Source organism: Nocardia violaceofusca NBRC 14427, from assembly GCF_963869435.1.
In the GTDB taxonomy this organism is placed as follows: Bacteria; Actinomycetota; Actinomycetes; order Mycobacteriales; family Mycobacteriaceae; genus Nocardia; species Nocardia aobensis.
The window spans coordinates 1-115,343 of sequence record NZ_CAWMPM010000022.1 but is presented as its reverse complement, the minus strand read 5'-3'; the positions used below and the strand labels follow the sequence as shown (position 1 = coordinate 115,343).

General features: G+C 69.0%; 80 protein-coding genes, 1 tRNA gene and 1 pseudogene (1 of these 82 running past the window's edge). 44 read left to right on the top strand and 38 right to left on the bottom strand.

Going from position 1 to position 115,343, the window contains the following annotated elements:
- Both AC5592_RS17910 and AC5592_RS17905 read left to right on the top strand, forming a co-directional pair.
- On the top strand, positions 1 to 65 hold the final stretch of the coding sequence (locus AC5592_RS17910; protein ID WP_036504493.1) for a biotin/lipoyl-binding carrier protein. It extends 151 nt beyond the left edge of the window; only the last 65 of its 216 coding nucleotides appear in the window; its start codon lies off the left edge, out of view; the stop codon is at positions 63 to 65.
- 54 nt (positions 66 to 119) lie between these two features.
- Positions 120 to 1,634, top strand: coding sequence for a sensor histidine kinase (locus tag AC5592_RS17905; protein WP_036504467.1), 1,515 nt, complete (start codon positions 120 to 122; stop codon positions 1,632 to 1,634).
- A 191-nt stretch (positions 1,635 to 1,825) separates the two neighbouring features.
- Here the strand turns inward: AC5592_RS17905 and AC5592_RS17900 are convergent, their stop codons facing one another.
- Together AC5592_RS17900 and AC5592_RS17895 are read right to left on the bottom strand one after the other, a co-directional pair.
- The gene (locus AC5592_RS17900) at positions 1,826 to 2,080 is read right to left on the bottom strand and encodes a WhiB family transcriptional regulator (protein ID WP_030516005.1); all 255 of its coding nucleotides are present in this window, start codon (positions 2,078 to 2,080) and stop codon (positions 1,826 to 1,828) included.
- Between the two features lie 234 nt (positions 2,081 to 2,314).
- Positions 2,315 to 3,388, bottom strand: a complete 1,074-nt coding sequence (locus AC5592_RS17895; RefSeq protein ID WP_036504465.1) for a diacylglycerol/lipid kinase family protein — start codon at positions 3,386 to 3,388, stop codon at positions 2,315 to 2,317.
- Between the two features lie 92 nt (positions 3,389 to 3,480).
- On the opposite strand from AC5592_RS17895, the gene AC5592_RS17890 reads away from it, so the two are divergent.
- Positions 3,481 to 3,927: a hypothetical protein gene (locus AC5592_RS17890; RefSeq protein WP_232329411.1), complete on the top strand. Its 447-nt coding sequence runs from the start codon at positions 3,481 to 3,483 to the stop codon at positions 3,925 to 3,927.
- On the opposite strand, the gene AC5592_RS17885 is transcribed toward AC5592_RS17890, so the two are convergent.
- The 7 genes from AC5592_RS17885 to AC5592_RS17855 all read right to left on the bottom strand — a co-directional run bounded on the left by AC5592_RS17885 (position 3,909) and on the right by AC5592_RS17855 (position 10,389).
- Positions 3,909 to 4,502: a GNAT family N-acetyltransferase gene (locus AC5592_RS17885; RefSeq protein ID WP_232329410.1), complete on the bottom strand. Its 594-nt coding sequence runs from the start codon at positions 4,500 to 4,502 to the stop codon at positions 3,909 to 3,911. The genes AC5592_RS17890 and AC5592_RS17885 overlap by 19 nt on opposite strands.
- Positions 4,503 to 4,561: 59 nt before the next feature.
- Positions 4,562 to 5,881, bottom strand: a complete 1,320-nt coding sequence (locus AC5592_RS17880) for an RNA polymerase sigma factor (protein WP_063064890.1) — start codon at positions 5,879 to 5,881, stop codon at positions 4,562 to 4,564.
- Positions 5,882 to 5,889: 8 nt separating this feature from the next.
- Positions 5,890 to 6,231, bottom strand: a complete 342-nt coding sequence (locus AC5592_RS17875; protein ID WP_036504463.1) for a YciI family protein — start codon at positions 6,229 to 6,231, stop codon at positions 5,890 to 5,892.
- A gap of 93 nt (positions 6,232 to 6,324) precedes the next feature.
- Complete coding sequence (locus AC5592_RS17870) at positions 6,325 to 6,804, bottom strand: GNAT family N-acetyltransferase (protein ID WP_063064889.1); 480 nt, start codon at positions 6,802 to 6,804, stop codon at positions 6,325 to 6,327.
- Entirely contained in the window at positions 6,801 to 7,481 is a 681-nt protein-coding gene (locus AC5592_RS17865) for an acid phosphatase (protein ID WP_232329409.1), read from the bottom strand. Before AC5592_RS17865 ends, AC5592_RS17870 begins: the two co-directional genes overlap by 4 nt.
- Positions 7,482 to 7,537: 56 nt before the next feature.
- Positions 7,538 to 8,755: an Rv3212 family protein gene (locus AC5592_RS17860; RefSeq protein WP_063064888.1), complete on the bottom strand. Its 1,218-nt coding sequence runs from the start codon at positions 8,753 to 8,755 to the stop codon at positions 7,538 to 7,540.
- Positions 8,756 to 8,781: 26 nt separating this feature from the next.
- The gene (locus AC5592_RS17855; RefSeq protein WP_063064887.1) at positions 8,782 to 10,389 is read right to left on the bottom strand and encodes a DEAD/DEAH box helicase; all 1,608 of its coding nucleotides are present in this window, start codon (positions 10,387 to 10,389) and stop codon (positions 8,782 to 8,784) included.
- 561 nt (positions 10,390 to 10,950) lie between these two features.
- On the opposite strand from AC5592_RS17855, the gene AC5592_RS17850 reads away from it, so the two are divergent.
- From AC5592_RS17850 to AC5592_RS17840, 3 genes are all read left to right on the top strand, one after another.
- A complete protein-coding gene (locus tag AC5592_RS17850; protein ID WP_063064886.1) occupies positions 10,951 to 12,000 on the top strand; it encodes an alpha/beta fold hydrolase in 1,050 nt (349 codons plus the stop codon).
- Positions 12,001 to 12,129: 129 nt separating this feature from the next.
- Positions 12,130 to 12,828 carry a ferritin-like fold-containing protein gene (locus AC5592_RS17845; protein ID WP_036504456.1) on the top strand — a complete coding sequence of 233 codons (699 nt, stop codon included), beginning with the start codon at positions 12,130 to 12,132 and terminating at the stop codon, positions 12,826 to 12,828.
- Positions 12,829 to 12,951: 123 nt separating this feature from the next.
- On the top strand, positions 12,952 to 13,179 hold the full coding sequence (locus AC5592_RS17840; protein ID WP_036504454.1) for a DUF3107 domain-containing protein: 228 nt from the start codon (positions 12,952 to 12,954) through the stop codon (positions 13,177 to 13,179).
- Between the two features lie 218 nt (positions 13,180 to 13,397).
- Here the strand turns inward: AC5592_RS17840 and fasR are convergent, their stop codons facing one another.
- Positions 13,398 to 14,060 (bottom strand): HTH-type transcriptional activator FasR, encoded by a 663-nt coding sequence (gene fasR, locus AC5592_RS17835; RefSeq protein ID WP_030515992.1) that lies wholly within the window; start codon positions 14,058 to 14,060, stop codon positions 13,398 to 13,400.
- Positions 14,061 to 14,462: 402 nt separating this feature from the next.
- Between fasR and AC5592_RS17830 the strand changes: the two genes are divergently transcribed.
- The 3 genes from AC5592_RS17830 to AC5592_RS17820 all read left to right on the top strand — a co-directional run bounded on the left by AC5592_RS17830 (position 14,463) and on the right by AC5592_RS17820 (position 17,873).
- Positions 14,463 to 15,467: a DUF3152 domain-containing protein gene (locus AC5592_RS17830; RefSeq protein ID WP_232329420.1), complete on the top strand. Its 1,005-nt coding sequence runs from the start codon at positions 14,463 to 14,465 to the stop codon at positions 15,465 to 15,467.
- A 132-nt stretch (positions 15,468 to 15,599) separates the two neighbouring features.
- On the top strand, positions 15,600 to 16,799 hold the full coding sequence (gene moeZ / locus AC5592_RS17825) for an adenylyltransferase/sulfurtransferase MoeZ (RefSeq protein ID WP_063064885.1): 1,200 nt from the start codon (positions 15,600 to 15,602) through the stop codon (positions 16,797 to 16,799).
- A 222-nt stretch (positions 16,800 to 17,021) separates the two neighbouring features.
- Entirely contained in the window at positions 17,022 to 17,873 is an 852-nt protein-coding gene (locus AC5592_RS17820; RefSeq protein ID WP_063064884.1) for a TIGR02569 family protein, read from the top strand.
- 54 nt (positions 17,874 to 17,927) lie between these two features.
- Here the strand turns inward: AC5592_RS17820 and AC5592_RS17815 are convergent, their stop codons facing one another.
- Together AC5592_RS17815 and AC5592_RS17810 are read right to left on the bottom strand one after the other, a co-directional pair.
- Positions 17,928 to 19,394: an MFS transporter gene (locus AC5592_RS17815; protein WP_036504445.1), complete on the bottom strand. Its 1,467-nt coding sequence runs from the start codon at positions 19,392 to 19,394 to the stop codon at positions 17,928 to 17,930.
- Positions 19,395 to 19,584: 190 nt separating this feature from the next.
- Positions 19,585 to 20,253 carry a FadR/GntR family transcriptional regulator gene (locus tag AC5592_RS17810; protein WP_036504444.1) on the bottom strand — a complete coding sequence of 223 codons (669 nt, stop codon included), beginning with the start codon at positions 20,251 to 20,253 and terminating at the stop codon, positions 19,585 to 19,587.
- 65 nt (positions 20,254 to 20,318) lie between these two features.
- Between AC5592_RS17810 and AC5592_RS17805 the strand changes: the two genes are divergently transcribed.
- From AC5592_RS17805 to AC5592_RS17780, 6 genes are all read left to right on the top strand, one after another.
- The gene (locus tag AC5592_RS17805) at positions 20,319 to 21,566 is read left to right on the top strand and encodes an MFS transporter (protein WP_232329408.1); all 1,248 of its coding nucleotides are present in this window, start codon (positions 20,319 to 20,321) and stop codon (positions 21,564 to 21,566) included.
- Between the two features lie 315 nt (positions 21,567 to 21,881).
- Positions 21,882 to 23,360 carry a nitrate/nitrite transporter gene (locus tag AC5592_RS17800; protein WP_036504478.1) on the top strand — a complete coding sequence of 493 codons (1,479 nt, stop codon included), beginning with the start codon at positions 21,882 to 21,884 and terminating at the stop codon, positions 23,358 to 23,360.
- Positions 23,361 to 23,386: 26 nt separating this feature from the next.
- The gene (nirB, locus tag AC5592_RS17795) at positions 23,387 to 25,942 is read left to right on the top strand and encodes a nitrite reductase large subunit NirB (RefSeq protein WP_063064883.1); all 2,556 of its coding nucleotides are present in this window, start codon (positions 23,387 to 23,389) and stop codon (positions 25,940 to 25,942) included.
- A gap of 65 nt (positions 25,943 to 26,007) precedes the next feature.
- Positions 26,008 to 26,400, top strand: coding sequence for a nitrite reductase small subunit NirD (gene nirD, locus AC5592_RS17790; RefSeq protein WP_036504441.1), 393 nt, complete (start codon positions 26,008 to 26,010; stop codon positions 26,398 to 26,400).
- Entirely contained in the window at positions 26,397 to 27,623 is a 1,227-nt protein-coding gene (locus AC5592_RS17785; RefSeq protein WP_232329407.1) for a uroporphyrinogen-III synthase, read from the top strand. Before nirD ends, AC5592_RS17785 begins: the two co-directional genes overlap by 4 nt.
- Entirely contained in the window at positions 27,620 to 28,336 is a 717-nt protein-coding gene (locus tag AC5592_RS17780; RefSeq protein ID WP_036504440.1) for a sirohydrochlorin chelatase, read from the top strand. The genes AC5592_RS17785 and AC5592_RS17780 overlap by 4 nt, the downstream gene beginning before the upstream one ends.
- A gap of 74 nt (positions 28,337 to 28,410) precedes the next feature.
- Here the strand turns inward: AC5592_RS17780 and AC5592_RS17775 are convergent, their stop codons facing one another.
- Positions 28,411 to 29,475, bottom strand: a complete 1,065-nt coding sequence (locus AC5592_RS17775) for an aldo/keto reductase (protein WP_063064882.1) — start codon at positions 29,473 to 29,475, stop codon at positions 28,411 to 28,413.
- A 117-nt stretch (positions 29,476 to 29,592) separates the two neighbouring features.
- Between AC5592_RS17775 and AC5592_RS17770 the strand changes: the two genes are divergently transcribed.
- The 3 genes from AC5592_RS17770 (at position 29,593) to AC5592_RS17760 (ending at position 32,128) form a co-directional block, all read left to right on the top strand.
- Positions 29,593 to 30,423, top strand: a complete 831-nt coding sequence (locus AC5592_RS17770) for a helix-turn-helix domain-containing protein (RefSeq protein ID WP_036504437.1) — start codon at positions 29,593 to 29,595, stop codon at positions 30,421 to 30,423.
- A 104-nt stretch (positions 30,424 to 30,527) separates the two neighbouring features.
- Positions 30,528 to 30,974 (top strand): VOC family protein, encoded by a 447-nt coding sequence (locus AC5592_RS17765; RefSeq protein ID WP_063064881.1) that lies wholly within the window; start codon positions 30,528 to 30,530, stop codon positions 30,972 to 30,974.
- Positions 30,975 to 31,144: 170 nt separating this feature from the next.
- The gene (locus AC5592_RS17760) at positions 31,145 to 32,128 is read left to right on the top strand and encodes an alpha/beta hydrolase (protein ID WP_036504434.1); all 984 of its coding nucleotides are present in this window, start codon (positions 31,145 to 31,147) and stop codon (positions 32,126 to 32,128) included.
- Between the two features lie 12 nt (positions 32,129 to 32,140).
- On the opposite strand, the gene AC5592_RS17755 is transcribed toward AC5592_RS17760, so the two are convergent.
- The 3 genes from AC5592_RS17755 to AC5592_RS17745 all read right to left on the bottom strand — a co-directional run bounded on the left by AC5592_RS17755 (position 32,141) and on the right by AC5592_RS17745 (position 35,260).
- Positions 32,141 to 32,557: a nuclear transport factor 2 family protein gene (locus AC5592_RS17755; protein WP_036504432.1), complete on the bottom strand. Its 417-nt coding sequence runs from the start codon at positions 32,555 to 32,557 to the stop codon at positions 32,141 to 32,143.
- 7 nt (positions 32,558 to 32,564) lie between these two features.
- The gene (locus tag AC5592_RS17750; RefSeq protein ID WP_036504473.1) at positions 32,565 to 33,452 is read right to left on the bottom strand and encodes a TIGR03619 family F420-dependent LLM class oxidoreductase; all 888 of its coding nucleotides are present in this window, start codon (positions 33,450 to 33,452) and stop codon (positions 32,565 to 32,567) included.
- A gap of 107 nt (positions 33,453 to 33,559) precedes the next feature.
- Complete coding sequence (locus AC5592_RS17745) at positions 33,560 to 35,260, bottom strand: metallophosphoesterase family protein (protein ID WP_063064880.1); 1,701 nt, start codon at positions 35,258 to 35,260, stop codon at positions 33,560 to 33,562.
- 137 nt (positions 35,261 to 35,397) lie between these two features.
- Here AC5592_RS17745 and AC5592_RS17740 point away from each other — a divergent pair, with 137 nt between their 5' ends.
- Complete coding sequence (locus AC5592_RS17740) at positions 35,398 to 35,733, top strand: TfoX/Sxy family protein (protein WP_036504308.1); 336 nt, start codon at positions 35,398 to 35,400, stop codon at positions 35,731 to 35,733.
- A gap of 23 nt (positions 35,734 to 35,756) precedes the next feature.
- Here AC5592_RS17740 and AC5592_RS17735 read toward each other — a convergent pair whose 3' ends face one another.
- Positions 35,757 to 36,377 (bottom strand): TetR/AcrR family transcriptional regulator, encoded by a 621-nt coding sequence (locus AC5592_RS17735; protein WP_063001431.1) that lies wholly within the window; start codon positions 36,375 to 36,377, stop codon positions 35,757 to 35,759.
- Positions 36,378 to 36,490: 113 nt separating this feature from the next.
- Between AC5592_RS17735 and AC5592_RS17730 the strand changes: the two genes are divergently transcribed.
- The 3 genes from AC5592_RS17730 to AC5592_RS17720 are packed head-to-tail and all read left to right on the top strand — an operon-like array spanning position 36,491 to position 40,979.
- Complete coding sequence (locus AC5592_RS17730; protein ID WP_063064879.1) at positions 36,491 to 37,531, top strand: NAD(P)-dependent alcohol dehydrogenase; 1,041 nt, start codon at positions 36,491 to 36,493, stop codon at positions 37,529 to 37,531.
- 16 nt (positions 37,532 to 37,547) lie between these two features.
- Entirely contained in the window at positions 37,548 to 39,200 is a 1,653-nt protein-coding gene (casG, locus tag AC5592_RS17725) for a steroid-24-oyl-CoA synthetase (RefSeq protein ID WP_063064878.1), read from the top strand.
- Between the two features lie 39 nt (positions 39,201 to 39,239).
- On the top strand, positions 39,240 to 40,979 hold the full coding sequence (locus AC5592_RS17720) for an N-acyl-D-amino-acid deacylase family protein (protein ID WP_063064877.1): 1,740 nt from the start codon (positions 39,240 to 39,242) through the stop codon (positions 40,977 to 40,979).
- Positions 40,980 to 41,105: 126 nt separating this feature from the next.
- On the opposite strand, the gene AC5592_RS17715 is transcribed toward AC5592_RS17720, so the two are convergent.
- The 9 genes from AC5592_RS17715 to AC5592_RS17675 form a co-directional block, all read right to left on the bottom strand.
- On the bottom strand, positions 41,106 to 42,395 hold the full coding sequence (locus AC5592_RS17715; protein ID WP_063064876.1) for an RNA polymerase sigma factor: 1,290 nt from the start codon (positions 42,393 to 42,395) through the stop codon (positions 41,106 to 41,108).
- Positions 42,396 to 42,408: 13 nt separating this feature from the next.
- Entirely contained in the window at positions 42,409 to 42,825 is a 417-nt protein-coding gene (locus tag AC5592_RS17710; protein ID WP_036504404.1) for a YciI family protein, read from the bottom strand.
- Positions 42,826 to 42,965: 140 nt separating this feature from the next.
- Positions 42,966 to 43,481 carry an anthrone oxygenase family protein gene (locus tag AC5592_RS17705; protein WP_051024876.1) on the bottom strand — a complete coding sequence of 172 codons (516 nt, stop codon included), beginning with the start codon at positions 43,479 to 43,481 and terminating at the stop codon, positions 42,966 to 42,968.
- A gap of 147 nt (positions 43,482 to 43,628) precedes the next feature.
- Positions 43,629 to 44,735 (bottom strand): NADH:flavin oxidoreductase, encoded by a 1,107-nt coding sequence (locus AC5592_RS17700; protein WP_083871117.1) that lies wholly within the window; start codon positions 44,733 to 44,735, stop codon positions 43,629 to 43,631.
- Positions 44,736 to 44,821: 86 nt separating this feature from the next.
- On the bottom strand, positions 44,822 to 45,781 hold the full coding sequence (locus tag AC5592_RS17695; RefSeq protein ID WP_063064875.1) for an LLM class flavin-dependent oxidoreductase: 960 nt from the start codon (positions 45,779 to 45,781) through the stop codon (positions 44,822 to 44,824).
- Positions 45,782 to 45,838: 57 nt separating this feature from the next.
- The gene (gene narI / locus AC5592_RS17690) at positions 45,839 to 46,576 is read right to left on the bottom strand and encodes a respiratory nitrate reductase subunit gamma (protein ID WP_036504399.1); all 738 of its coding nucleotides are present in this window, start codon (positions 46,574 to 46,576) and stop codon (positions 45,839 to 45,841) included.
- A complete protein-coding gene (gene narJ, locus AC5592_RS17685; RefSeq protein WP_084506824.1) occupies positions 46,573 to 47,322 on the bottom strand; it encodes a nitrate reductase molybdenum cofactor assembly chaperone in 750 nt (249 codons plus the stop codon). The genes narI and narJ overlap by 4 nt, the downstream gene beginning before the upstream one ends.
- Before the next feature lie 43 nt (positions 47,323 to 47,365).
- Complete coding sequence (narH, locus tag AC5592_RS17680) at positions 47,366 to 49,069, bottom strand: nitrate reductase subunit beta (protein ID WP_063064874.1); 1,704 nt, start codon at positions 49,067 to 49,069, stop codon at positions 47,366 to 47,368.
- 1 nt (position 49,070) lies between these two features.
- A complete protein-coding gene (locus AC5592_RS17675) occupies positions 49,071 to 52,862 on the bottom strand; it encodes a nitrate reductase subunit alpha (protein ID WP_084506822.1) in 3,792 nt (1,263 codons plus the stop codon).
- A gap of 323 nt (positions 52,863 to 53,185) precedes the next feature.
- Between AC5592_RS17675 and AC5592_RS17670 the strand changes: the two genes are divergently transcribed.
- The gene (locus AC5592_RS17670; RefSeq protein WP_063064872.1) at positions 53,186 to 53,632 is read left to right on the top strand and encodes a hypothetical protein; all 447 of its coding nucleotides are present in this window, start codon (positions 53,186 to 53,188) and stop codon (positions 53,630 to 53,632) included.
- A 123-nt stretch (positions 53,633 to 53,755) separates the two neighbouring features.
- Positions 53,756 to 54,913 carry an FG-GAP repeat domain-containing protein gene (locus tag AC5592_RS17665; protein WP_063064871.1) on the top strand — a complete coding sequence of 386 codons (1,158 nt, stop codon included), beginning with the start codon at positions 53,756 to 53,758 and terminating at the stop codon, positions 54,911 to 54,913.
- A 9-nt stretch (positions 54,914 to 54,922) separates the two neighbouring features.
- Here AC5592_RS17665 and AC5592_RS17660 read toward each other — a convergent pair whose 3' ends face one another.
- The 5 genes from AC5592_RS17660 to AC5592_RS17640 all read right to left on the bottom strand — a co-directional run bounded on the left by AC5592_RS17660 (position 54,923) and on the right by AC5592_RS17640 (position 61,015).
- Entirely contained in the window at positions 54,923 to 57,220 is a 2,298-nt protein-coding gene (locus tag AC5592_RS17660; protein WP_063064870.1) for an arylsulfatase, read from the bottom strand.
- Between the two features lie 111 nt (positions 57,221 to 57,331).
- Complete coding sequence (locus AC5592_RS17655; protein ID WP_084506820.1) at positions 57,332 to 59,065, bottom strand: NTP transferase domain-containing protein; 1,734 nt, start codon at positions 59,063 to 59,065, stop codon at positions 57,332 to 57,334.
- A 102-nt stretch (positions 59,066 to 59,167) separates the two neighbouring features.
- The gene (locus AC5592_RS17650; RefSeq protein WP_036504385.1) at positions 59,168 to 59,905 is read right to left on the bottom strand and encodes a VOC family protein; all 738 of its coding nucleotides are present in this window, start codon (positions 59,903 to 59,905) and stop codon (positions 59,168 to 59,170) included.
- A 58-nt stretch (positions 59,906 to 59,963) separates the two neighbouring features.
- On the bottom strand, positions 59,964 to 60,263 hold the full coding sequence (locus AC5592_RS17645; RefSeq protein ID WP_063064869.1) for an MGMT family protein: 300 nt from the start codon (positions 60,261 to 60,263) through the stop codon (positions 59,964 to 59,966).
- A complete protein-coding gene (locus AC5592_RS17640; protein ID WP_063064868.1) occupies positions 60,263 to 61,015 on the bottom strand; it encodes an alpha/beta hydrolase in 753 nt (250 codons plus the stop codon). The genes AC5592_RS17645 and AC5592_RS17640 overlap by 1 nt, the downstream gene beginning before the upstream one ends.
- A gap of 351 nt (positions 61,016 to 61,366) precedes the next feature.
- Here AC5592_RS17640 and AC5592_RS17635 point away from each other — a divergent pair, with 351 nt between their 5' ends.
- Both AC5592_RS17635 and AC5592_RS17630 read left to right on the top strand, forming a co-directional pair.
- Positions 61,367 to 64,816 carry an ATP-dependent helicase gene (locus AC5592_RS17635; protein ID WP_063064867.1) on the top strand — a complete coding sequence of 1,150 codons (3,450 nt, stop codon included), beginning with the start codon at positions 61,367 to 61,369 and terminating at the stop codon, positions 64,814 to 64,816.
- Positions 64,813 to 68,544 (top strand): ATP-dependent helicase, encoded by a 3,732-nt coding sequence (locus tag AC5592_RS17630; protein WP_084506818.1) that lies wholly within the window; start codon positions 64,813 to 64,815, stop codon positions 68,542 to 68,544. Before AC5592_RS17635 ends, AC5592_RS17630 begins: the two co-directional genes overlap by 4 nt.
- A 13-nt stretch (positions 68,545 to 68,557) precedes the next feature.
- On the opposite strand, the gene AC5592_RS17625 is transcribed toward AC5592_RS17630, so the two are convergent.
- Positions 68,558 to 68,950 (bottom strand): DoxX family protein, encoded by a 393-nt coding sequence (locus AC5592_RS17625; RefSeq protein WP_063064866.1) that lies wholly within the window; start codon positions 68,948 to 68,950, stop codon positions 68,558 to 68,560.
- Between the two features lie 239 nt (positions 68,951 to 69,189).
- Between AC5592_RS17625 and AC5592_RS17620 the strand changes: the two genes are divergently transcribed.
- A complete protein-coding gene (locus AC5592_RS17620; protein WP_036504378.1) occupies positions 69,190 to 70,248 on the top strand; it encodes a potassium channel family protein in 1,059 nt (352 codons plus the stop codon).
- A gap of 67 nt (positions 70,249 to 70,315) precedes the next feature.
- Positions 70,316 to 71,242, top strand: coding sequence for an NAD(+) diphosphatase (nudC, locus tag AC5592_RS17615; RefSeq protein ID WP_063064865.1), 927 nt, complete (start codon positions 70,316 to 70,318; stop codon positions 71,240 to 71,242).
- Positions 71,243 to 71,264: 22 nt separating this feature from the next.
- Here the strand turns inward: nudC and AC5592_RS17610 are convergent, their stop codons facing one another.
- On the bottom strand, positions 71,265 to 71,516 hold the full coding sequence (locus AC5592_RS17610; RefSeq protein WP_269750196.1) for a mycoredoxin: 252 nt from the start codon (positions 71,514 to 71,516) through the stop codon (positions 71,265 to 71,267).
- A gap of 102 nt (positions 71,517 to 71,618) precedes the next feature.
- Here AC5592_RS17610 and AC5592_RS17605 point away from each other — a divergent pair, with 102 nt between their 5' ends.
- The 5 genes from AC5592_RS17605 to AC5592_RS17585 all read left to right on the top strand — a co-directional run bounded on the left by AC5592_RS17605 (position 71,619) and on the right by AC5592_RS17585 (position 76,205).
- Positions 71,619 to 72,056 carry an SRPBCC family protein gene (locus AC5592_RS17605; protein ID WP_063064864.1) on the top strand — a complete coding sequence of 146 codons (438 nt, stop codon included), beginning with the start codon at positions 71,619 to 71,621 and terminating at the stop codon, positions 72,054 to 72,056.
- 41 nt (positions 72,057 to 72,097) lie between these two features.
- Positions 72,098 to 72,550 carry an EVE domain-containing protein gene (locus tag AC5592_RS17600; RefSeq protein WP_063064863.1) on the top strand — a complete coding sequence of 151 codons (453 nt, stop codon included), beginning with the start codon at positions 72,098 to 72,100 and terminating at the stop codon, positions 72,548 to 72,550.
- The gene (locus AC5592_RS17595) at positions 72,547 to 73,017 is read left to right on the top strand and encodes a MarR family winged helix-turn-helix transcriptional regulator (RefSeq protein WP_232329405.1); all 471 of its coding nucleotides are present in this window, start codon (positions 72,547 to 72,549) and stop codon (positions 73,015 to 73,017) included. The genes AC5592_RS17600 and AC5592_RS17595 overlap by 4 nt, the downstream gene beginning before the upstream one ends.
- 102 nt (positions 73,018 to 73,119) lie before the next feature.
- Positions 73,120 to 75,273: an ATP-dependent DNA helicase UvrD2 gene (locus AC5592_RS17590; RefSeq protein WP_371507240.1), complete on the top strand. Its 2,154-nt coding sequence runs from the start codon at positions 73,120 to 73,122 to the stop codon at positions 75,271 to 75,273.
- Between the two features lie 620 nt (positions 75,274 to 75,893).
- The gene (locus AC5592_RS17585) at positions 75,894 to 76,205 is read left to right on the top strand and encodes a WhiB family transcriptional regulator (RefSeq protein ID WP_083871097.1); all 312 of its coding nucleotides are present in this window, start codon (positions 75,894 to 75,896) and stop codon (positions 76,203 to 76,205) included.
- 121 nt (positions 76,206 to 76,326) lie between these two features.
- On the opposite strand, the gene AC5592_RS17580 is transcribed toward AC5592_RS17585, so the two are convergent.
- The gene (locus AC5592_RS17580; RefSeq protein WP_063064956.1) at positions 76,327 to 77,670 is read right to left on the bottom strand and encodes an ABC1 kinase family protein; all 1,344 of its coding nucleotides are present in this window, start codon (positions 77,668 to 77,670) and stop codon (positions 76,327 to 76,329) included.
- A 242-nt stretch (positions 77,671 to 77,912) separates the two neighbouring features.
- Between AC5592_RS17580 and AC5592_RS17575 the strand changes: the two genes are divergently transcribed.
- From AC5592_RS17575 to AC5592_RS17560, 4 genes are read left to right on the top strand one after another with little or no spacing between them, the layout of a single operon-like run.
- Positions 77,913 to 78,929: a hypothetical protein gene (locus AC5592_RS17575; RefSeq protein ID WP_063064861.1), complete on the top strand. Its 1,017-nt coding sequence runs from the start codon at positions 77,913 to 77,915 to the stop codon at positions 78,927 to 78,929.
- A gap of 5 nt (positions 78,930 to 78,934) precedes the next feature.
- On the top strand, positions 78,935 to 79,918 hold the full coding sequence (locus AC5592_RS17570) for a hypothetical protein (RefSeq protein ID WP_063064955.1): 984 nt from the start codon (positions 78,935 to 78,937) through the stop codon (positions 79,916 to 79,918).
- A 36-nt stretch (positions 79,919 to 79,954) separates the two neighbouring features.
- Positions 79,955 to 81,217, top strand: coding sequence for an adenylosuccinate synthetase (locus AC5592_RS17565; protein WP_063064860.1), 1,263 nt, complete (start codon positions 79,955 to 79,957; stop codon positions 81,215 to 81,217).
- Between the two features lie 9 nt (positions 81,218 to 81,226).
- Entirely contained in the window at positions 81,227 to 81,889 is a 663-nt protein-coding gene (locus AC5592_RS17560; protein ID WP_063064859.1) for an NUDIX hydrolase, read from the top strand.
- 116 nt (positions 81,890 to 82,005) lie between these two features.
- Here AC5592_RS17560 and AC5592_RS17555 read toward each other — a convergent pair whose 3' ends face one another.
- A complete protein-coding gene (locus tag AC5592_RS17555; protein WP_063064858.1) occupies positions 82,006 to 82,911 on the bottom strand; it encodes a TOMM precursor leader peptide-binding protein in 906 nt (301 codons plus the stop codon).
- 235 nt (positions 82,912 to 83,146) lie between these two features.
- Here AC5592_RS17555 and AC5592_RS17550 point away from each other — a divergent pair, with 235 nt between their 5' ends.
- Complete coding sequence (locus AC5592_RS17550) at positions 83,147 to 84,127, top strand: FAS1-like dehydratase domain-containing protein (RefSeq protein WP_036504340.1); 981 nt, start codon at positions 83,147 to 83,149, stop codon at positions 84,125 to 84,127.
- 30 nt (positions 84,128 to 84,157) lie between these two features.
- Here AC5592_RS17550 and AC5592_RS17545 read toward each other — a convergent pair whose 3' ends face one another.
- Positions 84,158 to 85,669, bottom strand: a complete 1,512-nt coding sequence (locus AC5592_RS17545) for a zinc-dependent metalloprotease (RefSeq protein WP_084506814.1) — start codon at positions 85,667 to 85,669, stop codon at positions 84,158 to 84,160.
- A 50-nt stretch (positions 85,670 to 85,719) separates the two neighbouring features.
- Here AC5592_RS17545 and AC5592_RS17540 point away from each other — a divergent pair, with 50 nt between their 5' ends.
- Positions 85,720 to 86,745: a YlbL family protein gene (locus AC5592_RS17540; protein ID WP_198163872.1), complete on the top strand. Its 1,026-nt coding sequence runs from the start codon at positions 85,720 to 85,722 to the stop codon at positions 86,743 to 86,745.
- Here the strand turns inward: AC5592_RS17540 and AC5592_RS17535 are convergent.
- On the bottom strand, positions 86,742 to 87,389 hold the full coding sequence (locus tag AC5592_RS17535) for a PPA1309 family protein (RefSeq protein ID WP_371507228.1): 648 nt from the start codon (positions 87,387 to 87,389) through the stop codon (positions 86,742 to 86,744). The two genes, AC5592_RS17540 and AC5592_RS17535, sit on opposite strands and share 4 nt — an antisense overlap.
- Positions 87,390 to 87,523: 134 nt before the next feature.
- Here AC5592_RS17535 and AC5592_RS17530 point away from each other — a divergent pair, with 134 nt between their 5' ends.
- The gene (locus tag AC5592_RS17530) at positions 87,524 to 90,535 is read left to right on the top strand and encodes a UPF0182 family protein (protein WP_083871085.1); all 3,012 of its coding nucleotides are present in this window, start codon (positions 87,524 to 87,526) and stop codon (positions 90,533 to 90,535) included.
- Between the two features lie 189 nt (positions 90,536 to 90,724).
- Here AC5592_RS17530 and AC5592_RS17525 read toward each other — a convergent pair whose 3' ends face one another.
- Positions 90,725 to 91,264, bottom strand: a complete 540-nt coding sequence (locus AC5592_RS17525; protein WP_036504333.1) for a transglycosylase family protein — start codon at positions 91,262 to 91,264, stop codon at positions 90,725 to 90,727.
- Positions 91,265 to 91,881: 617 nt separating this feature from the next.
- Here AC5592_RS17525 and AC5592_RS17520 point away from each other — a divergent pair.
- From AC5592_RS17520 to AC5592_RS17505, 4 genes and pseudogenes are all read left to right on the top strand, one after another.
- Positions 91,882 to 91,955: transfer RNA gene (locus tag AC5592_RS17520), tRNA-Met, on the top strand.
- A 552-nt stretch (positions 91,956 to 92,507) separates the two neighbouring features.
- Complete coding sequence (locus AC5592_RS17515; RefSeq protein ID WP_269750195.1) at positions 92,508 to 106,160, top strand: type I polyketide synthase; 13,653 nt, start codon at positions 92,508 to 92,510, stop codon at positions 106,158 to 106,160.
- A 29-nt stretch (positions 106,161 to 106,189) separates the two neighbouring features.
- Positions 106,190 to 111,655 (top strand): annotated as a pseudogene (locus AC5592_RS17510) (type I polyketide synthase); the annotation flags it as partial.
- A gap of 54 nt (positions 111,656 to 111,709) precedes the next feature.
- The coding region (locus tag AC5592_RS17505; RefSeq protein WP_157121981.1) for a type I polyketide synthase at positions 111,710 to 115,343 on the top strand (3,634 nt) is incomplete at its 3' end.

Sequence of the window (115,343 nt, the reverse complement as noted above, 5' to 3'; positions counted from 1 at the left end):
CCTCGATCAATGTGAAACCGGGCGACGTCCTGCAGAAGGGCGATCTGATCGCCGTCATCTCGTAGCTTCCGCCGCGACACGACTTCGGCTCGCGGGCCGGTGCCGTAGCCTTTGTTCCCGTGTCCACTCTTAGTGATCTGCTCGCCGAACACACCGATCTCCCCGGTGCGGCGGTGGATCATCTGCAGCGCGTGGTGGGGGATTGGCAGCTGCTGGCCGACCTGTCGTTCGCCGATCTGCAACTGTGGGTCGGGATCGGTCCGGTGACCGACGGGGCCGACGTGGTCTGCGTCGCCCAATGCCGGCCCACGACCGCCCCGACGGTCCAGCCCGACGATCTGGTCGGATCGCTGGCGTCGCGTCAGGAACATCCGCAGATTTTCCAGGCCCTGAGTTCGGGGGAGATCGTGCGGGTCGAGGGCGACGGCGAATCCACCGGCGTCTACCACCCCACTCCGGGGCGGGTCATCCGCGAGGGTATTCCGGTGCGCTGCGGCACCGACGTCATCGCCGTGCTCGGCCGCGATACCGAAATGGAGCGCTCGAAGGTCCGTGGCAGCCTCGAGCACGCGTATATGAGCTGCGCCGACGATCTGTGTCAGATGATCGCCGACGGGACCTTCCCCACCCTGGAGGACCGCACCGGCTCACATTCCAGCCCGCGCGCCGGGGACGGCTTCATCCGCCTCGACACCGCCGGCCTGGTCGTCTACGCCAGCCCGAACGCGCTGTCGGCGTATCACCGCATGGGCCTGCAGAGCGAGTTGGCCGGACAGGATCTGGCCCAATCGACCCGCTCGCTGATCACCGATCCGTTCGACGCGCAGGAGGTCGTCAGCGACATCCAGGCCGCCCTGGCCGGCAAATCGGGCCGCCGGATGGAGGTCGAGGCCCGCGGCGCGACGGTACTGCTGCGCACGCTGGTGCTGCGCCCGCACGGTGAACTGGCGGGGGCCGCGGTGCTGGTCCGCGACGTCACGGAGGTCAAGCGCCGCGACCGGGCGCTGCTGTCCAAGGACGCCACCATCCGCGAAATCCATCATCGGGTGAAGAACAACCTGCAGACCGTCGCCGCACTGCTGCGCCTGCAGGCCCGCCGCACCGAGAACGAAGAGGCCCGGGTGGCGCTCACCGAGTCGGTGCGCCGCGTCACCTCCATCGCCTCCGTGCACGAAATGCTGTCGATGTCGGTGGACGAGGAGGTCGACCTCGACGAGGTGGTCGATCGCCTGCTGCCGATCATGGCCGATGTGGCGACCGTGCACACCGCGCGCATCAAGGTCCGCCGCGACGGTTCGCTGGGAGTTTTCTCGGCCGAACGCGCGACCCCGTTGGTGATGGTGCTGACCGAATTGGTGCAGAACGCCATCGAGCATGCCTTCGATGCGGGCGAAAACGGCACTGTCACAATACGTTCCGAGCGGTCGGCGCGGTGGCTGGATGTCATCATCAGCGACGACGGACGCGGGTTGCCGGAGGGATTCAGCCTCGAGGGTTCCGATCGGCTGGGATTGCAGATCGTGCGCACTCTGGTGACGGCGGAACTCGGCGGCTCGATCGGTTTGCATCCCGGCGCCGATATCGGCACCGACGCCGTGCTGCGGGTGCCGCTGGGTCGCCGCAACGCGCGCTGAAACAGCGCCTCGCGCACATGCGAGTCGCGGAAATCGGATAAGTCCGAATCGCCGTCGAACGGTTATGTGAAATAGAGCGGGAAAACAATCCGGCAACAAAAACAGTGAAGCCCGGCACCTTTCCGGTGCCGGGCCGAAATGCGTTACCGGTCGGGCTGTGCGGTTACTACGGGCCGGTAACGCCGCGCGTCTCAGACGACGCTGCGAGTGCGGGTGCGGGCGTTGCGCCGCTTCAGCGCCCGGCGTTCGTCTTCGCTCATACCACCCCACACGCCGGCATCCTGTCCGGAGGACAGGGCCCAGGACAGGCAGTCGGCGGTCACGGGGCAGCGGGCGCAGACCAGCTTGGCATCGGCAATCTGCGCGAGCGCCGGACCACTGTTACCCACCGGGAAGAACAGCTCGGGGTCCTCGTCGCGACAGATGGCCTTGTGGCGCCAGTCCATTCCTCTGCTCCTTTGCATGGGCGCCGTAAGGCGCCGCTGGTTTGTGGTCCGTTCACTTGTGCGTCTCGAATGTTTCCGCACGGTTGCTTGTGAATGCTTTCACGAACACCGTAGATGTCAATAGCCTTCGGGTGCACCGTGGGGAAGCTCACGCTCTAAAGCCCTGAAAAGCCGGGCCTGCGGAGTCCTTTGTACTCGCTTGTGCTGGTTTCCGCAGCGCAACTGCGAGGTTTCTCAGTTGTGTCGGGCGGAATCCGGCTCGGGAGCGACCACTTCGAGCACTTCCGGCACCGAGGTGAAATCCACCACGTTGCGGCGGCCGATGAAGTCGCCATCGATTTGCAAGCCGACCTCGTCGTCGGCCTCGATTCGCACCGAAGCTACATCGTCGACGCGAAACAAATTGCGGGCCTTCGGATCTCCATCGGACGCCAGGAGTTGCCTGGCGACCGACAGTGTCGGCAATACCCCCATGGTCCGCATCGCAAACACACCGAGCCCGCGTTCGAACGTCGTCCCCGGATTGGTGCGCACCGGAGTGCTGTCCAGATAAGTCCACGGACTGGTGTTCGTCACGAAGGCGTAATGCACGCCCGGCACCGGATCGTGGCCGGGCACACGCACGGTGATCGCGGGCTCGCGCCGCTTGGCCCGGAAGAATTGCCGGACCGTGGTGCGCAGATACCGGGCCGGTGTCGCGGCATGACCCGCTGCGCGGCTGCGATCGATCGCCTCGCACACGTCGGCGTCCAACCCGACGCCCGCGCTGAACGCGCACCAGCGACCGTCGGCGACCATCAGGCCGATCCGGCGATCGCCGGCATGGGCGTCGCCGCCGTCGAGCGAGAGCAGGTCGATGAGCTGATTGGTCGCGGCCACCGGATCCGCTTCGATACCCAGCGAACGCGCGAACACGTTCGCCGAACCGCCCGGGATCACGCCCAACCGCGGGATCCAGGTGCCCGCTCGTCGCGCGGCGGCCGATTCCACGGCGCCGGCGGGGGCCGATGCGGACGCGCCCGATTGCGGCCGTGCCGATGTGCCCGGTTCCGGCGGGGCCGATGTGCCCGGTTCCGGCAGCGGGAGGAATCCGTTGACGGTCTCGTTGACCGTGCCGTCGCCGCCGTGCACCACGATCAGGTCCATCTCGGCATCGGTGGCCCACTGCGCCAATTCGGCGGCGTGACCACGATGCTGGGTATGCGCCACGATGAGCTGGGTGCGGCTCTCCAGCGCGTGGGCGAGCAGATCCCGCGTGGCCGGAGTGGTCGAGGTGGCATTCGGATTCACGATCAACAGCGTCCGCACCCTGAGCAGCCTACTGAGCGATCGCCGCCGAATCCCGCCGCGGAGGTGACCACGCGTGCGAGGCCCGGTTCGCGCGGTTCTACGCTGGGCGAGTGGCGAAGCAGAACGCGGACAATGAGAGCACCGGCGGCACCACCGGCGGCGCGGCCGACCCGACTCCGGGCACCGTGCGCGGCGCGGGTGCGCTGGCCACGCTCGAGGGCCTGATCGGGGTGATCATCGCGATCGTGCTCCTGGTGCAGGGCATCACCTCGGCCGACACCTCCGCGAAATCGGCCTACGGCACCGCCGCCTGGTTCGTCATCCTGGCCGGCGCGGTGCTGGCCGCCGGTATCGGCCTGCTGCGCGGAAAGCGCTGGGGCCGGGCCATCGTGGTGATCGCGCAGGTCCTGCTGCTGCCCGCCGCGTGGTACATGCTCAGCTCGCATCGGTTCGAACTGGGCATTCCGGTCGGGCTGCTCGCTCTCGTCACCCTCGGCCTGATCTTCTCGCCGCCGTCGGTGCGCTGGATGGCCCAGGCCTACGACGTCGCGGACTGACGCCACATCGGCCACAGCAGCGGTCCGCCGCCGGTGACGTCGAGTTCGCCGCGCAGATCGAAGCCGTAGCGCTCGTAATAGGCGATATTGGCGAATTTGCTGGATTCCAGATACGCGGGCGCGCCGGTTTCGTCACAGTGCGCCAGCCGCGGCGCCAGCAGGGCGTGCCCGTACCCCTTGCCGCGGACCGCCGGATCGGTGCCGACGATGGCGAGATACCAGTGCGGTTCGTGCGGATGCGCCTTGCTCATCCGATCCGACATCCGCCCGGCGGCGAGCAGCCGCAGCCGGAACGCCCGCGCCAGCGCGGGCAGCATCCGCAGCTGATCGGCGTCCGAGGAATTCCACTGCCCGGGCGGCGACCACACCGCGCCCCCGACGATCCGGCCCGACGGATCGAAGGCCGCGTCCACCGCCCCGTGCCGCAGGTACAGATGCCGGATCAGCACGCCGAACATGGTCGCCGCGCGGGCGGGCCGGGAGCGTCCGGCGGGTATGCACCACCGCATGATCGGATCGTCGTCGAACGCCAGACCCAGCACGCGGGCCAGCTCGGGCACTTCCGATTCCGTCACGGGACGAACGGTCACATCCATCGGTCCACCCTATGCCCGCGACCGCGCGAAACGGCGCCTCAGCGGCCGTTGTGGCGGCCGGACGCGCGTCGGTCGAGCTCGGCCAGGCGGCGGTCGAGAAAGTCGCGCTCGGCGGCGTTCTCGGTCAGCAGCAGGGCCTCGGAGTAGGCGAGCCGGGCCTCGTCGAACCGCCCGAGTTCGGTGAGGAAGTGGGCGCGCGCGGCGGGCAGGTAGCTGTACCCGGCCAGCTGCGGTTCGGCGGCCAGGGTGTCGAGTGCGGCGTACCCGGCGGCCGGATCGCCCGCCATCCCGATCGCGACGGCTCGATTGAGCGCCACCACCGGCGACGGCCAGATCCGGATCAGCACGTCGTAGAGTCCGCGGATCTCCTGCCAGTCGGTGGCGGCGTAGCTGGGTGCCTCGGCGTGCACGGCGGCGATCGCGGCCTGCAGCGCGTAGCGGCCCGGCCGCCGTTCCAGCGCGAAGCGCACCAGCGCGATGCCCTGGGTGATCTCCTCCCGATCCCAGCGCGCGCGGTCCTGATCGGCCAGCGCGACCATGGCGCCGCCGGGCGTCACCCGCGCCGCACGGCGGGCGTCGGTGAGCAGCAGCAGCGCGAGCAGGCCCGCGATCTCCGGGTCCCCGGGCAGCAGACCGTGCAGCATCCGCGCCAGATCGAGGGCGCGTTCGGTCAGATCGCGGCGGATGAGGTCGTCGCCCGACGGTGCGGTGTGCCCGGTGGTGAACAGCAGATGCACGACCGCCAACACGGCCTCGATGCGCTCGGGCAGTTCGGCCGGTCCCGGTACTCGGTAGGGAATCCGGGCCGCGGCGATCTTCTTCTTGGCGCGGGTGATCCGCGCGGCCATCGTCGGCTCGGCCACCAGGAAGGCGCGCGCCACCTCGGCGGTGGTGAGCCCGCAGACCAGACGCAGGGTGAGCGCGACCTGGGTCTGCGGTGCCAGCGCCGGATGGCAGCAGGTGCAGATCAGTCGCAGGCGGTCGTCGGGGAACTGCGGATCGTACGGATCGACGGCATCGAAATCGGTTGTCCCGGTGGTTTTTTCGTCCGCGATCAGCAACGGCAACGCACGCCGCGCGGTGGACTGCCGGCGCAGCAGATCCAGTGCGCGATTGCGCGCCACCGTGGTCAGCCAGGCCGCGGGCCGGGACGGAATCCCGTCCGCGGCCCATCGCACCAGCGCCTGCGCGTACGCGTCCTGCACGCATTCCTCGGCGAGCTCGAGGTCGTGGGTCACCCGCACGGTCGCCGCCAGTACGAACGCCCACTCCCGGCGATGCGCGTCGGCCACCGCCGCGGCGACCCGGTCGGTGGAGCGGTCGGTGCGGGCGGGGCCGGGGGAGCGGTCGTCGAGCACGGTGCGGCTCAGCTCAATTCGAGGACCGGGCGCACTTCCACGCCCCCGGAGCTCATCGGCACGCGGCGGGCGATGGCGATCGCGGCGTCGAGGTCCTCGGCCTCGATCAGGTAGTAGCCGCCGAGCTGCTCCTTGGTCTCGGCGAACGGGCCGTCGGTGATCACGAAGTCACCGGCGCCGTCCGGCCGCACACTGGTGGCGGTGTGACTGTGGTGCAAGGCGTTTCCGCCGCGCAGCGCCGCCGCGTGGGCCTCGCCGAACTGCCGGTGACTGTCGAGCATCGCGCTGCCGGACTCCGGTTCGGCCACGGCACGCTCGTCCTGGTAGATGAGGATCAGATATTGCGACATGGTTTCGTCCTCCGAGTGGGTGGCCCGCCTTTCGAGCCATTCAACTCTTCGACGCGCACCCCGCCGCGGAATCGACACCGGCGCGCGGAATTCTCAGAATTCTCCGGAATCGGCGAGCCGCGCCAGCGCGTCACCCGCGAGCCGGAACCCGGTCCACTCGTCCTGGGCCACCGCGCCCAGCCCGCGGTAGAACTCGATCGAGGGCGTATTCCAGTCCAGCACCGACCAATCCACCCGGGTGTACCCGTTGGCCACGGCCGCGCGGGCCAGTTCGGCGAGCAGCGCCGTGCCCAGGCCGCGGCCGCGCGCATCCGGCCGGACGTACAGATCCTCCAGGTAGATGCCGTGCTTACCGGTCCAGGTCGAATAGTTCAGAAACCAGATCGCGCATCCGGCGACCCGCCCATCGACGGTCGCGACATGGGCGAACAGCGCCGGCGCCGGACCGAACAGGGCGGAGTGCAGGTCGGCGGCCGTCAAGGCACACTGTTCGCGCGCCTTCTCGTAGTCGGCGAGGTCGTAGACGAGGTCGACGAGGGCGGGCACATCCTCGGGCGTGGCGCGGCGAATCATCGGCTCGCCTCGGTGTCGGATTCTCGGCTCGCCTCGGTATCGGATTCTCGGCTCGCCTTGGTGTCGGATTCTCGGCTCGCCTCGGGCGGCACGATGTTGTGCGCCAGAATCGTCGCGGCCTGGTGATCGTGGCCCAGCACGCTGATCGCGGCGGTCGACAGGAAGAATCGCCGTCCCTCCCGGGCCGCGAACCCCGCCCAGCGCGCGATCAGCACCCGGGAGAAATGCCCGTGCCCGACCAGCACCACATCGCGCATCCGCAGCGCGGGCGCGACCGATTCCAGCACCCGGTCGGCCCGCGCGCCGACCGCATCGGCGGATTCACCGCCCGGGACGTCGCCGGTGAAGACCGTCCAGCCGGGCGCGGTTTCGCGGATCTGCGGGGTGGTCAGGCCCTCGTAGTCGCCGTAATCCCATTCGACCAGGTCGTCGTCGATTCGCGGATCGGGCAGCCCGGCCAGTTCGGCGCTGCGCACGGCGCGCTGCTTCGGGCTGGTCAGTACCAGCGGATCGCTCAGGCCGAGTCCCGCCACGACCTTCCCGGCGGCCCGGGCCTGTGCTTCGCCGCGTTCGGTGAGCGCGATATCGGTGCGCCCGGTGTGTTTGCGCGCCGCCGACCACGCGGTCTCGCCGTGCCGCAGCAGCACCAGCCGATAGTCCCTGTCCGATGCACTCATGATTTCGATCATGCCGCACCGTGCGAGCGGCCGGGCGGACGGATCGAGGCGTGGGCTCAGCTGGTTCCGTAGAGCCGGCCGCCCCGCAACTCCAGCACCACCGGACCGCTCACGGCCAGCGAAATCGGCTCCCCGTGATAGTCGCTGCGCCGCAACGGGATCCGCTTCTGCTGGGCGCCGCTGCCCGGATCGAGCGCCGCGATACCGTCGGCGATCGGCACCAGGACGTTGCCCGCCATCATCGCCGGTGCGCCCAGGGCGTCCGGTGCGGTCCACAGCGGCTCGAAGGTGCTCGCGCTCAAAGCGATCACGCTGTTGCCGGTGAACACGAAATACGCCGAGCCGAGCCGGGTGACCGTGCTGTTGTCGGCGATCGGCGCGGAAAGACGATGCACCGCAAGCGAATTCGCGTTGGCGTCGTAGATCGCGAATTCCGGTGGGGCAACATCGGTTCCGGGAAGATACAGCGCGATCCGATTGTCCGCGACCGCCACGACGCGGGCGTTGCCGGCCGCTGCTCCGGGTTCGGTCAAGACGTGCGAACCGTACTCCTCCGGGGCGGAGGCGTCCTTGGGTGCCGGATTCAGCACCGTCAGCCGGTCCGCGGCGTCGTCGGGGCAGCGTTCGAGCACGGCCAGGCGGCTGCCGCCCGAGGCCGCCGACAGCAGCGTGCAGTCGCGCCGGGGCTGGGTGTGCGGGTTCACCTGCGCGTCGACGTAGCCGTATTCGAGCGTGCGGACCAGATCCGACCGCCACACCTCCAGCCGGCGCGGTCCCTGGGCCAGCACGTAGGTGCCGTCGGTCGACAGCCGGACCTGCGAGTCCATATAGCTGCTGCGCGCGGTGCGCCGCCGCCCGTCCTCCGCGCCGAGCATCGTGGTCTGGCTGCAACCGCGCGGATCGCGATAGGTGGCGATCACCGTGGCGAATTGGCTCTCCAGCGCGCACAGCGGCAGATCGCGCTGATATTTCCAGAGCTCGCGCCCGGTGGCGGCGTCGAGGCCGCGGACGGTGCCGCCGTCACCGGTGACGGCGACGCCGCTCGAGGTCAGCGCCCGCGCGGCGACGCCGTCCGGGGCGTGCCACCGCTCGGTGAGGGCGTCCGGCAGCCGATCGGCCGTCGGCGCCACCGAAGCCGGATGTGCCGCGGGATCGGATTCGGTGCCGCGGGCGTCGCTCGTCGACCACACGACAACCGCCGCGATCGCCACGACAACGGCGATCGCGACTGCGGCATAGAGGTCGGCGCGCGTCCGCCGCTCGGGTGCGAGCACGTCAGCGAGACTAACCGATCCGGCGACTAGGCCGATGCGGCAGTCTGATCCCCACCCGTTGCCGTACCACCGGACTCGGCTGCCGAGGCATCACCGCCGGTAGTCTCGCCCTCCGCGGCGGGCTTACGACGCCGACGGCGACGACGCCGTGCCGGCTTGTCGCCCTCGGCCGCGTCGCTCGCGGGCTGTTCGGCCGAAACCGATTGCCCCGCAGCACTTTCCGCGGTGTCCGTCGCCGACTCTGCCGACTCGGCCGTGGTGCCCTCGGCCGCGTCGACCGCCTTGCCGCCGCGGGTGCGGCGCCGGTTGCGCTTGCGCGGCTGGCGTGCCTCCCGCTCTTCCACGACCGCATCCGGTTCGCGCGCGGGGGCGCGCCGCACGGTGCCGGTCGCGTTCTCCGGAATGCCGAGATCGCTGCGCAGGTGCTCGGAGCGCGAGTAGGTTTCCACCGGCTCGGGAATGCCCAGGCCCAGCGCGGAATTGATGCTCTCCCAGCGATGCAGCTCGTCCCAGTCGACCAGCGTGACCGCGACACCCGTGCGCCCGGCCCGGCCGGTGCGGCCGATGCGGTGCACGTAGGTCTTCTCGTCCTCCGGGCACTGATAGTTCACGACGTGGGTGACGTCGTCGATATCGATACCGCGGGCGGCGACATCGGTCGCGACCAGCACGTCGATCTTGCCCTTGCGGAATTTGTCCAGCGCCTTCTCGCGCGCGATCTGGCCCAGATCGCCGTGTACCGCGCCGACGGCGAAACCGCGGTCGGCCAGATCGTCGGCCACCTTCTGGGCGGTGCGCTTGGTGCGGGTGAAGATCATGGTCGCGCCGCGCCCCTCGGCCTGCAGGATCCGCGCGACCAATTCGCTCTTGTCCAGCGCGTGCGCGCGGTAGACGAATTGCGCGGTGCGATCGTGCACCGCGGAATCGGAGGGTTCCTCGGCCCGGATATGGGTGGGCTTGTGCAGGAATGTGCGGGCCAGCGTGATGATCGGTCCCGGCATGGTCGCCGAGAACAGCATCGTCTGACGCTGTTCGGGAACCATCGACAGAATGCGCTCGATATCGGGCAGGAAGCCGAGGTCGAGCATTTCGTCGGCCTCGTCGAGCACGAGGACGCCGACCTTGCCGAGAATCAGATGCTGCTGCTCGGCCAGATCCAGCAGGCGGCCGGGGGTGCCGACGACCACGTCGACGCCCTCGCGCAGCGCGGCGATCTGCGCGTCGTAGGGACGGCCGCCGTAGATCGAGGTGACGCGCAGGCGTCCCTGCTGATTGCTCAGATATTTACCGGCATTCTCCAGATCCTGGGTGACCTGGACACACAGTTCCCGCGTCGGCACGATGACCAGTGCGCGGGGGGTGCCGTCCAATGCCGTGGTGCCGGAATTCGCGGTGGAAATTCGGTGCAGCAGCGGTACGCCGAATCCGAAGGTCTTGCCCATACCGGTGCGGGCCTGGCCGATCAGATCGTCGCCGGCCAGCGCGAGAGGGAGAGTCAGCTCCTGGATGGCGAAAGTGTGTTCGATTCCGATCTCGCCGAGAGCGCGCACGATTTCGGGGTGAACGCCCAATTCGGCGAATGTCGGAGTGGTGTGGGTGGAGTCGAGTTCCGCTGTCAGCAGCGTGTCCGCCAACCCGGGTTCTTGTTCGACGGTGATCTTGCTCAGGATTCGTGCCTTCCTCGTGTTTGTCGCATCCAGCGCGCACGAGGGTGGATTGGGACCGGATTTCCGGCCACCACATTTCCGGCGGGTTCCACCTGCACTCTCGCCACCCGGATCGCTGTCCGAGCGCGGCGCAAAGGGGTCGCGGATCTGGTGCGCGCACATTTTCGGCGGGCCCCGGTTACCCCTTGTCGCACTGCCTCGACCACCGGTCCCGATTAGCCGGCCGGGATATGGCGGTGCGAGCGAAAATTTCCGTTGCCCATAGAGATTGTAGCGTGATAGCTTTCTTCGCCTCGCTCCCGCTGTCGCCGTCCGCTGCTCGGTCTCCGGTCCGTATGCGGCACACGGCAATTCATCGTGACCCGCGAAATTGCGCGGTCGGCCGGAACGGTGATTTCGCGCAAGCGTGCGGGCGCGTGGCGCGAGGTCGATATGTCGGCTTTCGCTCGCCGGGTCCGCGAGAGGTCCGGCGCGGCGTGGTCCAGCCCACATATGTGAGACGGTGTGTCACACGATAAATTGGTCGCTGTGAGCTTGGCAGAGACCGTGGGCGTCGCGGCCCGCAACGCATGGGCGCTGACCTTCGGCGACGGCATCGAAGCGCCCGTCCCCACTCCCTCGACAGTGCTCTGGGACGAACCGCACCGGCTGCTGCGCCGCTTCGACGTCGATCCCGCCGGACCGCCGCCCGCCGACGACACGGCAGTGCTGATGGTGCCGCCGCTGGCGGCCCCGGCGGTGTGCTTCGATCTGCGCCCGGACCAGAGTATGGCCCGCTTCCTGCTGGAGATCGGCCGCCGCCCCTACCTCGTCGACTACGGCGAGATCGGCTTCGCCGACCGCCGCATGGGATTCGAGGACTGGGTCGACGACATCCTGCCCGAGGCGGTGCGGCGCGTCTCGGCCGATCGCGACGGAGCTCCGGTCGATCTGGTCGGCTGGTCCCTCGGCGGCGTGCTGTCACTGCTCACCGCCGCGGCCGACGCGACCCTGCCGATTCGCTCCGTCACCGCGGTCGGCGCACCGCTGGACTACAACCGCGTCAACGGTGTTCCGCAGGTCCGCGCGCTGGCCCGGATCGACGGCGGGCGCACCGTCTCGACGCTGATCCGCGCGACCGGTGGCGTCCCGGCGCCGCTGACCCGCATCGCCTACCGGGCCGCGGCCTGGGACCGGGAATTGCGCCGTCCGCTGTTTCTGGCGAGCAATCTGACCGATTCCGCGACGCTGGCCCGGATGGAGACCATCGACCGGTTCCAGTCGCAGCTGCCCGGCTATCCCGGCCGCTTCTACAACCAGCTGTGGAGCCGGTTCATGCTGGCCAACGACATCGGTGCGGGTGTGGTGCACGTCGGCGCCCGGCCGATCGCGCTGGCGGAGATCACCGCGCCGGTCCTGCTCGTGGGCGGGACCGACGACGTCATCACACCCGCTGCGGCGGTGGCGCACGGGCAGCGGACGCTGACCGGCGCCCGCGAGGTGCGGTACGAGACCTCACCCGGCAGTCATCTGGGCATCCTGATCGCTCGCGACACCACCTGGAGCTACCTGGAGAAATTCCTGGGCGACCAGGCATGACCCGGCCGTGGCGGGGAAGCAGTTATTCGTCGGCTCGGACATCCCGGTGTGAAGCGCGGCTCGTGGGGGAACTCCTTTCGGCGTCGCGCCGCCGCCCCCTCCGGGCGTCGACCTATTAGGGTGGTGGCCATGGGTGCAAACACGTCTGGCGCGCTGGGTGTTTCGACCGAATCCGATCATCGAATCCCCGCCGACCATCTCGGTGTCACCGACCTGTTCGCGGTGCTCGCCTACGGTGAGATCTCCGCGTTCTACCGCTTGGCGGAAGAGGCGAAACTATCGCCCACGCTGCGGGGCAAGGTCGCGGTGGCGAAGATGGCGGCCGCCGAGATGGAGCATTTCGCCACGCTCGAGCGCGCGTTGCAGGGCCGCGGCGTCGACGTCTTCGACGCGATGGCGCCGTTCGTTCGGGCCCTGGACGACTACCACGCCTCGACCGATCCCTCGAACTGGCTCGAGTCGATGGTGAAGTTCTACGTCGGCGACGGTATCGCCGCCGACTTCTACGCGGTGCTCGCCGATGCGCTGGCGCCGGAGGTGGCCGCGGTCGTGCGCGACGTGCTGGCCGAAACCCACCATTCGGAATTCGTCATCGAGGAGGTGCGCCGGGCGGTCACCGTCAGCCGCTCCGAGCGCGACCGGCTCACGCTGTGGGGCCGCCGGCTGCTCGGCGAGGCCATCACCCAGGCGCAGTACGTCATGGCGCAGCGCGACGAGCTGACCGAACTGGTCCTCACCGCGACCGGCGACCTCAACGGGGTGGCGGCGCTGTTCGAGCGGATGCAGAACTCGCATGCCGAGCGGATGCGAGTGCTGAGCCTGGGATGAGCCGCCCGCGACGGCCGCCGGACCGGCGGCTGTTCGCTGACAGCACAGGCAGGCGCATCGTCGCCGGCCCCCTCGCTGCACTAGCCTGGGCAGCGACACCATCTGGACTCTAGGAGGTTGGCCGTGGAGGTCAAGATCGGCATTTCGGATAGCCCGCGGGAACTGGTGATCGCCAGCTCGCAGACCCCCGAGGAGGTCGAGGCGCTGGTATCCGGCGCGCTGAGCGGTTCGGGTGGTGTGCTGACCCTCGAGGACGAGAAGGGTCGCAAGTACCTGATCCAGGCCTCGAAGGTGGCCTACGTCGAAATCGGCACCTCCACCAGCGGCCGCGTGGGTTTCGCCGCGGTGTAGAAGGCGCCCGCGGTCGAAGTAGCTGCGGGCATGATGAACGAAAGGCCCCGGCCTGCTGTCGAAGCAAGCCGGGGCCGAAACGTCTGCCTGATCTCCGGAGAACAATGGGTAACTCGCCGGGCACGCCCAGAAGGCGCATGCGCTCTCAACGCAGGACCGGGCAGAAACCTATGCGGCCCTCACTTGTACGCAAGGTACGCGGAGAGGCGGGGGAGCGCTCAGCGCTGGGAGAGCGGCACGCGGGACAGGCCACCCCAGCAGAGCTGGACGGTGGTGTCGACGGCCTCTTCCTTCGGGATCGGCCGGTCCGCCTCGAGCCAGTAGCGCGCGGTGATCTGGCTGGCGCCCACGAGTCCCACGGCCAGGATGCGGGCGCGGTAGGGGTCCAGTCCGGAATCGTGGGCGACGAGGTCGAAGACGGCGTCCACACAGGCTTCGGTGGCCTGTTCGACGCGCCGCTGCACCTGCGGCTCGCTGGTCAGGTCGGATTCGAAAACCAGTCGGAAACCCTGGGTTTCGTGGTCGACGAAGTCGAAGTACGCCGCGACGGCGGCACGGACGCGCTGCCGGTTGTCGGTGGTCGACCGCAGCGCCTGGCGCACGCTCGACACCAGGGCGTCGATATAGTTCTGCAGGACCGCCAGATACAGTTCGAGCTTGCTCGAAAAGTGCTGGTACAGAACGGGTTTGGAGACGCCGGCGCATTGCGAGATCTCGTCCATGCCGGCGGCGTGGTAGCCGCGGAGCACGAAAACCTCGCTGGCCGCGGCGAGCAACTGGGCACGGCGCGCCTCCCGGGGTAGGCGGGTTCCGCGCTTGCTCGGTGCCATGGCCTCGGACGACAGTCGCGAGGACGTCATCCGGTCCACGAGGTCAGTCATTTCGGTTCTCCCAGTCGATTCCCGGCGGGAACGTGGATGTGCACGGTATTCAACGAACGATACTCGTTCGTGATGCAGCCCGCTGCGGGTCGGGTGCACTGGCTGGGAAGCCGATCCCGTTCCTGCCGTTGTGGTATTCGAATAACCTTCCACACCTATTGGCAACCTGTCAGTAACTGGGTGCCGTGAGAAATCTCGCACAGTCGTGAGATTTCTCGCAACCCCGGCCGGTCAACGGCAGGTATGTAGGTGCCACAGAACGGCCTGTGAGAATCTGTTGGGGTGAGCGATCAACGGGGCAGACCGACCGGCGGGCCCGATTCGCCTCGCCCCGCAGGCGTGCTGGCCGCGCGCGCGGAATCGGTCGGCGCCGGCCGGCGTGACCGGCAGCAACCTACGGAAATCCCCGAATTCTATGATCCGCTCGGCCTGTATTCCGGCAACGGCCACGGCGATCGTTCCCATCAGCCGCTGCGCGCGAAATGGGATCCGACCGGTGCCCACGATGCGGCGAATAGACCACGGCCGGAACGGGATACGAAGAAGCAGAGCGCGCTGGGCCGGTTCGTCTCCACCTACGGCTGGCGCGCCTACGCACTGCCGGTGCTGGTGATCATCACCGTGCTGGTCGTCGTGGACGCCGTCAAGGGGGGTACCGACAGCTCCGGCGGTTCCACTCCCGCGCTGGGCCGGCTCAGCCAGCACACCAGCAAGGCCGGCATCATCGGCGCACCGCCCAAGGGCGACGGTAAGTTCGCCGGTGATCCGCCGTCCGGCGCACTCCCCGCGGGCGGGGCGTTCACGGAGACCGCTGCGGGCACCTGGCATATCGTTCCCGGGACGTCGGCGCAGGCCGGGGCCGGTCAGGAGCATCAGTTCACCTACACCGTCGAGGTCGAGAACGGTGTCGACACCACCTCGCTCGGTGGGGACGATTCGGTCGCCAAGATGGTGGAGGCGACCCTGGCCAATCCCAAGAGCTGGACCCACGACCCGCGCTTCGGATTCCGCCGCATCGACACCGGCGAACCGGATTTCCGGGTCTCGCTGACCTCCCGGCAGACCACCAAATCGGCCTGCGGTTTCGAGATTCCGATCGATTCCTCCTGCTACAACTCCGATCTCGGCCGCGTGGTGCTCTCGGAGGTGCGCTGGGTGCGCGGCGCCACCGCCTTCGAGGGCGATATCGGCTCCTATCGCCAGTACCAGATCAATCACGAGGTCGGCCACGCCATCGGCTACCACGAACACCAGCCGTGCGAGATCGACGGCGGTTTGGCGCCGGTGATGATGCAGCAGACCTTCGGCACCCGTAACAACGACATCGCGACCCTGGACCCGCAGGGCGTGGTGCCGATGGACGGGAAGAAATGCCGTTTCAACCCCTGGCCGTATCCGCGGGGCTGATTTCGGCCGGTACCGCTCACCCACCCGCGCCCGACGGTGACGGATGCGGCACGATGGTGGGGAAGAACGGCCTGATTCGCCGCGTTGCACACATCAGCCCTATCGGCGAATTCGATTCGAGGAGTCTGCGACGTGTCATCACCACAGTCCCTGCCGCCACTGGTCGAACCGGCCGCGGAGCTGACCAGGGATGAGGTCGCCCGCTACAGCCGGCATCTGATCATTCCCGACGTCGGGATGGACGGGCAGAAACGTCTGAAGAATGCCAAGGTGCTGGTGATCGGCGCCGGTGGTCTCGGCTCGCCGGCGCTGCTGTATCTGGCCGCCGCCGGTGTCGGCACGCTCGGCATCGTGGAGTTCGACGAGGTGGACGCCTCGAATCTGCAACGGCAGATCATTCACGGCGAGTCCGATATCGGCCGCAGCAAGGCCGACAGTGCGCGCGATTCGATTCTGGAGATCAATTCCGGCGTCGAGGTGGTGCTGCACAAGCTCCGCCTGGAGCCGGAGAACGCGGTCGATCTGTTCGCGCAGTACGACCTGATCGTCGACGGCACCGACAACTTCGCCACCCGCTACCTGGTCAACGACGCCGCCGTGCTGGCCGGCAAGCCCTATGTGTGGGGGTCGATCTACCGGTTCGAGGGCCAGGTCTCGGTGTTCTGGGAGAACGCCCCCGACGGTCCGAACGGTGAGAAGCGCGGCATCAACTACCGCGACCTGTACCCCGAGGCGCCGCCGCCGGGCATGGTCCCGTCCTGCGCCGAGGGTGGTGTGCTGGGTGTGCTGTGCGCGTCGATCGGTTCGATCATGGTCACCGAGGCGATCAAGCTGATCACCGGCATCGGGGAGACCCTGCTCGGCCGGCTGATGGTCTACGACGCACTGGACATGAACTACCGCACCATCAAGCTGCGCCGCGATCCGGAGCGTCAGCCCATCACCGAGCTCATCGACTACGAGGCGTTCTGCGGCGTGGTCTCCGAGGAGGGCCAGGCCGCCGCGGTCGGCTCCACGGTGACCGCCCGCGAACTCAAGGACATGCTCGACGCGGGCAAGGACGTCGCCATCATCGACGTCCGCGAACCGGTGGAATGGGACATCGTCCGCATCGACGGCGCGACCCTGATCCCCAAGGACCGCATCCTGTCCGGCGAGGCTCTCGCCGAACTCCCGCAGAACACCCCGATCGTCCTGCACTGCAAGACCGGCATCCGCTCCGCGGAGGCACTGGCGGCCCTCAAGCGCGCCGGATTCTCCGACGCCACCCACCTCCAGGGCGGAATCGTCGCCTGGGCCAACCAGGTAGACCCGAGCCTGCCTGTCTACTGACACAAAACTCCGTCGATGCTGTCCCGTAGCTCCGCTACGGGACAGAGCCCACCGATTTCGCGAGAACATGGGTAACTCGCCGGGTACGCCCAGCACTGTCCGCGCTCCCAGCGCAGGACCGGGCAGAGACTGACGCGGCACTCACTGGTACGCAGAAGTTTCCGGGGAGGCGGCTCAGCGCGTTGTCTCGAGTGGACAAGTTCCCGGGGTTACGGTACGGCCGTGACATCTGTCGAACCTCCGGAGCATGTGCGGGCCACTTTCGGGCTGCGCGAAGTGTCCCCGGTCGCGTTGGGCGACTGGGACGGTGGGTGGCGGTGCGGAGAGGTGGTGCTCAGCCCGGTGGCCGATCACGCCCGGGCGGCGTGGTCGGCGAAGGTGCGGGAAACGCTGCAGGTGGACGGGGTGCGGCTGGCGCGACCGGTGCGCGCCACCGACGGTCGCTACGTGGTGTCCGGCTGGCGTGCCGATACCTATATGGACGGCACCCCGGAACCGCGCCACGACGAGGTGGTGTCGGTGTCGTTGCGCCTGCACTACGCCACGGCGCGGCTGGAGCGGCCGCGTTTCCTGGCCCAGCAGCCGATCGCGCCGTGGGTCGACGTCGATGTCTTCGTCGCGGCCGACCGGGCCGCCTGGGAGACGGTTCCGCTGCGCAGCCTGAAAGCCGGCGGCATGCTGCCGGTGACCACGCCGGACGGCCGCCACAGCATCGATATGCTGGCGCAACTCGCGACGCTGCGGAAACCGGTGCGGATACCGTCGCAGCTCGTGCACGGTGATCTGTTCGGCACGGTGCTGTTCACCAGCGGTCAGGCTCCGGGACTTACCGACATCACCCCGTACTGGCGGCCCGCGTCCTGGGCGGCCGGGGTGATCGTGGTCGACGCGCTGTCCTGGGGCGGTGCGGATCCGGGTCTGCTCGAGCGGTGGTCGGATCTGCCGGAATGGCCGCAGATGTTGTTGCGCGCGGTCATGTTCCGGCTCGCGGTGCACGCGCTGCATCCGCGTTCGACGGCGGAGGCGTTTCCCGGTCTGGCGCACACCGCCGACATGATCCGCTTGATGCTGTAGCAGGCTCGCCGATCGAATGCGACCGGCGAGCCCGCAGTTCCCGAGTCCGCGGCTCTAGACGCCCGCGTGGGCCAGGGACGGCACCCGCTCGACGGCGAACGACGAGCGCAGATAGAACCACCAGGTGAGTCCGCCCATCACCAGGAAGGCGACGGCGTAGGCCCAGAAGGCCGGTGCCATCCCGCCGAAGTGGATATTGGATTCCCGCAGCGCCTGCTGCAGCACCCACCCGCCGGCCGCGCCGACCGCGCCGACGACGCCGATCGCCGCACCCGCCTGCCGTTTGGCCGCGGCCAGCGCGGTCGCCGGGTCCTGGCCGTATTCGGCGGCGCGGCGCTTGGCCTCGGCCCCGAAGATCGAGGGGATCATCCGGTAGGTGGAACCGTTGCCGATGCCCGACAGCACGAACAGCAGCAGGAACGAGATCAGGTACAGCGGAAAGTTCTTCACCGAGAGCGCGGCCACGATCAACGCGGTGGCGCCGGCCATGCCGGTGAAGACGTAGACCGTGATCCGCGCGCCGGTGAATCGGTCCGCGATCCACCCGCCGAAGGGCCGGCTCAGCGATCCGACGAAGGCGCCGAGGAAGGCGAGGTTGCCGATCGTGGACATCCAGCCGATCTTCGCCAGCTCCGGGAACGTGGATTTGAGCAGGGTGGGGAAGGCGAACGAGAAGCCGATGAACGATCCGAAGGTGCCGATGTAGAGCACCGCCATGATCCAGGTGTGCCGGTTGGTCAGTGCCAGCCGATAGGAACTGCCGTCGGATTTCGCGCCGGTGATCGAATCCATGTACCGCAGCGCGCCGAACATGGCGATCAGGATGAACGGGATCCACACCAGCACCGCGAGGGTGATGCCGAACCGGTAACCGGCCGGATCCTTCGCCATGAGATGGGTGCCCAGGGTGATGATCAGCGGCACCAGCAGCTGAGTCTGCGCGACACCCATATTGCCGCCCGCGGCGTTGATTCCCAGCGCGGCGCCCTTCTTCCCTTCGGGAAAGAAGAAATTGATATTCGCCATCGACGAGGAGAAATTGCCGCCACCCACGCCGGCGAGCGCGGCCAGCAGCATGAACACCCAGAACGGCGTGCCGGGCTGATTGACGAAATAGGCGAGTCCCAGCGTCGGCAGCAGCAACATGCCCGCGCTGAACACGGTGAACGCGCGACCGCCGAATTTCGGAATGGCGAAGGTGTAGGGCACGCGCAGCGCGGCGCCGACGAGGGTGGGTGTGGAGGTGAGCAGCAGCGAATTGGCCACGGCGTCCGGTCCGCTCAGATAATGAAAGCCCGCCGAACCCATGGCGGTGACCACGCTGGCCCACAGCACCCAGATACTGAATCCCAGGTTCTCGGAGAAGACCGAGAAGGCGAGATTCTTACGGGCGGTGCGCTTTCCGCCGTTCTCCCAGAAGGTTTCGTTGTCCGGCTCCCAGTGCTCGAGCCAGCGGCCGCGGGCCTGATGGTGGAAGTCGGGAGCGGCGGTGGCCGATATCGCGGCGTCGGTGGTAGTCATCGGCGCGTTCCTCTCGAAGGGATTGCGACCGCCCTCATCTCGGGGACCCGGAGGTCGGGGTCCGGCGGTCGTATCCACGGTAGGAACGCGAAATTACGTCCGATTCACGCTCCGTGACGTTCGCAGCAACACTCGCTCACCCCGCTTCCGGCACGACGGTGACGAATCGTTTACCTGCCGGCGGAGACGGTCACCGTTCGGGGTATTCGGCGATGAGCGAGCCGAGGAAGCAGTTGGCGGCGCGCGCGGCCCGGTCGGCGTCGCCGTCGATCACGGCATGCACCAGCTCGGCGTGTTCGTCGTGATACTGGTTGCCGTATTTTGTTGTGCGAGAACGAATCACGTCCTCGATCACGGGCAGCAGCGAATCGTAGAACTCGAGGTAGACGGTGTTGTGGCTGGCGGCGACGATGGCGCGGTGCAGCGCCACGTCCGCGTCGATCGCCGCGGTGCTGTCGGTATCCCAGGCCTGGCTGCGCCGGTCGAGCAGGCGCAGCAGGGTCTGCACGTCGTTGTCGTCGCGGCGCAGCGCGGCCAGCCGGGCGGCCTGCACGTCGAGGGCCTGGCGCAGTTCGAGCACATCGCGTTCGACGGCGTCGGCGAAGTATTTGGTGAGGGTGCCGCCGAGATCGGAGGCGGCGATGACGTAGGTGCCCGAACCCTGCCGGCGTTCGAGCATGCCGGCGTGCACGAGCGCCTGCACCGCTTCGCGCACGGTGTTGCGGCCGGTGCCGGTCAATTCGGTGAGTTCCGGTTCGGTCGGTATGCGCGAGCCGATCGGCCAACGCCCCGAACGGATTTCAGCGCGCAGCTGTTCGGTGACCTGAGCGATGAGGCTGGTGCGCCGGACTGGTTGCACGGCCAATAGAGTACCCCTCCTCACATTTGTTGCCCGCTTTCATCCAATCATCCTATGATTTCGCGGTGACGGTTACCAATCTGCAGTCGACCACCGACATCCGGCGCCGCGGTCTGGCCGAGGGCCGGATCCTCGTCCTCGTCGCCATCGTCGTATCGGCGCTCACGCTGCGCGTGGCGGTCACCGCCTTCACCCCGCTCGCCGAGCGGATCGGCGCCGATATCGGCTATTCCACCGCCATCGTCGGTGTCTTCGGCATGATCCCGACCGCCATGTTCGCGCTGGCCGGGTTGATCACCCCGATCTTCGTGCGCCGGCTGGGCCTGGAACGCACCGCACTGGTCGCCATGTGCATGGCCGGGGCCGGGCAGCTCACCCGGGCGCTGGTGCCCGACACCTGGGAGCTGCTGAGCCTGTCCGCGCTGGCGCTGGCCGGTATGGGAATCGGCAATGTCGTGATTCCGCCCCTGGTCAAGCGATATTTCGCCGATCGCCTGGCGGTGCTGAGTTCGGTGTACATCACGATGGTGCAGATCGGCACCGTGGTGCCGGCGCTGATCGCGGTCCCGGTGGCCGATGCGGCCGGCTGGCGGGTCTCGCTCGGGCTGTGGGCGCTGCTCGGGTTCGCTGCGGCGGTGCCGTGGCTGGGTGTGCTGCGGGGGCGGCGTGGTCACGATCGCGCGGACACCACCGCGGTGGCCGAGGTGCCGGGCGAACAGCCCGCGCGCGCGGGCAATATCCGGCGGTCGCCGCTGGCGTGGGGGATGGCCGCGATGTTCGGCATGACCTCGCTGGTCACCTACTCGATGTTCACCTGGCTGCCCAAACTCTTCGCCGACGCGGGCGCCGACGCGAGCTTCGGCGGCACGATGGTCGCCTTCTTCTCCTTCATGGGCTTGGCGGCCGCGTTGACCGCACCGTCGTTCACCGCCCGCATCGGCAATCCGTTCCCCGTCGTGATCGGCTGCGCGATAGCGTTTTTCGCGGCCTTCGCCGGTCTGCTGATCGCCCCGATGAGCGCACCGTGGCTGTGGGTGCTGCTGCTGGGGCTGGGGCCGAGCACCTTCCCGATGGCGCTCACGCTGATCAATCTGCGCACCCGCACCCAAGCCGGTTCAGCGGCGCTGTCGGGCTTCACGCAGGGCGTCGGCTACACCGTCGCCTGCGTCGGTCCGCTGCTGTTCGGTGTGTTGCACAGTGCGGTCGGCGGCTGGGGCGCGCCCTTCGCCCTGCTGGCGGTTGCCGTACTGGTGCTGGTGGCCGGCGCCTGGCAGGCGTGCAAGCCGCGCATGCTCGAGGACACCTGGCACTGATCGCTGTCCGCGGCGCGACCTCTCGGCTATTTCACCGCTCGGGTTGCGCCGCGGTGAGCTTGTGGCCATGATGTGAGCCGACGGGCGCGTAATGTGGCCCGGCCCACTCGCTGCCAGCGATCTCACCGACTCATCGCGTGAGCGTCGGCACTTTGTGACGCACGGAAACCGTTGTGTCATATGGGCGAAACAAAGTCCCGGTTCTCACCGGGAAGTCGCCGAATACGTGAGCAACCGTTGATTTCTGCGTCATGTGGCGCAGCATCGCGGCAATACCCGTTTTCTACCTTGGGGCCAACCGGATTTCAGGAGGCCCTGTTGAGCACGCTGACGCGTAACCACGACATCGAGCAATGGGATGCCGAGGATGTCGCGGCCTGGGAGGCCGGCGGCAAGAAGATCGCCCGTCGCAATCTGATCTGGTCGGTCGTCGCCGAACATGTCGGATTCTCGGTGTGGTCGATCTGGTCGGTGATGGTGCTGTTCATGCCGACGGACAAGTTCGGCATCGACGCCGCCGGAAAGTTCTTCCTGGTCGCCATGCCGACCCTGGTCGGCGGCATCCTGCGCATTCCCTACACCGTCGCCACCGCACGCTTCGGCGGCCGCAACTGGACGATCTTCAGCGCCCTGATGCTGTTGATCCCGACGCTGCTGACGCTGTATTTCATCAACCAGCCGGGCACCTCCTACACCACGTTCATGGTGGTGGCGGCGTTCGCCGGCCTGGGCGGCGGCAACTTCGCCTCCTCGATGACCAATATCAACGCCTTCTACCCGCAGCGGCTCAAGGGCTGGGCGCTGGGTATGAACGCCGGCGGCGGCAATATCGGCGTCCCGGTGATCCAGCTGATCGGCCTGCTGGTGATCGCCACGCTCGGCAACTCCTACGCATCGGTGGTCTGCCTGGTCTACCTGGCGTTCATCGCGGTCGCCGGTCTCGGCGCCGCGCTCTACATGGACAATCTGCGCAACCAGAAGGCCGATCTGTCCTACATGCTGGAGTCGCTGAAGGTCCCGCAGTCCTGGGCGATCGCCTTCCTCTACATCGGCACGTTCGGCTCGTTCATCGGCTTCAGCTTCGCCTTCGGCCAGATTCTGCAGATCGGCTTCAAGGCCGGCGGTGATTCGGCCGCTCAGGCGAGTCTGCACGCCGCGCAGATCGCCTTCATCGGCCCGCTGTTGGGTTCGCTGGCCCGCCCCTACGGCGGCAAGATGGCCGACCGCTTCGGCGGCAGCCGCGTCACGCTGGCCGGGTTCGCCGGAATGATGGTCGCGGCGGTCGTGGTCGCGGTGTCGAGTGTGGCCGCCGACCACAACGGCGGCGTGGCCTCGGGGGCGACCATGGTCGCCCTGGTCTGCGGATTCATCGCCCTGTTCGTGCTCTCGGGAATCGGCAACGGGTCGGTCACCAAGATCATCCCGTCGGTGTTCGACGCGAAGTCCAAGAGCCTGCCGGTGAGCGCCGGGGAGCAGGCCGCCTGGTCGCGCAACACCTCGGGCGCGCTGATCGGTTTCGTCGGCGCGATCGGCGCCCTGGGTGGTGTGGCCATCAACCTGGTGCTGCGCTCCTCCTACGCCTCCACCAACTCCGCGACCACTGCTTTCTGGGTGTTCCTGGGCTTCTACGTCGTCTGCGCGATCGTCGTCTGGTCGATCTTCCTGCGGCGGCCCGGAATGCGTTCGGCGCGTATCGAATCCGGTGTCGTCGCCCAGGCGGAAGCCTTGGTGCTCGAGGCCGAACGGTCGCCCGAATCCGATTCCACCCAGTCCACCACCTCGGCTCGCGCCTGACCATCGGAAAGCATCGGAGGACAGTCATGAACACGACAGTCGAACCCACGCAGCGCAAGACCGTGGTGGTCGTCGGCCACGGCATGGTCGGGCACCGGTTCGTGGAGGCGCTGCGCTCCCGCGACGAGGCCGGGCAATGGCAGGTCGTTGTGCTGAGCGAAGAGGACCAGGCCGCCTACGACCGCGTCGGCCTGTCGTCCTACGTCGGCGCCTGGGACAAGAGCGCGCTCGCCCTGCCCGGTAACGAGTACGCCGGCGACGCGCTGGTGGATCTGCGCCTCGGCGTGCGCGCCGACGAGATCGACCGGGCCGCCCGCAAGGTGACCACCTCCTCCGGCGACGTGATCGGTTACGACGCACTGGTTCTCGCGACCGGGTCGTATGCCTTCGTGCCGCCGGTGCCGGGACACGACCGTCCCGAATGTTTCGTCTACCGCACCCTCGAGGACCTCGACGGCATCCGGGCCGCCGCGCAGAACGCGGGCCCCGGTGCGGTCGGTGTCGTCGTCGGCGGCGGACTCCTCGGCCTGGAGGCGGCGAATGCCCTGCGGCTCATGGGAATGACGCCGCACGTCGTCGAGTTCGCGCCGCGGCTGATGCCGGTGCAGGTCGACGAGGGTGGCGGCGCGATCCTGGAGAAGCTGGTCACCGATCTGGGCCTGCACGTGCACACCGGTGTCGGCACCTCGGCCATCGAACCCGCCGAAGACGGTGCGGGCCTGCGGGTTTCGCTGTCCGACGAGTCGGTGATCGACGCCTCGCTGGTGGTCTTCTCCGCCGGCGTGCGCCCGCGCGATCAGATCGCCCGCGACGCCGGACTGGAGATCGGGCCGCGCGGTGGTGCGCTCACCGACCTCGGCATGGTCACCTCCGATCCGCACATCTACGCCGTCGGCGAGGTGGCGTCCGTGGAGGGCACCTGCTACGGCCTGGTCGCCCCCGGCTACACCACCGCCGAGATCGTCGCGGACCGGCTGGTCGGCGGAGCCGGCGAATTCCCGGGCGCCGACCTGTCGACCAAGCTGAAGCTGCTCGGTGTGGACGTGGCCAGTTTCGGGGACGCACACGCCACCACCGAGGGCGCGCTGTCGGTGGTGCTGCACGACGCCGCCAAGGGCACCTACGCCAAACTGGTGATCTCCGACGACGCGAAGACGCTGCTGGGCGGCATCCTGGTCGGCGACGCCTCGCAGTACGCGGCGCTGCGCCCGCTGGTCGGCAGCGAACTGCCCGCCGAACCGGCCGCGCTGATCTCGCCCGCGGGCGCCGAACTGGGCGCGGACGCCCTGCCCGACGAGGCGCAGATCTGCTCCTGCAACAACGTGTCCAAAGGGGCCATCGTCGGAGCTGTTCACGAAGGCGCCTGCGATATCGCCGGCGTCAAGAGCTGCACCTCCGCCGGAACCTCCTGCGGCGGTTGCGTTCCGATGATCAAGAAGCTGCTCGAGCAGTCCGGCGTGGAGATGTCGAAGGCGCTGTGCGAGCACTTCACCCAGTCGCGGTCCGAACTGTTCGAGATCGTGCGGGTGACCGGCATCCGCACCTTCTCGGAACTGATCGCCAAGCACGGCACCGGAATCGGCTGCGATATCTGCAAGCCGACCGTTGCCTCCATCCTGGCCTCGACCTCGAGCGACCACATCCTCGACGGTGAGCAGTCCGCACTGCAGGACACCAACGACCACTTCCTGGCCAACCTGCAGAAGAACGGCACCTATTCGGTGGTGCCGCGGATGCCCGGCGGTGAGGTGACGCCCGAGCAGCTGATCGAAATCGGCCAGATCGCCAAGGATTTCGGCCTCTACGTCAAGGTCACCGGCGGTCAGCGCATCGACCTCTTCGGTGCGCGGGTCGAGCAGTTGCCGCAGATCTGGCAGCGACTGGTCGACAAGGGGATGGAATCCGGCCACGCCTACGGCAAATCGCTGCGCACCGTGAAGAGCTGCGTGGGCTCGACCTGGTGCCGCTACGGCCAGCAGGATTCGGTCGGCATGGCGGTGCTGCTGGAGAAGCGCTACCGGGGACTTCGCTCGCCGCACAAGCTGAAGCTGGCGGTCTCGGGCTGTGCCCGCGAATGCGCCGAAGCGCGCGGTAAGGACGTCGGCGTCATCGCCACCGAGAACGGCTGGAACCTCTACGTCGGTGGCAACGGCGGCCTGACTCCGAAGCACGCGGTGCTGCTGGCCGGTGACCTCGACGACGAGATGTTGATCCGCTACATCGACCGCTATCTGATGTTCTACATCCGCACCGCGGACCGGCTGCAGCGCACCGCGCCGTGGCAGGAAGCACTCGAGGGTGGTATCGAACACCTGAAGCAGGTCGTCTGCGAGGACTCCCTCGGCATCGCCGCCGATCTGGAGGAGAGCATGGCCCGCCACGTCGCCGGTTACAAGGACGAATGGGCCGCTGTGCTGGAGGATCCCGCGAAGCTCTCGCGCTTCGTCACCTTCGTGAACGCGCCGGAGGAGGCCGATCCCACGATCGCCTTCGACGAGAGCGGGGAACGCAAGACGCCGGTTCTGCTCGGTATGCCCGAACTTCCGGCCATGCCGGCCGCAACTGCCACGCCCGGGAAATAGCCACGTAATCGTGCGGAAACAGGACACCGGTACCTATTAGGTAAGGCGTTCGGAGGAGATTACCGATGACCGTTATCGACACACCCGGCTTCGCACCGGCAACCACCACCGGCTGGACCTCGGCCTGCCGGCTCGATTATCTGATTCCCGGCCGCGGGGTGGCGGTACTGCTGAGGGGCGGACGGCAGGCCGCGCTCTTCCTGCTGCCCGACGGCACGCTCTACGCGGTCGGCAATATCGATCCGTTCGGGCGGGCGGCGGTCATGTCCCGCGGCATCGTCGGTGACCGCGCCGGTGTGCCGGTCGTCGCCTCGCCGCTGCTGAAGCAGTCGTTCTCGCTGCTGGACGGCCGCTGCCTGGATGACGACTCGGTCGCACTGCCCGTCTACGGCGTGCGCGTCGTCGACGGGGTCGTCGCGGTGACCAACGAACCGGTCCAGTACGGCGGTACACCGTGAGCGAAGCGCGACCCACCGAATTGAAACCCCTGGACGGCTTCACCATCGGTGTGACAGCCGCCCGCCGGGCCGACGAACTGGCCACGCTGTTGAGTCGCCGAGGCGCGAATATCGTTTCCGCCCCGGCGATTCGCATCATCCCCCTGTCCGACGACACCGAACTGGAGCGGGTGACCCGGCAGTTGGTCGCCGATCCGCCACAGATCGCCGTCGCCACCACCGGCATCGGCTTCCGCGGCTGGATGGAAGCGGCGGAGGGGTGGGGCCTGGCCGAAAACCTCCGGGACACTTTGGCTTCCACGCGCATGCTGGCCCGTGGCCCCAAGGCCAAGGGCGCCATCCGGGCCGCCGAACTGCGCGAGGAATGGTCGCCGGCCTCCGAATCGTCCGCCGAGGTGCTCGATCACCTGCTGGCGGCAGGGGTCGAGGGTGTGCGCATCGCGGTGCAGTTGCACGGTGCGACCACCGAATGGGAGCCGGTACCCGACTTCTGTGAGGTGTTGCGCTGCGCCGGCGCCGACGTCGTGCCGGTGCCGGTGTACCGCTGGGTGCCGCCGGACGATCGTGTGCCGATGGACCGCCTGATCGAGGGCGTGGTCACCTCCGCGCTGGACTGCGTCACGTTCACCAGCGCACCCGCGGTGGCCTCGATGTTGATGCGGGCGAAGGAAACCGGGCTGCTCGAGGGCGTCCTGCAGGCGATGCGTTCCCGGGTACTGCCGGCGTGCGTCGGCCCGATCACCGCCGCACCCCTGGAGGAACTCGGGGTGCCGACGTCCATGCCGGGCCGCGCGCGACTCGGTGCGCTGGCTCGCCACGTCGCCGAGGAACTTCCTCGCCGCGCCAACCGGATTCACGCCGCCGGGCACGAATTGAGCGTGCGCGGCGGCTGTGTCGTGGTCGACGGTTCGGTGCGTCAGCTCGCTCCCGCGCCGATGGCGTTGATGCGGGCGCTGGCCCGCCAGCCCGGCCGGGTCGTGTCCCGGGAGGATCTGCTCGCGGCGCTGCCCGGCGGCGGGGACGACACCCATGCCGTGGAGACCGGAATCGCCCGGCTGCGTGCGGGTCTCGGCACACCGAAGGCGATTCAGACGGTGGTCAAGCGCGGCTATCGGCTCGCTCTCGACCCCGCCGAATGCGTGGACAACAACGCCCGCCCGCCCGGCGGGTACGCCCCGTCGCTGCGTCCGCAGCGACCCGCGCCCATGGCGGGGGTCTGGTGACCGCCCCCGCGCTGGTGCTGGTGGCGCACGGCACCCGCAGTGCCACCGGGGTGGGGATGATCGCCGCGCTGGCCGATGCGGTGCGTGCGGAAATGGGAGGTACCGGCGCCGACGTGCCGGTACGGACCGCTTTCGTCGACGTGCTCGGCCCGACTCCCGCCGAGGTGCTGCGCGAGCTGAAAGGCATTCCGGCCGTGGTGGTTCCGGCCTTTCTCGCCTCCGGTTACCACGTCTACCAGGATGTCCCGCGCGAAGTCCGGGACAGCGGGCATCCGGATGTGGTGGTGACCCCGGCCATGGGCCCGGACCCGATGCTGGCGCGGGTGATGCGGATGCGTTTGCACGAGGCCGGTATGCGTCCCGGCGATGCGGTGGTCGTCGCCGCGGCCGGATCCTCCGACGCGCGTGCGCGCCACGATGTGCGGCAGGCGACGGCCATGCTGGCGCAGGAGCTGGACGTCGCGGTTCGCACGGCCTATATCGCGACCGGCGAGCCGCGGGTGCCGGATGTCGTTGCCGCCCTGCGGAAGTCCGGTGCCGAGCGGGTGTTCGTCGCCTCGTATCTGCTGGCGCACGGACTGTTCCATCAGCGCCTGCGCGAGGTGGGTGCCGACGGAGTCGCCGAGCCGCTCGGCATGCATCCGGCGGTGGTGCGCCTGCTGGCCGACCGATACCGCACTGCGGCGGCCGAATTCATCACCGCCGCAGCCTGATTCGAACGCTCCCGGCGGGGTCCGTACCGTCACCGTGAAAGATCGGTGCGGTACCCGGCCGGTGCGCGTCTCGCTCAGCTGCGCGGGGTGATCGTCAGATCGCCGTTGATCACCGTGTTGGTCATCTCGCGGGCGAGCATATTGTGCGGGAATCCGGGTTCGACGGCACTGGCCGCGTCCAGCCGTTCCAGTTGCGCCGCATCGAATTCCACATCCAGGGCCCCCAGATTGTCGGCGAGCTGAGCGGGGGTGCGGGCGCCGATGATGGGGGCGGTCACCGCCGGATTCCGCAGCGTCCACGCGAGTGCCGTCTGGGCCGGTGTCCGGTCCAGTTCCGCCGCGACCTGTTTCACCACCTCGGCGATCGCGAGGCCCCGCTCGGTGAGCGAACCGTTGGCCAGCGCCACGTTCTTACGACTGCCCTCCGGCGATCCCGCCGCCGAGGCGTCCAGATCGGCGGTGGTGTATTTGCCGGTCAGCACGCCGCTGCCGAGCGGCGACCACGGAATCACGCCGAGCCCGAGTTCCCGCGCCATCGGGAACAGGTCGTGTTCCACGGTGCGTTCGATCAGGCTGTATTCCACCTGCAGCGCCACCAGCGGAGACCAGCCGCGCAGGTCGGCGATGGTCTGCATGCGGGCGACCTGCCAGGCCGGGGTGTCGGAGATGGCGACGTAGAGCACCTTGCCCTGCCGGACCAGGTCGTCCATCCCGCGCAGCACCTCCTCGACGGGCGTGGTGAAGTCCCAGGCGTGCAGGTACAGCAGGTCGATGTAGTCGGTGTTCAGATTGCGCAGGCTGGCCTCCACGGAGGCGAACATCGACTTGCGGTTGTTGCCACCGGAGTTCGGGTCACCGGGCCGCCGCAGCATGGTGTATTTCGTTGCCAGAACCAGGCTTTCGCGATCGTCGCGCGTGAATTCGCCGAGCAGGCGCTCGGAACTGCCGTTGGTGTAGACGCTGGCGGTATCGATGAAATTGCCGCCGCGCGAGACGTAGTCGTCGAACAGTTTGCGCGCCTCGTCCCGCTCGGCGCCCCAGCCCCAGTCGGCCCCGAAGGTCATGGTGCCCAGCGCCAGCGGGGAGACCCGCAGCCCGGACCGGCCGAGCAGCCGATAGGTGTCGAGAGTGAGCGCCATATCTTCCTCCTGTGTGGATTCGATCTCGACGGCAAGTCTGCGCGGCCGGGACGAACGCGGTAAGGGAAGGTTTTTCCTGGGATCGCCGGTACCAGCCTCGTCGTAGGATCGACAGCGATGACCGGCACGGTGGAAGTGACACAGGAACTGGGGGCCTTTCTGCGCACCCGGCGCGAACGACTGGATCCCGGCGATTTCGGCCTGCCGCTGCGCCGCCGTTCCCGCCGCACCCCGGGACTGCGCCGCGAGGAGGTCGCCGAGCTGGCCGGCGTGAGCACCGACTACATCGTGCGGCTGGAGCAGGGGCGTGGTTTGCGGCCCTCACCGGAAGTTCTCGACGCGCTCGCGCAGGCCCTGCGCCTGGCACCGGACGAACGCATCTACCTGTTCGATCTGGCCCGGCAGCGGCCACCGGACGACGGCAAACCGGCGACCACGGCCTCACCGGAGCTGGTCCGGCTGGTCGCGGATCTGGCGCCGATACCGGCGATGGTGCTCAACCACCGCTACGACATCCTGGCCTGGAACCGCGAGATGTCGCGACTGCTACTGGATTTCGACACGCTGCCGCCCCGGCAGCGCAACTCCATGTGGCTGTGCCTGCTCTATCCGGGGATGGGCAACTTCTACGCCGATCGCGAGCGGACCGTGCGGGAGGGGATCGCCGGCCTGCGCGCCGCCTGGGCCGCCCATCCCGACGACCGCGTCCTGGCCGAGCTGATCGACGAATTCCGCACGTGCAGTGCCGAATTCGCCGAACTGTGGGAGCGCAGAGATGTGCGGGTGCAGGGCCGTGGGCGCAAGACGATGCATCATCCGCGAGTGGGTGCGGTCACCGTCGCCTACGAAGCGCTGATGCCGCTGCAGGACCCGGATCAGCGGCTGATCATCTACCGCGCCGCCGACGAAGCGAGCCGGGCGGCACTGGATCGTCTCGCCGCCGAATAGGCCGGCGAAAAAATCCCGAGAAAATTCGCGAACTGTGTCGAATGTGCGAGATCGGCCTCGACCAAGGGGTGACAGCGAGTCGGAAACACACCCCAGGAGCGATCATGACCGACATCAGCACCTTCCTCTGGTTCGACAGTGCCGCCGAGGAAGCCGCCCGGTTCTACACCGAGCACATCCCCGGCGCCCGCATCACCGGCATCACCCGCAACCCCGACGGCTCGGCCTTCGTCGTACAGGTCGATCTGGACGGACACGCGCTCACGCTGATGAACGGCGGACCCGGCCATCCCTTCACCGATGCCGCCTCCGTTCAGTTGGTGGTCGACGGGCAGGACGAGGTGGATCGGCTGTGGGCGGCGCTGACCGCGGGCGGCAAGCCGGGGCCGTGCGGCTGGCTGACCGATCGCTACGGCCTGTCCTGGCAGGTCGTGCCGGCCGAACTGCCGGCGTTGATGGGCGGCGCGCACGCGGCTGCGGCCGGCGCCGCGCTGCAGACCATGTCGAAGATCGATATCGCCGCGATCCGCGCCGCCGTCGCCGCGCACTGAGCCGCTTCCGCGGACGTCACCACCGGACCTTCCCGGTGGTGACGTCGGAGTGGCCGGGCCGTGGCAGCCACGCGGTTGGATAGCCCGCAGGATGCGGACGGCCCGGTCTCCCGGTGGACACACCCGCCGAGTGTGCTGCGGGGATCGCGACAGGGTGGAATACTCCGCGTATGCACCGGCTCCCGCGCTGTTTTGCTGTCCTGTTCGCCGCCTTCGCCTCGATTGCCGCGATTGTGCCCGCGGTAGCCTCGGCAGATCCCGGCGGGCCCGCCATCGTCGACGTCCATCCGCTGGGCGGTCGCCAATATTCGGTGGTGGTCTATTCCCCGGCGATGAACAAGCAGATCACTGTGTGGATGTCGCATCCGGATTTCGCGGCGCCGGCGCTGTATCTGCTCAACGCCGTCGACGGCGGTGAGGACGGCGGGCCGTGGACCAACCGCACCGACGTCGCGCAATTCTTCGCCGACAAACCGGTGAATGTGATCGTCCCGATGGGCGGACGGGCCAGCTACTACACCGACTGGAAGTCCGACGATCCGGTGCTGGGCCGCAACGAGTGGACCACGTTCCTGACCCAGGAGCTGCCGCCGCTGCTGAACTCGCGGTTCCAGATGACGGGCCGCAATGCCGTCGCGGGCACCTCGATGTCGGCGACCTCCGCACTCGATCTGGCGATCGGCGCGCCGGGCCTGTACCAGGCGGTCGGCGCCTACAGCGGTTGCCCGCTGACCAACGGCCCGATTCCGCAGGCGTACGTGTATTCGCAGCTCGGTGTCTTCGGGGCGAATGCCGGGAATATGTGGGGGGTGCCGGGTGATCCGGCCTGGGCCGCTCACGATCCCGTGGTGAACGCCGATCGGTTGCGCGGAACGGCCCTCTACATCTCCTCGGGCAACGGGGTGCCCGGCGTGCACGACACCCTCGCCGATCCCTCGATCGGCGGCAACGCGGGCGCGCTGGCCAACCGGGTCGCGGTCGGCGGCGTGATGGAGAGCGTCGTCGACTCGTGCACCGGACAGCTCACCGGTCGCCTTGCCGCCCTGGGCATTCCGGCGACCGTCGTACACCGCAACGGCACTCACGCGTGGGTGTACTGGCAGGACGATCTGCACGATTCGTGGTCGGTCTTCGCCCCGGCGCTGGGAGTGTAGGCCGGATTCCGGTCAGCCGGCCGTACCCGGCTCGGACGTGGTGCGGCGCGCCCGGTCGATTTCCCAATACGCGCGCAGGGCGGCGATGCGGCCGTCGGCGTCCACCCGGTAGGTGAACACCCCGTCGACCTCGACGGTGAGCTCCCGGCGGACGCTGGTGATGGTGCCGACGAAGGCGACCTCGGCGCCGCAGGCGTAGGAGTCGCGCATCCGGAACGCGATATCGCTCTCGGCGATGGCGGTGTCCCAGAACGCGGCGATGGCGTCGCGGCCGCGGTGGCCGTTCCCGGCGGGGTCGTACGGCGATCGGCCGATCGGATCCTCCACCACCGCGTCCGGGGCGAACAGATTCAGCCAGGTGGTGCGGTCCTTGGTGCGGACGGCGTGCTGGGATGCCAGTCCCGCCGCGCGAGCCGGATGGTCGGCCATGATTCTCCTATCGGTGCGCGGCGATGACGGTCTCGCCGTAGCGGGTGATCGCATCGACCTTCTCGGCGAGGCCGCGGGTATCCGGCGCGGCGTCGTAGACGCTGCGGAATCCGACGATCACATCGGTGACACCCGAGGCGGCCAACTGTGCGATAGCCTCGGTGTCGAAGGGGTCGCGCGCCACCACGTGGATCTGGAATTCGGAGGTTCGCGTCGACGCGGATGTCTCGTATTCCGAACGCAATTCGGCCAGGCGACCCAGGAGTGCGACCAGCTCACCGTGATCGCCGCCCGCGTGCATCCACCCGTCGCCGCGTCGGACCGCACGCCGCAGCGCGGCCTCGCTGTGCCCGCCGACGAGGATCGGAATCGGCGTGGTGGGGACCGGAGTGATCTCCACGGCGGGCAGGTCGTAGATCCGCCCGCGATAGGCGAATTCACCGCCCCCGCACAGGCCGCGCACGATGTCGATACCCTCGTCCAGGCGTGCGCCGCGCCGCTCGAACGGCACGCCCATCATGGTGAAATCCTGTGGCCACGGGCTGATTCCGACGCCCAGCGACAGCCGGTCGCCGCTGAGCACCGCCAGCGTCGCGGCCTGTTTGGCCACCAGGACGGGCGGGCGCACCGGCAATTTCAGCACGAACGGTGTGACCCGCAGTGTGGTCGTGGCCGTGGTGATCGCGGTGGCGGCGATCATCGGCTCCGCAAAGGGCTTGCCGCGCAGGAACTCTCGCCGCCCGTCGGCGGTGTAGGGGTAGCGCGGGTCACCGTCGCGCGGATAGGCCAGGCTGTCCGCCAGGCAGATGCCGGTGAAACCGGCCCGTTCCGCGGCTCGGGCGAGGTCCACCCAGTGCACGGGGTCCCCGCCCGCCTCGGCGAAATGGAAACGCATGACCGCCATGGTGGCCGCCGGTCGCGGTGTGGTGGGCCGGCGGCCCGGTCAGCGGCCCTGCGGGACGACTCAGTGGGCCGACGGCTTGACCCGGCCCGTGTCGCGGGTCAGCGGCCCACCTGCCGGCGATAGGTCACCTTGTCGAATTCGCGGCCGTACTCGTCGACGGCCACCACATCCATCTCGCTGGCGAAGAATCCGGGTCGCACATCGACCCGGATGAACGAGTAGTTGCGGAAGCGCACCCGCGACCAGGGCGCGGCCTCGTCCTGTTTGGTGCCCGCCGGCGTCCACACGTAGCTGTTGGGCACCGCGGTGTCGGGCACCTCGTGGCCGCGGTAGGTCTCCGGGGAGCCGGGCTGGAAGCCGTAGCGGGGACGGCCGCCGCCGCCCACGGTGTAGTAGACGGTGCCGTCCGCATCCGGGTAGACGATCGAATTGTCGCCCGCCGCCTTGGTCGGGCGGCCGCCGCGGATCGGGTCGGTGCGCTCGAAGATGTGGTTGTGCCCCTGCAGCACCAGATCGACCTGATAGCGGTCGAACAGCGCGCACCAGGCATCACGCAGACCGCCGTCGCTGGCATGGGAATCGGTGGTCGAGTACGCGCAGTGGTGGAAGAAGCAGACGATGAAGTCGATATCCGGATTCGCGCGGTACTCCGCGAGAGTCCGCTCCACCCAACCGGTCTGGGCGCCGCCCGAATAGCCGGTGTTGGCCTTGATCTCGTAGGAGACGTCGTTGGCGTCCAGCGACAGCACCGCCACATTGCCGTAGGTGAACGAGTACGCCGACGGGCAGCCCGCGGGCCCGTTGGCCGGAAGGTCCAGGCGGGCGAGGTGTCCACCGTACCCGTGGGTGTCGTAGGCGGCCTCCATGTCGTGGTTGCCGGTGGCGAACATCCACGGCGTGGTCGAGGCGCTGGCTTCGATGGCGCCGAAATACACGTCCCACACGTACGGATTGAACTTGTCGAATCCGTCGGGCAGTTTGTCGCCGGCGGCGACGTAGCGCGGCTTCTTCCCCGCGCCCGACGGGTCGGCGTAGGCGATATCGCCCGCCAGCACATGGAAATCCGGCTTGCAGGCCACGATCTGGCGCATCACGTTGTCCGCGTGCGGGACCGCCGGGTCGTTGTCGGGTTTGTAGTACTTGTCGTCGTAGTCGCCGGGGGCGACGCCCGCCGGCTGGGTGGGTGTGTCGTCGGTGCCCTGATCGCCCATCATGGTGAACCGGAAGGGCAGCACCGCGTTGCGCACACTCGGCATCGCGGTCGACGCGGCGCGGATGTCGCCGACGAATCCGTCGGAGGTGCGCCAGCGGTAGAAATGCGGCAGCCGTCCGGGCAGGCCGTCGACCGGCGCGTGCACATAGAACTGTTCGGCGGCGAGTACGCCGCTGTCGCTCGTGGGGATCTGGGTCACCAGATCGCGCACCTCCGCCTCGACACTCGCGCCGAGCGCCGGCGTCGGCCCGTGATCGAGAAAGACCTTGGCGCCGCTGGGATTACGCGACAGCTGCGCGGCGAAGCGCAGCTGACTGGCGGCGTCCGGGCCGAAGCCGACGTGGCGGCCGCCCACCGCGAGCTGCGCCTGATCGGCATAGGCCCGCCCCGCGAACGGTGAGGTGCCGACGGCGGCCACCGCGGCGGCCGCGGCCGAACCACGCAGGAAGTTCCGCCGCGACACCGCATGCCGCCGCAGATATCCCCGGTGCCATTCGTGCTGTTCGGCCATCGTCATGGTGGCGGCCAGCTGCTCGGGGATTCCGGTATCGGGGATGTCACCGGCAGGATTCAAGCGATTCCGCATGAGGTTGGATGCTGGTCCAACCACCGCACCGGAGCAACCGCTGCGGGTTCCCAAGGGCGCGAATTCTCGGTGAATTCTTCGAACCGGCCGCCGCGGGATCGGTCCGGATCTGTCGGTGCCCGGTGTGAGAATGCCCTATGGCCTATGACGAAGAGTTGGCGGACCGGATCCGGGACCTGCTCGGGCCGGCGGTGACCGAGACGGTCGAAAAGCGCATGTTCGGCGGGCTGGCCTTCCTGGTCGGCGGCAATATGGCGGTGGCGGCCAGCGGTCAGGGCGGCCTGCTGGTCCGGGTCGATCCGGCGCAGGCCGAGGAGCTCATCGACGGTTCCGCGGTCGCGCCGATGGTGATGGGCGGCCGGGAGATGCGGAACTGGTTGCGGGTGGCGCCGGAATATCTCGACGACGACGAGGTGCTGCACGCCTGGCTGGATCGTGGGCTCGGATATGCCCGCACGCTCCCGCCGAAATAACCGGAAGACATTGTCCCGCTGTGTTATTCGGGCGCCTGCAGGGCCGGAAACCAGATATCGGTGAGGACTTCGGCGGCCGCGGCCGCGGTGACCTCGATGGTGCCCTGCATCGCCCATCGGGTGAAGAAGCGTTCCAGCTGCGCCACGAGTAGTTCGATACGCAGGCGCGCTTCGTCGCGGCGGCCCTCGGGCCAGCGCGCCAGATAGTCCGGCATCCCGTCGGCGAGCTGCATGATGCCCTCCCGCGCGAGGTCGCGGAACTCCGGTTCCAGGGCGGTCGCCTCGTCCCAGGCGGGAAGCAGATCCTTGTTGTCGAAGAACCACTCGATGGCCCGGCGCATCCACGTGGTGAACTCCGCGCGGGAGCCGGTGGCCAGGACCCGGTCCAGATCCCGGTAGAAGAATTGGACGCTGGCGAGTGTGCCCTGTTCCGCGATCGCCCGCAGCACCTCGGTCTTACCGGTGAAGTGCAGGTAGAAGGTGGCCCGGCTGCAGCCGACCGCGGCGGCGATGTCGTCGACGCGCACTCCCAGATAACCCTCACGCGCGAACAACTGCCGCGCCTCCTCGACGATGCGCATCCGCGTCGCCCGCTTCTGCTCATCGCGCAGCGACCCGCGCCGGGCGGTCGATTCCGAAGGCATGACGTCGATGATAGACGCCCGCACACTCACTGGACGCTGTGTCCAGTGAGTGCTACCGTGTGTGCCACGTCACGTCCGGCGCTGCGCCGAACGCCGCGGTGAGGAAACAGAACATGCGCGCATTGCAATTGACCGGGCCCGGCACGCTGGAGCTACGCGAGGTCCCGATCCCCGAGATCGGACCCACCGATCTGCTGCTGAAGGTCGGGGCGGCCGGAATCTGCCATTCGGATTCGTTCGTGCTCGGCTTGCCGTTCCCGCTGCGCGAGGATCCGCTGACGATGGGGCATGAGATCGCCGGCACCATCGAGGCGGTCGGCGCCGAGGTCGACGGTCGTCGCGCGGGGGAGCGGGGCCTGGTCTACCTATGCTGGTCCTGTGGCGTGTGCCGGGAATGTGTGAGCGGTAACGAGAACGTCTGCATCGCGGCGGGGCGCACCGCGATGCCGCCCTGCCCGGGACTCGGGCCGGACGGGGGAATGGCGGAATACGTTCGTATTCCGGCGAATTCGTTCGTGCCCATCGGCGAGCTGGACTTCGCGACGGCGGCGCCGCTGGCCGATGCGGCGCTCACGCCGTATCACGCCATCCGCGGGGCCGCCGACCAATTGCGGCCCGGCGCCACCGCCGTCGCGATCGGCATCGGCGGGCTCGGACATGTCGCGGTGCAGATCCTGAAGGCCATCACGGCCTGCCGCATCATCGCGGTCGACATCTCCGCGGAGAAGCTGGAGCTCGCGACGGCATGTGGCGCCGATCTCACGCTGACGGCCGACGAGAAGACCGCCGCACGCATTCTGGACTGCACCGACGGCCGGGGTGCGGAGGCCGTGTTCGACTTCGTCGGCAACGACGCCACCGCGAAACTGGCCGTCGAATCGGTCGCTCCGAACGGCGCCTATCGCATGGTGGGACTCGACGGCGGTATTCCGGGCATCGACGCCGGACCCGCCGGTGGACCAGGCCTGCCGTGGGGCGCCACCGTCCGAAAGTCCTACGGCGGCACGAGAAGTGACCTGTACGCCTCGGTCGCGCTCGCGCAGCGCGGCGCCATCGGCGTATCGGTCGAACGTTTCGACCTCGCCGAGGGCCCGGCCGCATTCGAACGACTCGACCGGGGCCTGATCCGCGGTCGCGCCGTGCTCATCCCGTAAGCAGAAAGTGAAGGTTATGACGCGAGCTGCCGACCCGCAGGCCATCGCCGCCCGGATCACCGCCGACCTCACCGGTCCCGGTGGCCAGTTCGAGATGGTGGTCGAAGAGGTACTGGGCGCGCCGATTCCGGTGATGCGCAATCGGCGGCGCAGTATGGCCGAACTGTTCCACGCGGGCACGGCCTGGGGTGACCACGACTATCTGGTGACCCCCGACCGCCGGATCACATTCGCCGAACATGGCGCCGCGGCAACGGCTCTCGCGCGCGCACTCGCCGAGCGATACGGTGTCGGCAAGGGCGACCGGGTGGGCATCCTCGCCGCGAACACGCCCGAATGGGTGACGACGTTCTGGGCGGCGCAGGTGCTCGGCGCGATTCCGGTCGGCTACAACGCGTGGTGGGCGCCGCGCGAGATCGCCTACGGTCTCGAGCACACCCGTCCGACGGTGGTCGTCGCCGATACCAAGCGCGCCGCCCTGCTGGCCGAGGTGGGCAGCGACATTCCGGTGCTCACCATGGAATCCGATCTGCCGCGGCTGATCGCCGACCATCCCGGCCCGGCGCCGGAGGTGTCGATCGCGGAGGACGATCCGGCGGTCATCCTGTACACCAGCGGCACCAGCGGGCGGCCCAAGGGTGTGGTGCACACCCAGCGAAACCTGCTGGCGGTCTGCGACTATCACCGATTCACCGATGCCATGGCGGCCGCCTTCCGTGGCCAACAGCTCGGACCGGGGCCCAGCGATCGCCGATTCCTGTTGACCTCACCGCTGTTTCATATCGCGAGCCTGCACAATCTGATCATTCCGCGGCTGGCCACGGGCGCGACCGTGGTGATCAACACCGGCAGCTTCGACCCGCAGCGGGTGTTGTCGCTGATGGAGCGGGAACGGGTGACCAACTGGGGTGCGGTGCCGACGATGGTCAGCCGCATGCTCGAACACGACCTGTCCCGTTTCGACCTGTCGAGTCTGGTGGCGTTCTCGCTCAACGCCGCCCCGTCCTCGCCGGCCTTCCATCAACGGCTGCGCCGGGAACTGCCGATGGCCGAGGTCGCGCTCACCACGAGCTACGGCCTCACCGAAAGCGGCACCGCGGCAACGGTTGCCACGCCGCCGGTGCTGGCCGCCCACCCCGACACCGTCGGGACGCCGATCATCGGAGTGAGCATCGAGATCCGCGATCCGGACAACGCGACGCTGCCCGACGGCGAGGAGGGCGAGATCTGTGTGCGCAGCCCGTACGTGATGCTCGGCTACTGGAACGACCCGGCCGCCACCGCGACCGCCATCGACGCCGAAAGGTGGTTGCACACCGGCGATTTCGGTGTGATCGAAGAGGGCCGGCTGCGCCTGTCGGGACGGCGGTCGGATCTCATCCTGCGCGGCGGGGAGAACGTGTACCCGACCGAGATCGAGAACGTGCTCGACGAGCATCCCGCGGTGCTGGAATCGGCGGTACTCGGTGTGCCGCATGCGGATCTGGGGCAGGAGGTGGCGGCCGTCGTGGTCGTCGCCGATCCCGCCGGCGTGACCGAGGACGAACTGCGGGCCTTCACCGCCGAGCGGCTCGCCTACTTCAAGGTGCCGGCTCGCTGGGTGATCACGGCACAACCGCTGCCGCGCAACGCGACCGGCAAGGTCGTGCGGCGCGAGATAGAGATCTGACGCGCCCCGCCGGGGCGGGTGGGTGAAAGAGGGACTGTCATGTACGACAGCATCATCAAGGGCGGTACCTGGTTCGACGGCACGGGCGCGCCGTCGGCGGTGCGCGACGTCGGCATCCGCGACGGGCGGGTGGCCGCCGTCTCGGCCGAACCCCTGGACGAGTCCGGCTGCGAGACCGTCGTCGACGCCACCGGCAAATGGGTGATCCCCGGGATGCTCGACATCCACACCCATTACGACGTGGAGGTCCTGCTGGATCCTTCGCTGTCGGAATCGGTGCGCCACGGCGTCACGACGGTGCTGCTCGGCTCCTGTTCGCTGTCCACCGTGCACGTCGGCGCCGAAACCGCCGGCGACCTGTTCGGCCGGGTGGAGGCCATCCCGCGCGGACATGTGATCGACGCCGTCGGTGATGTGAAGACCTGGCGCAACGCCCACGAATACGCCGCGGCCCTGGACGCCTCGCCGCTGGGGCCGAATGTGGCGGCGTTCCTGGGACATTCGGATATCCGCGCCGCGGAGATGGGCCTGGACCGCGCCACCCGCGCCGAGGTGAAGCCGACCGCCGGCGAGCTGACCGCCATGCGCCGGCATCTCGACGAGGCCCTCGACGCCGGTTTCGTCGGTATGTCCTCGCAGCAGCTGATGTTCGACAAACTCGACGGCGAGACCTGCCGCTCCCGCACCCTGCCCTCCACCTACGCCACGATGCGCGAACGGCATCAGCTCAACGCGATCCTGCGGGCTCGGCGGCGCGCTCTGCAGGGCGGGCCGGATGTGGCGCGACCGCAGAGCTTGGTGACGATGGCGCTGTCGAGCCTGGGCGTCGGGCAGCCGCCGCTCAAGGTGAGTCTGCTCTCGGCGGCCGATATCAAGGCGATTCCCCTGGTGGCGCATGTGTTTCCGGCCCTGGCGCGGGCGATCAACGCAGTCGGCGGTGATTTCCGTTTCCAGCATCTGCCGGTGCCGTTCGAGGTGTACGCCGACGGCATCGACCTGGTGGTGTTCGAGGAATTCGGTTCCGGCGCAGCGGCATTGCATCTGTCGAATCAGCTTGACGAGCGCCACCGGATGTTGCAGAGCGAAAGCTATCGCCGTCAGTTCCGCAAGGATTACGACCGCAAGTTCGGCCCGCGGGTGTGGCATCGCGACTTCTTCGACGCCGAGATCGTGGAATGTCCGGACAGCTCGGTCGTCGGCAAGACCTTCGGTCAGGTCGGCGTGGAACGTGGGGGAGTGCATCCGGTCGACGCGTTCCTCGATCTGGTGGTGGAGTACGGGCCCAAGGTGCGCTGGCGCACCACGATCTCCAACCACCGGCCGCGCCTGCTGGATCGCTTCGCCGCCGATCCCGGCATGCAGCTGGGTTTCTCCGACGCCGGTGCGCACCTGCGCAATATGGCCTTCTACAACTTCGGGCTGCGGCTGCTGCGCCGGGTGCGCGATGCCGAACTGGCGGGCCGGCCGTTCATGTCGGTGGAACACGCGGTGCACCGGCTCACCGGGGAATTGGCCGACTGGTACGGGCTCGACGCGGGACATCTGCGGGTCGGAGACCGCGCCGACGCGGTGGTGATCGACCCGGCCCGGCTGGACGCGGGACTCGAGCGCTACACCGAACAGACGATGCCGTACTTCGGCAATCTGTCGCGCATGGTGAATCGCAACGACGACACGGTGAACGCCGTATTCGTCGGTGGTCGTTATGTTTTCGGCAACGGTGTGGCCGCGCCGGTGCTGGGGTCGCAGCGCACCGGGCGCTTTCTCGCCGCCGCCTGATCCGGTCGGCCGACGGACCGCCCAGGTTCGCTTCAGCGATACCGGTATCGCCGGTGGGGTTTGCGCCGGTGAGGCCGGCGCCGGACGTGTCGAATCTCCGCCCGGATGCGAGTGGTGGGCCGGTGCTCAGCCGAGCTGGTCGAGCTTGCGGTGCAGGACGGCTCGCTCGCGGTCGTTGCCGCACCAGCGCGCCGCCAGCTCCCACTCCTCGCGGGCCTCGCTCGTGCGGCCGAGGCGGGTGAGCAGTTCGCCCCGGACCGTCGGCAGCAGATGGGAATTCGGCAGTGCGCCCTCGGCGCGCAGACCGTCCACGATCGCGAGTCCGGCGTCCGGACCCTGCGCCATGGCGACCGCGACCGCCCGGTTCAGCTCGACCACCGGTGACGGGGCGAGGCGGCCCAGCGCTTCGTAGAGGCTCACCACGCGCTCCCAGTCGGTGTCGGTGACCGAGCCGGCGACGGCGTGGCATTCGGCGATCGCCGCCTGCACGCCGTAATAGCCCAGCCCGCGGCCGACCTGTCCGGCGCGGGTCAGGGCGGCGCGGCCGCGCCGGATCGCCGCACGGTCCCAGCGCCGCCGGTCCTGATGCTCCAGCAGCACCGGCTCGCCGTCGGGGCCCGTCCGCGCCGGGAAGCGGGCCGCGGTCAGCTCGAGCAGTGCCAGCAGTCCGTACACCTCCGGTTCGTCCGGCACGAGATGGGACAGCACCCGAGCCAGTCGCTGTGCTTCCCCGGCCAGATCGAGGCGGATCAGTTCAGTGCCCGAACTCGCCGACGAACCTTCGGTGAAGATCAGGTAGATCACGCTGAGCACCGAACTCAGCCGGGCAGCACGCTCACCCGGCTCCGGCACCTCGAACGGAATATGTTCCGCGGCAAGGGTTTTCTTCGCCCGAGTGATCCGGGCCTGAACCGTCGCGGCCGGAACGAGAAATGCTCTGGCGATCTCGTCGCTGGTGAGACCGCCGACCACACGCAGTGTCAGTGCCACCCGCGCCTCCCGGGACAGCACCGGATGACATGCCGTGAAGATCAGCGCCAGCACGTCGTCGTCGATGCGATCGGGATCCCACAGCGGTTCCGCTCCCGAACGCATCGGATCCGCACCGGGCCCGCCGGTCAGCGCGCCGCCCTCACCCAGGTCGCGGGCGAGGGCGGCGTAGCGATCGTCGAGGGCGGACCGGCGGCGGAAGGTGTCGATCGCGCGCCGCCGCCCCACCGTGAGCAACCAACCGGCCGGATTGTGCGGTGTCCCCTCCCGCGGCCAGGTGACCAGCGCTTCGGCCAGTGCTTCCTGCGCCAGATCTTCTGCGAGGGCGAAATCGCCGGTGTAGCGGGCGAGCGCGCCGACGATGCGCGCGGATTCGATCCGCCACACCGCGGCGACCGCCTCGCGTCCGGTGGGATCGGCCGTCATCCGGATGTTCCGTTCAGAGTTGCCCGGTGGCCTCGCGCCACGCCCGCTCCTTCTGAATCCAGACGTTGTCCTGCGGAAATTCGTCGATCGTGGGCACCCGCCGGATCTCGGTCTTGCACCCCTTGACGATGACCGGCATCCGCTTCGCCCACTCGACCGCCTCCTCCTTCGAGGCCACGTTGAGCAGGTAGAACCCGCCGAACAGTTCCTTCGTCTCGCCGTACGGACCGTCGGTGACGACCGGGGTTTCCCCGTCGTAATCGACCACCACACTCTCGGCGGGGTCGAGCCCCTCCGCCGCGAGCAGCACGCCCGCCCGGATCAACTCGTCGTTGAACTTGCCCATCGTCTCCAGCATGGTGCCGAAATCGACCTCGCCCATGCTCGCGTAGGCCTCGTCCGTGGCGCGCATGATCAGCATGTACTTCATGGTGTGTCTCCTTCGTCTCGCGGATCCCCTCCGGACCCTCTCACCCCTAGGTCGAACGACAACCACTATGGATCGACACGGCCACCGAAATTTTCCGAAAGTTTTTTTCCCGCCCCGCATTATCGCAGGTCGTTGGCCCCCTACCCCTTGTTCGTGGTGCGCAGGGCCCAGGCGAGGACGCCGAGGGCGCCGGTGTTGGCGAGGGCTCGCAGGATGTTGAGGGTGATCCAGGGGCCTTCGAACTGGTGGCGGAGGGTGGCGAAATCGCCGGAGGAGGTGTCGGCCAGCTGGTTGTTCAGCGGGACGTTGCCGCCCGAGGTGATGAGGAAACTGATCACGTTGAGGGCCAGGGCGAGCAGGACCCACCACAGCACGGCGCGCTGGTCGGTGCGCCAGTACAGCACGGCGGCCAGGCCGGTGAAGGCGACCGAACCGAGGAAACTGAGCATGAAGACCGGGTTGACGATGACGGTGTTGATCCGGTTCATCACGTCCACGAAGGTGCGGTCGTCGAGTTGGCGCAGGGCGAGCATCACCGAGCTGGCGTAGGCGTAGAAGACACCGGCCAGCAGGCCGGTGGTGACGGTCGCGCCGATCAGGGAGCCGGTCGCGAAGCCGGAGGTGGTCGAGGTGGCGGTGGCGGTGGTCGCTGTCATGCACTCAGTACACCGGGAAGCGGTGAGCGTTCCCATGGTCCGGACGCTCGCTCCCATACGCGAGCGTCCACGAGGTCCGGTTTCCGGCGGACCCGAAGTGCGCGAGACGGATGCGCACACCGGACGACTGATCCGGAGCGGCCGAGGTCAGCGGAAAGGAGTGATGTCGGCGAGTCGCCCGGCCCGCATCTTGTTCACCCATTCCGGGTCGGCGAGCAGTGCCCGGCCCAGCGCGACGACATCGAATTCGCCGCGTTCGAACTGCTCGCGCAGCAGGGTGAAGCGCTGCGCCTGCGTTTCGTCGATGGTGTCGCCGCGGAAGACACTGTCCACGCCGACCGAACCGACGGTGATGACCGGCAGCCCCGTGATCTTCTTGGTCCAGCCGGCCAGGCTGAGATCGTCGGCGGCATCGGTGAATTCGGGTAGCCAGTGCCGACGCAGCGACGTGTGGAAGATGTCGACACCCGCTTCCACGAGCGGGGTCAGCAACTCTTCGAGTTCCGCCGGGCTCTCGGCGATGCGGGCGCTGTAGTCGACGCCCTTCCACTGCGAGAAGCGGTAGATGATCGGGAAATCCGGGCCGACGGCCGCGCGCACGGCAGCGACCACCCGAGCCGGGAATGCGGCGCGCCGCCGGAGGGAGCCGCCGTAGTCGTCGTCACGGTGATTGGTTGCGGCCCAGAAGAATTGATCGAGCAGATAACCGTGCGCGCCGTGCAGTTCGATGCCGTCGAATCCCAGCTCCCGGGCCAGGAGCGCGGACTCCACATACGAGTCGACGAGCGTGTCCAGATCGCCGGTCGTCAGCGCACGTCCCACCGGCGCTCCGGTGAAGTCCACTCCGGAGGGGCTCACGGTCGGCGTCTCCGGCTCGAAGCGGGGTTCGTTCCCGCGATCGACGCCGGTATGCCACAGTTGCGGCACGATGGCCGCTCCTTCGGCGTGCACGGCCTCGACCACCGCCCGCCACCCGGCCGCACTCTCGTCGCCGTAGAACCGCGGCACCTTCCGGATCGGCCCGGCCGCCGGTCCCCGGACGTAGGTCCCCTCGGTGATGATGAGACCGACTCCTCCGGCCGCGTGTTCGCGGTAGTAGTCGATATTCTCCGCATTCGGAACACCGTCGGGCGATTTCGCCCGCGTCATCGGAGCCATCGCGAACCGGTTCCGCAACCGCAACGATCCCGCGTGAAATTCGGCGAACAATTCGTCCAGGCGAATCCCCGGCCCATCGACCAAACCCTGTGACATGCGGCACATTCCCTTCCGATTCGACAACTCGACCCTCGGATCCGAGCAACAACGGCGGCGTGACGGGAATTCCGGGGGAGAACCGCTCAGTGCGGGGCGGCGTCCAGGGTCGGGCGGATGATTTCGTCGGCGATCCAGTGGGCGACTCCGTCCGGGTAGGGGGCGGGCGGGTTGAGGACCAGGTGGGTGAAACCGGCGTCGATCAGCTCGAGCAGCGTCTCGCGTATGCGGCCGGGGGCGTCGTAGGAGATGGGCAGTTGCGCCGAACGGGTGATGTGTGCGGGATCGCGGCCGATCGCCGCGCAGTGGTCGTCCAGTGCCCGGCTGTGTTCGCGGAGGGTGTCGACGCCGGTCAGCGGGGGTCCGATCACATTCCAGAGATCGGCGTGGGCGGCCACGATCGGCAGCGTCGACGCGCCCGCACCGGCGAGCAGAATCGGCGGGTGGGGCCGCTGGACGGGTTTCGGATCGCATTGGGTGCCGGTGAGAGGGAAGTGTTCGCCCGGGAAGTCGAACACCTCCTCGGTCCACATCCGCCGGATCAGGACGCAGGCCTCACCCAAACTGCTCACCGCATCGCGCCAGGTGCCGACCGGAATGCCGTACGCCGCGTACTCGGGCGCCACCATCGTCGCGAAGCGGGGATCGTTGCGCGGGAACCCGCCGACGCCGATCCCGAAATCCAGTCGACCACCCGAGATCACGTCGACGGTGGCGGCCATCTTCGCCAGCAGTGCCGGATGCCGAATCCGGTTGTTGGACACCAGCACTCCGAGCCGGAGTCGTCGCGTCCGCGCCGCCAGCGCCGCCAGCAGCGTCCAGCCCTCGAGGACCGGCCCCGCCGACCGGCTCCCCGCCGAATCGACACCGTCGTGCCCGGGCAGTCCGACCGCCGCCCGCGGCAGCAGATGGTCGTACAACCAGGCATGCTCGATCTCGGGTATGTCGTCGGCCTCCAGCCACACCCGCAGGATGTCCGCGTAGCCGACGTGCGCGGGTGTCGTCTTGATGCCGAAACTCGGTGCGGGCCCGAGGGAATCGCTCATACCGGCGAAGCTAGTCCGTGGAGTGCGCTCCAGGTCAAGGGCTGCGGAACGGCCGCTTCAGCGTGACGGTGGCAGTACCGGGCTCTGCCAGGCCCGCGCGTACTTCTTCTTGTTCGCCACATCGACGGGTTTGCTGCGGTACACCACGTACGGGCGCACCAGGTAGCCGACCGGGGCGCTGAACATGTGGACCAGCCGCGTGTAGGGCCAGACGGCGATGAGCGTCAGCACGATGAGCCCGTGCGCCTGAAAGGTCCAGGGCGTGCCGACCATCAGGTCCGGCTGCGGATGGGCCGTGAAAAGGCTTCGGAACCACGGCGATACGGTCTCGCGATAGTTGTACGTACCCCACAGCAGATTGCTGCCGACGGTATTGAGCAGCCCGGTGATCAGCGCGGCGGCGAGCAGCACGTACATGAACGTGTCGTTGGTGGTGGTCGCCTTGCGCACGGCCGGGACACGCACGCGGCGATAGGCGAGGATCGCGATACCGGCGATCACCGCGACGCCCGCCACCGTACCCGCGGAGACGGCGACCAGGTGATAGAGGTGTTCGGAGATGCCGACCGCGTCGGTCCAGGACTCCGGAATCAACACGCCCAGCACATGTCCACCGATCACACCGAGCATGCCGAAGTGGAACAGCGGGCTGCCCAGGCGCAGCAGCCGGGATTCGTAGATCTGCGAAGACCGTGTGGTCCAGCCGAATTGGTCGTTGCGGTAGCGCCAGAGATGGCCCAGCACGAACGAGGTGAAGGCGATGTAGGGCAGGGTGGCCCAGACGGTGGATGTCATCGTCGATCTCCGGATCCGGCGAAAAGCCCTGCGGTGGCGGATGTTCCGGCGGTGGGCGGCGAATACAGGTCGGGGTTCATGGCGGGATGCGTCGACTCGCCGTTCATCGAATACGGTTCCAGCCCGACATCCTCGTCCGGCGGTCCCTGCGCGGCCAGTTCCGCGATCCGGCGGCGATCTGCCGTGGTGGGCGGGGGCAGGGTGGCGAGGACGGCGGCGAGGGCGCCGGCATGCGGCGATTCGCTGTCGGTGAGCGAGAGCCGCAACATCTCCAGCACCGGTACGTGTTCGCCGAGCAGGCGTTCACCGCCGATCGGGTCGACGGTCGCGGCGAACTCCAGCAGCACCGGAAGATGGTCGGGCAGTTCGCGATCCGACAACTCCGCCCCGGCGTGCCGATAGGCGTGCTTGAACCGCAGCAGCGCCATACCGCGCTTGCGGGTGTCGCCGTAGGCGTAATAGGTCAGATGCAGACTGGCGCGCCGGCGCAGGTCGAAGGTGTCGACGTAGTCGCGCGCCAGGGACAGCGGTTCGGTACCGGTCAGGTGGGTGAGCAGCCGATCGAGATCGGCGCGCACCGGCTCCGGGAGCGAGGCCACCGCCTCGGACAAATCGGCGAGCATCGCCAGCGTGTCCGGGCCGGGGTAATCGAGGAGGAGCGCTGAGATCCGCCAGGTCAGCCGGCGATCCCGCTCGGACATCGGGACGAGCGGCGCGGGGCGCCTCCGCAACGTCAGCAGTCCCATGACCGCACCTCTCCTCGTGCGGAACCGGGGCGGTGGCACATCCTCATCGGCTCGCTCCGCTCGGTTCGGGCAGCGTGTCGTCTACTACGTCGTGTGCTGGACCGTTTTCATGCCCGTTCGTCGCCGGATGCCCGTCGGCGGCACCGTTGCCGTTGCGTTCCGGCACCAGGCCCTCGGTCGACCCGCCGTCCCAGTTCAGCAGATTGATCCGCGACGACTTCTGCTCCGGCGCAGCCGAATTGGCGTCGACGAGTGCGAACTTCTCCGACGTCACATCGAAGGCCGTCATCCCCGGCCCGCCGTCGCCGTCCAGACTGCACCCCGTCGCCAGCGAATCCAATTCGTGCGCCCGGGAGGTCGCGCCCGACGGAATCACGTACCGGTGTTCGTATTTGGCGATGGCCAGCAGCCGGTACATCGCCTCGATCTCCTCCGGTTCCAGGCCCACCCCGCCGGGAATCGCCAGATCGGGTTCCTGGCCGAGGTTGATCGAGCGCATGAACGACCGCATGCCGGCCAGCCGTTGCAATGCCGCGCGCACGGGCCCGATATCCCCGGCGGTGAACAACTCGGCCAGATATTCCACCGGAATGCGCAGCGAATCGATGGCGCCGAACAGATTTCCGGCATCCTCACCGTCGTGCCCGGTCTCGGCCAGCACGTCCACCACCGGCGACAGCGGCGGCACGTACCAGACCATCGGCATGGTCCGGTATTCCGGATGCAACGGCAACGCGATCTTGTAGTCGACGATCAGCTTGTAGACCGGCGAATCCTGCGCCGCGGCAATCCATTCCGGCGAGATTCCGGCGCGTTCGGCCTCGGCGATCACCCGCGGATCGTGCGGATTGAGGAATACGCCCAGCTGCGACGGATACAACTGCTCCGGATCGGTCACCGAGGCCGCCTCGAGGACCGCGTCGGCGTCGTAGAGCATGACGCCGATGTAGCGGAGCCGCCCCACACACGTCTCCGAGCAGACGGTCGGGATACCGACCTCCACGCGCGGATAGCAGAACGTGCATTTCTCGGCCTTGCCGGTCTTGTGGTTGAAGTAGATCTTCTTGTACGGGCAGCCGGTGATGCACTGCCGCCAGCCGCGGCATTTGTCCTGGTCGACCAGCACGATGCCGTCCTCGGCACGCTTGTAGATCGCCCCCGAGGGACAGGAGGCGCCGCAGGACGGGTTCAGGCAGTGTTCGCAGATGCGCGGCAGATAGAACATGAAGGTCTGCTCGAACTCGAGTTTGACCTGGTCCGACAGCCGCGCCAGCAATGGATCCCGGCCGACCTGTTCCGGCCCGGAGCCGAGGTCGTCGTCCCAGTTCGCGCCCCAGGTGACCTTCGTATCCTCGCCGGTGATCAGCGATTTGGGCCGTGCCACCGGGGTGGTGTCCATGGCCGGCGCCGACAGGAGCGTGTCGTAGTCGTAGCTCCAGGGGTCGTAGTAGTCCGACACCGTCGGCAGATCCGGATTGGCGAAGATGTTGAGCAGCCGCTTCATGCGCGAGCCGGACTTCAGGGTGAGGCGGCCGCGGCGGTCCAGCGTCCAGCCGCCCTTCCACTTCTCCTGATCCTGGTACTGCCGCGGATATCCCTGTCCCGGCCGGGTTTCCACATTGTTGAACCAGACGTACTCGGTGCCGCCCCGGTTGGTCCAGGCCTGTTTGCAGGTGACGCTGCAGGTGTGACAGCCGATGCACTTGTCCAGGTTCATCACCATGGCCAGCTGTGCCATGACACGCATATCAGTACTCCACTTCCTGTGAGCGTCTCCGGATCGTGGTGACCTCGTCACGCTGATTTCCGGTGGGCCCGTGGTAGTTCAGGGCGAACGACTGCTGGGCGTATCCGCCGATCAGATGCGTGGGCTTGATCATGATCCGGGTGAGCGCGTTGTGGATGCCGCCCCGTTTGCCTCGGCCCGCCCGCATGTCCGGGGTGCCCTCGACGCGCGGTACGTCGACCGCGCGGTCCTGGGCGTGATACATGAAGACGGTGCCCTCGGGCATACGATGGCTGACGATCGCCCGGGCGACGACCACACCGTTGCGGTTGACCGCCTCGATCCAATCATTGTCGGCCACACCGATTTTCGCCGCGTCGCGGTCCGACATCCAGATCGCCTGCCCGCCCCGAGAGAGGGTGAGCATATGCAGATTGTCCTGATATGCGGAGTGGATGGACCACTTCGAATGCGGAGTGAGGTAGCGGACGGTGACGCCTCGCTCGCCGACCGCCCCGACGCCGGGTTCGCGGAACAGCACCGACATGTCGAGCGGTGGCCGGAAGATCGGAAGTTGTTCGCCCAGTTCGATCATCCAGTCGTGATCGAGATAGAAGTGCTGGCGTCCGGTGAGCGTATGCCAGGGCTTGAGCCGTTCGGTGTTGATGGTGAACGGGGAGTACCGCCGCCCGCCGGTTTCGGATCCGGACCATTCCGGTGACGTGATCACCGGCACCGGCCTGGCCTGCGTATCGGCGAAGGTGATCCGCTTGCCTTCGTGCTCGGCCGCCAGATCCGCCAGCCGGGTGCCGGTGCGGCGCTCCAGCGCGTGGAAGCCCTCCACCGCCAACCGGCCGTTGGTGGTGCCGGACAGCGCCAGGACGGCCTCCGCCGCGTGCACGTCCTTGGCCAGTGACGGGCGGCCCTGCGCGACGCCGGAGACCACGGTGCCGTTGACTCCGCGCAGATACTCGACCTCGGCGTCGGGGACGGTCGTGACGCCCTTGGTGGTGACCCCGAGCGTTTCGATCAGCGGGCCCAGCGCCGCCATCTTCTCGGCCAGCTTCGGGTAGTCCCGCTCCACGACAACGAGTTTCGGCATGGTCCGGCCCGGGACGGGTTCGCATTCACCGGCTTTCCAGTCCAGCACCCGCCCACGCGCCTGCGCCAGCGCGTCGGCCGAATCGTGTTGCAGCGGAACGGCGACCAGATCCTTGCGGACGCCGAGATGTTTCTCGGCCAGCCAGGAGAAGCCGCGCGCTATGCGGTGGAAGGCCTCGAAATCGGTTTTCGCCTCCCACGGCGGGGAGATCGCGGGGGAGAAGGCGTGCACGAACGGATGCATATCCGTCGAGGACAGGTCGTGTTTCTCGTACCAGGTGGCGGCGGGCAGGACGATATCGGAGAACAGTGTCGTCGAGGTCATCCGGAAATCCAGCGACACCAGCAGATCCAGTTTTCCGGTCGGCGCCTGTTCCGGCCGGCGCACTTCCTGCGGTGGCACCCCGGCCGAATCGTCTGCCTGCAGATTGGAATCCGCGCCGAGCAGATGCCGGTGGAAATATTCGTTGCCCTTACCCGAGGAGCCGAGCAGATTGGCCCGCCACACGGTGAGCACGCGGGGGAAGTTCCGGGGCGCGTCGGGATCCTCGCAGGCGAACTCGAGATCACCGGATTTCAGGTTGCCGACCACATAGTCCTGCGGCGTCTGGCCCGCGGCCTCGGCGGCTTCGACCAGATCCAGCGGATTGCGGTCGAACGTCGGATACGTCGGCATCCAGCCCAGCCGCGAGGCCAGCGCGATATTGTCGGCGGCCGTGCGCCCCGCGAACGCGCCGGAACCCAATGGGGAGGCGAAGGATTCGGAGGTGAAGGGGTCGTAGCGCCACTGGTCGTTGGTCAGATACCAGAACACCGTGCCCTGCATCTGCCGCGGCGAGCGCTGCCAGTCCAGGCCGAATGCCAGGGTGGACCACCCGGTGACCGGGCGGCACTTCTCCTGGCCCACGTAGTGCGCCCAGCCGCCGCCGTTGACGCCCTGGCATCCGGTGAGCAGCGTCAGGGTGAAGAAGGCGCGATAGATCTGATCGGAGTGGAACCAGTGATTGGTCCCGGCGCCCATGAGGATCATCGACCGGCCGCCGGAGCGATCGGCGTTGTCGGCGAATTCGCGGGCGATCCGAATGGCCTGTGCCGCAGGTACTCCCGTGATCGACTCCTGCCAGGCGGGAGTGTAGGGCGCGCTCGGGTCGTCGTAGCCGGTGGGCCAGTCGCCGGGGAGATCCGGGCGCCCGACGCCGTACTGCGCGAGCAGCAGGTCGAAGACGGTCGTGACGCGGCGTCCGGCGACGACGGTGGTCGGCACCGAACGGGTGACCGTGCCGGTCTCGCCGTCGAAGCGGGGGAACTGTACGGCCGCAGCATCGTCGGTGCGGCCGTACAGAGTCATCAGCGGATCGACGTCGCCGAGGTCCAGATTCCATCGCCCGGCGCCGGATCCGGAGAACCGGTCGCCGAGGGTGCCGTTGGGCACCAGGGGATTTCCGTCGCCGTCCAGGAGAACGGTCTTGTGCTCGGCGTTGTCCACGTCGAAACCGGGGAGGCCCGCGGCGGCGAGGTCGGCGGCGGTGAGGAACTTACCGGGCAGCCAGGTGTGGCCGCGATATTCGCCCTCGCCGTTCCAGCCGCCCTCGCGCTCGTCCAGCGTGATCAGGAACGGCAGATCGGTGTAGCGCTTGATGTAGTCGTCGAATCGCGCGGTGGACCGGTCGACGAAGAATTCGCGCAGCACCACATGGCCCATCGCCATCGCCAGCGCGGCGTCGGTGCCCGGGCGGGCGGGGACCCATTCGTCGGCGAATTTGGTGTTGTCGGCGTAGTCGGGGGAGACCACCACCACCTTCTGGCCGCGATAGCGGGCCTCGGTCATGTAGTGCGCGTCCGGGGTGCGGGTGACCGGGACGTTCGAACCCCACATGATCAGATAGCCGGCGTCGAACCAGTCCGCGGATTCCGGGACGTCGGTCTGGTCGCCGAACACCTGCGGCGAGGCGACCGGCAGGTCGGCGTACCAGTCGTAGAACGACAGCATCGAACCACCGAGCAGGGAGATGAACCGGGCGCCGACCGCATGCGAGACCATCGACATCGCGGGGATCGGTGAGAAACCCGCGATGCGGTCCGGCCCGTACTGCTTGATGGTGTAAACGTGTGCCGCGGCGGCGATTTCGGCGGCCTCCCACCATTCCGCGCGCACGAATCCGCCCTTGCCGCGCGCGGATTTGTAGGTCTTGGCCTGCTCGGGGTCCTCGACGATGGATTCCCAGGCCAGCACCGGATCCTTCAACCGGGCCTTCGCCTCGCGGTACATCTCGAGCAGGACTCCGCGCACATACGGATAACGCACGCGCGCAGGGGAATACGTGTACCAGGAGAACGAGGCCCCGCGCGGGCAGCCGCGCGGCTCGTACTCCGGTTTGTCGGCGCCGACCGAGGGATAGTCGGTCTGCTGGGACTCCCAGGTGATCACGCCGTCGGAGACGTAGATCTTCCAGGAGCAGGAGCCGGTGCAGTTGACGCCGTGCGTGGACCGGACCACCTTGTCGTGGGCCCAGCGGTCGCGGTAGAACTCGTCGGCCTCGCGCCCGCCGACCTTGTGCACGGTGCGAAGATCACCCGACACCTCCCCGCGCTGGAAGTAGCGGCCCACCTTCAGCAAGGCATCGGCCGCCGACTCGGCTACGCCGTTCGACTCTGATGAGGGGGCCGAACCCTTTTTGTGCGATATGACCACAACGCCCCCATCGAGACACATGAACCGGGCTGACCAGTCCGAGAGTAAGGACGCTCGCGGGGGCGGCAAAACGATCCGCGCACACCGCGCGCGAGCCGCCGGTGAGCTGTGAGGTGGGGGAAACGTGCCGGTCACTGGGCAATTGCCGGTCGCGCGGGGTGATTCCGGCCCGACCTGCGGCGATACCGATTCCCGCGGTGCCGGGCGGTCGGCGCAGAGCCGCCGTCCACGCGCTCGGTGATGCTTTGGAAACCGGCGCTTCGCGGGCGTTTTACATTTGTTAACACATCCGCGCGGCGCCGAATATCGCACCGCCCGCCCGGCCACGTGGCTACGGTGTCACGATGGCGATGATTCCGACCGATGACCTGCCCACCCCGACGGCCGACGTCCTACGGCGCCGGGCGCGCGCAGCCGGTCTCGCCATGAACGCCCATATTCGCGGCGAACTGATCGGGCTCGCTGGTCGCCGCGTTCCACTGGACGCTGTCGTGGAATTTCTGGATGCCGAGCGTCCCGGCCGTCACGATTCCGGCATCGACGCCGACGCCATGGCCGTGATCCGTGACTACGACCTTCCGGCGCACACCTGGAGCGTTCTCGCGCGTCGCGCGGGCGCCGCCGGAATGCCGCTGAGCGCCTACATCCGGCAGGAGCTGATCACCTCGGCCCGCCGGACGACGGTGATCGACGTGGCGTTGGAGATGCTCGAAGTCCAGCAGGCGAATCCAGGTGTGGTCATCGATATGGACGCGGTCGCGGCAGCGGCTCGATACGTGCGCGCGGAGTAGCTCTCCGCCGCGACGAGCGATGCCGATCAGGTTCTCGTCGAAGGAGATCGACGGTAGCCACAGCGATGCCGCCAAGGGCGGGAAGACCATAGGCTGCCCCCGAATCCAACAACAGGAGAACCGATGTCGCGCTCTATTTCCGTTGTCAGCGTTCTCGCGCCGCTGGCACTCGCCGCTCACGCGGTGGTCGCAGGCACTGTGGCGCAAGCGGATCCGGTACCGCCCAATCTGATGGGACCGGCGGTACCGGCGATCGCCGACATCAACGCTGACGGTGTGCCGGATGTCGTCTTCAGTGATTACCTTCTCGGCGGGGGTGTGTCGGTCTTCCTGGGCAAGCCGGGAGGTGGCTTGCGGCCCGCCGTGCACTACGCCACCGGCGGCCAAGCCGACTACGTCGCCATCACGGACCTCGACCACGACGGCACAGTGGATCTGGCCGTCACGAACTTCGCCTCGAGCGACGTCTCCATCCTGCTGGGCCGTGGCGACGGCACCTTCGCGCCCGCGGTCAACTACGCCACCGACTTCGCGCCGGGCGCCTTGGTCGCCGCCGATTTCGATCACGACGGAAACCTCGATCTCGCCACCTCGAACCAAGCGCCGTCGTGGTCGCTGCTGCGCGGCCACGGCGACGGCACCTTCTCGCCCGCGGTGACGATGTCCACCGCCGGCGGTGTCGGATCCGGTTCGGCCGATGTCGCCGATTTCGACGGTGACGGCAATCTCGACCTGCTGCGCGGCAACTACGTCAACAGCACGATCCAGATCTACCGAGGCCACGGGGACGGAACCTTCGCCGCGCCGGTCACTTTCGATTCGGGGGCATCGACCGCGTGGTACGGGATGGCGCGCGATGTCACCGGTGACGGCAAACCGGACATCTTGTTCTCCAACCTCGTCGACGCGACCGTCTCGGTCCTCACGAACCGGGGCGACGGCACGTTCTCGCCGGCCGTCGCCTACCCGACCGGTGGACTGCTGCCGCAGTGCTTCGACGTCGCCGACGTAGACGGTGACGGCAAACCCGATCTCGTCGTAGCCAACGGCGGCACCTCGAGCATCGCCGTCCTGCACGGCCACGGCGACGGCACCTTCGACCCGCCGGCAGCCGTCTACCCCTCCGGCGGTCTGGTCCCGCTGTCCACTCCGGCGCTCGCCGACTTCAACGGTGACGGGAAACTCGACGTGGTCATCGGCAACACCCTCACGGGCAACATCACAGTGCGAGACGGCAACGGGGACGGCACTTTCGGGCCGGCCGTGGACTATCCGGCATAACTCGGGCCCCTATTCGGCCACGAGTTCTGCCTCCGACTCCACCGCCCGCACCACCTGCTCCGGTACCTGTAGCGGCCCCGGGGTGTAGGTGACGGCACGCAGTGACCCGGTGTAGCGGAACGCGCCGCGGCGCTGTCGCAGGTCCCAGGCGACAGGGCCGCGGGCGTCCACGCCGACCGAGATACCGGTCCAGGGGGCCATGCCGACGAGCTGGACCTGGTCGGGGAGGGCGGCGACGGAGGTGCCGTCGACGGAGAGGGCGAAGTCCCAGCGCAGGCGCGGCCGTACCGTCGCGGCCAGGGTGACCTCCCGCGCACCGGAGGCGATGAGCGCAGACACCTCGGTATACCGGCCGAACGAGTTGAAACCGAACACGATTCGGCCGTTCTCGATGTAGAGCAGATAACCTCCCTGCGGGTCGCCGTGGGCGACGAGTACCCCTTCGTCACCGGCGTGGTAGCCCGCGAGTTCGGCGGTGACGGCGAAATCGCGGTAGGCGATGAGGCGTTGCGAGCGATACCGCTCGAGCGTCGGCGTCCCGGGCAGGATGCGCAAGGGGTCGGACAGCCGGGCTTCCTCGGGGCGCCGGCGCGCCAGATCCCGGCGGGTCAGCAGCGGGAAGACGGTATTGCGCCAGGCCGCCTCGTCCCACGCCGCGGCCAGTTCACGCACCTTGCCGGGAAATTCGGTGGCGACATCGTGCAATTCGGTGGGATCGGTCCGCACGTCGAACAGCTGCCAGTTCGGCGCGTCCACCTCGCCGCCCGGCTCGTGCAACGCGAGCAGTTTCCAGCCGTCCCGGTAGAAGCCGCGATGACCGGTCATTTCCGAATACTGCTCGACATGCCGGGAGCGGGCATCGAGGTCCCGCAGCACCTCCGCCGCCGAAACACCGTCGAAATCCTTGGCCGGCAGGCCGTTTCGCACCGAGGGGCGCGAGACTCCGGACAGCTCCAGCAGGGTCGGCGCCAGGTCGGTGACGTACACGTATTCGTCACGAATCGTGTTGTCCGGCAGTCCCTTCGGCCAGGAGATGATGAACGGCACCCGCACCCCACCGGCGAAGGTCTGTCCCTTGTAGAACCGGAACGGCGTGTTCGACGCTTGCCCCCAGCCCCGCGGATAGTGCACGCCGAGACGGGCGGTGCCGATCAGATCCTCGTCGTGCGGGACATCGCCCACCCAGTCCGGATCGTCGACGTGCGCGAATTCGGCCAGATAGCTGCGGGTGCCGACCGGCCCGCCCTCGGCGGTGCCGCCGTTGTCGGAGGTGAACACCACGATCGTGTTGTCCAGTTCGCCGAACTGCTCGACGGTGTCGAGGACCCGCCCGAGGCTCTGGTCGATGCTGTCGACCATCGCGGCGTACACCTCCATGTACCGGGCGAAGCGGCGCTGCTGCTCGGCGCTCAGCGAATCCCATTCCTGCGCTTCGTAACCCGGTTCGGTGTTGCGCGGTTGCTGTTCGGTTCCCGGCGCGAAGAGTCCCTGCGCCAGCTGGGAGGCGAATCGGCTCTGTCGCACCACGTCCCAGCCCTGTGCGTATCGCCCGCGATATTTCGCCAGATCGACGTCCTTGGCCTGCAGCGGGCCGTGCATGGCGACGTGGGCGAAATAGAGGAAGAACGGCTTGTCCGCGTCGTGGGCGCGCAGATCCTTCAGGTAGGTGATCGCCTTGTCGGTCAGATCGTCGGTGACGTAGTAGTCCTCCGGGTACTGCTCGATATCCACCACGGAGGAGTCGGAGACGATCTGGTTCGGGTAGAAGAACGAGTTGAAACCCTCCAGCGAACCGTAGTACCGATCGAATCCGCGCTGTGTCGGCCACGAATCACGGTGTGCCGCAGGGTTCATCGTGGCGTCGCGCACGAGGTGCCATTTGCCGACCGCATAGGTGGCGTAGCCGCCGGCGCGCAATATCTCCGGCAGGGTCAGCACATCGTCGGCGAGTTCCAGGCGCAGGCCCGGGTAGCCGGGATCGGCGTTGGCGACGAAGCCGAATCCGGCGCGATGGGAATTGAGGCCGGTCAGCAGGGCCGCGCGCGAGGGCGAACACAGCGGGGTGGTGTGGTAGTTGGTGAGCCGGACGCCGCGCTCGGCCAGCCGGTTCAAGGTCGGCGTCTCGATTTCGGAGCCGAACGGGCCGATATCGCTGTAGCCCATATCGTCTACCAGAACCACGATGATGTTCGGCGCTCCCGCGGGCGCACTCGGCGGATAGTCCCACGCCGGGGAGGAATCGGCGGTGGTACGGCCGATCTCGCCGGTGAAGGCGTCGTATCCGCGGGCATACTCGGGCACTGGCATACGACCAGGGAACCCGCCCCGGCGTGCTGCCACCAGGGTTCGGCGCACTGTGCGCGCAACCGGTGCCGGCCGGGGACAGTTGGTCGGCGGAATTCCCCGGTTCGCGCGGCGTCAGCCCGGCAGGGGCAGATATTCGACCGGCTCGCCGTCGACGGCGCCGGCGGGGACGACGACCAGACCGTCGCGGTCGAGCAGCCCGGCCAGATGTGCGGTACGGATATGGCCGTCGGCGACCCAGCCGCCCGCCTCGGCCGCCCGCGCGGGCAGGATGCGCGGCACCGGACCGGAGACGTCGCCGGCGTTCAGGAGCGGTCCGGTCCGCACCCGTGCCGGTATGCGGCCGGTGAGACCGGAGACGATGGCCGGGGCCAGCGCCCACAGCGTCGCGACCGCCGCGTAGGGATTACCCGGAAGCCCGAGCACCACAGGGCCGCTGGGCAATTCGGCGACCACCGTGGAGCCGCCCGGTCGCATCCGCAAACGGTGCACCAGAATTCGCGCCCCGGCCCGATCCAGTGCACCGCGCAGTTGGTCGGCCGCGCCGCCACCGGTCGCGCCGACCACGACCAGCAGGTGGTCGTCGGTCGTATCGGAGAGCACATCGTCGAAGCCGTTGGGCGTGTCGCGCAGATGCACCCGGTCCGACGATTCGATTCCGTACCAGGACAACAACTCCGGGAAGACGGGGCCGACCGAATCGCGGGTCTGGCCGCCCCGCAGCGGACCTGCACTGCGAATTTCGTCGCCGGTCATCACGATTCGTGCCCGCACGGGTCCGCGGACCTGCGCGGTGACCACCTCGGCGGCGGTCGCGACGGAGATCAGTGCCGCGTTGACGGGGGTGCCCTCGGCGGCGACGATATCGCCGCTGTGCCAATCCTCGCCGCGGTGGCGCACATCGTCGCGGATCGGCGCCTCGGGTAGCCGTCGCAGCAGCCCGTCGTCGAGCCGGACGAATTCGTCGCGCACCACGGTGTCGGTGCCCTCCGGGACGTGAGCGCCGGTGGCGATGCGGACCGCCTCACCGGCGAGCAGGCCCACCGGTCGCTCACCACCCGCGAAGCCCACATCGTGGCGCAGGCGCCACGGTTCCTCGCCGGACACCGCGTAACCGTCCATCGCCGACACGTCGAAGCGGGGCAGCGCCGAGGCGGCGCGCAGCGGGGCCGCCAACGCCGCACCCCGCACCGCTGCCGGCCGGGCCTCGTGCACCGGCAGCCGGGTAATGGCGGTGCGCAGCAGCTCGCGTGCCTGCGCCAAGGGCAACGCCGGGGCGGCGGCCTGGGCCGCGCGCACCTGTTCCGGGGTGTCGCAATCGGTGATACCGGGCAGCGTCACCATCAGGGTGTCGACCGGGACCAGCGCCTTCATCGGCTGATTGGTCACCGAATCCAGCTGCCGCAGGGCCGACAGCAGCGCCGTCCGCCGCCACACCCCGACCAGATATTGCGGACGGCCGGATTCGTCGGTCGCGAATACCGCATCGGCATCGGAAGTCGTTGCGTGCCCGATCAATTCGCCGATCACGGCGGCAGTGAGAAAGGGCAGGTCGGCGGCCAGGACCACGACCAGATCGGCCGGGAAATCACATTCCTCGAGCGCGCGGACCGCGCAGGCGACGGCCGCGACCGGGCCCGCTCCGGCCGGCACCTCCTGCACCTGCCGGATCTCGGGCGCCAGTTCGGGCCGATGCGGGCCGACCACCACCGTGCGCACACAGTCGGCGACCGCGTCCAGCGCCACGGTGAGCATCGCCCGCCCGCCGACCGCGATCGCGGGTTTGTCCACCCCGCCCATCCGGGTCGCCCGCCCACCGGCCAGCACGATCGCGTCGACAGTGGTCACAGCGGCTCACCCGGGAGGTTGATCATGGACCGATGGTAAACCGCCCACATCGGACGGCGAACGGCACGACGGGCGCACGCCCGTCGTCCGCTCGCGACCGCGTCAATCGCAGGGCGCACGCAACAACCGGAAGCGGTTCGTCTCCGGATCGGTCAGCATCGCCTGGGCCGGTGGGTGCACCGCGGCGCCCTGGCAGGGGACGGCACCGGCTGCGGTGAGCCGGGCGACCTCGTCCGCGGGATCGCCGGTGGAATAGGTGACGACATCGAGGTGGACGCGATCGCATTCGCGGGCCGCGACCTGGGTGCGCAGGAATTCCAGCCACGGACCCTGACCGGTGGCCGAGCGGATGCCGGCCATTCGCGATTCGTCGTGGGTCAGCGGCCAGCCCGCGGCGGTCTCCCAGAACCGGGCCAGCCGGGTGGGATGCGGAGTGTCAACGACGATCGCGGCCACCGCGCCGGTATCCACATATTCCTCGCGCGGTTCGAGGACGCAGAATTCGTTGCCCTCGGGGTCGGCGAGCACCGTCCAGGGCACCGCGCCCTGCCCGATATCGATCGGCCGCGCGCCCAGCGCCAGCGCCCGATCCACCTGTACGCGTTGATGATCCAGCGAACGACCCACCACATCGAGATGGATGCGGTTCTTCCCGGACTTGGGTCCGGCCGTCGGCACGAACATCAACGACACATCGGCGGCATCCGGATCGGAAGCAGCCACCTCGACCGCGTGCGGACGGTCCACGGTGATCTGCCAGTCGAGCAACTCCGCCCAGAACCGCGCCACGTTCCGTGGCCGGATCGCATCGAACACCACGCACGCCAGACGGGTGGTCATTCCTCCACGGTAACCGCCGAACCGGAGTAATGGGCGAATTCGGATATCGGCGGTGCCGTCAGTGGTCGAATCTGTGGCGGGCGGCGGCCAGGTCCACGCGGTCGCCGCGGATCGGGCAGCCCTCCTCGGCCAGCCTGCGCAACTGGCGGTGGGCCAGATGGCTCGCCGGGGTGCCGTCGGCGCGTAGCACCCGATGCCAGGGCAGATCGGCGGAGTCGGTGCGCATGATCCAGCCGACGGTTCGCGGCGTCGACAGTCCGGCCGCCGCCGCGATATCGCCGTAGGTGGCGACCCGGCCGGGCGGGATGGCCGCGACCAGTTCCCGCACCCGCTCGATCTCGGCGTCCGTCGTGGGCATCAGAGCACCGACCGGATGACGGCCGCGGTCTCGGCGGGCCGCGCCTGGGCGACCATGTGATCGCAGTCGAATTCGTGCAGCGTGAAATCCGGCAGCGTGGCGAACGCCTCGACGGTCGCGGGGGTGACGAACGGGGATTTACCGGCGCGGACCAGCACGGTCGGAATGTGCGGCGGCGGCAGGATCAGCTCGCGCGCCAGCTGACTCCAGTAGGACGTGACGGCGGGCAGGCTCATCCGCCAGGTGACCCGGCCCTCGGGAGCATCGACCAGATGTTCGGCGAGTTCGGCGTCGAGGAGTTCGGGGTCCACATCGGCCCAGGCCGTCTCGAGTTTGTCGTGACGCGCCTCGGCGACGTCGGCGTAGTCCGGTCGTGCCAGCCCCGCCTCGGCGATGTCGTGAAGCAGAACCGGATCGAGGCCGATCGCGGGATCGAGCAGCACCAGTGCGCGGACCAGATCGGGGCGGTGGCGGGACAGATGGACGGCGACCGCCGCTCCGAACGAATGCGCCACGACGACCGCCGGTTCGGTGAGCAGCGGAACCAGATCGTCGACGATCTGCTCGAAGGTCCACGGTGGTAGCGAGCTCGCCCGCCCGTGGCCGCGCAGGTCGGGAGCGACGACGCGAACCTCGGGCAGCTGCCCGTCGGCCAGCGCGCTCCACCGCCGCCCGTGTCCGGTCAGGCCGTGCAGGGCGAGGACGAGCGGACCGTCGGCGGGGCCGAATCGATGAATATGGGCGTCGGGCACCCGATCATTGTGCCGTCGGCGCGGCGGCGGTGCGACCGGCGCGTTCCGTTCGCAAGAATCGGGCACGGGGATTGCCGGGCGCTGGCCGCGCCGGTGAACCGCCGCGGAACGACTGCGGCGGTGGGATTTTCGGCCCGATATTCGCAGCGGCCCCGACGCGATGCGGTGCGGCACGACGTACAAACTCTCTACCAGGCATTATCGACCGCAGCCAGGGACCGGCGCGAATTCGTGAATATCGCCCGGGCAGGCGTGGCGCCGATCACAACACGGACACATCGGATGCGCGGGGTTCGTTTGCTGTCACGGAATTCGATCCTGTCGGGGGTGTCTGTTGAAATAGCGCGTGTGATGCGATCGGATAGCTCGGTGCGACTGGTGCGCCGCAGTGAGACCGCACCCCGGTTACGCGAATGGGGTGCCGATGTCCGAACGCTGTTCGCGGGTGGGTCGGGCGCGGACCCGGGCTGGCGACCCTGGCAGGTGCTGGGCGGCCCCGGCACCGGGAAAACCGCGCTGCTCACCGATCTCGCCGCCGATCGCATCGTCGCGGGCGCCGATCCGGATTCGGTGCTGGTACTCACCCATTCCAAACAGGCCGCCCTGCGGGTTCGCAACGCCCTCACCCGGCAGTTGACCGCGCTCGCACCCGAACTCGGCGGGGTGCCGGGCGCCGGACGTGAGCCGATGGTGCGCACGGTGCACTCCTACGCCTTCGCGATCCTGCGCACGCACGCGGCCGCCCGCGGCAATCCGCCGCCGCGGCTGCTGACCGGCGCCGAGCAGGACGTGGTGCTGCGCGAGATGTTGCGGGGCGAACTCGCCGACATGTCGTCCGGTGCCGAGGTGCTGTGGCCACCGCGCCTGCACGCCGCGCTCGGCACCAACGGTTTCGCCGAGCAACTGCGCGACCTGATGTTGCGCGCCACCGAGCGCGATCTGGGGCCCGAGGATCTGATCGAACTGGGGCGCCTGCACGAACGCGAGGAATGGGAGGCGGCCGGATCGTTCGCGCAGCGCTACGAACAGTCGATGCTGTTGCGCTGGTCGGTCGGCGTCCAAGCCCCCGAGGCCAGCGCCCCCGCTCTCGACGCAGCCGAATTGGTCGGCGCCGCACTGGACGTGCTGATCGAGGACGAGGAACTGCTCGCCGCCGAGCGTGAACGCATCCGCACCCTCCTGGTCGACGACGCCCAGCATGTGGATCCGCTTGCCGCACAACTGATTCGCGCGATCGGATCCGGCCCGGCGACCACGGTCGTGGCCGGCGACCCGGATCAGGCGGTCTTCAGTTTCCGGGGTGCGGATACCCGTTTCGTCACCGAACCCGATGCCCCACCCGAACGCCGGATCGTCCTGCACGACGATCATCGCTGCGCCCCGGCGGTGCACGCTGCGGTCGCCCGGATCGCCGCCCGCATGCCGGGCCGCATCGAACACCGCTTCGACGTGCGGACCGGCGGACCCCATCTCCTCGGCGATCCCGCCGTCGACGGGCAGGCGCTGGTGCGGGTTCTCACCACCCCGGCCAAGGAGGCGGCGCTGATCGCCGACCACCTGCGGCGGGCGCATCTCACCGCGGAGGTGCCGTGGTCGCGGATGGCGGTCGTCGTGCGCTCGGTGCCGCTGTCGCTGGGCCCGCTGCGCCGCGCGCTCACCGCCGCGGGAGTGCCGGTGCTGCAACCGAAACCGGACACCCCGCTGGCCCGGCGGCGCGGCGCGGCGTGGATGCTGCAGTCGCTGCGCGCCCTGATCGTGGTCGAACGCGGTCGCCCGGAGATGTTCTCCGAGGACGATGCGCTCGATCTGCTACTCGGGCCGCTGGGTGGAGCCGATCAGATCAGTCTGCGACGACTGCGCCGCGGCGTTCGCCGCGCGCTGATCGAGCGCGGGTATCCCCGGACGGAGTCGAGGGTTGGCGGCCCCGACGATGCGGAGCCGGGCGCCGACGACGAGCCGGCGCGCGGTTCATCGACAGTCGAGGAGTCGCCGGAGGCCCTCGCCCCCTATTCCGAGCTCGACCGGTCCTCGGCGGTCGTACTGCGCGACCTCATCACCGGAGTCGGTGATCGCACCCTGCTCGATCGGCTCACCGAGGTCGAGGTGGCGCCGCTGGTGCGGGTACTGCGGGCGGTCGACCGGGCGCGGCGGGCGCTGCGGCGCGGGGCCGGGGTCGAGGACGCGTTGTGGGCGTTGTGGACCGCCTCGCGGCTGGAGAAACGCTGGGTGGCGCAGTCCGAGCGCGGTGGCGCCGGTGCGGTGCAGGCCGACCGCGACCTGGATGCCGCCGTCGGTCTGTTCGATGCCGCCGCCGCCTACGTCGACCGGCTGCCCGGCGCATCCGTCGAGGGATTCGTCGAATATCTGGAACAGCAGGAGATCAACCAGGATTCGGCTCCGCTGACCGAACCCGGTGACGCGGTGGCGATCGTCAGCGCGCACGCCGCGGCCGGCCGGGAATGGGATGTGGTGGCCGTCGCCGGAGTGCAGGAGGGGATCTGGCCCAACCTGCGTCCGCGCGGGACCCTGCTCGGCATCGAGGAACTGGTCGACCTCATCGGGGGCGTGGCCGATCCGGGGGAACAGGTCAGCCGGGCCGCGCCGATCCTCGCCGAGGAGCGCCGGTTGCTGCTGCTGGCGTGCAGCCGGGCCCGGCACAGCCTGCTGGTGACCGCGGTCGAATCCGTCACCGGCGACCGCGATCTGGTGCCGTCCCGATTTCTGGCCGAACTCGATCCGGAGGCGGAACCGGGGGAGCCGGGACGTATTCCGCCGCCGGTCGATCCGGGGCGCGCACTGGTCGCGCAGGCCCTGATCGCCGAATTGCGCGGCGTGGTCTGTGACGACGGCGCCGATCCCGCCCGCCGGGACCGGGCCGCCACCCAATTGGCCCGTCTGGCCGCGGCCGGTGTGCGCGGCGCCCATCCGGACGAGTGGTACGGCATCGCGGACCCCAGTTCGGAACTGGCGCTGTGGGACGACGGTGACGGGCCGGTCGCGTTGTCGCCGTCGACGGTCGAGCTGTTGCAGACCTGTCCGCTGCGCTGGGCGCTGGAACGTCACGGCGGCAGCGACGGGGACAATCCGCATGCCGTCAAGGGCAATCTCGTGCACACGCTGGTCCAGGCGCTGGCCGGGCGAGTGACCGAGGAACAGGTGAAGGCGGCGCTGGTCAAGACATGGAAGGCCGTCGACCCGAGTTCCGGGGAGGACGGCCCGCACAGCTGGCACTCCCGGCTGGAGCTGCGCCGGACCGAATCGATGGTCGACACCTTCCTCGCCTGGTTGCGCAACACCCGGGCCGAGCTGGCCGAGGTCGGTGTCGAGGTGCCGGTGGACTGCGTTCTGCCGGCCCGCGACCCGGACGAGGTGCCGGTGCGGATCCGCGGCCGCGTCGACCGGGTGGAGCGTGACGCGCTGGGCCGTTTCGTCATCGTCGACGTCAAGACCGGCAAGACCCCGATCTCCAAACAGGCCGCGCAGGATCACGCCCAGCTGGCGACCTACCAGGTGGCCGCCGGGGCGGGCGGGTTCTCGGCGGAGGTGGACGGCGACCGGATCGAACCGGGCGGCGCCCGACTCGTCTACGTGGCCAAACCGAGCCGCGACGGCGCCACCGAGCGGTTGCAGACCGCGCTCGATTCCGACGGTATCGCCCAGTGGCGCAAGGCCATTCACGATGCGGCGGCAGCCACCCGCGGGCCCGGCTTCCTGGCCATGCGCAACGACGGCTGCCGGCACTGCCAGGTGGCCGGCAGTTGCCCCGTGCAGGACACGGGCCGCCAGGTGACGGATCGATGACGATCACGCCGGAGCAGTTGGCGCAGGCACTGGGCCTGCCGCCACCCACCGACGAACAGTCCGCCGTCATCGCCGCACCGCTCGGCCCGACCCTCGTGGTGGCCGGTGCGGGCGCGGGCAAGACCGAGACGATGGCCGCGCGGGTGGTCTGGATGGTCGCCAATCGGCTGGTGGCACCGGACGCGGTGCTGGGGCTGACATTCACCCGAAAAGCCGCGCAGCAGTTGACGACTCGCATTCGCACCCGCCTGGCGCGGCTGGCCGGATCGCCGCTGCTGCGCGAGATCGACAGCACCGGGCGGCTGCGCGCGACCCTGGTCGGATCCGAGCCGGAGATCAGCACCTACCACTCCTACGCCGGGCGGCTGCTGTCCGAACACGGTCTGCTGCTGCCCGTGGAGCCCTCGGCCACCCTGCTCACCGAAACCCAGCTGTGGCAGCTCGCGCATCGCGTGGTCACCGGCTGGGACGGCGATCTCGATACCGAGCGCACCCCGGTATCGGTCACCGAGGCGGTGCTCGCGCTGTCCGGTCAGCTCGCCGAACATCTGGTGGAACCGGAGCAGTTGGCGGTGGCGCATCGGGAGCTGGAACGGCTGGTGGAGACGCTGCCTCCCGGTCCGCGCCAGCGCGGCGGCCCGAATCAGGAGCTGCGCGGGATCGTCAAAGCCCAGCAGGACCGGGTGGCGCTGCTGCCGCTGGTCGCGCGGCTCGGCGAGGAGTTACGACGCAGGGGCGCACTGGATTTCGGCTCGCAGATGTCGCTGGCCGCGCGGCTGGCCGCCACGCACGCCGAGGTCGGGGCGGCGGAATGCGAGCGGTTTCGCCTGGTGCTGCTGGACGAATATCAGGACACCGGGCACGCCCAGCGCATTCTGCTCGCGGCACTGTTCGGTGACCGCGGCGCGGTCGGCATCGGCGGCGAGGCGCCGGAGACGGATTTCGCCACCCGCCCGGCGGTGACCGCGGTCGGCGATCCGATGCAGTCCATCTACGGCTGGCGCGGTGCGTCGGCGGCCAACCTGCCCCGCTTCACCACCGATTTCCCGGCCGCCCCGAATGTCGCCGCGCCGGTGTTGCCACTGCTGACGAGCTGGCGCAATCCGCCGGAGGCGCTGGATCTGGCGAATCTGGTCGCCGAACCACTGCGCGGCGCCGAGGGCGGGGTCAGTGTCGACGCGCTGCGCCCCCGGCCCCAGGCCACCGCCGGAACCGTCGCGCTGGCTCTCACCGAAACCGTTGCCGGCGAACGACAATGGGTGGCCGAGCGGATCGCCGCGGAATGGGAGCAGTGTGCCGACGCCGGACGGCCGCCCCCGACCTCCGCGGTCCTGGTGCGCCGCAACGCCGACGCCGCGCCGCTGGCCGAGGCGTTGCGCGCCCGGGGGCTGCCGGTGGAGATCGTCGGCCTGGGCGGTCTGCTCGCCACCCCGGAAGTGGCCGATATCGTCGCCACCCTGCGGTTGATCGCCGATCCGGCGGCAGGCAGTGCCGCGATGCGCATCCTCACCGGCGCGCGCTGGCGGTTGGGCGTGAGCGATCTGAAGGCGTTGTCGGCACGGGCGCGGGAGCTGTCGATCGCCGGGACGCCGGGCCGCGCGGAACCGATCACCGACGCCGCGGGGCTGTCGGATGCGCTGCGGGCCGTGGCACCCGAACCCGCCGAACAAGCCGGCATCGCGGATGCGATCGCCGACCCCGGTCCGGCGCAACGCTATTCGGAGCTCGGCTACGCGCGCATCGTCACACTGGGGCGGGAGCTGGCGGCGCTGCGTGAACGCAGCGGGCAGTCGCTGCCCGAACTGGTCGCCGATGTGGAACGCACGATCGGGGTCGGGGTGGAAACCCAGACCCGCCGCGCGGCCGCGGGCGCCGGTGCGGGGCGCGAACATCTGGACGCCTTCGCCGACGTGGTCGCGGGATATGCCGGTGACCACCGTGCCACCCTGCCCGGCCTGCTGAGCTTCCTCGCCGCCGCCGAAGAGGTCGAGAACGGTTTGGAGCCGGGCGAAGTCGAGGTGGCGCACGACCGCGTGCAGGTGCTCACCGTGCACGCGGCCAAGGGGCTGGAATGGGAGGTCGTGGCCGTACCGCACGTAGCGCGCGGCCTGTTTCCCTCCGGGAACGCCGCCGCGACCTGGCTCGGCGCACTCGCCGAACTCCCCACCTCGCTGCGTGGCGACCGGCAACGCGACAACGACGGCGACACACCGGATTCCGCGCCCGTGCGCGACGGGGTTCCGGTCCTCGACCTCACCGAATTGTACGACCGCACGGATCTGGAACGGGCGATCAAACAGCACAAGGAGGCGCTGGCCCGCCGCCGCCTCGACGAGGAACGCCGCCTGTTCTACGTCGCGCTCACCAGAACCGAACGCGCACTGTTCGTTTCGGCCCACCACTGGGCCGAGACCGGTTCCACGCCGAAGGGGCCCTCGGATTTCCTGCTCGAACTGAAACGGTGGACCGAACATCCGGAGTCCCCCGGACACGGCACCGTGCGCGTCGACCTCTGGGCCGACCCCCCACCTCCCGACGCACCCAATCCCTTCACCGACAATCCCGCCGTGGCCGACTGGCCGCGCGACCCGCTCGGCGTGCGGCGGCAAGCGGTCGAAGCGGGTGCGGCCCTGGTCCGCACCGCGCTCGCACACCTTCCGCCCGAACCTCGCGAGCATCGCACACAGCCGGCGAACGGCCGAACCGCTCCTGCCCGGGCCGAGATCCCCCCGGTTCCCTCGCGCCGAACCCACGACGCCACGAGCGAACTCGAATCCCCGCGCCAGCTGGATTTGTTCGCCGACCTGACGCACGACCCGGCGACCCCCGGCACGGACGGCACGGCATCCGGCAACGGATCGGAGGACGGCGCGGTACCCGAGCACGATTCGGATCCCGAAGGCTGGGCCGACGATGTGGACGCCCTGCTCACCGAGCATTTCGCGACGGTCGAGGGCATCCACGAAGTGGAGTTGCCCGCGCAGCTGCCCGCCACCGCGCTGGTGGATATGCGGGCCGATCCGGCCAAGCTCGCGGCACGGCTGCGGCGGCCGCTGCCGTACCCGCCGAGCCCGCTGGCCCGGCGCGGCACCGCCTTTCACGCCTGGTTGCAGCGCTGGTTCGGCGCGGTCGGGTTGCTCGATTTCGACGAACTGCCCGGCGCGGCCGACAGCGGCGCGGGCGACGCCGACCTCATCCGATTGCAGGAGGCGTTCCTGGCCTCGCCCTGGGCCGACCGCAACCCCATCGACGTCGAAGTGGGATTCGAGACCAGCATCGGCGGCACCCTCATTCGCGGCCGCATGGACGCGGTGTTCAGCGAACCCGGCGGCCGCTGGCTGGTCGTGGACTGGAAGACCGGCGCCGAACCGTCACGCGCGGAAGAACGCTCGGTCGCGATGCAGCTGGCCGTCTACCGGGTCGCCTGGGCCCGCATGATGGCCGCGCAGACCGGGGAAGCCGAAGAGCTCGTACTCGACAAGGTCGGCGCCGCCTTCCATTACGTCCGCAGCGGCCGGACGGTCGCGCCCGCCGAACTGCCGGGGCCGGCCGAGCTGGCCGATCTCATCGCCGAGGTCGCGCCCGCCTGGGCGCCGCCCGCCGACCCGAGGGAACGGTCCGGTCCGGAACTCGCCGAGGACCCTCCGCCCGACGAGGAGTACGGCGACGAGCTGCCGCCCGACCCGGTGTCCGACGCCGATTTCGACCCGGACTACCCGCCCGGGTGAAAGTCGTTGCCGCTCAGGCGGCGTCGCGGCTGATGCGCAGGGCCTGGGTGATCATCGGCACCTGGAACGGCAACCGCAGCACCGATACCCACTTGATCGCCTTGGCCGCCTTCGGATTTCGCACCGAATCGGCGGCGAACTGGATGTTGGCCGGGAAGACCGCCAGGAACAGCAGCGCCGCCAGCCGGCCGCCGAGTCGCCTGGTACGCGGAGCCGCCAGGGCGGCCGCCACACCGATTTCGGCGACACCCGATGCGTAGGTGTAGGTCCGGGCCCGGCCCGGGAGAGCGGGCGGCACGATCGAATCGAAGGGCTTGGGCGCCACGAAATGCAGGGCGCCCATGCCGAACAGCGCGGCACTCATCAGCACCGCTCGCCGCTGCGAGGCCCGACCGGCGTCACTCATGCTGTGTCCTTTCTTGGCCCCGGCCGCCGCGCTCTCTCCGCCGCGAGTGGGGTCGCTCCGTGGTGACGCTACGCTGCCGCACCCGCCCCCGCGCACTCACGCTCTCGCGCTGCCGCCTCCGCTCCTGCCCACCCACGCCGGGCAGTTCCCACTCGCGTGCCCAGTCCGTGGAGTCGGCATCCGGCCGGTACGCTGCCGATCTGTGGCACAGGTGAGCAACGACATGTCCGGGGGATGCCGTGTTCGGTGACAGCTCACGAGGTCTGGGCCGTCTGACGGAACGCCCCGATTACGCGCTGGTCGGCATTCTGCGTATTCCGGAGATCCGGACCAGTCCCTGGGTCTCGCTGACCCGCCGGGTCGCGTTCGCGGTGCTGCTGCTGGTGGCGGCGACATTGGTCGTCTATTTCGGCCGCGCGGGATATCACGACAACCGCGGCGAGGAGCTGACCCTGCTCGACGCCGCCTACTACTCGACGGTCTCGCTGTCGACCACCGGCTACGGCGACATCGCCCCGATCACGGAGCAGGCGCGGCTGGTCAACACGATCGTCATCACCCCGCTGCGCGTGCTGTTCCTGATCGTCTTGGTCGGTACCACCCTGCAGGTGCTCACCGAGCGGTCACGACAGGCGTTCAAAATTCAGCGATGGAGGCAGAAGGTGCGTAATCACACCGTGGTCGTCGGTTACGGCACGAAGGGCCGGACCGCGGTCGACGCCATGCTCGGCGACGGGGTGCAACCGGCCGAGATCGTGGTGGTCGACACCGACGCGACCGTGTTGGAGGCCGCGGCCAACGCCGGGCTGGTGACGGTGCACGGCTCGGCGACGCAATCGGATGTGCTGCGGCTGGCCGGAGCTCAGCACGCGGCCTCTCTGGTCATCGCCGCGAACCGCGACGACACCGCGGTGCTGGTCACGCTCACCGCGCGGGAACTCAACGCCAAGGCCAAGATCGTCGCCTCGATCCGGGAAGCCGAGAACACCCATCTGTTGCGGCAATCCGGTGCCGATTCGGTCGTGGTCTCCTCGGAGACGGCGGGCCGGCTGCTCGGTATCGCGACCACCACCCCCAGCGTCGTCGACATGATCGAGGACCTGCTCACCCCCGAGGCCGGTTTCGCGATCGCCGAGCGGGACGTGGAATCCGACGAGGTCGGCGGCTCGCCGCGGCATCTGCGCGATATCGTGCTCGGCGTGGTCCGGGAGGGCACACTGATCCGGGTCGACGAGCCCGAGGTGGACGCCCTGGAAACCGGCGACAAACTGCTCTACATCCGTCGCGTGCACAAATAGTCCGGACGGCGGCGCCCGGCGGGGTTCCTCCTCCGGTCCCGCGCGACCAGCGCGATACGCTCGAAGCGTGTCGGTATTCGAACTGAATGGTCTTCCCCTGCTGTCGCGTTCCGCCCTCGATCGGGCCGAGACGTTGCGCTCGGACGAGCAGGCGCTGAAACAAGGGTGGGCCGAGGCCAAACTGGTGCGGATGAACCAGCGGGGGCAGGTCCGGATCGACGGCGATCAGCTCGTCCTGGAGGCGGCGCTGAACTACGCGTCCGAGCCGGCGCCGGAGGCGGTTCTGCTGGGTGTGGTCGACGGCGCGCACATCTGGGCGGTTCGCGACAACGAACTCGAGGGTCAGCTGATGGACCTGCGAGTGGTGGGCAGCGCGCTGCACCTCGACGATGTGATCCTCGGCATCCTGTCCACCGCACTGGCGCTGCTGAACTGGCACGACCGCGCCGGCTACAGCGCCGTCGACGGCAGCCCGACCACGGTGTCCAATGCCGGCTGGTCGCGCGTCAACGCTTCCGGGCACGAGGAATTCCCGCGCATCGACCCGGCCATCATCTGCCTGGTGCACGACGGCGGCGACCGGGTCCTGCTGGGCCGTCAGCAGAACTGGCCGGAGAAGATGTTCTCGCTGCTGGCCGGTTTCGTGGAGGCGGGGGAGTCGCTGGAACGCTGCGTCGAGCGCGAGGTCCGCGAGGAGGTCGGTGTCGCGGTGCGCGATATCCGCTACCTCGGCAGTCAGCCGTGGCCGCTGCCGCGTTCGCTCATGCTGGGGTTCGCCGCGGTCGCCGATCCCGACGCGCCGCTGGTCTTCTCCGACGGCGAGATCGCCGAGGCCCACTGGTTCACCCGCGACGAGGTGCGCACGGCGCTGGCCGCGGGTGCGTGGGGTTCGGTCACCGGCGACACCGGAAATGCCGAGCAGCAGCGGCTACTGCTGCCGGGCTCCATCTCCATCGCCCGCACCATCGTCGAATCCTGGGCTGCGGCAGGCTGATTCGCCCGCGACTCGCCGCCGGTCAGCCGATCGCGGCGAGCGCGGTCTTCACCTGGGCGAGGCTCGGGTTGGTGGCAGTGGATCCGTCGGAGTACTTGACGGTCGGCACCACGTGGTTGCCGCCGTTCACGCTGCCGACGAATTCGGCCGCTTCGGGGTCCTGTTCGATGTCGACGACGGTGTAGGTGATCCCCGCCTCGTCGAGTTGCTTCTTGAGGCGGCGGCAGTATCCGCACCAGGTCGTCGAGTACATGGTCAGGTCAGTAGCAGTCACGCCTGATTGAACATCGAATCGGTTTTCCGTGTTCCCACGGCTGGTTGTGACCTCTGCCGGAGGGGGCTTGCCAAACAGATAGTAAGCGCGCATACTAAATACATGACACAGATCGCCGCAGCTCACGCCGTATCCACCGCCGCGCCCGCCGACTTCTTCGTGGTCTGGGCCGATATGGCCGCCTGGCCGGAATGGAACGCCGACACCGAGTGGGTCCGGCTGGACGGCCCCTTCGTCGAGGGCGCCACCGGAACCTTGAAGCCGAAAGGTGGACCGAAGGTCGCGTTCGTGGTCGAGAAGCTGACCGATGAGGAGTTCGTCGACGTCTCGCGTCTGTTCGGCGCTCGGCTGACCTTCGCCCATCGCGTGGTGCGGACGGCCGCGGGCACCGAGGTCACGGTGACCATCTCGATGACCGGCCCGTTGCGTCGGCTGTGGTCGGCACTGATGGGCGGCGGACTGGCCGACTCCGTCCATCGCGACCTCGCGGCGCTGGTCGAGACGGCCGAGGCGCGCCGCGCCGTTCCGGGCACCCACTGAATCGGTTCCGGGCACCCACTGAATCGTTCGAGGAGGACATCATGAACAAGTACTGGCTGGCGGTCGTCTCGCGCGATCACGTGCGTCGCGGGGTGGCGCTCGGCATCGTGCAGGCCAATCACGGCAAGCGTGCCGCGGTCGAACGGATGCGGCCGGGTGACGGACTCGTCTACTACTCGCCCAGAACCGGTATGCGCGAGGGGGAGCCGGTCAAGTCGTTCACCGCGATCGGCACGGTCGACGACGGGCCCGCGTGGCAGGGGGAGGATCCGGGCGGCTGCTTCCGGCCGTGGCGGCGCGCGGTGACCTATCGCCCGCACGCGCACGACATCGCGATCGATACGGTGCGCGGTGATCTCGATCTCACCAGCGTCCCCAACTGGGGCATCGTGTTGCGGCGCGGTGTGGTGGAACTGAGCGCGCGCGATTTCGCGGTCATCTCGCAGGCCATGCTGGGAGAGGACGCGAGCGAGCGGGCGAGGGCGGCCGGGTGAGCGACGAAACCCACTCGCTGCGAACGGAATTCGGTAGTGCCGACGAGAGCCCGGGCCTGTTGTTGTGGCAGGTGACCAACCGGTGGCAGGCGGCGGTGCGCGCGGCGCTGGCCCCGTTCGACCTCACTCACGTGCAGTTCGTGCTCCTGGCCGCGCTGACGTGGTTCGGCGGCTCGAATGCGGACACCCCCATCACGCAGCGCGATCTGGCCGCCCATGCCGCCACCGACCCGATGATGACCTCCCAGGTACTGCGCGCCCTCGAACAGAAGGGCCTGATCGAGCGGCGCGATCATCCGCACGACCGGCGCGCGAAATCCCTGGTACCGACGAAAGCCGGTGTGGCACTGGTGAATCGCGCGATCGTCGCGGTGGAGGACTGCGACCGGGCCTTCTTCGGTCCGTTGCAGGATCGGACTGCCGGCTTCGCCGCGGCATTGCGGACGCTGCGCGACGCACGGAGTTGAGCGACGCTCGCGCCGGCCGAGGGCAACGCGCCGCGCACCCGTGGCACCGGGCAACCGAGGGGCGTCGTCGCGGCGGCGCGGATGATGTCGGTAGTGCCTGTCATGATGGAGCGCGTGCCTGCCCCGACCTCATCGACCAGCCTGCGGCTCGACGGGCTCGACCCCGAGCAGGCCGCCGCGGTGCGGGCGCCGCGCGGGCCGGTGTGTGTGATCGCGGGAGCGGGCACCGGCAAGACCAGGACCATCACCCACCGCATCGCGCATCTGGTCTCGGCCGGGCATGTGCGCCCCGACCAGGTGCTGGCGGTGACCTTCACGGCCCGGGCGGCCGGTGAGCTGCGGGCCCGGTTGCGCGCGCTCGGCCTGGGTGGTGACGCGCAGACGGTCCAGGCGCGCACGTTCCACGCCGCCGCACTGCGGCAGCTGAAGTACTTCTGGCCCCAGATCGTCGGCGATGTGCCGTGGAAGCTCATCGACTCCAAATTCGCGGTCGTCGCCCAGGCCGCCCAGCGCGTGGGCCTGCCGACGGCGACGGAGAACGTGCGTGATCTGGCGGGCGAGATCGAATGGGCGAAGGCCTCGCTCATCGCGCCGGAGGACTACGCCGGCGCCGCCCAGCGTCACCACCGCGACATTCCGTATCAGGCGGACAAGATCGCGGCCGTCTACACCGGCTACGAGTCGTTGAAGAACACCCCGGACGGTCTGCTGCTCGATTTCGACGACCTGCTGCTGCACACCGCCGCCGCGCTCGAGGACTACCCGGCCGTGGCCGAGGAGTTCCGCGGCCGCTACCGGTGCTTCGTCGTCGACGAATACCAGGATGTGACCCCGCTGCAGCAGCGCGTCCTCGACGCGTGGCTCGGCGATCGCGACGACCTGACCGTGGTCGGCGACGCCAACCAGACGATCTACTCGTTCACCGGCGCCAGCCCGGCCTATCTGCTCGATTTCTCCCGCCGGTTCCCCGACGCCACCGTCGTCCGGCTGGAACGGGACTACCGGTCGACGCCGCAGGTGGTGTCGCTGGCCAATCGCGTGATCGGCGCCGCACGCGGCCGCATCGCGGGGACCCGGCTGCAGTTGGTCGGGCAGCGCGCCGACGGGCCGGAACCGTCCTTCGCCGAATACGACGACGAGGTCGCCGAGGCCACCGCCGTCGCCAAGGGCATCGCCGGCCTGCTCGGGCGGGGTGTTCCGGCCGCCGAGATCGCCGTGCTGTATCGCATCAACGCCCAGTCCGAGGTGTACGAGCAGGCGCTGACCGAGGCTGGCATTCCCTATCAGGTCCGCGGCGGCGAGGGGTTCTTCCAGCGGGCCGAGGTCCGGCAGGCGGTACAGGCGCTGCGCCAGGCCGGAGCCCGCGACGACCTGCCCGCGGCCCGCGGTCCCGAGGTCGTGACGCTCGTGCGCGCCGTCCTCGCCCGGCTGGGACTCACCGCCGAGGAGCCGGCCGGTGCGCAGGCTCGCGAGCGCTGGTCGTCGCTGGTGGCCCTGGTGCAACTCACCGAGGAGCTCGCCGCCCACGATCCCGCCCTCGAATTCGCCGGGCTGCTACGGGAATTGGCCGTCCGCGCCGAGTCCCGCCACCCACCGACCGTGCAGGGCGTCACCCTCGCCTCGCTGCACGCCGCCAAGGGCCTGGAATGGGATGCGGTCTTCCTGGTCGGGCTGACCGACGGCACCCTGCCCATCGCCCATGTGCTCGGTGAGGGCGGCGCGGTGACCGACGAGGCCGCGCTGGAGGAGGAACGGCGGCTGCTCTACGTGGGCGTGACCCGCGCACGCGAACATCTGCGGTTGTCCTGGGCGCTGTCGCGCGCCGACGGCCGGCGGCGCAACCGGCGCCGCAGCCGATTCCTCACCGGGCTGGTGCCGGAGGATTCCCCGGCGTCGATGGTCGCTCAGCAGGCGGGGATGCGGGGCGGGCGCGGCCGCCGGTTGCCGGTCTGCCGGGTGTGCGGGCGTTCGCTGCTCAATTCCACCGACACGCTGCTCGGGCGGTGTTCGGGCTGTCCGGCCGAGGTCGACACCGAACTGCTCGGCGCCCTGCAGGAATGGCGGCGGCAGCGGGCCGAGGAATTGCAGATCAAACCGTTCGCGGTGGTGAGCGTCAAAACGCTCACCGCGATCGCGGAACAGGTGCCGATGGACGAGGACGCGCTGGCCGCGATTCCGGGCATCGGACAACAGAAGTCGCAGCAGTTCGGTCCGGAGCTACTGGCGATCGTGCGATCACGGGTGCGCAACCGGTGATCCGGCGGGCGTGCCGCGAATGACAAAACCGCAGGTGAAAAATAGGTTGTGCGGTTGTGTATCGCACCCGTAGGGTGGTGATCACGCGCTGGGAGGGCATTCCGGTGCGCACAGTGATCAGTCGGATAACGAGTAGGAGGGAGGTAGACAAAATGAACAACATCGTGACTCTCGCTTCGAGAAGCGTTGTGGCACCGGTGGTTTCTGTCGTGTCCGCCTCCCGGGGGGTCCTCGCCTTGCAGGGGACCGGTCTGTCTGTCGCAAGCATTATCGGTGCTCGACCGCAAGCGCCCGCATATGCAATTGCCGCAGACAAGTCCGAGTGGGGTTGGCATCAGGCACACATCGGTTTCCACACCGACGCAGCCCACGCCTTCGCAGTGGAAGCCGATCGTATGACGGCGAATCTGCAGGCAGTCCGCCTCCGCAACGCACACCCAGCGACCGTGATCAGTAGCCGACATCGAAGTCGGTTCAGGTAGCACCAGCTACCGCAGCCTCCTGGCCACGGATCGCCCGAAGCGAAACCGTGGCCACAGTTCTTTTTCGGCCTCCAGCCACCGGCACCGGTTTCGCGGAAGACAACGAAACGACCGCTGCACGAGCTGAAGGAGCAAGACGTGTCCACCGCGACCGTTACTCGCGCGACATGCCGATCGACCCAGGCCTCGAGGCCGGCCCGCACCCGCGGTGTCGCGCTCGCGCTGCCCTGCCGAGTCGGTGACCCGGACCTGTGGTTCGCCGAAAGCCCCACCCAGCTGGAAGAGGCCAAGACACTGTGCGCTTCCTGCCCGATCCGCAAGGGCTGCCTCGCTGCCGCCCTGGATCGCGGTGAGCCCTGGGGCGTCTGGGGTGGCGAGATCTTCGAACAGGGCGTCGTGATCGCCCGCAAGCGGCCGCGCGGCCGCCCGCGGAAGGTCGCACTGGCGTGATCGGCGCCGGTTCGGGCCGAGCGCGGATCCGCCTCGGCCACTTCTGGGAACACGAGCAAGCCCCGCATCCGATGTCGGATGCGGGGCTTGTCCCATATTCGGCGCCCGGCGGGGCGAAGGATCAACTGGCGCTGCGGTATTCGGCGTAGCCGGGCACCCAGTCGTGCATCAGCTTCATGAACGGCACCTCGGCGTCGAGCTGGGCGCAGATGCCGATCGAACCCATCAGCACCCGGAACACCATGATGTGTTCGGCCGGAAGTTGCAGTGACATACCGGTTTTCATCTCCGGGCGGCTCACATCGGTGGCCTTGCCCGCCACGCGCTGCATCCACTTGCGGGTGAAGTGGAACGAATCCTCGCGGATGGGATCGGTGAACGGGCGCAGATAGTCGGCGATCTCCGCATGCGTGACGGTGCGGCCGGGAATCACCCAGCCGTTGCTGTACATCAGATCGGTCAGTTCCTCGAACCGATCCTCGACCGCCATCGCCACCATCTGGCCCAGTACCGGCGGGAACCCGTCGGGCAGCGGCGCGCAGGCGCCGAAATCCAGCACCGCCAACCGGCCGTCGTCGAGCATCATGAAATTGCCGGGATGCGGGTCGGCGTGCAGCAGTCCGGCCAGGGCGGGGGAGGAGAAGTGGAATTCACCCATCAGCGTTGCCACGCGGTTGCGCAGCTCGACCGTGCCCGCCGGATCCTCCTGGCCTCGTTTGATGATCTTGGACACCGCGGTGCCATCGAGCCATTCGGTGACGATCACCTTCGGCGCCCCGGCCACCACCTTCGGCACCAGGAATCGCGGGTGGCTGTCGAAGGCCTTGGCGAAACGGCGCTGGTTGGCGGCCTCGGTGCGGTAGTCGAGCTCTTCCTCGGTGCGTTCGGTGATCTCGGCGAGGATGGGTTTGACGTCGGCGCCGGGGACGATGGCGCCGATCATGCCGGCCATCCGGTTGAGGGTCTTGAGGTCCGCGCGCAGCGCCTCGTCGGCGCCGGGGTACTGGACCTTCACGGCCACCGTGCGGCCGTCGGACCATTCGGCCTTGTGCACCTGTCCGATACTGGCCGAGGCGGTGGGGGCGTCGTCGAAGGAGCGGAAGCGCGTGCGCCACGCCTTGCCGAGCTGTTGATCCAGCACGCGGTGCACCGCGGCGGCGGGCAGCGGCGGTGCCGCGGCCTGCAGTTTGGTCAGCGCCTCGCGATAATGCTCGCCGAACTCCTCGGGTACGGCTGCCTCCATCACCGACAGCGCCTGCCCGAATTTCATTGCGCCGCCCTTGAGCTCGCCGAGAACGGAGAAGATCTGCTCGGCGGCCTTCTGATTCAACTCGGCATTGATCTCGCCCTTGTCGCCGCCGGCGAGTTTGCGGCCGAACCCCACAGCGGCCCGTCCCGCGATACCGAGTGGAATCTTCGCCAACTTGGCGTTGCGGGATGAGCTACGGCGCACAATCTCAGACACACCCCCATCATGGCTGACCCACCGTGCCGCGTGCCATGTGAATTGCGTGAACTCCACCCCCGGACCGAGACGTGTCATCGGTCACAGTGGGGCCGGTCCAGGCGATCGTCGGTGCGCCCGAGCGCATGAGAAACGGCTCATCCGTGGTGGTCGAGCGGCCGCCGTCCCACGTTTTGGTGGTTTCGACTAAAAGTTGTCCCGAAGGTCTGGCGCTGCATGTTTTAGTCATATAGACTAAAACTATGACGACAACGCGAGAGGCCGTGTCGGCCATCCGGGAGGTGCGACGCCCGGAAGATCTGTTCGGCGCGGCGACAACGGATTCCGCCGCTCGCCGCACCGCGCATCGGACGTATCTGCGGCTGGCCGCCGCGCTGCATCCGGATCGGGTGCCCGCCGCCGAGGCCGACCAGGCCACCGCGGTTTTCGTTCGCCTCGGCGAGCTGTACCGGAGCTGGCTCGCGGCCGGGCAGGCCGTCGAGGTCTGTGGCGGGCGGGGGCGATATCGCCTCGGTGCGGTGCATGCCCGCGGTTCCGTCGCGGATGTGTACCGCACCGATTCGGCGGCAGTGGTGAAGATCGCACGGCGCCCGGCCGCGAATTCGCTGCTGGCGAACGAGCGGAACGCGCTGACGGACATCGCCGCGCTCACCGGGGAGCACGGGTGGCTGGCGCCGTACTTTCCGCGCCTGATCGACTCCGTCGACCACACCGATATCGACTCCGGCGAGGTTCGCGCGATCAACGTGCTCGACGCGCTGACCGACGGGTTCGTGACACTGGCCCAGGTCCGCGCCGCCTTTCCGCGCGGGCTCGACCCGCGCGACTACGCCTGGATGCACCGGCGGCTGCTGCGCTGCCTGGCCGGCGCCGCGACCGCGCAGTGGGTGCACGCCGCGGTCTCCGCGGAGAACGTGCTCATCCATCCGCGGCTGCACGGGGTCGTGCTGGTCGGGTGGTCGTTCGCCACCCGGCCCGGGCGCGTGCCCGCGGCCACACCGGCCTCGATCGACTATCCGCCCGAAATCGGCACCGGGGTCTGCCCGCGCACCGATGTGTATCTGGCCCATCGGCTGCTGCTCACCATGCTCGGCGACCGCGCGCCCGCGCCGATGCGCGCCTTCGCCGAGGGATGCCTGCAATCGGCACCGAGGCTGCGGCCCGACGCCCGCACCCTGCTCGACGAATTCGACGACCTGCTCGACCGGCTGTACGGCGCCCGCCGCTTCCGGCCGTTCGAACTACCGAAAGGACAGTGATCACCATGGGATACGGACAGTGGGACGACAGCGCCTACGACGCCGCCCGCACCTTCCGCGCCGCCCGCGGACTCGACGACTTCGGCTACACCGCCGACATGCGGGCCAAGCCCTATACGAAATGGGTCGCCCATCCGCTGCTCGACCCCTTCGGCGTCGGAGCGCGTGAGTCGCGCGACTCCGCCGAGCACGGGGCCTCGCTGCCGATCGCGGTGCTGTTCGACGTCACCGGGTCGATGGGGCGGGTCCCGCGCATCATGCAGGAGAAACTGACTACCCTGCACGGACTGCTGCAGCGCAAGGGGTACGCCGAGGATCCGCAGATTCTGTTCGGCGGGATCGGCGATGCCGACTGTGATCGGGTGCCGCTGCAGATCGGGCAGTTCGAATCCGACAATCGGATGGACGAACAGTTGCGGCTGATTCTGCTCGAAGGTGGCGGAGGCGGACAGAAATCCGAAAGTTACGAGCTGGCAGCGTATTTCATGGCTCGGCACACGGCGACCGATGCGTGGGACAAGCGCGGACGCAAGGGGTATCTGTTCATCGTGGGCGACGAGCTGAACAAGCCGCGCCTCGCCGCCGGGCACGTGCGGCGGGTGATCGGCGACGATGTGCCCCAGGACATTTCGGTTCCCTCGATCTACCGCGAGCTGGCCGATCGGTGGCATGTGTATTACATCCTGCCGAATCAATCCCACTACTACACCGATCCGGAAATCCTCGAGCACTGGCGGGGAGTGCTCGGGGAGCGGGTCCTGCGCCTGGACGATCCGGCGGCGGTGTGCGAACTCATCGCCCTGACGATCGGCATCGGCGAGGACCGCGTGGATCTGGGTGCCGGGCTGGCCGATCTGCGCGATATCGGGTCCGCCGACGCCGCCGACGTCGTCGGTAAGGCACTGGCCCCGATCGGTACTCCCGTCGGTCGTCGCACCGCGGGCGCGCTGCCGGCGGCGACCCCGGGCGCCGACGACGTCCGGTTCTGACCGTGAATCCGATCCGAAAAGCGAAGGGAAATCACCATGTTCGGCGACCGGCATGTGATCGTGGTCGATCTGGGATTCGGCGACGCCGGGAAAGGCGCCACCGTGGATTGGCTGTGCTCGCCACAGGCCGACTTGGACGTCGCAGCCGTCGTGCGCTTCAACGGCGGCGCGCAGGCCGCGCACACCGTGATCGCCGACGGCCGGCGACACACCTTCCGGCAGTTCGGATCGGGCACGCTGTCGGGCGTGCCGACAGTTCTGTCGCGGCACGTGCTCGTGGATCCGATCGCCCTGGCCGCCGAGGCCGAAGCGCTGACCGCACTGGGCGTCGCCGATCCGCTGGGCTCGATCTTCGTCGACGAGCGGGCGCTGCTGACCACTCCGATCCACGGAGCCGCCAACCGCTGCCGGGAGGATGCGCGGGGTGCCGCCCGGCACGGTTCCTGCGGGATGGGCATCGGGGAGACCGTGCGCTACGCCCTCGAGCACGATGCGCCCCGGGTCCGGGACTGTCGCACTCCGGATATCCTGCGCCGCAAACTGATCGCGCTGGAGCGGCACTTCGCACCGCTGCTCGCGAGCGGGCGCCACGGCTACGAACCGATCGACGCCCTGGTCGACGCCTATACGGAATTCGCGCGGTCGGTGGCGCTGGTGCCGGGTGAACAACTCGCGGTATTCGCCGCCGCGGGCCGGCTGATCTTCGAGGGCGCCCAGGGCGTGCTGCTCGACGAATGGCGGGGTCTGCATCCCTACACCACCTGGTCGACGGTGGAGCCCCGCCATGCCCGCGCCATGCTGGCGCGGATCGGGGAACCGGGCACGGTCCTCGGAGTGACTCGCGCGTACCAGACTCGCCACGGCGCGGGCCCCTTTCCGACCGAGGATCCGGCATTGTCGATCCCGGAGCCGCACAACGCCACCGGCCCGTATCAGGGCGCCTTCCGCGTCGGGCATCTGGATCCGATCCTGCTGCGCTATGCCGTGGAGGCGTGTGGGGGAATCGACGCGCTCGCCGTCAACCATCTGGATCTCGTGGCGGCTCGCGACGATATGCGCACCGCCGCAGGGTATTTCGCCCCGGACGGATATCGGGACCGGCTCGATTGTGGTTCCTGGCGGGATCTGACCCATCAGCGGTGGTTGACCGGCCTCGTCGCGCACAGCACCCCGGATCTCGTACCGCTGCCGGCGGATGTTCCGGAATTCCTGGAACGCCGGCTGGGCGCGCCCGTGGTGCTGACCGGGCACGGGCCCGATCGTGCCGATCGCGTGGCCCGGGTCGCGGCTGCGGCATGATGGTTCGCCGTGGAGCAGCAATCCGCCGTATCGCTCGATGTCGTCGCGCTTCGGTTCGGCGACGACGACACGACCGTGACCTTCGCAGTGGCCCCCCGGCAGTGGGATCCGTTCGCGGGCGAACTCGCCCTGCCGGGTGTGCTGCTCGGCCGCGGTGAGCGGCTCGCGACGGCGGCGCGCCGCGCGGTACACAGCAAACTGGGTGTGCCCGACGATGCGATCCTCGCCGTCGGGCAACTGGTCACTTTCGACGAGCCGAATCGCGATCCCCGCGGTCCGACGCTTTCGATCGCGATGTGGGCGGTTCTCAATAATGATGAAACCGGCAGCATCGCACCCTTTCCCGGTGTGCAATGGGTTCCGTTCGACGACGTTCCGCCGCTGGCCTTCGACCACAACATGATCGTCGAGGTCGCCCGCGAACGACTCGCCGACATGCTGTGGAAAGACCTTGCGTTCACCCGCCCGCTGATCGGCGAGCAGTTTCCCGCCACGCGCGCGGTCGCCCTCGCGACCGCGTTGTCCGGCGCTCGTCCCGACCCGGGCAACCTCAACCGCACCCTGGCCGCGATCCCCGGGCTCACCCGCACCGGGGAACGGATGCGAACCAAGGCCACCGGACGTCCCGCGGCAGTCTGGTCTTTCACCGACTCGGCCTCCGACGCGCGCTGAGCCGACGACCCCAACCCACCTCATGGCCGAGGCGACGACGGCCCGGCCCCGGCGCGCGACGGTAGCGACATCATCGAGGCGAGATCCTGTCACCGCCCGAGCCATCTTCGACGCGCTCATACCTGTCCTCCGGCGACGGAGACCGTGCGATCGCCGTCCGGCGCTTCGGCCCCCGTGGCGGCGATTCGGCGGCAGGCGCAGTCGGCGTGCGGGGTCCAGCGACGCCGGGCGATGCGCCTGGTGTGCGGATCCAATTCCAGTGTGGTGTCCAGGGTTCGGGGCGGGTCGTCGGCGGCGCCCTCGATAATCGATTCGATTTCGCGCAAAGTCAGGGCGGCGGTGGCGGCAATGGTGGCGGGGGAGGCGTAGCCGGTCCGGCCGAGCAGCTGCGCCGCCAAATGCGGCCATTCGGCGTCGAATTCGGTGCGGGTCAGATCGGCGCAGCGCAGACAGCTGGTGCCGCCGGGTAGTACCAGCGGCCCGATCACACCGTGCCCGTCGCGGATGCGCACCTGCAGGTGCGGGATTCGGCGCACCAGCAGCATGCTGACCAACTCCGGCACCGGGACCAGCGCGTCGGTGAGAATCACCAGATCGGAGGTCGGCAGCGAATCCGATGTGCCGCTGCGGTATTCGCTCGACCGCGTCGGCGTGATGCCCAGTTGCCGGATACCGCTGTGCAGCGCATCCGCCAGGGGCCCGCGGCCGTGTACATGCACCGTCCGCACGCGAGTGCGGCGGGCCTGCGGCCGGATCAGCAGTCCGGCCGCGTCGATATCTCGTAGTAGTTCCAGGGCCACGCCACCGAGGCCGAGTTGCCCGGCCTCCCACAGGAGCTGGGGATGGCTGTGCAGTCCGTCGAGCAGCCGGACGAACGCGACGACCGCATCGGTGTCGACGGCGGGCGGGTGCAGGAGTACCGCGCGTTCGGGATCCCAACCCAATTGCACCGCCCCCGAGGGCCGGCGCAGAACCGCCACCCGCGGATGCAACATCGGTCCACGTGCGTGTGACAACGTCATGGGCTCAGTATTGTCGCCGGGCCGAGGCACGCCCGCCGGAAAACTGCTGGTTATCCACAGGTTCGGCGTTGTCCACAGGGCGCTTCGGGCGATCTCGCAGCATCACTGTGAACGCACCGTCTCACAAATCTGGCCGACGACTCGCCGTGAATTTTCCAGACCGGCGCGGAGAGTGCTAACGCCGGGCCACCGGCGGCCGACAATCGGGTCGATTCGGGTCGGTTAAAGGAGCAATATGGTCAGCGCATCCCTCGGCGTGCCACCGGTGGCGTCGCTGCACGGCGAACATCGGTTTCGAACCCGCGGCGATCGGCCGATCGCCGCGGACACGATTCGCGAGTACGCCCGGGCGATAGGCGCCATCGACCCCATCCACCGCGACGAACGTGCCGCCGCCGCGCGCGGATTCGATGCCCTGGTAGCCCCGCCGACCTTCGCCACCACGGTGTGGATGCGCGCCGAGGAACGCACGCTGGACGCACTCGTCCCGGGCTTTCACAGCGGGTGCGTCGTGCACGCCGACCGCACGCTGGAAATCGTGCGCCCGCTGCTGGCCGGCGACCGCATCAGCTGCGAAATCGGATTCGAATCCTTCCGCCACTACCGCGACTACGACGTGGTCTCGGTGACCACCCTGTTGCGCGACGACGACGGTCAGGTCGTGACCAGCGGCTCCTCCACCCTGCTGGTGCACACCCAGCCCGGAACCTGTGCGCGATCCGGTGCGTCCCAACGGCCGCACGATCTCGAACCGGTCCCGGCGCAACGGCGTCTGCGCACGCCGCAGCGGGACCGGATCCAACCGTCGCTACCGCGTCCGATCGTCGACCTCGGCCCGCTGGCGGTCGGCGCGGATCTGCCCGCCGACACCGTCACGGTCGCGGCCGACGATGTGGTGCGCCACGCCGGCGTCGTGGATCCGCACCGATCCGGCACCACGACGGGGGCAGTGCCGGGCATGCTGACGCTCGGCCTGGTCGCCGGCTATCTCGGCCGCTGGCTCGGCGATCCGACCGCACTGACGAAACTGCGGGTGCAATACGCGCCCAAGATGCACTATCTGCCCGTCGACTCCGACGCTCCGGCGTCGATCCTGTTCGGCGGTCAGGTCGGCTGGCTCAGTTCACGTCGCCGCATGGTGACCGTCGTGGTCGACGCATTGTCCAAGGGGCGCAAGCTGTTCGGCTACGCGACCGCCGAAGCGCGACTGGGCTGAACCGCGCCGCCCGGACTGCGCCGCCGACAATCAGCGATCCTCGTTGTCTCCGCGCTCGTCGTCGGCGTCGGACGGATTCGCGCCCGAAGTGGAATCGCCCTGGGCGGCAGTGCCTTCCGTGTCCTTGTCGCCGTCCGTGTCCTTGTCGCCGTCCGCGTCCTTGTTCGGCCGCTCCTGTTGCGCCGCAGCGCCTTCGCGGCGTTCACGCGCCTCGGTCTCGGCCAGCTGCGCCAGCGGATCGTCGAAAACGTTGGCGCCGCCACCGATCACACCGTCGATGAAACCGCTCGGCTTGTCGAGATCCTCGGAACAGGGCAGCAGATCCGGATGCGCCCACACCGCGTCGCGCGCCGACATCCCCGCGTCGGTGGTCAGCCGCTGCCACAGTGTGGCGGCCTCCCGCAGCTTGCGCGGACGCAGCTCCAAGCCGACCAGGGTGGCGAAGGTCTGCTCGGCCGGACCGCCGGTGGCGCGGCGGCGCCGCAGCGTCTCGGCCAGCGCGCCCGCACCGGGCAGTCGGTCGCCGACGGCCTCGGCCACCACGACCTGAACCCAGCCCTCGATCAGCGCCAGCAGCGTTTCCAGCCGCTCCAGCGCGGCCTTCTGCTCGGGGGTGGTCTGCGGTTCGAAGGTGCCCTGCGACAGCAGTTCCTCGAGTTTCGACGGATCGGTCAGCGACATCGGATCGATGTTCTGCGCGGCCTCCTCGATCGCGGAGAAGTCCATCCGGATGCCACGCGCGTAATCCTCGACCGCGCCCAGCACCTGCTGCCGCAGCCACGGCACATGGGCGAACAGCCGCTGGTGGGCGGCCTCTCGGGCGGCCAGATAAACCAGGATCTCGCTTTCGGGAAGCTCCAGGCCCTTGCTGAATTCGCTGATCGCGCTGGGCAGCAGCGCCGCGGTTCCGGCCGGACCCAGCGGCAGCCCGATATCGGTGGAGGTCAGTACCTCCTGGGCGAGCTGTCCCAGCGCCTGTCCCAGCTGCGAGCCGAAGGCCAGACCGCCCATCTGCCCGAGCATGCCGAGCATCGGCCCGGCGAACTGCTTGGCCTCCTCCGGCAGTGTCGAACTCCACATACCCGAGACCTGCTCGGCGACCGGATCACACAGCCGCTTCCAGGTCGGCAGTGTCTGCTCGATCCAATCGTTGGGCGACCATGCGACCGTCTTGGTCGCCCCGGCGGGCAGGGTGGTCGCCGCGTCCAACCACAACTCGGCCAGATGCGCGGCATCGCTGACGGCGCGCTGCGCACCGTCGGTGATCGGCGCGACCGTCGAACCGAGTTGCTGGCGAGCCAGCCGCTTGGCGACGTCGTAGTTGACCGGGCTCGCCTGGCCGCCCGGCTGGCTCATGGTGGAGAACATCTGCCCGAGCGAGGTCAGCATCTGCCCGAAGGCCGCGGGATCGAATCCGGCCGCGCCCGAAGACCCCATACCGAAGGCGAAGGGGTTGTTCGCTCCGGAACCGGCCTGATCGTCACGCTTGTCACGGTCGGGATCGTCGTCGCGGTTCGAGAATCCGAAGGGCACGTCGCTCATGCCCCCAAGGCTACGCGGATGGTGATCGTGGAGCCGCTACTGTGGGCCGGGTGAATCGTCGGATCATCACCTTGATAGCGGCTCTGGTGCCCGTGCTCGTCCTCGGTGTGGTGGGCAGTGCGGTGACGGTGCCGTTCGTCGCTCTCGGCCCTGGTCCCACCTTCAATACCCTCGGTGAGGTGGAGGGCAAGCAGGTCGTCGCGGTGCAGGGTGCCGCGGTGGATCCGACCTCGGGACACCTGAACATGACGACGGTGTCCGTTCGCGACGGGCTGAATATATTCGAGGCGATGGGCTTGTGGGTGGACGGCCGCTACGGCCTGGTGCCGCGCGCCGAGGTCTACCCGCCCGGCGTTCCCCGCGACCAGGTGGACAAGTCCAACCAGGCCGATTTCAAGGAATCCGAGGACAACGCCGAACTGGCCGCGCTGAACTTCCTGAAGTATCCGACCAAGGTCCAGGTGCGCGTGGTGGCCGACGACGGCCCGGCCAAAGCGGTGCTGCAGAAGGGGGACGAACTGGTGAGCGTGAACGGGAAACCGATCACGACCTCCAAGGACGTGATCGACGCGGTGCAGGGGGCGGCCCCGGGCACGACGATCCCGATGGTGATCCGCCGCGGCGGCGTGGAACAGACGGTCGAGGTGAAACTCGGTGCGCGCCCGGACGATTCGAACAAGGCCTACCTCGGCGTCACCCCGCAGGAGGTGCCTGCCGGTCCGCTGCAGGTCGATTTCAACCTCGCCGATATCGGTGGCCCCTCGGCCGGTCTGATGTTCAGCCTGGCACTGGTCGACAAGCTCAGTCCCGGCGAGCTCAACGGCGGACGCTTCGTCGCCGGCACCGGAACCATCGATCCGCAGGGCAAGGTCGGCCCGATCGGCGGTATCCAGTACAAGATGATCGCGGCCCGCGACGCCGGTGCGGAGACCTTCCTGGTCCCCGCCGACAACTGCAACGAGGCTCGCCAGCGCACTCCGGACGGCCTGAAACTGGTGAAGGTCGACACGTTGGCCACCGCGGTGCAGTCGCTCGACGACATCAACGCCGGACGTCCCGCCCCCAGTTGCGGTTAGTCCGGCTCGTTCTCGAGCGTGTGGCGCAGCGCGTCGATCAGGTTGGGGGCCAGATTCGGCGCGGTGCGCAGATCCAGATCGGGGAACGCCTCGTCCTCTTCGGGGCGTAACTGCAACAGGCACAACGAGACTCCGTCGCGCAGCACACCGGCGTAGAGCCGGGCGTCGCGGCGCTCGGGATGAGTCTGCGCGGCGTCGCGACCGGCGCGGTCGGCGGCGTCGCGGTCGGCCAGCAGCGGTGCGATGGCCTCGTCGAGCGTGTGTTCGGCGTTCGGCGGCAACACCACGATCTGCTGGACCAGCACCACCCCCTCGACGGCGGGCGGCCAGCTGGTGGTGGCGAGGAATTCGTCGAGGGCCATCGAATCGCCGCTCAGATCGTCGGGAAGCGGTTCCTGGGCGATGGGAGTCAATGCGGCCCCGTCGTCGAGCTGATCCTCGAGCGTCGGCTCGGCGGCCACCAGGTCGGCGGTCGGTACCAGCGCGAACAACTGCGGCGGCTGATCCCAGCCCTCGGTGTCGGCGAACTCGGCCACGTCCCGGATACAGCGGTACAGGGCGGAGGAGGGATTGTCCACAGTCACGGCCGACACTGTACGTCCACCACGAGCGCCCGCGTCCCCGCCACGGCATACCGGAGCCATCGCGATCCAAGCCGTCCCGTTTTACGTAGAGTGGGGCGCGAGAGACGGTCCGCAGGGACCGGACGCATCATCGGACTGCGGTGTATCGGCCGACAATCGCTTCGGTACGCCGCCGGACCTGGGAGAGTGGCATCGTGGGCATGCGCCCCCCGACAGGCTTACCTTCGCTGTCTCGACGCAGCCGGATATTGCTGATCACCGCGCTCGTGATTGCGGCGTTGCTGCTGGTCGGCCCGCGGTTGACCGACGCGTACACCAACTGGTTGTGGTTCGGCGAGGTCGGCTTCCGCCAGGTGTTCACCACGGTGCTCGTCACCCGGCTTCTGTTGTTCCTCATCGTCGCGGTCGTGGTCGGGGCACTGGTCTGGCTGGCGCTGCTGGCCGCCTACCGCACCCGCCCGGTCTTCGTCCCGGTGTCCGGTCCCAGCGATCCGATCGCGCGCTACCGCACCACCGTGATGGGCCGGTTGCGACTGTTCGGCATCGGCATCCCGGTACTGGTCGGCCTGCTGTCGGGTCTGGTCGCGCAGTCGAGCTGGGTCACGGTGCAGCTGTTCCTGCACGGCGGTTCGTTCGGGATCAAGGATCCGCAGTTCCACATCGACGTCGGTTTCTACGCCTTCGATCTGCCGTTCTACAAGTTGCTGCTGAACTGGCTGTTCGTGGCCGTGGTGATCGCGTTCTTCGCGAACCTCGTCACGCACTACATCTTCGGCGGGCTGCGGCTGTCCGGTCGGGAGGGCACGCTGACCCGCCCGGCCCGCATCCAGCTCGCGCTGATCGCGGGCACGTTCGTGGTGCTGAAGGCGGTCGCCTACTGGTTCGACCGGTACTCGCTGCTGTCGAGCACCCGCAAGGAGCCCACCTTCACGGGCGGTTCCTACACCGATATCAACGCGGTGCTGCCGGCCAAGCTGATCCTGATGTCGATCGCGATCATCTGCGCGGTCGCGTTCTTCGCCGGGGTGGTGCTGCGCGATCTGCGCGTGCCCGCGATGGCGGCCGCACTGCTGTTGCTGTCGTCGATCCTGGTCGGCGCGGTGTGGCCGCTGGTGGTCGAGCAGTTCGAGGTGCGCCCGAACGCCGCCACCAAGGAAGCGACCTATATCGAACGCAACATCACGGCGACCCGGCAGGCCTACGGACTCACCGACGACAAGGTCTCCTACGTCGACTACAAGGGTTCGCAGACCAAGGATCCGGGATCGATTCCGGCCGACCAGCAGACCATCGGCAATATCCGGCTGCTCGATCCGAATCTGCTGACCCAGACCTTCATCCAGCGCCAGCAGCTGCAGAACTTCTACGGCTTCCCGGACCCGCTGGACATCGACCGCTACACCATCAACGGCGAGAAGCAGGACTACATCGTCGCCGCCCGCGAACTGGTGCCGCAGAACCTGTCCGGTAACCAGACCGACTGGATCAACAAGCACACCGTCTACACCCACGGCGACGGCTTCGTCGCGTCCCCGGCCAACCGGGTGAACGTGGCCCCGCCGAAGGAAACTCAGCAGGCCGCCACCGGCGCCGGCACCAGCAGCTCCAGCGGCGGGTACGGATATCCGGTCTTCAACGTCGGCGACAAGTCGACGGTGAGCGATCTGTTCACGCCGAAGGACAAGCAGGCCATCCCGGTCGATCAGCCGCGCATCTACTACGGCGAGATGATCTCCAAATCCGATGCCGACTACGCGATCGTGGGCGGCAACAACCAGCCGCCGCGCGAATACGACACCGGCACCGATCAGTACACCTACACCGGCAAGGGCGGTGTCCCGATCGGCAACTGGTTCAACCGCCTCGCCTTCGCCGCCAAGTACGCCGAACGCAACATCCTGTTCTCCGGCGCCATCGGCTCGGATTCGAAGATCATCTACAACCGCGATCCGCGCAGCCGCGTGCAGCAGGTGGCACCGTGGCTGACCACCGACGGCGACATGTATCCGGCGGTGGTGAACGGGCGCATCCTCTGGATCGTCGACGCCTACACCACGCTGGACAACTTCCCCTATGCGCAACGCACCTCGCTGGAAGGCGTGGTCGAGGACAGCATCGACCAGAACACCGGTCGCACGCTGCCGCGCAAGGAGGTCAGCTACATCCGCAACTCCGTCAAGGCCACGGTCGACGCCTACGACGGCACGGTCAACCTCTACGACGTGGACCCCACCGATCCGGTGCTCAACGCCTGGCGCGGGGTGTTCCCGAACTCGGTGAAGCCGCAGAGTGAGATCTCGCCGGAGTTGGCCGCGCACTTCCGGTATCCGGAGGATCTGTTCAAGGTGCAGCGCGAGATGCTGGCGCGCTACCACGTGAACGATCCGCGCGAGTTCTTCACCAACAACGCGTTCTGGTCGGTCCCCAACGATCCGACCTCCGACACCCCGACCAACGCGCATCAGCCGCCGTACTACGTGCTCATCGGCGATCCGAAGACCGGTCGGCCGCAGTTCAATCTGACCAGTGCGATGGTCGGCTTCAAACGCCAGTTCCTCGCGGCCTACATCCAGGTGGCGGCGGATCCGGAGAACTACGGCAAGTTCACGGTGCTCAAGCTGCCGACGGATTCGCAGACGCCGGGCCCGCAACAGGTTCAGACGTCGATGACCACCGATGCCCGGGTCTCGAACGACCGGACATTGCTGACCGGTGGTAACACCAACAAGATCAAATACGGGAATCTGCTCACCCTGCCCATCGGCGAGGGCGGCATCCTCTACGTCGAACCCTGGTATCTGGAGCGCAACAGCGGACCGACCACGGCGTCGTTCCCACAGTTGGTGAAGGTCCTGGCCTCCTACGGCGACAAGGTGGGCTATCAGTCCACGCTGGGCGATGCCCTCAACGACGTCCAGGACGGATTGGGCGCCGCGACGACGCAGCAGCCCGGGCAGGCGGCGATCAACCCGCCCGGCCAGCAGGGCAGTACCTCACCACCGCCGTCGAACCAGAACACTCCGCCGCCCTCCTCGACGCCGCCGCCCACGACCGGGTCGGCGGGCAAGGATGCCGCGGTCAAGGAGCTCAACGACGCCCTGAAGGGGGTCGAGGACGCGCAGAAGTCCGGTGACCTCGGGCAGTTGGGCAAGGCGCTGGAAGGTCTGCAGAAGGCCATCGACGCCTACAACAAGGCCGGCGGTTAGCGGCGGCCGGTGATCGACGACGACGGCGCCCCGGATGATCCGGGGCGCCGTTCGCATTCGGCTTGCCCAATCGCCTTCGGCCCCACGACGGCTTTCGGCCCCCGAACGACTTTCGGCGCTGCCATCACGAGGATGGCAGCGCCGAAAGTGTTCGGGTCGCAGCGTGCGCGGAATCTACCGCGCCGCGGCTCAGCGGCCCAGGGAGTCGATCAGACCGCTGTTCTGCTCGAGGATCTGCTGGAACTGGTGACCCACACCGAACCGCTGCGCGGCCTGCTGGCCGGCGTCGGTGGCCTTGTTGATCAGGTCCTGGCGATCGTTCGGCAGCTGCACCGGAGCGGTCGGCTCGGGCTGCGGGGCCGGGGCCGGCTGGCTCTCCTCGGCGGGCGCGTAGCGCAGGTACTGGCCGCATACCGGCCAGGCGCCGGGGCCCTGGGTCTGCAGCACGTTCTCCGCGACGCGGATCTGCTCGTCCTTGCTCGCGTTCTGCGGCGAGCCGTTGCCACCGTTGGCGCTCCAGGTGGACTGCGTGAACTGCAGACCGCCGTAGTAGCCGTTACCGGTGTTGATATTCCAGTTGCCGCCGCTCTCGCACTGCGCGACACCGTCCCAGTCGTGGGCGGGCGCAGCCGAAGCAGTGGTGGAAGCTGCGAACGGGACGGCAACAAGGGCGCCGGCGACGGCGGCGAAGCCGAGGGCGCGACTGCTGATCTTCCGGTTCTTGTTCATGGTGGTGTCCCTCCCTGCGCCCGCCGGCCCGGCGATGTTCCGCCGCGTCCCTGCCCCCAGGAGGTCGGGGATCCCCGAACCGCGGGGCAGGGTTGCCGGTGTGCAGCGGTTCGGGTCTGGATGCCCATCACGGGTTCGATCCGGGCCGCATTCGACCATAACGAACAGATCTCGGCAGATCACGTCTTGATAACAGAGACAATTGCATGAAGCGAATAACCGGATTCGAGCGTTGATGCAGGTTGGCTATGCCATGTTCGGACATTGCGGTCGTTCGTTATGTGGCCGTTATGTGCGGTGAATCACGTGAAAATAGTGGTCCGGGTCACGTTTTCCTGGCCTGATTTTTGGAAACGCGCGCGTTTCCCACGCGAGTTCTCCTCATTCGAGGTGTTGCGAGGCTTCTGTATCGAGCCGCCGGTTCGTCCGATTCGGGCTTCGTGTGTGAGATTTCGGCGGTCGGTGTCGATGTGGTCAGCGAGCGTGGCCGGCCGGTATTTCGCGGGCGGGAAGCTGTGGCGGCCGCCGGTCGAGATCGCGTCGATGCTCGTCTAAACCGGTCCTGACCACCGGATTTGCTACGTCTGTCGACTCGTGTGTAATGTTGTGTTCACCGACGCGGGGTGGAGCAGCTCGGTAGCTCGCTGGGCTCATAACCCAGAGGTCGCAGGTTCAAATCCTGTCCCCGCTACTAGTGAAGAGGTCCCGGAACCGGAAGGTTCCGGGACTTTTTCGTTTCCGTCGGGGGTCTGGCGGGTTGTGGCTCCGACACGGCGAACCCGCAGGCAGTGCGCGGTTTTCGGCCTCGATACCGATCGCCGGGCAGCGGCGTACATCACACTATTCCCACTGCTGGTAAGACTCGGAACGGCCAAATACTGTTCAGTAACTATGAGTCCTGTGCTGTTGTACGAACCCCGAAAGGGATCCTTGTGATAGATCACGGCGCCGTCGCGTAGATGCGGCGTACGCATCCCGCTCGGGCACTACCTCTTCTCCGCGCGCCTCGACACTCCGGCATACCTTCGGTTGCCGTACGAAATCCGGCATATCGGAGCGGACGGCCTCGTCTGCTCCGAGTCGAATCCGGCTTCGTGTGGAGGACGCTCATATATCGTTCGGGACTCTTCGCTGGGCCGTGAACGCGTCCAAAAACGTTGTATAGAAGCAGAATTCGTACCCCCCCGGGCAATGGTGAGGGCGTTCGCGAGTTCGCGCGTTCATCGAGGAAGGAATTTCAGAGGTGACCGGATCGGCAAATGCCGTCGCTATCGTCGGTATGTCCTGCAGAATGCCGGGGGCGGCCGATCTCGACGGTTATTGGCAGCTGCTCAGAGACGGGCGCGCCGCGATCGGCGCGGCGCCGGCCGGGCGGGAGAACATCACCGAGCGCGCCGGTTTCCTGAGTACCGCAAGAGATTTCGACGCGGACTTCTTCGGGATCTCGCCCAACGAAGCGCGGGCGATCGATCCACAGCAACTGCTGGCACTGGAACTGGGCTGGGAGGCGCTCGAGGACGCCGGCCTGACCGCCACGCCGAGCGACGGCCGGCGCCACGGCGTGTTCTTGGGTTGTACCGGAAGCGATTTCGCCGAACTGCTCGCCTCGCAGGGTGGCCCGGGCGTCGGCCGCCACTCGCTGTGGGGAGTCGGCCGCGGCATCATCGCCAACCGCGTCTCGAACTACTTCGGTTTCGGCGGCCCGAGCGTCCTGGTCGACAGCGCCCAGGCGTCGTCGCTGGTCGCGGTGCATCTGGCCTGCGAGAGCCTGCGCAGCGGGGAAAGTGAGCTGGCGCTGGCCGGCGGTCTGAATCTGATTCTCTCGCCGACCAGCAGCGAGCGGATCGAGCAGTTCGGCGCACAGTCGGCACTCGGCGCCTGCTACACCTTCGACGCGCGAGCCGACGGGTTCGTGCGGGGTGAGGGCGGCGCCATGGTGGTGCTGAAATCGCTGGACCGCGCCATCGCCGACGGCGACCGGATCCATGCCGTGATCCGCGGCAGTGCGGTCGCCACCGGTAACGAGCGCCGTGTGCTGAGCGCGCCCAGCCGTGACGCGCAAGCCGCGGCGATCCGCGCGGCGCTGACCGCGGCGGGCGTCGACGCGCCGTCGGTGCAGTACGTCGAACTGCACGGCACGGGAACACCGGCCGGTGATCCGGTGGAGGCGGCCGCGCTCGGTGACACCTACGGCCCGGATCGCGACACCCCGCTGGCCGTCGGCTCGGTCAAGACCAATATCGGTCACCTGGAGGGCGCTTCGGGTATCGCGGGCCTGGTCAAGACCGTGCTCTGCCTTTCCCGCCGGGAACTGGTCGCCAGCCTGAACTTCGAGACGCCGAATCCTCGAATTCCGCTCGGCGAGTTGGCTTTACGCGTCGTCACCGATACCGAGAACTGGCCCGCGGCCGCGGTGCGCCGGGCCGGGGTGTCGTCGTTCGGCATGGGCGGCTCGAATGCCCACGTGATCGTGGAGGAGGCGCCCGAGGTCGGCTCGGCCACGGCGGACGACGACACCGGCGCGGTGGCGTGGGTGGTCTCGGCCCGGAGCGAGGGCGGCGTCCGGGCGCAAGCGGCCCGGCTGCGGGAATGGCTGTTGCGCCATCCGGAGCCGACCGCGGCCGACGTGGGTTTCTCCCTGCTGACCACGCGCGCCCGAATGGAATGGCGCGGCAGCGTCGTCGGCCGGGACCGCGACGACCTGCTGGCGGGCTTGGCGGCCCTGGCCGACCCGGCCGCGCCCGCGGTGGCGATCGAACCCGCTGTCGGGCGCGCCGCGCCACGGCGGATCGCCTTCGTCTTCCCAGGACAGGGAAGCCAATGGGAGGGTATGGCGCTGGGCCTGCTGGACGCGGGCGGCGCGTTCGCCGAGTCGATCGCCGAATGCGACGCGGCGTTGGCGCCCTACGTGGACTGGTCGCTGACGGCCGTGCTGCGTGGTGCGCACGACGCGCCCCCGCTGGACCGGGTGGACGTGGTGCAACCCGTGCTGTTCGCGGTGATGGTCTCGCTGGCGCGGATGTGGCGCGCGGCCGGTGTGGAACCGGATGTGGTGATCGGTCATTCGCAGGGTGAGATCGCGGCCGCCCACATCGCCGGTGGGCTGTCGCTGTCCGACGCCGCGCGGGTGGTGGCGCTGCGGTCGCGGGCGGTGGCCGAGGAACTGGCCGGGCAGGGCGGGATGGCCTCGATCGGGCTCGGTGCGGACGCGCTGCGCGAACGCCTGTCCGCGTACGGCGATCGGCTGTCGATGGCCGCGGTGAACGGGCCCGCCCAGAGTGTGATCGCCGGTGACGTCGAGGCGGTGGCGGAGTTCGTCGCCGCCTGTGCCGGGGACGGAGTGTGGGCCCGCCGGATTCCGGTGGACTACGCGTCACATTCGAAGGCGGTCGAGCGGGTCCGCGCGCGGCTGCTCTCGGAACTCGCGCCCATCCGCCCGCGCTCCGGGGCGGTGCCGATGTTCTCCACGGTGACCGCCGAGCGGGTGGATACCGCGGAACTGGATGCCGACTACTGGTACCGGTCGTTGCGGGAGCCGGTTCGATTCGCCGATGCCGTCACCGCGCTGATCGCCGACGGTGTCGACGGTTTCGTCGAGACGAGTCCGCATCCGGTGCTGACCATGGGTGTGGGGGTGACCGCCGAAGCGGCCGGTGCGGGCGCGGAGGTAGCGGTCGTCGGGTCGTTGCGCCGCGGCGAGGGCGGGCCGGAGCGGTTCCTGGCCTCGCTGGCCCAGGCATTCTGCGCCGGGATGCCCGTGGCGCCACGAGCACTGGTGCCGGGGGGAACGCGAGTCGACCTGCCGCCGTACGCGTTTCAGCGTCGCACGGTCGCGTCCGGTACGCCGGTCGCCCGCGCCGCGACCGCCGCGCGGATTCCGGAGGTCGAGGCCGACGGTGCGGAACAGACGGCGACCTGGGATGACACACCGCTGGCGCGGCGACTGCGGGGCGCCCCCGAATATCAGTACGACACCCTCGTTCTCGACATCGTTCGCGAGCAGGCCGCGGCCGTCCTCGGTCACGAGTCGGCCGAGGCGATCCACCCCACGTTGCCGTTCACCGAGTTCGGCTTCGACTCCGTCAGCGGCGTGCAACTTCAGAATCGGTTGACGCGGGCCACCGGAATTCCCCTGCCGGCGTCGCTCGTCTTCGACCATCCGACCGCGACCGCCGTCGCCACACTGCTGCGGGAACGGATCACCGGCGTCGAGCGCGGGCACCGTCGGGCGGCGCGGCGCGGTACCGCCGACGAACCGATCGCGATCGTCGGCATGAGCGCCCGTTTCCCCGGCGGGGTGCGATCCGCGCAGGACCTGTGGGATCTGGTGGACGCGGGCCGGGATGCGATCGGCGAATTCCCCACCGATCGCGGATGGGACCTGGACCGGCTCTTCGATCCGGATCCGGGAAAACCCGGTACGGTCTACACCCGCCATGGTGGATTCCTCAATGGCGCAGCCGATTTCGATCCGGCCTTCTTCGGAATCAGCCCGCGGGAAGCGCTGGCGATGGATCCGCAACAGCGTCTGCTGCTCGAAACATCGTGGGAAGCCCTGGAGGACGCGGGTATCGACCCGACCTCGCTACGCGGCAGCGATACCGGTGTGTTCGTCGGCGCCTGCTCGTCGGGCTATGCCGGACGGGTGACCGGTGACCTGGAGGGTTTCCGGCTGACCGGCACGTCGCACAGTGTCATCTCCGGCCGCGTCGCCTACGTGTTCGGCCTGGAAGGTCCGGCGGTGACGGTCGATACCGCGTGCTCGTCGTCGCTGGTGGCGTTGCACCTGGCCTGTCAGGCGTTGCGTCAGGGGGACAGTTCGCTGGTGCTCGCCGGTGGAGTCACCGTCGCGGCCAGTCCCTACCTCTACGTCGACTTCTCGCGGCAGCGCGGTCTGGCACCGGACGGCCGGTGCAAGGCGTTCTCCGCCGCCGCCGACGGTGTGGCCTGGTCGGAGGGTTCCGGCGTGCTGGTGCTGGAACGACTGTCGGACGCACAGCGGCTCGGCCACGACATCGTGGCCGTCGTCCGCGGCAGTGCGGTGAACCAGGACGGTGCGAGCAACGGTCTGACCGCCCCGAACGGTCCGTCGCAGGAACGTGTGATCGCGCAGGCCCTCGCCAATGCGGGACTATCGGCCGGTGACGTCGACGCCGTCGAGGCGCACGGCACCGGCACCACGCTGGGTGATCCGATCGAGGCGCAGGCGTTGATCGCCGCCTACGGACGCGACCGTGGGCAACCGTTGCGGATCGGGTCCCTGAAATCGAATATCGGTCATACCGTCGCCGCCGCCGGTGTGGCGGGTGTGATCAAGATGGTGCAGGCACTGCGCCACGAGCGGTTGCCACGCACCTTGCACGCCGACACGCCGTCCCCGCACGTGGACTGGGCGACCGGTGCGGTGCGGCTGCTGACCGACGCCGAACGGTGGCCCACCGGCGATCGGGTGCGCCGGGCCGGTGTGTCGTCGTTCGGGATCAGCGGCACCAATTCTCACGTGATCCTCGAGGAAGCGCCGGCCGCGCAGCGTGTCGAAAGTGCTGCGGCACAGCCGGTTACCACCGTCGCGAGCATCCCGTTGCTGATCTCGGGCAAGGGGGAGGCGGGGCTGCGGGCGCAGGCGGCGACGCTGCACACCTGGTTGTCGGAGCGTCCGCAGGCCGATATCGCCGAGGTCGCCCAGGCGCTGGCCACCGACCGTGCGCACTTGGATTCGCGCAGTGTGGTTTTCGGCCGCGATCGGGAGGAGGTGCTCGCGCGGCTGGCCGATCTCGCCGCGGCGCGTCCGGGCACCGATATCGTCGACGGCGTCGCCGGTTCGGGGCGGACGGCGTTCCTGTTCACCGGTCAGGGCGCCCAGCGGATCGGTATGGGCGCGGGCCTGTACGAGGCGTTCCCGGTTTTCGCCGAGGCGCTGGATTCGGTGTGCGCGCAGTTCGACCCGATGCTGAACCGTTCGCTGCGGGAGGTCATGTTCGGCGACGCCGCGCTGCTGGATCGTACCGAGTTCACTCAGCCGGCCCTGTTCGCCTTCGAGGTGGCGATGTTTCGCCTGCTCGAATCGTTCGGTGTCACAGCGGATGTGCTGATCGGCCATTCCATCGGCGAACTCGCGGCGGCGCATCTGGCGGGGCTGTGGTCGCTCCCGGACGCCTGCCGGTTGGTGGCGGCGCGGGGCCGGCTCATGGGCGCGCTGCCCGCCGGTGGCGCGATGTTGGCGGTCGCGGCGACCGAGGCGGAGGTGAACGACGCCGTTGCCGAGCATCCGGGCCGGGTCTCGGTTGCCGCCGTGAACGCGCCTGGAGCCCTGGTGGTTTCGGGGGACGAGGAGGCGATCGAGCGGATCGAGGCGCGATTCGCCGAGCGGGGCGCGAAGACGACGCGGTTGCGCGTCGGCCATGCCTTCCACTCACATCGGATGGACCCGATGCTGGCCGAATTCGAGTCGGTAGCAGCGGAATTGACCTACCATCGGCCCCGGCTGCCGATGGTGTCGAACGTCTCCGGTCAGCTCGCCGGGGACGACATACTGGAACCGGCGTACTGGGTGCGGCAGGTGCGGGCCGCGGTGCGATTCGCGCCGGGGATCGAGACGCTGGCCGCCTCGGGCGTGCGCCGATTCCTGGAGCTGGGACCGGATGCGGTGCTGGCGGCGCTGACCCGCCGGAGCCTGCCGGAGACCGCGGACTCCACGGTGGCCGCCGCCGCGCGCCGCGATCACGACGAAATCCGGCAGTTGCTGACCATGCTGGCGCACGCGCACGTCGCGGGCGCGCGAGTGGATTGGATGCCCCTGTTCGGGCACCGGTCGCGACGTCGAGTTCCGCTGCCCACCTACGCTTTCCGTCACCAGCGCTTCTGGTTGCCGCCGCGGGAGACCGCCGGCGACCCCTCGGCCCACCCGCTGCTCACCGGCGTGGTGCCGGTGGCCGGTACGGACGAATTCGTTTTCACCGGCCGGTTCTCGCTGTCGTCGGATCCCTGGGTGGCCGACCACATGACCTACGGAACCGTCGTGTTGCCGAGCGCGACCCTCGTGGAATTCCTGCTGGTCGCGGGCGGCCGTATCGGCTGCGGTGTCCTCGACGAGCTCACCCTGGAGGCGCCGATCCTGCCGTCGGGTGACGACGAGGTCGAACTCCAGGTGTCGGTGCGGGAGCCGGATCCGAGCGGGCGACGGTCGTTCGTCTTCCACTTCCGGCGAGCGGGGGAGTGGGTGCGCAATGCCAGCGGCGTGCTGGCCCCCGCGTGGGAGGGCGGTGACGCGCTGCTGGACCGCCTGCGTGACGAGCCGTGGCCCCCCGCCGACGCCGAAACACTCGATACCGCATGGATTCCCGAGCAGATCGCCACCGGATCCGGCCTCGAGTACGGTCCGGCATTCCTCGGGGTCGAGGCCGCGTGGCAGCGGGACGGGACGGTCTTGTCCGAGATCGCCCTGGACACCGTGGCCGCATCCGATCCGGAACGGTTCGATCTGCATCCGGCGCTGCTCGATCTGGTGATGCACGCCGGCCTGGCCGGACTCGTCTGGCGCGATCAGGACGGCGACCCGGACACCGGCCGGCTGTTGTTCCGCTGGGGTGGTGCGCGGTTGCATCAGCCGCTGGTCAAGGCGACGCGGTTGCGTGTCATCGCGGTTGCCTCCGGGCCGGAGACGATCTCGGTGGCGACCGTGGACGATTCGGGCCGGCCGGTCGTCTCCGTCGACGCGGTCGTCATGCGGCCCTACGACGTGCGACAGCTGCGCGGCACCATGACCGCGGACGACGCCGGTCTCTACGAGCTGCAGTGGACGCCCATGGCGGCGCCGACGATCGTGTCCGCGAACCGGATGGCCGTACTCGGTTCCGAGCCGCTCGCCGGCATCGACGCGTGCTATGCGACGCCCGCGGAAGTCGCTGCCGCACAGCCGATTCCGGAAACCGTCGTCTGGCGGCCGGATATCGGATCCGCATCCGGCGACCCGGCGGCCGTCCGCACGCACCTGGAGTCGGTGCTGGCCACGGTGCAGTCCTGGTTGACCGAAGAACGCCTGGCCGGGACCCGGTTGATCGTGACGACGGCCAACGGCGCCGCGCTGCCGGGCGAGACACCGGATTCCGCCGCCGCTGCCGTCCGGGGGCTGATCCGCAGCGCCCAGTCCGAATATCCGGGCCGGTTCGTCCTCGTCGACGCCGACGACTCGGTCGCCGACCGGGACGTTCGGACGGTCCTCGATGCGGTGCTCGCGGCCGACGAGCCTCAGGTCGCGGCGCGACGCGGAGCGGTACTCGTGCCCAGGCTGGCGCGGGTGCGCGACGAGTACCGGCAGGAGCCCGCGTTCGGCGACGGCACCGTTCTGATCACCGGTGGCACCGGTGGTCTCGGTGCGCTTGTCGCCCGTCACCTGGTCTCCGCGCACGGCGTCCGTCGGCTGCTGCTGGTCTCGCGGCGAGGCGAGAATGCCCCCGGTGCAACGGAATTGGCCGCCGAACTCGCGGAAGCCGGCGCCACCGTCGAGGTGGCGGCCTGTGACGTCGGCGATCGGGCGGCCGTGCGCGGGCTGCTCGGCTCGATCGTGCCCGAGCATCCGCTGACCGCGGTCATCCACACGGCCGGTGTGCTCGACGACGCCACCCTGGCCGGACTGGACGCCGAACAGCTGCGGCGGGTATTCGACGCGAAGGCCGCCGCCGCCCACCACCTGCACGAACTCACCAGTGACCTGACGGCATTCGTGCTGTTCTCCTCCGTCGCCGCGACGATCGGATCGGCCGGCCAGGCGAACTACGCCGCCGCCAACTCCTGTCTCGACGCGCTGGCCCACGCCCGGCGGGCCGCGGGGCTGCCCGCGGTGTCGCTGGCGTGGGGACCGTGGAATTCCGCCGGCGGTATGACCGGCGACCTCGACCGCAGCGCGGTCGCACGCTGGGAGCGGCTCGGCCTGCACCCGCTCGGCGATGCCGAAGGTCTGCGACTGTTCGACGCCGCCATCGGTCGCGGGGACGCGCACGCGGTGGCGATGCGGTTCGATCCGGCGCAGCTGCGGCGCGAAGCCCGCCACGGTGTGGTGCCCGCGGCGCTGCGCGGCTTCCTGCCCCGGACCGCGGAACGGACCACCGACCGGCCCGCAGCCGCATCCGGCGCGTTGGCCGCCCGCCTGAGCGAGGTTCCCGACAGCGCCCGCGCGGAGGTGGTGCTCGAGTTGGTCCGCGAACACGCGGCCGCCGTGCTCGGGCACCCGTCCGCCGCGGACGTCGACCCCGGGGCGCGTTTCGACGCCCTGGGATTCGATTCGCTCGGCGGCGTGGAATTCCGCAACCGGCTGTCGAAGGCCACCGGCGTGCAGCTGCCGTCGACCCTGGTCTTCGATCACCCGACCGCCGACGCGGTCGCCGCCCTGCTGCGCGCCAAGATCGAGGGCACCGACTCCGCCCGCCCGGTCCACGCGCCCCGGCGGGCCCGCGCGGACGAACCCATCGCGATCGTCGGCATGAGCTGCCGATTCCCGGGTGGTGCCGACAGCCCCGAACAGTTGTGGGATCTCGTGTCCTCGGGAACCGATGCCACCACCGAATTCCCGGACGATCGCGGGTGGGACCTGGCGCGGCTGATCGACCCGGATCCCGACAAGCCCGGCACCGTATACAGCCGCGGTGGTGGATTCCTCGGCGCCGCAGGCGATTTCGACGCCGGATTCTTCGGCATCAGCCCGCGTGAGGCACTGGCGATGGACCCGCAGCAGCGGCTGCTGCTGGAAACGTCCTGGGAAGCGCTGGAACACTCCGGCATCGACCCGATGACGTTGCGCGGCAGCGATACCGGTGTCTTCGCGGGCGCCTGCGCCTCGGGCTATGTCGATCACGTGACCGGCGATCTGGAGGGTTTCCGGCTGACCGGCACCACCCACAGCGTGGTCTCCGGGCGCGTCGCCTACGTCTTCGGGTTGGAGGGGCCGGCGGTCACGATCGACACCGCCTGCTCATCGTCGCTGGTGGCGTTGCATCTGGCGTGCCAGGCGCTGCGTCAGGGCGAAACGTCGCTGGCGCTGGCGGGCGGTGTGACCGTGGCGGCCACTCCTTATCTCTCCGTCGATTTCGCGCGGCAGCGCGGCCTGTCACCGGACGGCCGGTGCAAGGCGTTCTCCGCCGCGGCCGACGGTGTCGCGTTCTCCGAGGGTGTCGGCGTCCTGGTGCTGGAGCGGTTGTCGGATGCGTGGCGGCAGGGTCACGAGATCCTGGCGGTGATCCGGGGCAGCGCGGTCAACCAGGACGGTGCGAGCAACGGCCTGACCGCGCCGAACGGCCCCTCGCAGGAGCGAGTGATCGGCCAGGCCCTCGCGGCCGCCGGCCTCACACCCGCCGATGTGGACGCGGTGGAGGCACACGGGACCGGCACGCCACTCGGTGATCCGATCGAGGCCAACGCGTTGATAGCCGCCTATGGTCGCGACCGTGGGGACCGCGAGCCGCTGCGCATCGGTTCGATCAAGTCGAATATCGGTCATACCGTCGCGGCCGCCGGTGTCGGTGGCGTGATCAAGATGGTGCAGGCGCTGCGCCACGAAACTCTGCCACCGACCCTGCACGCGGAAACCCCGTCGCCGCACGTGGATTGGTCTGCGGGAGACGTGCGTCTGCTGTCCCGTGCGGAACCCTGGCGTGCCGGGAAGAGCGTTCGGCGGGCGGGCGTCTCCTCCTTCGGTGTCAGCGGCACGAACGCCCACTTGATCATCGAGGAGGCACCCGCCCCGCGTCCGCCGGTCTCGGCGCCGGTCGCCGCCGGCCCGGACCTGCCGATGCCCTGGCTGGTGTCGGCCAGGAGCGAGACCGCGCTCGGAGCACAGGCGGCGAAACTGCGGCAGTGGCTGGACGACCACGCCGGCGCCGACCCCGTGGACGTGGCCTATTCGCTGCTCACCACCCGTACGCATCACGAGTTCCGGGCGGTGGTGCTCGGCGGTGAGCGCGACGAAATGCTCACCGCGCTGACCCGGCTCGCGGCCGGAAACATCACTCCGGCAGTGGTTTCCGGCTCGCCGCGCGCCGGAAAGACCGCATTCCTGTTCACCGGTCAGGGCGCGCAGCGCGCCGGTATGGGCGCCGGACTGGCCGCGGCGTTCCCGGTCTTCGCCGCGGCGCTGGACGAGGTCTGTGCCCGATTCGATCCGTTGCTGGGATGTTCGCTGCGGCAGGTGATGTTCACCGGTCGTGCGGACGATCGGGACGCGGCCGCATCGGACGGGGTATTGGATCGGACCCGGCTGACGCAGCCGGCCCTGTTCGCGTTCGAGGTGGCGCTGTACCGGCTCGTCGAGTCGTTCGGCGTGGTCCCCGATCTGCTGATCGGGCATTCGATCGGTGAACTGGCCGCCGCGTATGTCGCCGGGGTGTGGTCGCTCGACGATGCCTGCACACTGGTGGCGGCGCGCGGCCGGTTGATGGACGCGCTGCCGCCGGGCGGGGCGATGCTGGCGATCGCCGCGCCCGAAACCGACGTGGTCACGGCGCTCGAGGCATTCGGTGACCGGGTGTCGCTGGCCGCGGTGAATTCTCCCGGCGCCGTGGTGGTTTCGGGTGACGAGGACGTCGTCGCGCAGCTCGATCGGCAGTTCTCCGGCGAGGGACGCAAGACCAGTCGTCTGCGGGTGTCGCACGCGTTCCATTCCGCTCGGATGGAGCCGATGCTGGCCGAATTCCGTGCCGTCGCGGACGGGGCCACCTTCCGTGCGCCGCGAATCCCGTTGGTGTCGAATGTTTCCGGTGCCGTCGCCGGCGACGAGATCGTGGACCCGGGCTATTGGACGTCGCAGGTGCGTGCCGCGGTCCGGTTCGCGCCGGGTGTCGCCGCACTGGTGGCCGCGGGTGCGCGCCGGTTCCTCGAAATCGGGCCCGACGCGGTGCTGGCGGCGATGACGCGGCAGACGCTGACCGCGGAGGTCGAGCAGCGGTCCGTGGTCGCCGCGGCGGCCCGCCGGGACCACGACGAGGTCGAGCAGTTCCTGACGATGCTCGCCCATGCCCACACCGCCGGACTGGCCGTGGACTGGAATCAGCTGTTCGCGGGCCGCCGGGTGTCCCGAATCCCGTTGCCCACCTACGCGTTCGACCATCGCCGGTACTGGCTCGAGCCGGCGCGTGCGGATCGTGCGGCCGCATCGGAGCATCCGCTGCTCACCGAGGTGGTGCGGGTGGCCGACCGCGACGAATGGCTGTTCACCGGTCGGCTCGCGCAGCGCACCCACCCGTGGCTCGCCGACCACACCACCTACGGTGTCGTGCTCGTACCGAGCGCCGCGCTGATGGAGATGCTGCTGGTCGCCGGTGAGCGCATCGGCTGTGCCGCGGTGGAGGAGTTGACGCTCGAGGCGCCGATCCTGCCCCCTGCCGACGGCGAGGTCGAACTCCAGGTGCTGGTGCGGGAACCGGACGCCACCGGACGCCGTTCGTTCACAGTCCACTACCGCCTGGCCGAGGCGCCCGATCGCGAGTGGTCCAGGAACGCCAGCGGCGTGCTGAGCGCCGAGCAGCTCACCGACATCGGACTCGTGGACATGCTGCGCACCGAGCCGTGGCCGCCCGCCGACGCCGAACCGGTGGACACCGACTGGATTCCGGCGCAGGTGGCGCGGGCCGCCGGACTGGAATACGGTCCGGCGTTCCTCGGTGTCGAGGCGGCCTGGCGCAGCGGGGACACCGTCTTCTCCGAGGTCGCGTTGGACGGGGAGGTTCCCGCCGAGCGGTTCCGGCTGCATCCGGCGCTGTTCGACATGGTCATGCATGCCGGGCTCGCCTGCCTGATCTGGCCGGATCACCAGGGCAATCCGGCCGAGGGCAAACTTCTGTTCCGCTGGGGCGCAACGCAGATCCATCGCACCGCGCCGGTCGGCTCCCTGCGGGTGATGGCGGTTCAGCGCAGCAGCGAGGCGATCAGCGTGGTGGCCGTCGACCGGGACGGCAATGCGGTGGTGACCATCGACGAGGTGGTCATGCGCTCCTACGACGTCCAGCAGTTCCGGGCCACGCTCTCGGGCGGGCGAGCCGCGCGATACGGAATGCGATGGACGGCAGTCGATGTCCCGGTGGCGGCACCGCTCGGAAGTACTGTCCTGCTGGGCGCGGCGGGGATGTCGGGTATCGAGGAGCGTTATCCGGATCAGGCGGCGCTCGCCGCCCGTGCGACGGCTCCCGACGTGGTGGTGTGGTCCGAACATGCTGTGGTGCAGAGTGATTCACCACAGGCCACGGGCGATCGGGTGAAGAGCGCGCTGCGGGTGGTACGCGAGTGGCTGGCCGACGAGCGTGTCGCACCGTCGCAGCTGGTCGTGGTGACCGCCCGTGCGGCGACGCTGCCCGGCGAGATCCCCGACGCCGCGGCGGCGGCGGTGTGGGGATTGATCCGGAGCGCCCAAACCGAATATCCCGGACGGATCGTGCTGCTCGATACGGATGAAACGGCGATTTCGGCCGAATCGGTCCGGGTTGCGATCGCCACCGGTGAGCCGCAGCTGGCGGTTCGCGGCGATCGCTTCCTGGCGCCGCGGCTCGAGCCGCTGTCCGCGCACCCGGCCGAGACGGTGTCGTTCGGCGCCGGCACGGTCCTGATCACCGGTGGGACCGGAGGACTGGGTGCCCTGCTGGCGCGGCATCTCGTCACCGCATACGGGGTGCGGCGACTGCTGCTGGTCTCCCGGCGTGGTGACCGTGCGGACGGGGCGGCGGAACTGTCGGCGGAACTGTCCGGGCTCGGCGCGCAGGTGCGGATCGCCGCGTGCGATGTGAGCGACCGTGCCGCACTGCGTGATCTGCTGACCGACGACACGCGCGACCATCCGCTCACCGGCGTCGTCCACACCGCGGGCGTTCTCGACGACAGCGCGTTCCATACCCTCACCGACGCGGGCGTCGGCCGGGTGCTCGCGGCCAAGGCCGAGGCGGCGTGGCATCTGCACGAACTCACCCGCGACATGGATCTGTCCGCGTTCGTGCTGTTCTCGTCGATCGCCGGGTCGATCGGCTCGGCCGGACAGGCGAATTACGCCGCCGCCAACAGCTTCCTGGACGCCCTGGCGGTCCGGCGCCGCGCCGAGGGATTGCCGGCCCTGTCACTCGCCTGGGGGCCGTGGCAGCAGGACATCGGCATGACCGGGGTGCTGGACCGCACCGCGCTGGCGCGGCTGGAACGTCTGGGTCTGGCTCCGCTGGACCGTGCCGAGGGGCTGCGATTGTTCGACGAATCGCTCACCGCGCCCGAGCCGGCGCCGGTGCTGGTGCACTTGGACACCGACACGCTGCGCATGCAGGCCCATACCGGCTCGATACCGGCGGTGCTGCGCGGATTCGTGCGCACGTCCGGCCGGACGGCCACCGCCTCGCGCGGTGACGTCTCGCTCGGGGAGCGTCTGCACGGGGTCGCGGAGGAGAAGCGGCGCGGCGTCGTTCTCGATCTCGTGCGCGAGAACGTCGCGGCGGTACTGGGTTACGGCTCGGCCGACGATATCGGGGCCGACCGCGGTTTCAGCGAACTCGGCTTCGATTCGCTCGGCGGCGTGGAGTTCCGCAACCGGCTGTCGAAGGCGACGGGGCTGTCGCTGCCCTCGACCCTGGTCTTCGACTATCCGACGGCGGCCGAAGTCGCCGACTATCTGCTGGCGCAAACCACCGTGACGGCGCCGCAGTCGCCGACCTCGGCGGCGGCGCCCGACGACATCGCGCGGCTCGAGGCGCTGCTCGAGCGCATCATCACCGGCGGTGACGACAGCGACCGGACCGTGGCCGGCCTGCGGGGCGTCAGCGAGCGCCTGCGCGGTTTTCTGGGGGGCACGTCGTCGGACGGTGACTACGACGACCTCGAATTCACTTCCGACAGTGAGCTGTTCGACCTGATCGACGAGGAGTTTGGCCCCGCATGAGCACCCCCGATACGAGCAACGAGGAACGGCTCAGCCGGTATCTGCGGAAGCTGACCGGCGATTTGCGCGCCGCCAAGAAGCAGATCCGGGATTTGGAGGACCGCGCCGGCGAACCGATCGCGATCGTCGGCATGAGCTGCCGCTATCCGGGTGGCGCCGACACTCCGGATCGGTTGTGGGATCTGGTCGCCGCCGGCGCCGACGCGATCGGCCCCTTCCCGGCCGACCGGGGCTGGGACCTCGAGCGGCTGTTCGACACCGATCCCGACGCACCGGGCACCGTCTACACCCGGGAAGGCGGATTCCTCGACACCGCAGGCGATTTCGACGCGGCCTTTTTCGGCATCGGGCCGCGCGCGGCCGAGGCGATGGATCCGCAGCAGCGCCTGTTCCTCGAAGCGGCCTGGGAGGCGCTGGAGGACGCCGGCCTCGACCCGGCATCGCTGCGCGGCAGCGATACCGGCGTATTCGCCGGTGTGATCCACCAGGACTACGGGCCGCGCGTCGGTGCACCGGGGCTCACCGCCGAGACGGAAGGTCATGCGTTCCTCGGGGTTTCGGCCAGTGTGCTCTCCGGCCGCGTCGCGTTCACCTTCGGATTCAAGGGGCCGGCGCTCTCGGTGGACACCGCATGCTCGTCCTCGCTGGTGGCCTTGCATCTGGCCTGCCAGGCATTGCGGCAGGGCGATGTCTCGCTCGCCCTGGTCGGCGGGGTCACCGTGATGTCGGATCCCGGTCTGCTGATCGCCTTCGGCCGCCAGCGGGCCCTGTCCCCGGACGCGCGGTGCAAGGCCTTCGCCGCGGCGGCCAACGGGACCGGATTCTCCGAGGGCCTCGGCATGCTGGCCGTCGAGCGACTGTCGGATGCTCGCCGCCACGGCCACCGCATCCTCGCGGTGGTGCGCGGCAGCGCGGTCAACCAGGACGGCGCCAGCAACCAGCTGACCGCACCGAACGGTCCGGCGCAGGAGAAGGTGATCGCGCGGGCGCTGGCGAACGCCGGGCTGGCACCCGCCGATGTCGACGCGGTCGAAGCGCACGGCACCGGCACCACCCTCGGCGATCCGATCGAGGCGCAGGCGCTCATCGCCGCCTACGGTCGCGACCGGGCCGGTGATCCGCTGCGGGTCGGCTCGCTGAAATCGAATATCGGCCACACCTCGGCCGCGGCCGGTGTCGGCGGTGTGATCAAGATGGTGCAGGCATTGCGGCACGAAATGCTGCCCGCGACATTGCATGTCGATGCGCCGACACCGCATGTCGACTGGTCGGCCGGAGCGGTGCGACTGCTGACCGCCGCGGAGCCGTGGCCGGCCGGGGGCCGGGTCCGGCGCGCCGGTGTGTCCTCCTTCGGCGCCAGCGGAACCAACGCGCACGTGATTGTCGAGGAGGCGCCCGCACCGGAGCCCGCTGCCGAAGCCGCGGATCCGGCCCCGGAGCAGGATGCGGTCGCATCCGCCCTCACCCCGGTGCTGATCTCGGCGAAATCCGAGGAGGGCTTGCGGGGGCAGGCAGCCGCGCTCGTGCGATGGGTCGACGACCACCCCGACCTCACCGTCGACGACCTCGGCTATTCCCTGCTCACGACCCGCACCCGGTTCGAATGGCGGGCCGCGGTGCCGGCGGACGGTCGCGACGCGTTGCGCGCGGCGCTGTCCGACCTCGCGGAATCGGGTGCGGCGAGCTCGGCCGTCGTGACGGGGCGGGCGGTGACCCGCAAGACGGCGCTGCTGTGCACCGGCCAGGGCGCACAGCGCGCCGGAATGGGACGTGAACTCTACGAGGCGTTCCCGGCATTCGCCGCCGCCCTGGACGAGATCTGCGCACAGTTCGATCCACTGCTGGGAGTGTCGCTGCGGCAGGTGATGGTCACCGGCGCGGACTCCACGGCTCTCGATCGCACCGAATTCACCCAGCCCGCACTGTTCGCCTACGAGGTCGCGCTGTACCGGCTGCTGAACTCGTTCGGCGTGATACCGGATGTGCTGATCGGACATTCGATCGGCGAGCTGGCCGCCGCGTATATCGCCGGTGTGTGGTCGCTGCCGGACGCCTGCCGTCTGGTCGCCGCCCGCGGTCGCCTGATGGGGCAGTTGCCGACGGGTGGCGCCATGCTCGCCGTCGCGGCGGCCGAATCCGAGGTGACCGAGATGATCGCCGGAGACCGGAGCGTGTCCGTCGCGGCGGTGAATTCGCCTGGCGCAGTGGTGATTTCCGGTGACGAGGACGCGGTGGCGGCGTATCGGGCGCGGTTCGCCGACCGTGGCCACAAGACCGCACAGCTGACCGTCTCACATGCCTTCCACTCCCACCGCATGGATCCGATGCTGTCCGAATTCGAGTCCGTCGCAAGGGAAGTGGAGTACCGGCGCCCGCGGATTCCCCTCGTGTCGGATGTGTCCGGCCGGATCGCGGGCGAGGAAGTGCGCGATCCCGGCTACTGGGTGCGCCAGGTGCGCGAGCCCGTCCGATTCGCGGACGGAGTCGACTCCCTGGTCGCCGCGGGCGTCCGGCGGTTCGTCGAAATCGGGCCCGACGCTGTGCTGACGGCGATGACCGGGCAATGCCTGCCGGAGGATCTCGACGGGGAGCCGACCGTCGTCGCGGCCGCGCGTCGCGGACGCGGCGAGGTCGAGCAGTTCGCGCACTGCCTGGCGCAGATGTACACGGCCGGTGCCGAGGTCGACTGGAGCGTGTTCTTCGCAGGCCGGGACGTGAAGCGAGTGTCGTTGCCCACCTACGCGTTTCAGCGTCGGCGCTACTGGCTCCCGTCCGCGCCCGGCGCCCGCGGGGGCGAATCGGCCGGTTTCCGCGCGATCGATCATCCGCTGCTGGAGGCGGTGTTGCCGATGGCGGACGGCGGCCTCGTGTTGTCCGGTCAGCTGTCGCCGCGGGCGCAACCGTGGCTGGCCGACCATGTCATCGGCGGGGTCATGTTGTTGCCGGGGACCGGATTCGTGGAACTCGCCCTGCGTGCCGGCGCGGAGGCGGGCTGCCCCGTCGTGGACGAACTGACGCTCCGGGCGCCACTGGTACTGTCCGCGACGGACAGTGTGCCGATCCAAATAGTCGTCGGCACAACCGAATCCGACTCATCGCGGCGCCCGGTCTCGATCTACTCGCGCGGTGCCCACGACCACGACGGCGAGTGGGTGCTGCACGCCCAGGGTCTGCTGTCCGCCACGGATGCGGCTGCGCCCGCACCGGAGATCTGGCCGCCCGCCGCGGCCGCCGCCGTCGACATCGACTACGGCAAATTCCTCTCGCGCGACTACGCCCTGGGGCCCGCCTTTCGAGGGGTGCGGGCACTGTGGCGACGCGGTGAGGAGGTGTTCGCCGACATCGCCGCCGACGCGGACACCGGTGTCCGCGCCGACGGATTCGGCATCCACCCGGCACTGCTCGACGCGACGCTGCAGGCGGGTCTGCTGGCCGATGTGCTCGAAATCGATGCCGGACAGGTGGTGTTGCCGTTCTCGTGGGAGTCGGTGTCGCTGTCCACCACCGAGGCGTCGCTGCTGCGGGTGCGCCTGACCGTCAGCGGATCGTCGGTCTCGATCCGAGTCACCGACGGCCACGGGCGGCCGGTGCTGTCGGGATCGGTGACCATGCGGGCGACTCCGGTGGCGCAGCTCGCGGCGGCGGCCGCCGCCGATCCGGTGCTGGAGCTGGTGTGGTCGCCGGCCACGGCCGAAGCCGGGGCGGCCGAGGCGAGCGTGGGGTGGTGGGATCGGCTGGAGCCGGAAGCGCCGATACCCGCGGTGGTGGTCGTCGAGGCCGGGCGCACCGCCGGCGCCGACGTCGTGGCCGCCACGCATACCGAGGTCGCCCGCGTCCTCGGCGTGCTGCAGCAGTGGCAGGCCGGGGACCGGTTCGCGTCGAGCACCCTGGTGGTCGTCACCCGCGGCGCGGTGGCGCTGCCGGGCGAGGACGTGACCGATCTCGCCGGTGCGGCGGTGTGGGGGTTGGTGCGGTCCGCGCAGGCGGAGGATCCGGGGCGAATCATGCTGGCCGACACCGACACCGACACCGACTCCGGCGTCGACGAGCACCTCGCCTCGACGGTGCTGGCTGTGGGCGAACCCGAAGTGGTGGTGCGCGCCGGTGTCCCGCACATCGCTCGGCTCACCCGCTCCGCTCCGGCGTCCGCGCAGTCCGGCGACACGTCGGCATTCGGTGCGGGCACGGTGCTGATCACCGGCGGCACTGGTGGCGTGGGCGCCGTCGTGGCCCGGCATCTGGTGCGCGCGCACGGGGTGCGGTCGCTGCTGCTGGTGAGCCGCCGCGGCATGCGGGCCGCGGGTGCGGCCGCGTTGTGCGACGAGTTGGAGCAGGCGGGCGCCCAGGTGAAGGTGGTCGCCTGCGATGTCGCCGACGCCGGCGCCGTGGCCGGTCTGCGGGCCCACGTGCCGCCACGGTGGCCGCTGTCGGGTGTGGTGCATGCCGCGGGCGTGCTCGACGACGGAGTTGTCGCCTCGTTGACCCCGCAGCGCATCGATACCGTGCTGGCGCCCAAGGCGGATGCCGCCTGGTACCTGCACGAGGCGACCGCGGACCTCGAGCCGGCCGCGTTCGTGGTGTTCTCGTCGGTGTCCGGCACGGTGGGAGGCCCGGGACAGGGCAACTACGCCGCCGCGAACACCTTCCTCGACGGTCTGACGGCCCATCGCCGGGCCCGTGGGCTGGCCGCCCAGTCGGTGGTGTGGGGCCCGTGGGCGCGCACGAGCGGTATGGCCGGACACCTCGACGCGAGCGATGTGGCGCGGATGAACCGGGCCGGATTCACCGCCCTCTCGGACGAGGCCGCGCTGGCCGGATGGGATGCGGCGCTCGCGCGCGGCACGGCCCATCCGGTGATCGTGGCGCTGGACACCGCCGCGATCCGGGCCCGGGCCGCTGCCGGCATGCTGCCGCCGGTGCTGCGGACGCTGGCCCCGCCGGCCCCGCGCCCCCCGAAGGAAGTCGCATCGGCGGTCGCCCCACTGCCGCAGCGGCTTACGGGACTCGACGCCGATCGGCAACGGCAGATGGTGCTCGAGACCGTGCGCGACCACATCGCGGCCGTGCTCGGGCTCAACGGTGCGGCCGCGATCGCACCCGAGCGCACCTTCCAGGATCTGGGGTTCGATTCGCTCGGCGCGGTCGAGTTGCGCAACCGGCTCAAATCTGTCACCGGCCTGTCGCTGTCGGCCGCAGTGGTTTTCGACTATCCGACCCCGAAGGCGCTCGCCGGCCATCTGCACGCACAACTGGCCGGTGCGCCCGTGGACGTGCGGCCACGCCCGGCCGACGCCGTGTTCGACGACTTGGAATCCGCGCTGGCACTGGGCAATTGGGACGACGAGCAGAAGCGGCGGATCGTGGCTCGGCTGCAGTCCGTCGCCGCGAGTTGGGCGGCTCGAACCGACCCCGGCGGCGGCGTGCCCGAAGACGATGTGGAAAACGCTTCCGAAGCGGAGCTCTTTGCGATTCTCGACCGGGAACTGGATGCCTGAGCACCGGTTCCAGGCTCGAATTCCGTTAGCGTAGAAAGATTCTGGGTTATTCAGATGGCCGACGACACCAAGCACCTCGATTACCTGAAGCGGCTGACCGTCGAACTTCGCCACACCCGTCAACGCCTGCGAGAGATAGAGGATCGGAGATCCGAACCCATCGCGGTGGTGGGTGCGGGCTGTCGCTTTCCGGGCGGGGTGGCGTCTCCGGAGGATCTGTGGCGCTTGGTGTCGGACGGTGTCGACGCGATCGGCGACTTCCCGGTCGATCGCGGCTGGGATGTGGACGGCCTCTACGATCCGGACCCCGAGGCGCGCGGGAAGTCGTACACCCGATCGGGTGGATTCCTCTACGACGCGGCGGAATTCGACGCCGACTTCTTCGGTATCGGGCCGCGTGAGGCGTTGGCGATGGACCCGCAGCAGCGACTTCTGCTGGAGACGTCGTGGGAGGCGCTGGAACGCGCCGGTATCGACCCGTCGACGGTGCGGGGCAGCGACACCGGCGTCTTCGCCGGCGCGGCGAACGGAGAGTATGCCGATCTGCTGCACGACGGCCCGGTCGACCTGCGCGGCTACCTGCTGACCGGTACCACCGGCAGCGTCGTCTCCGGCCGGGTGGCCTACGCCCTGGGGCTGGAGGGCCCGGCGGTCTCGGTGGACACCGCGTGTTCCTCGTCGCTGGTCGCGGTGCATCTGGCGGTACAGGCGTTGCGCTCGGGGGAGTGCGCGATGGCGCTGGCCGGCGGCGTGACGGTCATGGGCTCACCCGGAATGTTCGTGGAGTTCTCCCGGCAGCGAGGCCTCGCGCCGGACGGACGGTGCAAGTCGTTCGCGGCGGCCGCGGACGGCACCGGATGGTCCGAAGGCGCGGGAATGCTGGTGCTGGAACGACTGTCGGATGCGCGACGGCGCGGGCATCGGGTGTGGGCGGTGATCCGGGGCACGGCGATCAATCAGGACGGTGCGTCCAACGGCCTGACCGTGCCGAACGGTCCCGCGCAGCAGCGGGTGATCCGCGCGGCACTGGCCGATGCGCGACTGGCGCCCGGCGACGTCGACGTGGTGGAGGCGCACGGCACCGGCACCGTACTGGGTGACCCGATCGAGGCGCAGGCTCTGTTGTCGACCTACGGGCAGGGCCGCGAGCCGGACCGTCCGCTGTGGCTGGGCTCGCTGAAATCCAATATCGGTCATTCGGTGGCCGCGGCGGGCGTGGGCGGCGTGCTCAAGATGATCATGTCCATGCGACACGGCGCGATGCCGCCCACCCTGCACGTCGACGAGCCGACACCCCGCGTGGACTGGTCGGCCGGCGCCGTCGAACTGCTCACCGAGCGCCGGGATTGGCCGGCCGAACCGGACCGGCCCCGCCGGGCCGCGGTGTCCTCGTTCGGTATCAGCGGCACCAACGCGCACGTGATCCTCGAACAGGCGCCCACCGACGAATCCGCCGAGGCCGCCGGTGCGGGCCCGGAAAGCGATGTCGCCGAGGTATTTCCGTGGGTGCTGTCGGCGAAGTCGGAGACCTCGTTGCGGGCGCAGGCCGAGCGCCTGCGCGAATCCCTGATCGCCGATCCCGCCCCGTCGGTGGCCGATGTGGCGTATTCCCTGGTCTCGACCCGCGCGGTCTTCGACCATCGCGCCGTGGTCCTGGGAGACGACCACGCCTCGATGCTGCGTCGCCTGGCCACCGTGGCCGCCGGTGAGCAGGGTTCCGGAATCGCCACCGGCGTCGCGGAGCCGGCGCGGGTGGCCGTCATGTTCGCCGGTCAGGGATCGCAGCGGACCGCGATGGGGCAGCAGCTGTACCAGCGATTCCCGGCATTCGCGGAGGCGTTCGACCGGATCTGTGCCTACCTGGATCCACTGCTCGGATGCTCGTTGCGCGAGGCGATCGACTCCGGAACCGACCTGGACCGGACCTGGCTGACCCAGCCGGCGCTGTTCGCGGTCGAGGTGGCGCTGTATCGGCTCCTCGAAACATGGGATGTCACACCGGAGGTCGTGTTCGGGCATTCGATCGGTGAGATCGCCGCCGCGCACGTGGCCGGTGTGCTGAACCTGTCCGACGCCTGCGCGCTGGTGGCGGCGCGCGGCCGATTGATGCAGGAATTGCCCCCCGGCGGAGCGATGCTCGCGGTACAGGCCGGTGCTTCCGAGGTCGGCGAACTGCTCGACGGTCTGGACGGCGTGGACGTGGCCGCGGTGAACGGGCCCGCGGCAGTGGTGATCTCGGGCCGCGCGGAGCGAGTGGACGAACTCGCCGAGCTCCTGCGAGCGCGTGGGCGGCGCGTCAAACGGTTGCGTGTCGGCCATGCGTTCCACTCCGCACTCATGGAACCGATGCTGGAGCGTTTCGCCGAGGTGGTCGAGACCCTGCGGTTCGACCCGCCGCGAATTCCGGTGATCTCCACGGTCACCGGCGCGATGGCCGATCCCGAGCTGTGGTGCTCGCCGCGATACTGGGTCGATCAGGTGCGCCTGCCCGTCCGGTTCGCCGACGCCGCGGCCGCCGCCTGGGCGCAGGGCGTGGACACCTTCCTCGAGGTGGGGCCGGACGCGGTCCTGTCGGCGGCCGCGGCCGACTGCCTGCCCGAGGACGCGGCCACGGTGCCCGTACTGCGTGCCGACCGGGACGAACCCGCCGACATCCTGGCCGCCGCGGCACGGCTGTTCGTGCGGGGAGTGCCGGTGCGCTGGAATGAGGTCTTCGCCGGGCGGAACCCGCGGCAGGTGGAACTGCCCACCTATGCCTTCGATCGTCGGCACTTCTGGCTCGAAACCTCCCGTGGCCCGGCCGGTATGGGCGCGGCTGCTCCGGTCGGAAATCTCGACCGGATCCCCGAATCGCTCCTGCGCGTCGAGTGGATCGCCGCCGCGCGGCCGACACGGATCGTCGATCCGGAACGCATCGCGGTGGTGGGCTGGAACGCGGCGGACGTGCGGAGTTACCCCGATGCGGCGGCGCTGATCGCCGACCTGGATGCCGCGGTCGAGTCCGCCGTCCCGGACATCGTGTTGTGGAAGTGCCCGACGTTCGAGGGCGCGCCGCCGCTCGCGGCTCGGCGGATCGTCGCCGAGCTGCTCGAGACCGTGCACCTGTGGTTGCGCGATTCGCGGCTCACCGCCTCGCGGCTGGTCGTGGTGACCGACCGTGCCGTCTCCATCGATGCGTCCGACCCGGTGAATCTCGGGCAGGCGCCGGTATGGGGGCTGGTGCGGGCCGCGCAGGCCGAGCATCCGGGCCGCTTCCAGCTTCTCGACGTGAACCACGATGTCCGGGAACAGAGCGCGAGAACAATTGCGACATACGTCTTTTCGGCCGGAGAAGAACCCGAGGTCGCGCTGCGGGGCGAAGCTCGGTCGGTCGGTCGGCTGCGTCGGCACGATGCGGCGACGGTCGTCCCGGCGCTCGGATCGGGCACGGTGTTGGTGACCGGCGGGACCGGCGGGCTGGGCGCGTTGCTCGCTCGGCGTCTGGTGGTGAATCACGGTGTGACGCATCTGCTTCTGGTGTCGCGTCGGGGTTTGGCTGCGCCTGGTGCCGAGCGGTTGCGTGATGAGCTGGTGGCGTTGGGTGCGGGGGTGCGCGTTGTCGCCTGTGATGTGTCGGATCGTGACGCGTTGTCCGAGTTGATCGACGGTATCTCCGATGAGCATCCGTTGGTTGGTGTGGTGCACGCCG

Coding starts and splice junctions, on each gene's coding strand:
- AC5592_RS17900 (WP_030516005.1), bottom strand. CDS start 2,080: ATGGACTGGCGCCACAAGGCCATCTGTCGCGACGAGGACCCCGAGCTG.
- AC5592_RS17875 (WP_036504463.1), bottom strand. CDS start 6,231: ATGTCGCAATATCTGATCCTCATCTACCAGGACGAGCGTGCCGTGGCC.
- AC5592_RS17870 (WP_063064889.1), bottom strand. CDS start 6,804: ATGATTCGCCGCGCCACGCCCGAGGATGTGCCCGCCCTCGTCGACCTC.
- AC5592_RS17865 (WP_232329409.1), bottom strand. CDS start 7,481: ATGAGTGCATCGGACAGGGACTATCGGCTGGTGCTGCTGCGGCACGGC.
- AC5592_RS17845 (WP_036504456.1), top strand. CDS start 12,130: ATGGGTGCAAACACGTCTGGCGCGCTGGGTGTTTCGACCGAATCCGAT.
- fasR (WP_030515992.1), bottom strand. CDS start 14,060: ATGACTGACCTCGTGGACCGGATGACGTCCTCGCGACTGTCGTCCGAG.
- AC5592_RS17815 (WP_036504445.1), bottom strand. CDS start 19,394: ATGACTACCACCGACGCCGCGATATCGGCCACCGCCGCTCCCGACTTC.
- nirB (WP_063064883.1), top strand. CDS start 23,387: ATGAACACGACAGTCGAACCCACGCAGCGCAAGACCGTGGTGGTCGTC.
- nirD (WP_036504441.1), top strand. CDS start 26,008: ATGACCGTTATCGACACACCCGGCTTCGCACCGGCAACCACCACCGGC.
- AC5592_RS17775 (WP_063064882.1), bottom strand. CDS start 29,475: ATGGCGCTCACTCTCGACACCTATCGGCTGCTCGGCCGGTCCGGGCTG.
- AC5592_RS17770 (WP_036504437.1), top strand. CDS start 29,593: ATGACCGGCACGGTGGAAGTGACACAGGAACTGGGGGCCTTTCTGCGC.
- AC5592_RS17765 (WP_063064881.1), top strand. CDS start 30,528: ATGACCGACATCAGCACCTTCCTCTGGTTCGACAGTGCCGCCGAGGAA.
- AC5592_RS17760 (WP_036504434.1), top strand. CDS start 31,145: ATGCACCGGCTCCCGCGCTGTTTTGCTGTCCTGTTCGCCGCCTTCGCC.
- AC5592_RS17755 (WP_036504432.1), bottom strand. CDS start 32,557: ATGGCCGACCATCCGGCTCGCGCGGCGGGACTGGCATCCCAGCACGCC.
- AC5592_RS17750 (WP_036504473.1), bottom strand. CDS start 33,452: ATGCGTTTCCATTTCGCCGAGGCGGGCGGGGACCCCGTGCACTGGGTG.
- AC5592_RS17745 (WP_063064880.1), bottom strand. CDS start 35,260: ATGCGGAATCGCTTGAATCCTGCCGGTGACATCCCCGATACCGGAATC.
- AC5592_RS17740 (WP_036504308.1), top strand. CDS start 35,398: ATGGCCTATGACGAAGAGTTGGCGGACCGGATCCGGGACCTGCTCGGG.
- AC5592_RS17735 (WP_063001431.1), bottom strand. CDS start 36,377: ATGCCTTCGGAATCGACCGCCCGGCGCGGGTCGCTGCGCGATGAGCAG.
- AC5592_RS17730 (WP_063064879.1), top strand. CDS start 36,491: ATGCGCGCATTGCAATTGACCGGGCCCGGCACGCTGGAGCTACGCGAG.
- casG (WP_063064878.1), top strand. CDS start 37,548: ATGACGCGAGCTGCCGACCCGCAGGCCATCGCCGCCCGGATCACCGCC.
- AC5592_RS17720 (WP_063064877.1), top strand. CDS start 39,240: ATGTACGACAGCATCATCAAGGGCGGTACCTGGTTCGACGGCACGGGC.
- AC5592_RS17715 (WP_063064876.1), bottom strand. CDS start 42,395: ATGACGGCCGATCCCACCGGACGCGAGGCGGTCGCCGCGGTGTGGCGG.
- AC5592_RS17710 (WP_036504404.1), bottom strand. CDS start 42,825: ATGAAGTACATGCTGATCATGCGCGCCACGGACGAGGCCTACGCGAGC.
- AC5592_RS17705 (WP_051024876.1), bottom strand. CDS start 43,481: ATGACAGCGACCACCGCCACCGCCACCTCGACCACCTCCGGCTTCGCG.
- AC5592_RS17700 (WP_083871117.1), bottom strand. CDS start 44,735: ATGTCACAGGGTTTGGTCGATGGGCCGGGGATTCGCCTGGACGAATTG.
- AC5592_RS17695 (WP_063064875.1), bottom strand. CDS start 45,781: ATGAGCGATTCCCTCGGGCCCGCACCGAGTTTCGGCATCAAGACGACA.
- narI (WP_036504399.1), bottom strand. CDS start 46,576: ATGACATCCACCGTCTGGGCCACCCTGCCCTACATCGCCTTCACCTCG.
- narJ (WP_084506824.1), bottom strand. CDS start 47,322: ATGGGACTGCTGACGTTGCGGAGGCGCCCCGCGCCGCTCGTCCCGATG.
- narH (WP_063064874.1), bottom strand. CDS start 49,069: ATGCGTGTCATGGCACAGCTGGCCATGGTGATGAACCTGGACAAGTGC.
- AC5592_RS17675 (WP_084506822.1), bottom strand. CDS start 52,862: ATGTGTCTCGATGGGGGCGTTGTGGTCATATCGCACAAAAAGGGTTCG.
- AC5592_RS17670 (WP_063064872.1), top strand. CDS start 53,186: ATGGCGATGATTCCGACCGATGACCTGCCCACCCCGACGGCCGACGTC.
- AC5592_RS17665 (WP_063064871.1), top strand. CDS start 53,756: ATGTCGCGCTCTATTTCCGTTGTCAGCGTTCTCGCGCCGCTGGCACTC.
- AC5592_RS17660 (WP_063064870.1), bottom strand. CDS start 57,220: ATGCCAGTGCCCGAGTATGCCCGCGGATACGACGCCTTCACCGGCGAG.
- AC5592_RS17650 (WP_036504385.1), bottom strand. CDS start 59,905: ATGACCACCCGTCTGGCGTGCGTGGTGTTCGATGCGATCCGGCCACGG.
- AC5592_RS17645 (WP_063064869.1), bottom strand. CDS start 60,263: ATGCCCACGACGGACGCCGAGATCGAGCGGGTGCGGGAACTGGTCGCG.
- AC5592_RS17635 (WP_063064867.1), top strand. CDS start 61,367: ATGCGATCGGATAGCTCGGTGCGACTGGTGCGCCGCAGTGAGACCGCA.
- AC5592_RS17630 (WP_084506818.1), top strand. CDS start 64,813: ATGACGATCACGCCGGAGCAGTTGGCGCAGGCACTGGGCCTGCCGCCA.
- AC5592_RS17625 (WP_063064866.1), bottom strand. CDS start 68,950: ATGAGTGACGCCGGTCGGGCCTCGCAGCGGCGAGCGGTGCTGATGAGT.
- AC5592_RS17605 (WP_063064864.1), top strand. CDS start 71,619: ATGACACAGATCGCCGCAGCTCACGCCGTATCCACCGCCGCGCCCGCC.
- AC5592_RS17600 (WP_063064863.1), top strand. CDS start 72,098: ATGAACAAGTACTGGCTGGCGGTCGTCTCGCGCGATCACGTGCGTCGC.
- AC5592_RS17590 (WP_371507240.1), top strand. CDS start 73,120: ATGATGGAGCGCGTGCCTGCCCCGACCTCATCGACCAGCCTGCGGCTC.
- AC5592_RS17575 (WP_063064861.1), top strand. CDS start 77,913: ATGACGACAACGCGAGAGGCCGTGTCGGCCATCCGGGAGGTGCGACGC.
- AC5592_RS17570 (WP_063064955.1), top strand. CDS start 78,935: ATGGGATACGGACAGTGGGACGACAGCGCCTACGACGCCGCCCGCACC.
- AC5592_RS17565 (WP_063064860.1), top strand. CDS start 79,955: ATGTTCGGCGACCGGCATGTGATCGTGGTCGATCTGGGATTCGGCGAC.
- AC5592_RS17555 (WP_063064858.1), bottom strand. CDS start 82,911: ATGACGTTGTCACACGCACGTGGACCGATGTTGCATCCGCGGGTGGCG.
- AC5592_RS17550 (WP_036504340.1), top strand. CDS start 83,147: ATGGTCAGCGCATCCCTCGGCGTGCCACCGGTGGCGTCGCTGCACGGC.
- AC5592_RS17545 (WP_084506814.1), bottom strand. CDS start 85,669: ATGAGCGACGTGCCCTTCGGATTCTCGAACCGCGACGACGATCCCGAC.
- AC5592_RS17535 (WP_371507228.1), bottom strand. CDS start 87,389: ATGGCTCCGGTATGCCGTGGCGGGGACGCGGGCGCTCGTGGTGGACGT.
- AC5592_RS17525 (WP_036504333.1), bottom strand. CDS start 91,264: ATGAACAAGAACCGGAAGATCAGCAGTCGCGCCCTCGGCTTCGCCGCC.